Origin of the sequence: Cerasicoccus sp. TK19100, from assembly GCF_027257155.1 — a bacterium.
In the GTDB taxonomy this organism is placed as follows: domain Bacteria; phylum Verrucomicrobiota; class Verrucomicrobiia; order Opitutales; family Cerasicoccaceae; genus Cerasicoccus; species Cerasicoccus fimbriatus.
Map to the genome: position 1 here is coordinate 1 of NZ_JAPWDU010000009.1, position 115,343 is coordinate 115,343.

Annotated in this window: 91 protein-coding genes (1 of these 91 running past the window's edge); 54 read left to right on the forward strand and 37 right to left on the reverse strand. The window is 58.1% G+C overall.

What is annotated here, in order from left to right; translation table 11 throughout:
* Positions 1-374: 374 nt before the first annotated feature.
* Positions 375-1,220 carry a glucosamine inositolphosphorylceramide transferase family protein gene (locus O3S85_RS19360; protein WP_269542736.1) on the forward strand — a complete coding sequence of 282 codons (846 nt, stop codon included), beginning with the start codon at positions 375-377 and terminating at the stop codon, positions 1,218-1,220.
* Positions 1,221-1,465: 245 nt separating this feature from the next.
* Here O3S85_RS19360 and O3S85_RS19365 read toward each other — a convergent pair whose 3' ends face one another.
* On the reverse strand, positions 1,466-4,573 hold the full coding sequence (locus O3S85_RS19365) for a hypothetical protein (protein WP_269542738.1): 3,108 nt from the start codon (positions 4,571-4,573) through the stop codon (positions 1,466-1,468).
* 402 nt (positions 4,574-4,975) lie between these two features.
* On the opposite strand from O3S85_RS19365, the gene O3S85_RS19370 reads away from it, so the two are divergent.
* Positions 4,976-5,962, forward strand: a complete 987-nt coding sequence (locus O3S85_RS19370) for an MBL fold metallo-hydrolase (protein WP_269542739.1) — start codon at positions 4,976-4,978, stop codon at positions 5,960-5,962.
* 43 nt (positions 5,963-6,005) lie between these two features.
* Positions 6,006-6,656 carry a 3'-5' exonuclease gene (locus O3S85_RS19375; RefSeq protein WP_269542741.1) on the forward strand — a complete coding sequence of 217 codons (651 nt, stop codon included), beginning with the start codon at positions 6,006-6,008 and terminating at the stop codon, positions 6,654-6,656.
* Positions 6,657-6,739: 83 nt separating this feature from the next.
* On the opposite strand, the gene O3S85_RS19380 is transcribed toward O3S85_RS19375, so the two are convergent.
* On the reverse strand, positions 6,740-7,819 hold the full coding sequence (locus O3S85_RS19380) for a YaaC family protein (protein WP_269542743.1): 1,080 nt from the start codon (positions 7,817-7,819) through the stop codon (positions 6,740-6,742).
* Between the two features lie 350 nt (positions 7,820-8,169).
* Between O3S85_RS19380 and O3S85_RS19385 the strand changes: the two genes are divergently transcribed.
* The 3 genes from O3S85_RS19385 (at position 8,170) to O3S85_RS19395 (ending at position 13,061) form a co-directional block, all read left to right on the forward strand.
* The gene (locus O3S85_RS19385; protein ID WP_269542744.1) at positions 8,170-8,640 is read left to right on the forward strand and encodes a peptidylprolyl isomerase; all 471 of its coding nucleotides are present in this window, start codon (positions 8,170-8,172) and stop codon (positions 8,638-8,640) included.
* A 14-nt stretch (positions 8,641-8,654) separates the two neighbouring features.
* Positions 8,655-9,482: an alpha/beta fold hydrolase gene (locus O3S85_RS19390; RefSeq protein ID WP_269542746.1), complete on the forward strand. Its 828-nt coding sequence runs from the start codon at positions 8,655-8,657 to the stop codon at positions 9,480-9,482.
* Between the two features lie 207 nt (positions 9,483-9,689).
* Positions 9,690-13,061: a fibronectin type III domain-containing protein gene (locus tag O3S85_RS19395; RefSeq protein ID WP_269542748.1), complete on the forward strand. Its 3,372-nt coding sequence runs from the start codon at positions 9,690-9,692 to the stop codon at positions 13,059-13,061.
* Between the two features lie 28 nt (positions 13,062-13,089).
* Here O3S85_RS19395 and O3S85_RS19400 read toward each other — a convergent pair whose 3' ends face one another.
* From O3S85_RS19400 to O3S85_RS19410, 3 genes are all read right to left on the reverse strand, one after another.
* Positions 13,090-14,025 carry an exosortase/archaeosortase family protein gene (locus O3S85_RS19400; RefSeq protein WP_269542750.1) on the reverse strand — a complete coding sequence of 312 codons (936 nt, stop codon included), beginning with the start codon at positions 14,023-14,025 and terminating at the stop codon, positions 13,090-13,092.
* Positions 14,026-14,126: 101 nt separating this feature from the next.
* Complete coding sequence (locus tag O3S85_RS19405) at positions 14,127-15,815, reverse strand: thiamine pyrophosphate-dependent enzyme (protein ID WP_269542752.1); 1,689 nt, start codon at positions 15,813-15,815, stop codon at positions 14,127-14,129.
* 48 nt (positions 15,816-15,863) lie between these two features.
* Positions 15,864-16,316: a hypothetical protein gene (locus O3S85_RS19410; RefSeq protein WP_269542754.1), complete on the reverse strand. Its 453-nt coding sequence runs from the start codon at positions 16,314-16,316 to the stop codon at positions 15,864-15,866.
* 131 nt (positions 16,317-16,447) lie between these two features.
* Here O3S85_RS19410 and O3S85_RS19415 point away from each other — a divergent pair, with 131 nt between their 5' ends.
* From O3S85_RS19415 to O3S85_RS19450, 8 genes are all read left to right on the forward strand, one after another.
* A complete protein-coding gene (locus O3S85_RS19415) occupies positions 16,448-17,155 on the forward strand; it encodes a Bax inhibitor-1/YccA family protein (RefSeq protein WP_269542756.1) in 708 nt (235 codons plus the stop codon).
* A gap of 154 nt (positions 17,156-17,309) precedes the next feature.
* Positions 17,310-18,317, forward strand: coding sequence for an AAA family ATPase (locus O3S85_RS19420; RefSeq protein WP_269542758.1), 1,008 nt, complete (start codon positions 17,310-17,312; stop codon positions 18,315-18,317).
* A gap of 453 nt (positions 18,318-18,770) precedes the next feature.
* A complete protein-coding gene (locus tag O3S85_RS19425; RefSeq protein WP_269542760.1) occupies positions 18,771-18,977 on the forward strand; it encodes an addiction module protein in 207 nt (68 codons plus the stop codon).
* Entirely contained in the window at positions 18,977-19,288 is a 312-nt protein-coding gene (locus tag O3S85_RS19430) for a hypothetical protein (protein WP_269542761.1), read from the forward strand. Before O3S85_RS19425 ends, O3S85_RS19430 begins: the two co-directional genes overlap by 1 nt.
* A gap of 17 nt (positions 19,289-19,305) precedes the next feature.
* Complete coding sequence (locus tag O3S85_RS19435; RefSeq protein ID WP_269542763.1) at positions 19,306-20,202, forward strand: DUF58 domain-containing protein; 897 nt, start codon at positions 19,306-19,308, stop codon at positions 20,200-20,202.
* 124 nt (positions 20,203-20,326) lie between these two features.
* Positions 20,327-22,327, forward strand: a complete 2,001-nt coding sequence (locus O3S85_RS19440) for a vWA domain-containing protein (protein ID WP_269542764.1) — start codon at positions 20,327-20,329, stop codon at positions 22,325-22,327.
* Positions 22,324-25,623, forward strand: coding sequence for a DUF4175 family protein (locus O3S85_RS19445; RefSeq protein WP_269542765.1), 3,300 nt, complete (start codon positions 22,324-22,326; stop codon positions 25,621-25,623). Before O3S85_RS19440 ends, O3S85_RS19445 begins: the two co-directional genes overlap by 4 nt.
* Before the next feature lie 10 nt (positions 25,624-25,633).
* Positions 25,634-25,897, forward strand: coding sequence for a hypothetical protein (locus tag O3S85_RS19450; protein WP_269542767.1), 264 nt, complete (start codon positions 25,634-25,636; stop codon positions 25,895-25,897).
* Here O3S85_RS19450 and O3S85_RS19455 read toward each other — a convergent pair.
* The 3 genes from O3S85_RS19455 to O3S85_RS19465 form a co-directional block, all read right to left on the reverse strand.
* Positions 25,894-28,890: a DUF748 domain-containing protein gene (locus O3S85_RS19455; RefSeq protein WP_269542769.1), complete on the reverse strand. Its 2,997-nt coding sequence runs from the start codon at positions 28,888-28,890 to the stop codon at positions 25,894-25,896. The two genes, O3S85_RS19450 and O3S85_RS19455, sit on opposite strands and share 4 nt — an antisense overlap.
* 72 nt (positions 28,891-28,962) lie before the next feature.
* On the reverse strand, positions 28,963-29,418 hold the full coding sequence (locus O3S85_RS19460) for a VOC family protein (protein ID WP_269542770.1): 456 nt from the start codon (positions 29,416-29,418) through the stop codon (positions 28,963-28,965).
* A gap of 69 nt (positions 29,419-29,487) precedes the next feature.
* Positions 29,488-31,104, reverse strand: coding sequence for an aspartate:alanine exchanger family transporter (locus tag O3S85_RS19465; protein ID WP_269542772.1), 1,617 nt, complete (start codon positions 31,102-31,104; stop codon positions 29,488-29,490).
* Positions 31,105-31,207: 103 nt separating this feature from the next.
* On the opposite strand from O3S85_RS19465, the gene O3S85_RS19470 reads away from it, so the two are divergent.
* The 7 genes from O3S85_RS19470 to rho all read left to right on the forward strand — a co-directional run bounded on the left by O3S85_RS19470 (position 31,208) and on the right by rho (position 38,237).
* Entirely contained in the window at positions 31,208-33,025 is a 1,818-nt protein-coding gene (locus O3S85_RS19470) for a cation:proton antiporter (RefSeq protein ID WP_269542774.1), read from the forward strand.
* A gap of 78 nt (positions 33,026-33,103) precedes the next feature.
* On the forward strand, positions 33,104-33,526 hold the full coding sequence (locus O3S85_RS19475) for a hypothetical protein (RefSeq protein ID WP_269542776.1): 423 nt from the start codon (positions 33,104-33,106) through the stop codon (positions 33,524-33,526).
* A gap of 71 nt (positions 33,527-33,597) precedes the next feature.
* Positions 33,598-33,789: a type II toxin-antitoxin system HicB family antitoxin gene (locus O3S85_RS19480; protein ID WP_269542778.1), complete on the forward strand. Its 192-nt coding sequence runs from the start codon at positions 33,598-33,600 to the stop codon at positions 33,787-33,789.
* Positions 33,786-33,965 carry a type II toxin-antitoxin system HicA family toxin gene (locus O3S85_RS19485; RefSeq protein ID WP_269542780.1) on the forward strand — a complete coding sequence of 60 codons (180 nt, stop codon included), beginning with the start codon at positions 33,786-33,788 and terminating at the stop codon, positions 33,963-33,965. Before O3S85_RS19480 ends, O3S85_RS19485 begins: the two co-directional genes overlap by 4 nt.
* A gap of 55 nt (positions 33,966-34,020) precedes the next feature.
* On the forward strand, positions 34,021-35,244 hold the full coding sequence (locus O3S85_RS19490; RefSeq protein WP_269542781.1) for a THUMP domain-containing class I SAM-dependent RNA methyltransferase: 1,224 nt from the start codon (positions 34,021-34,023) through the stop codon (positions 35,242-35,244).
* Between the two features lie 166 nt (positions 35,245-35,410).
* The gene (gene coaE / locus O3S85_RS19495; protein WP_269542782.1) at positions 35,411-36,004 is read left to right on the forward strand and encodes a dephospho-CoA kinase; all 594 of its coding nucleotides are present in this window, start codon (positions 35,411-35,413) and stop codon (positions 36,002-36,004) included.
* A 907-nt stretch (positions 36,005-36,911) separates the two neighbouring features.
* Entirely contained in the window at positions 36,912-38,237 is a 1,326-nt protein-coding gene (gene rho, locus O3S85_RS21300) for a transcription termination factor Rho (RefSeq protein ID WP_425499858.1), read from the forward strand.
* Positions 38,238-38,397: 160 nt separating this feature from the next.
* Here the strand turns inward: rho and O3S85_RS19505 are convergent, their stop codons facing one another.
* The 3 genes from O3S85_RS19505 to O3S85_RS19515 are packed head-to-tail and all read right to left on the reverse strand — an operon-like array spanning position 38,398 to position 40,403.
* Entirely contained in the window at positions 38,398-38,751 is a 354-nt protein-coding gene (locus tag O3S85_RS19505) for a hypothetical protein (protein ID WP_269542785.1), read from the reverse strand.
* Between the two features lie 41 nt (positions 38,752-38,792).
* A complete protein-coding gene (locus tag O3S85_RS19510) occupies positions 38,793-39,740 on the reverse strand; it encodes a Gfo/Idh/MocA family protein (protein WP_269542787.1) in 948 nt (315 codons plus the stop codon).
* A gap of 48 nt (positions 39,741-39,788) precedes the next feature.
* Positions 39,789-40,403 (reverse strand): YiiX/YebB-like N1pC/P60 family cysteine hydrolase, encoded by a 615-nt coding sequence (locus O3S85_RS19515; RefSeq protein ID WP_269542789.1) that lies wholly within the window; start codon positions 40,401-40,403, stop codon positions 39,789-39,791.
* 281 nt (positions 40,404-40,684) lie between these two features.
* Here O3S85_RS19515 and O3S85_RS19520 point away from each other — a divergent pair, with 281 nt between their 5' ends.
* The 9 genes from O3S85_RS19520 (at position 40,685) to O3S85_RS19560 (ending at position 53,205) form a co-directional block, all read left to right on the forward strand.
* Positions 40,685-40,891, forward strand: a complete 207-nt coding sequence (locus tag O3S85_RS19520) for a hypothetical protein (RefSeq protein WP_269542791.1) — start codon at positions 40,685-40,687, stop codon at positions 40,889-40,891.
* 277 nt (positions 40,892-41,168) lie between these two features.
* Positions 41,169-42,404 (forward strand): sulfatase-like hydrolase/transferase, encoded by a 1,236-nt coding sequence (locus O3S85_RS19525; RefSeq protein ID WP_269542792.1) that lies wholly within the window; start codon positions 41,169-41,171, stop codon positions 42,402-42,404.
* A gap of 108 nt (positions 42,405-42,512) precedes the next feature.
* A complete protein-coding gene (locus O3S85_RS19530) occupies positions 42,513-44,078 on the forward strand; it encodes a YifB family Mg chelatase-like AAA ATPase (RefSeq protein ID WP_269542794.1) in 1,566 nt (521 codons plus the stop codon).
* Between the two features lie 12 nt (positions 44,079-44,090).
* Positions 44,091-46,565, forward strand: a complete 2,475-nt coding sequence (locus tag O3S85_RS19535; protein WP_269542796.1) for a tetratricopeptide repeat protein — start codon at positions 44,091-44,093, stop codon at positions 46,563-46,565.
* A gap of 908 nt (positions 46,566-47,473) precedes the next feature.
* On the forward strand, positions 47,474-48,175 hold the full coding sequence (locus O3S85_RS19540) for a hypothetical protein (RefSeq protein ID WP_269542798.1): 702 nt from the start codon (positions 47,474-47,476) through the stop codon (positions 48,173-48,175).
* 509 nt (positions 48,176-48,684) lie between these two features.
* Positions 48,685-49,692, forward strand: a complete 1,008-nt coding sequence (locus tag O3S85_RS19545; protein WP_269542800.1) for a LacI family DNA-binding transcriptional regulator — start codon at positions 48,685-48,687, stop codon at positions 49,690-49,692.
* Between the two features lie 116 nt (positions 49,693-49,808).
* Positions 49,809-51,029: a choice-of-anchor Q domain-containing protein gene (locus O3S85_RS19550; protein WP_269542802.1), complete on the forward strand. Its 1,221-nt coding sequence runs from the start codon at positions 49,809-49,811 to the stop codon at positions 51,027-51,029.
* The gene (locus tag O3S85_RS19555; RefSeq protein ID WP_269542803.1) at positions 51,026-52,249 is read left to right on the forward strand and encodes a DegT/DnrJ/EryC1/StrS family aminotransferase; all 1,224 of its coding nucleotides are present in this window, start codon (positions 51,026-51,028) and stop codon (positions 52,247-52,249) included. Before O3S85_RS19550 ends, O3S85_RS19555 begins: the two co-directional genes overlap by 4 nt.
* Entirely contained in the window at positions 52,246-53,205 is a 960-nt protein-coding gene (locus O3S85_RS19560; protein WP_269542804.1) for a Gfo/Idh/MocA family protein, read from the forward strand. Before O3S85_RS19555 ends, O3S85_RS19560 begins: the two co-directional genes overlap by 4 nt.
* Before the next feature lie 53 nt (positions 53,206-53,258).
* On the opposite strand, the gene O3S85_RS19565 is transcribed toward O3S85_RS19560, so the two are convergent.
* Complete coding sequence (locus tag O3S85_RS19565; RefSeq protein ID WP_269542805.1) at positions 53,259-55,853, reverse strand: family 16 glycosylhydrolase; 2,595 nt, start codon at positions 55,851-55,853, stop codon at positions 53,259-53,261.
* Positions 55,854-56,051: 198 nt separating this feature from the next.
* Between O3S85_RS19565 and O3S85_RS19570 the strand changes: the two genes are divergently transcribed.
* The 3 genes from O3S85_RS19570 to O3S85_RS19580 are packed head-to-tail and all read left to right on the forward strand — an operon-like array spanning position 56,052 to position 59,917.
* Positions 56,052-57,893 carry an ABC transporter substrate-binding protein gene (locus O3S85_RS19570; RefSeq protein ID WP_269542806.1) on the forward strand — a complete coding sequence of 614 codons (1,842 nt, stop codon included), beginning with the start codon at positions 56,052-56,054 and terminating at the stop codon, positions 57,891-57,893.
* A gap of 3 nt (positions 57,894-57,896) precedes the next feature.
* Entirely contained in the window at positions 57,897-58,871 is a 975-nt protein-coding gene (locus O3S85_RS19575; protein WP_269542808.1) for an ABC transporter permease, read from the forward strand.
* Entirely contained in the window at positions 58,868-59,917 is a 1,050-nt protein-coding gene (locus tag O3S85_RS19580) for an ABC transporter permease (protein WP_269542810.1), read from the forward strand. The genes O3S85_RS19575 and O3S85_RS19580 overlap by 4 nt, the downstream gene beginning before the upstream one ends.
* Positions 59,918-60,068: 151 nt before the next feature.
* Here the strand turns inward: O3S85_RS19580 and O3S85_RS19585 are convergent, their stop codons facing one another.
* Positions 60,069-61,499 (reverse strand): hypothetical protein, encoded by a 1,431-nt coding sequence (locus O3S85_RS19585; RefSeq protein ID WP_269542812.1) that lies wholly within the window; start codon positions 61,497-61,499, stop codon positions 60,069-60,071.
* A gap of 225 nt (positions 61,500-61,724) precedes the next feature.
* Here O3S85_RS19585 and O3S85_RS19590 point away from each other — a divergent pair, with 225 nt between their 5' ends.
* Positions 61,725-63,080 (forward strand): polysaccharide deacetylase family protein, encoded by a 1,356-nt coding sequence (locus tag O3S85_RS19590; RefSeq protein WP_269542813.1) that lies wholly within the window; start codon positions 61,725-61,727, stop codon positions 63,078-63,080.
* Between the two features lie 104 nt (positions 63,081-63,184).
* On the opposite strand, the gene ffh is transcribed toward O3S85_RS19590, so the two are convergent.
* The 3 genes from ffh to O3S85_RS19605 all read right to left on the reverse strand — a co-directional run bounded on the left by ffh (position 63,185) and on the right by O3S85_RS19605 (position 68,229).
* Positions 63,185-64,543, reverse strand: coding sequence for a signal recognition particle protein (ffh, locus tag O3S85_RS19595; RefSeq protein WP_269542815.1), 1,359 nt, complete (start codon positions 64,541-64,543; stop codon positions 63,185-63,187).
* A gap of 56 nt (positions 64,544-64,599) precedes the next feature.
* Complete coding sequence (leuD, locus tag O3S85_RS19600; protein WP_269542816.1) at positions 64,600-65,199, reverse strand: 3-isopropylmalate dehydratase small subunit; 600 nt, start codon at positions 65,197-65,199, stop codon at positions 64,600-64,602.
* A 144-nt stretch (positions 65,200-65,343) separates the two neighbouring features.
* Complete coding sequence (locus O3S85_RS19605; RefSeq protein WP_269542818.1) at positions 65,344-68,229, reverse strand: FAD-dependent oxidoreductase; 2,886 nt, start codon at positions 68,227-68,229, stop codon at positions 65,344-65,346.
* A 94-nt stretch (positions 68,230-68,323) separates the two neighbouring features.
* On the opposite strand from O3S85_RS19605, the gene O3S85_RS19610 reads away from it, so the two are divergent.
* A complete protein-coding gene (locus O3S85_RS19610) occupies positions 68,324-69,136 on the forward strand; it encodes an AraC family transcriptional regulator (RefSeq protein ID WP_269542820.1) in 813 nt (270 codons plus the stop codon).
* 70 nt (positions 69,137-69,206) lie between these two features.
* Here O3S85_RS19610 and O3S85_RS19615 read toward each other — a convergent pair whose 3' ends face one another.
* The 8 genes from O3S85_RS19615 to O3S85_RS19650 all read right to left on the reverse strand — a co-directional run bounded on the left by O3S85_RS19615 (position 69,207) and on the right by O3S85_RS19650 (position 76,232).
* A complete protein-coding gene (locus tag O3S85_RS19615; RefSeq protein ID WP_269542821.1) occupies positions 69,207-70,244 on the reverse strand; it encodes a hypothetical protein in 1,038 nt (345 codons plus the stop codon).
* 123 nt (positions 70,245-70,367) lie between these two features.
* A complete protein-coding gene (locus O3S85_RS19620) occupies positions 70,368-71,156 on the reverse strand; it encodes an alpha/beta hydrolase (RefSeq protein ID WP_269542823.1) in 789 nt (262 codons plus the stop codon).
* A 40-nt stretch (positions 71,157-71,196) separates the two neighbouring features.
* Positions 71,197-72,111: an SRPBCC family protein gene (locus O3S85_RS19625; RefSeq protein ID WP_269542824.1), complete on the reverse strand. Its 915-nt coding sequence runs from the start codon at positions 72,109-72,111 to the stop codon at positions 71,197-71,199.
* A 119-nt stretch (positions 72,112-72,230) separates the two neighbouring features.
* Positions 72,231-72,692, reverse strand: coding sequence for a GNAT family N-acetyltransferase (locus O3S85_RS19630; RefSeq protein ID WP_269542826.1), 462 nt, complete (start codon positions 72,690-72,692; stop codon positions 72,231-72,233).
* An 86-nt stretch (positions 72,693-72,778) separates the two neighbouring features.
* The gene (locus O3S85_RS19635; RefSeq protein ID WP_269542827.1) at positions 72,779-72,919 is read right to left on the reverse strand and encodes a FeoB-associated Cys-rich membrane protein; all 141 of its coding nucleotides are present in this window, start codon (positions 72,917-72,919) and stop codon (positions 72,779-72,781) included.
* A 2-nt stretch (positions 72,920-72,921) separates the two neighbouring features.
* A complete protein-coding gene (gene feoB / locus O3S85_RS19640) occupies positions 72,922-75,156 on the reverse strand; it encodes a ferrous iron transport protein B (RefSeq protein WP_269542829.1) in 2,235 nt (744 codons plus the stop codon).
* 15 nt (positions 75,157-75,171) lie between these two features.
* A complete protein-coding gene (locus O3S85_RS19645; RefSeq protein ID WP_269542831.1) occupies positions 75,172-75,402 on the reverse strand; it encodes a FeoA family protein in 231 nt (76 codons plus the stop codon).
* Between the two features lie 368 nt (positions 75,403-75,770).
* A complete protein-coding gene (locus O3S85_RS19650) occupies positions 75,771-76,232 on the reverse strand; it encodes a DUF420 domain-containing protein (RefSeq protein ID WP_269542832.1) in 462 nt (153 codons plus the stop codon).
* Between the two features lie 112 nt (positions 76,233-76,344).
* Here O3S85_RS19650 and O3S85_RS19655 point away from each other — a divergent pair, with 112 nt between their 5' ends.
* Both O3S85_RS19655 and glpK read left to right on the forward strand, forming a co-directional pair.
* Positions 76,345-76,953 (forward strand): hypothetical protein, encoded by a 609-nt coding sequence (locus O3S85_RS19655; RefSeq protein ID WP_269542834.1) that lies wholly within the window; start codon positions 76,345-76,347, stop codon positions 76,951-76,953.
* A gap of 97 nt (positions 76,954-77,050) precedes the next feature.
* On the forward strand, positions 77,051-78,538 hold the full coding sequence (gene glpK / locus O3S85_RS19660; RefSeq protein WP_269542836.1) for a glycerol kinase GlpK: 1,488 nt from the start codon (positions 77,051-77,053) through the stop codon (positions 78,536-78,538).
* A gap of 226 nt (positions 78,539-78,764) precedes the next feature.
* On the opposite strand, the gene O3S85_RS19665 is transcribed toward glpK, so the two are convergent.
* Genes O3S85_RS19665 through O3S85_RS19675 form a run of 3 tightly spaced genes read right to left on the reverse strand, consistent with a single transcriptional unit; the run spans position 78,765 to position 81,157 of the window.
* The gene (locus O3S85_RS19665) at positions 78,765-79,538 is read right to left on the reverse strand and encodes an AsmA family protein (RefSeq protein ID WP_269542838.1); all 774 of its coding nucleotides are present in this window, start codon (positions 79,536-79,538) and stop codon (positions 78,765-78,767) included.
* Positions 79,513-80,172, reverse strand: coding sequence for a hypothetical protein (locus O3S85_RS19670; protein ID WP_269542840.1), 660 nt, complete (start codon positions 80,170-80,172; stop codon positions 79,513-79,515). The genes O3S85_RS19665 and O3S85_RS19670 overlap by 26 nt, the downstream gene beginning before the upstream one ends.
* 31 nt (positions 80,173-80,203) lie before the next feature.
* A complete protein-coding gene (locus tag O3S85_RS19675; RefSeq protein ID WP_269542841.1) occupies positions 80,204-81,157 on the reverse strand; it encodes a type I phosphomannose isomerase catalytic subunit in 954 nt (317 codons plus the stop codon).
* A gap of 274 nt (positions 81,158-81,431) precedes the next feature.
* On the opposite strand from O3S85_RS19675, the gene O3S85_RS19680 reads away from it, so the two are divergent.
* Complete coding sequence (locus O3S85_RS19680; RefSeq protein ID WP_269542843.1) at positions 81,432-84,173, forward strand: FtsK/SpoIIIE family DNA translocase; 2,742 nt, start codon at positions 81,432-81,434, stop codon at positions 84,171-84,173.
* A gap of 207 nt (positions 84,174-84,380) precedes the next feature.
* A complete protein-coding gene (locus tag O3S85_RS19685; RefSeq protein ID WP_269542844.1) occupies positions 84,381-85,223 on the forward strand; it encodes a helix-turn-helix domain-containing protein in 843 nt (280 codons plus the stop codon).
* 229 nt (positions 85,224-85,452) lie between these two features.
* Here the strand turns inward: O3S85_RS19685 and O3S85_RS19690 are convergent, their stop codons facing one another.
* Positions 85,453-86,034 (reverse strand): hypothetical protein, encoded by a 582-nt coding sequence (locus O3S85_RS19690; protein WP_269542846.1) that lies wholly within the window; start codon positions 86,032-86,034, stop codon positions 85,453-85,455.
* A 172-nt stretch (positions 86,035-86,206) separates the two neighbouring features.
* Here O3S85_RS19690 and O3S85_RS19695 point away from each other — a divergent pair, with 172 nt between their 5' ends.
* Positions 86,207-89,248: a hypothetical protein gene (locus O3S85_RS19695; RefSeq protein WP_269542848.1), complete on the forward strand. Its 3,042-nt coding sequence runs from the start codon at positions 86,207-86,209 to the stop codon at positions 89,246-89,248.
* A 1-nt stretch (position 89,249) separates the two neighbouring features.
* Here O3S85_RS19695 and O3S85_RS19700 read toward each other — a convergent pair whose 3' ends face one another.
* From O3S85_RS19700 to O3S85_RS19725, 6 genes are read right to left on the reverse strand one after another with little or no spacing between them, the layout of a single operon-like run.
* Complete coding sequence (locus O3S85_RS19700) at positions 89,250-89,954, reverse strand: hypothetical protein (RefSeq protein WP_269542850.1); 705 nt, start codon at positions 89,952-89,954, stop codon at positions 89,250-89,252.
* Between the two features lie 11 nt (positions 89,955-89,965).
* A complete protein-coding gene (locus O3S85_RS19705; RefSeq protein WP_269542851.1) occupies positions 89,966-90,709 on the reverse strand; it encodes a DUF2059 domain-containing protein in 744 nt (247 codons plus the stop codon).
* Between the two features lie 9 nt (positions 90,710-90,718).
* A complete protein-coding gene (floA, locus tag O3S85_RS19710) occupies positions 90,719-91,741 on the reverse strand; it encodes a flotillin-like protein FloA (protein WP_269542852.1) in 1,023 nt (340 codons plus the stop codon).
* Between the two features lie 39 nt (positions 91,742-91,780).
* On the reverse strand, positions 91,781-92,266 hold the full coding sequence (locus O3S85_RS19715) for an NfeD family protein (RefSeq protein ID WP_269542853.1): 486 nt from the start codon (positions 92,264-92,266) through the stop codon (positions 91,781-91,783).
* A 24-nt stretch (positions 92,267-92,290) separates the two neighbouring features.
* Entirely contained in the window at positions 92,291-92,704 is a 414-nt protein-coding gene (locus O3S85_RS19720) for a hypothetical protein (protein WP_269542854.1), read from the reverse strand.
* 15 nt (positions 92,705-92,719) lie between these two features.
* Positions 92,720-94,384, reverse strand: coding sequence for an NfeD family protein (locus tag O3S85_RS19725; RefSeq protein WP_269542855.1), 1,665 nt, complete (start codon positions 94,382-94,384; stop codon positions 92,720-92,722).
* A gap of 258 nt (positions 94,385-94,642) precedes the next feature.
* Here O3S85_RS19725 and O3S85_RS19730 point away from each other — a divergent pair, with 258 nt between their 5' ends.
* Positions 94,643-95,563, forward strand: coding sequence for an aldose epimerase family protein (locus O3S85_RS19730; protein WP_269542856.1), 921 nt, complete (start codon positions 94,643-94,645; stop codon positions 95,561-95,563).
* Positions 95,564-95,924: 361 nt separating this feature from the next.
* Positions 95,925-96,659: a glycerophosphodiester phosphodiesterase gene (locus O3S85_RS19735; RefSeq protein WP_269542857.1), complete on the forward strand. Its 735-nt coding sequence runs from the start codon at positions 95,925-95,927 to the stop codon at positions 96,657-96,659.
* Positions 96,660-96,840: 181 nt separating this feature from the next.
* On the opposite strand, the gene O3S85_RS19740 is transcribed toward O3S85_RS19735, so the two are convergent.
* On the reverse strand, positions 96,841-97,797 hold the full coding sequence (locus tag O3S85_RS19740) for a dTDP-4-dehydrorhamnose reductase family protein (RefSeq protein ID WP_269542858.1): 957 nt from the start codon (positions 97,795-97,797) through the stop codon (positions 96,841-96,843).
* A 462-nt stretch (positions 97,798-98,259) separates the two neighbouring features.
* On the reverse strand, positions 98,260-99,444 hold the full coding sequence (gene fabV / locus O3S85_RS19745; protein ID WP_269542859.1) for an enoyl-ACP reductase FabV: 1,185 nt from the start codon (positions 99,442-99,444) through the stop codon (positions 98,260-98,262).
* A 108-nt stretch (positions 99,445-99,552) separates the two neighbouring features.
* Between fabV and O3S85_RS19750 the strand changes: the two genes are divergently transcribed.
* Both O3S85_RS19750 and O3S85_RS19755 read left to right on the forward strand, forming a co-directional pair.
* A complete protein-coding gene (locus tag O3S85_RS19750; RefSeq protein ID WP_269542861.1) occupies positions 99,553-100,494 on the forward strand; it encodes a hypothetical protein in 942 nt (313 codons plus the stop codon).
* A 20-nt stretch (positions 100,495-100,514) separates the two neighbouring features.
* Entirely contained in the window at positions 100,515-100,796 is a 282-nt protein-coding gene (locus O3S85_RS19755) for a DUF3634 family protein (protein WP_269542862.1), read from the forward strand.
* On the opposite strand, the gene O3S85_RS19760 is transcribed toward O3S85_RS19755, so the two are convergent.
* A complete protein-coding gene (locus O3S85_RS19760; RefSeq protein WP_269542864.1) occupies positions 100,793-102,886 on the reverse strand; it encodes a S1 family peptidase in 2,094 nt (697 codons plus the stop codon). The two genes, O3S85_RS19755 and O3S85_RS19760, sit on opposite strands and share 4 nt — an antisense overlap.
* Before the next feature lie 155 nt (positions 102,887-103,041).
* Here O3S85_RS19760 and cysC point away from each other — a divergent pair, with 155 nt between their 5' ends.
* The 10 genes from cysC to O3S85_RS19810 all read left to right on the forward strand — a co-directional run.
* A complete protein-coding gene (cysC, locus tag O3S85_RS19765; protein WP_269542865.1) occupies positions 103,042-103,650 on the forward strand; it encodes an adenylyl-sulfate kinase in 609 nt (202 codons plus the stop codon).
* Between the two features lie 8 nt (positions 103,651-103,658).
* A complete protein-coding gene (cysD, locus tag O3S85_RS19770; protein WP_269542866.1) occupies positions 103,659-104,576 on the forward strand; it encodes a sulfate adenylyltransferase subunit CysD in 918 nt (305 codons plus the stop codon).
* Positions 104,577-104,628: 52 nt separating this feature from the next.
* Complete coding sequence (locus O3S85_RS19775) at positions 104,629-104,997, forward strand: four helix bundle protein (RefSeq protein ID WP_269542868.1); 369 nt, start codon at positions 104,629-104,631, stop codon at positions 104,995-104,997.
* A gap of 52 nt (positions 104,998-105,049) precedes the next feature.
* A complete protein-coding gene (locus O3S85_RS19780) occupies positions 105,050-106,324 on the forward strand; it encodes a sulfate adenylyltransferase subunit 1 (protein WP_269542869.1) in 1,275 nt (424 codons plus the stop codon).
* 204 nt (positions 106,325-106,528) lie between these two features.
* Positions 106,529-110,233, forward strand: a complete 3,705-nt coding sequence (locus O3S85_RS19785; protein ID WP_269542871.1) for a hydantoinase B/oxoprolinase family protein — start codon at positions 106,529-106,531, stop codon at positions 110,231-110,233.
* Positions 110,234-111,178 carry a histone deacetylase family protein gene (locus O3S85_RS19790; protein WP_269542872.1) on the forward strand — a complete coding sequence of 315 codons (945 nt, stop codon included), beginning with the start codon at positions 110,234-110,236 and terminating at the stop codon, positions 111,176-111,178.
* Between the two features lie 442 nt (positions 111,179-111,620).
* Positions 111,621-112,010: a hypothetical protein gene (locus tag O3S85_RS19795; RefSeq protein ID WP_269542873.1), complete on the forward strand. Its 390-nt coding sequence runs from the start codon at positions 111,621-111,623 to the stop codon at positions 112,008-112,010.
* A gap of 124 nt (positions 112,011-112,134) precedes the next feature.
* Positions 112,135-113,325, forward strand: a complete 1,191-nt coding sequence (locus O3S85_RS19800; protein ID WP_269542875.1) for a pyridoxal phosphate-dependent aminotransferase — start codon at positions 112,135-112,137, stop codon at positions 113,323-113,325.
* 179 nt (positions 113,326-113,504) lie between these two features.
* A complete protein-coding gene (locus O3S85_RS19805) occupies positions 113,505-113,990 on the forward strand; it encodes a CYTH domain-containing protein (protein ID WP_269542877.1) in 486 nt (161 codons plus the stop codon).
* Positions 113,987-115,343, forward strand: the 5' portion of a protein-coding gene (locus O3S85_RS19810) for a CHAD domain-containing protein (protein ID WP_269542879.1). The gene runs 296 nt beyond the window's last position; the window shows 1,357 of its 1,653 coding nt (coding positions 1-1,357); its start codon is at positions 113,987-113,989; the stop codon falls past the right edge of the window. The genes O3S85_RS19805 and O3S85_RS19810 overlap by 4 nt, the downstream gene beginning before the upstream one ends.

Consider the following 115,343-nt stretch of genomic DNA (forward strand, 5'->3'; position numbering starts at 1 on the left):
TGGGACGTCCAGACCGCTCCGGCAACTGTTCGAGTCGATGTCAAAATCAGCCGGGCCGCCCGGGCTCCAGTCGAGCAACCAATGCGCTCCAGGGCGACGTCGAGCCAGCCCGGCTTCGGAAAATGACGCTTCCTGCGACGTGTTAATGAAACCATTCTCGGAAGCATCATTTTCCTAATTAGTGCCAAAAAAGGAAGACACAAGGGCGGTGCTTCGTCACCGCTGCCGCGCGGGAGTCAGTATTTGCCCAATGGGCAAATCTATCGGTCCAGCAGGATGCTGGCGGCGGTGACGAAGCACCGCCCTCCAGCGAAGGAAGCGCCGGGCGACAGAAAACCTCGCCACCGGAATGCGCCGCGCCATAGTCAACCGGCATGCCTCCGATCTGGAAACGCCTGCTGCCGGGCAAACAATGGCACCTGCTTGCCGGCAGGGCCGATGTGCTGCCCGACGACTTCGCCGCGCTGCAGCCGCTGCTGCCTCCGCGCGATCGCTCGTGGGCGGACCCGTTTCCTGTCCTTCGCGATGGCCGGTGTTGGGTGTTTGTGGAAGAGGTGGTCCACCATCCGAAGAAAGGCCGACTGGCGGTCTTTGAACTCGATGAATGCGGGCAAGTGGTGGACGGGTCGTTTCGCGTAATTTTGGAGCGCGACTATCATCTGTCTTACCCCAATGTCTTTGCCCATGAGGGTGAGTGGTGGCTCGTGCCGGAGTCGCGCGCCAACCGCACGGTCGATCTTTACCGCTGCTTGCAGTGGCCGTATCGCTGGGAGCATGAGAGGTCCCTGATGCGCGACACCGAAGTGGTCGACGCGACTTTCTGGCAGCGGGATGGCCGCTGGTGGCTCTTTGGTGGGACGCCTACGGAGGCCGGTGGCAATGCCTCGGGGCAGCTCTGCCTATGGAGCGCGGACTCGCCCTTGAGCGACGACTGGACACCGCACCCGGCCAACCCGATTGTGGCCGACCGCTTCTGCGCGCGCCCGGCGGGGCGGCTCTTCGAGCACGAGGGGAAATTAATCCGCCCGGCGCAGGATTGCTCCGTGCGCTATGGCTACGGCGTGATGTTAATGGAGATCACGGAATGGACGGATACGGCCTACCGTGAGCGCGAACTGAAAGCTTACACGCCGACTCCGGGTAATATCGCCACGCATACCTTTAATCGTGCGGGCGACTGGCTACTCGGCGATGCCGCGTCAAGGATTTGGCCAGGGTGAAGATGTGAAAGGTGGCGGCCGGTGTCCCCACCGGCCACAATGTAGGCTTTTGCAAATGATTTTCTGACTCGCGTGTTTCGCTGATATGGCGCAAGCGCGAACCTATTCAATCTATCCCTTTTCGCCTCTGGCCGGTGGGGACACCGGCCGCCACCTTTAAGTAATAACCGCAGCTAAGCCGTGGCCACGTATGCGGCTGGCCTCAGCCAACCGCGTACGCGAAAGCGATTACTGCCCGACGTTTACTACTCTTCGAACAGCACGATTTGGAAGAAGATGCCGTCGCCGTCAACTAAGCCCGGGTTGGGGATGAGTGCGGTGCGCAGAGTGTGGTCGCCCATGTCGACTTCTTCGTAGGATTCCACATTTGCGGTGAACCAATGGGTCAAGTTGCTCGACCAGAACAGCTCTCCATCGAAGCCCTGATAGGTCTTGCTGATGGGGAAGGTCAGGCGCAAGTAGTCGGGGGTGACTTCGAGCTCCGGGTAGCGGTTATCGCGGTCAACCAGCGGGTCCGTGCCGAAGAAATACTCCAGCAGGTTCGGGTGCATGTCGCCGTCATCATTGGCGGTGTAGGCGGTGTTCATGCCTGGGTACTGTGCGGCCCAGAGCCCGTAGGACTTCAGCGGCGGCGTGACGACGTCCGTGGTCTGCTTGATGAGCTCGGGCACGAGATTGAGCGTCATGACCAGGCCCGTGGTGCTGTAGGGGCTGGTGCTGCCGCCCGCGTAAGCGATGGTAAGTGATTGCTCGGAGCCGATCATCTCGTTGACCGGAGCCAGGAACTCGCTCTCAGTGCCGTCGGTGTAAATATACTGCGCCTCCAGCACGTTTTGGAAAACGGTCTCTTCGACTTTGGAGCCGTCGGGCTGCTCGACATCGGCAGTGACGACGAACGCGTATTGGTTGGTGACGGCCGGGTCCGCGCCAGCCGCATTGAAGTAGGCGCTCACGGCCTTCAGCGGCGGATTTTCGTTATCCAGCGGATATTCGACGCCGTTGAGGTAAAACTTCAACGTGGAGGTATCGACGCGGGGCGGGATCAGGCGGTCGGTCCATTTCACGTTCATCTGCACGTCCGTGCCGCCGGAAATGGGGACCAAGTCGCCCGCGGTGGTGAGCACCATGTATTGGATCGGGCTTTCCAGGCTGCCTTTGGTGGCGGCCACGCCGAGCGTGATGGGCGTGCCCGTGGGCAGTGTTATGCCGTCGCCGTCGCCGAGGGTGTGGCTCACGCTGGAGCCGCCGCTCACGGAATAGGAGCCAATGCCGCTCGGGTGCTTTACGTCGATTTTGTAGCCGGTGGCACCATCGATCTTATCCCAGGTCAAGTCGACGACTGCATCGCCGCTCTTGAGTGTGCTGGTGGCCGATTGGATGGTGGGCGAGTCAAGACGGTCGTCGGGCAGGATCGTGATGCGCAGGATTTGCCCGGCTTGCAGGACCATGAGCGGGGAAGGGCCGCCGCCGCGGTCGGAAAAGGCGAAGGAGTAGGCGTCACTGTGGTTAAAGATTGTCGCCGCCCACGGGTTGTAGTGGCCGTCGTTGGTCTTGCGGGCGAGGCCGAAGGGCGCGGCGGTCGGAGCGGTGCCATACCAGTTGGGGCCCTCCTCGCCGTAGATGCCATTGACGTAGCCGAAGTTGAGCGCCGCCAGCACATCACGCGTCATCGCGCCATAAACAGAATTCGTGCTGAGGTTTTCCATTTGCGCGGAATCGAGGTCGCCAACCGAGTAAATCGTCTGGTTGAGCGGGGCACCGTAGATGTTGAAATTGTAGCTCGACTGCGGGGCGTTGTTGGCGGTGTAAGCGGTGACGAACGCGCTCTGGTTGAAGTCGCCAAAGCCCGAGCCCTGGGTGTCGTTGGTGCCGGTGAAGTCCACGCTGTGCACCTTGCCGTCTTTCATGCGGACGGTGGCTTGAGCCGGGGTATAGGTGGGAGCCGGGTCGGTACCAATGGCCGGCAGGGATGAGCCGTTGATGATCAGCACGGCGTCCTCGTAGTAGCCGTAGCCGCCGTCGGTGATCTTTACCTTAGATACCTTGGACTCGTTTAAGTAAGCCTTGACGGAGAATGGCTGGTCGCCGCCGGGAACTGTTACCGTGGGAGGTGAAGTGTAGCCCGAACCGGCATCAACGACATTGAATAGCGAGCCGTTGGGGTAGGCTAGCAGGAAGCCTGAAGCATTCGTTTGGGCTTGGACGACGGCTGTCGTGCCCCCGGCTGTCTGTGGCGCGGTGACGGTGCAATTGATTGTTTCACTCTCGGGGTAGCCGCCGCTGTTGGTGCTGCCCTGAATGAGCGCATAAATGCCGACTGGCTCCAGTTCTACCTCAAACTGTGCCTGCTGCGGGATGGGCAGATTGACGGTCATGTCCGCGTTGGCCGGGTAGTCGGGATTGTTGGTGGGGATGTTTGTCGTCGTTCCGGTGAGGCTGACTTGGTAGCCCAGCAACTCTTGTGTGGTTGAGTCCGTGACTTTCTCGAATGTGCCGGTGTAGTCGTAGGTGCTGGATGAAGACTCGCCGCTGATCTCCTCAGCCGCGCCACTCAGGTTGACGGTGACGCCGGCGGCGATGATTGCCTCCAGGTAGGTTTTGAAATCCGGATACGGCGCGGGGCTGAGGCCGGGAGGTGCGGAGAGCTGCGTGGGCCCAAGCGCACGGAGAAACTTTGACATGGTCGGGTCACCGGCAGTCGTCCATCCGCCCTTGGTCGTGGGCGAGGAGCCGCTGTTGTCGACTTCCAGCATGGCATCGCTGCCCTTGACGCCGTGCATCGACTCGATCTCCTGGAGCAGGGAGAAGGTGGACTTGTAGTAATACTTCGAGTCCAGCAACTTGCCCGAAGTGTCAAAGAGCTCCATCTGGATCTGGATACCGAGCTGGTCAATGGACGTGATGTCCGAGCCGCTGTCGGCGTCCTGCAAAAAGGTAACTTCGCACAGGTCGAAGCGATAAGGCGCGGTCACGAACGACGGCGAGGTGGTGTTGGCAGTGTAGGTGAAGTCCGGCGGCGCGTCAGCCGTGCCCTGCAGAAAGAGGAACTTGCCGGAATTCAGGTCTTCGGCCTCAAAGGTGTAGATCGTGGGCGTGTTGCCGGTGTAGGGCGAGGTCACGGTGGCACCGGTCGTCGGCAAGTCGGAGATTTTCATCGGCACGGCACCATACTCGCCGGGCCAGCCCATGGCGGGCATTGAGCCGGTGGCTCCTGGAGTTGAGGCTAGTGTGATGGCTTCTTTGCCCGAGCTCAGGAGAAAATACAGGTTGTCGATGCCGGAGTCATCAACGATTTGGATGGTCAGGTTGTCCGCCGTGGCGGCCTGGGCTGACGGTATTAGTGCCGCGAGCATGGTGGCTGCGGTTAAGACTCTTGGGGACATATCTAGGATGGTTATGGCAGTTTAGTAGGACGTGGATGTTCGCGCTGGTTTTCAGGCTAGCAGGCGTAAAGTTTTTTACAATTCTTATGAGTCGCAGTTGAGTCAATTATTCCTTGGACCTACCAAGTATCTGGAAAACTGGGTGGTATCGGCTAGTTATCTCTTGTTAAATGCTGTATGTGCGGTTCTGCCGGCTCGTTTACTTCGTGGGGACCGTTGATGCCGCCAATTGTTAAAAAAGATTAAAAGCTGTAAAAAAATCGTTAATAAATCCATGGAAATGACTGAATGTCATCGTTTTATGATCGCCATTTGGTAATAGCTTGCCATGTTACAGCCATTAGGGTCTTCTCCCGAACTTTACTTTTAGTCATGAAAATCCGCTTCTGGGGAACACAGGGTTCGCTGCCCGCGCCGATGACCGCGCCCATGGTGCGCGAGAAAGTTTTTCGGGCGCTACAGGCGGCGCAGGGCCAGGATCTTTCCAGCGATGAAAAGATCAATGCCTTCATGGACGCCAAGCTTCCCTTTGCGGTTCGCTCGACCTACGGCACAAATACCTCGTGCATCCAGTTCGACAATCCCGGTGGCGCTTACATGATCTGTGACGCAGGCTCCGGCATCCGCGATCTCGGCCACAAACTCATGACCACGGGTGAGGCCAAAGAGCCGCACACCTACCACATTTTCATGACGCACTTGCACTGGGATCACATCCAGGGCTTTCCGTTTTTTGTCCCGGCCTACATCCCGGGCAACAAGATCATTTTCCACACCTACCACGAGCAGTGCGAGGAGGCGATTCGCAGGCAAATGAGCGGTCCGGAGTTTCCCGTGCCCTTTGAGGCGCTGGGCGCGCATATCGAGTTCGACGTGCAGCCGCCGCTTACGCCCTACAACATTGAGGGCTTTGCAATCGACTCCATTGAGCAAAGCCACCCGGGCAAGTCCTACGGATACCGCTTCCAGAAGGACGGCAAGACCGCCGTGTTCTCCACCGACTCCGAGCACACGCACGACGCCTATGAGGATGATTACCCGTTTGTGGAATTTTTCCGCGACGCGGACCTCGTAATCTTCGATGCGCAATACACCATGGCCGACGCGACCTTTACCAAGGCAAACTGGGGGCACTCCAGCAATGTCATGGGCGTCGAGCTCACCGCGCGCGCCAGCGCCAAGCGCCTCGCTATCTTCCATCACGAGCCCATCAATACGGACTGGCAGCTCGATGATTTTCTTCGCAATACGATCATGTACCGCAGCATCTACCACCAGGAATCCGCTGACCAGCTTGGACACGCACAGTATCCAGAAGAAATACTGCTCTGCTACGACGGCCTCGAAATCCAACTCTAACCCACCACCTTGGCCGGCCATCTGACCTTTGAGATTACCTGTTTTGTCAACGAAATCACCACACAAAGAACTCACGGCAGCAACCTCCGAACTGGAGCCGTTGCCCATCGCGCTCAATATCACCAAGGAGGAGATTAACCGCCTCCCGCTGGGACGTTTTGAGGGTGCGATCCACTTGATTACCACCCCCGCAGCCGCCCGCCTCGCCGTGGAAAAGCTGCGCCAGGTCGAAGTGCTTGGGTTCGATACCGAGTCCCGTCCCGCCTTCAAAAAAGGGGAAAACTACGACCCGTCGATCGTCCAATTTGCGACCAATTACGAGGCCTACCTCTTTCAGGTGAAGCGCATTGGCGGCCTCAAGCCGCTCTTCCCGCTGTTGGAAAACCCCAAGGTGCACAAAGTCGGCGTTGCCCTGCGCGACGACATTAAGCGCCTCCAGGCCATCGACCGCTACAAGCCCGCCGGCTTTGTGGAAATCAGCGAAATCAGCCGCCGCCTGGGCATTGAAAAAACCGGCCTGCGCAGCCTGATTGGCATGTTCCTGGGCCTACGCATTTCCAAAAGCGCACAAGTGTCCAACTGGGCCCGCCGCAGCCTCAACCACAAGCAAATCGTCTACGCCGCCACCGACGCCTGGATGAGCCGCCGCCTCTACATGCTCGTCCGCAAAGCCGAGCAGGAGCATGACGGGTAGTGCCTTTTCTCATTCGTTGATCGGCAATGTCTGATGCCATAATTTTCGGGTAATTTGCCTGGATTGCCTAGACTGGTTATCTACTATATTTTTGCCTGAGGCACTGCGCACACTGAGTCGGTTATCAAACTCGCTATTTGGTAGAGAAACTGAGTTGGGCAAGTTTCTACTGCTTCGGTCAAAATCGGCTGTAGGTCACCTTTCAGTAGATTTTGAGTCATTGATGGTCTGTAGCGGGCTGCGCTTCCTGCGAAAAAGAGTAGAGCAAGCGTTGAAGCTAATTGATGGAATGGTCCGGCATCAAGGTTCGCGTAGTAGCGGTAGCCACCTCTTGTTAATATCGAAGCAAAGCCCAGGTCTGAATATTCCTTGCAGATATTCCTGTAGATTCGGTTGAAGTTGTTATTAGTGACCTTTTTTCGTTTGATGCTACGATAAATGGTCCAACCGTTCACGTTATCACTCGCCTTTACAAAATAACTTTTCCTTTTGCCCTTATAGAATTTTTCAACTGGCACTCTGGATTCGTTCTTTTTCTCGAATTTCAGAACTGTGAATAGGTAATCTCGTCGATCATTGACATGAAAGCGTATGTCGACCGGTAAATACTTTCTTCTGTTAAGCGGCAGGTGTCCTAGGGTAAAAGCTAATTCGTGAACCTCTGGAATTTCTGAAAAAAGTTGGTTGATAGGTACACTGCATTTTCCAGATTTCGGTATACCTAGCACCTTATTGAATTCTTGAAAGATATTCAGGCAATTCTTTATGTTTCCTGAAAAAGACAATTCTTGAGTATTCCCTATGGGCAGTGAGATTCCATGGTGCTCGTTATGCTGTTCTAGTTCAACCCCTTTTACGCTCAAAAAGCCTTTCACTAGATTTAGGCATGAGTAGTAAACCAATGTAGCTTTTGTGGGCAGTCTGGTAGACTCGGCAGCTAGATGGAAAGACTCTGCTTGCTCAACAAAATACTTGGCTTTAGAGAACTTCTCTTTTGTTTTTCCTCTCGATTTAGATTCCTTTTGCGAAAGCCATGCACTGAGGTAAGACCAAGGATTTGATGTGAGCACAAGGGACGCGCCTGCTTCCACATCAAAGTGGAAGTATTTAACTGCTTGGTATTTATACAGTGCAGGTTCCCCAATTTCAATAGGTTTCGACATCTTATGTGGCAGAACTAGCCAATCTTTACTCAGATTTTGATTGTTGCTTTTCCGAGTAGATGGTTAACGAGCATGGTTACTCGCTAACATGCAAGTAGGTGTCTTAGCAATTTGTTTTTTATGAAGTAATGTTATATTTTACAGATCCGATGGTATGGATAGCCTGTTGCACAGGCGATCTGATAAAACGTTATTGACGTTGTTCAATTGTGCACTCGTAAATCAGACTCCAACCCCCACAAATTCCCTGACGCTTAGGCCTTGGTTTTTCTCCGGGCGGCGTTAATCTCGCACCTTCTTCTTTTAAAAACCAAGAACCAAGCACTAAGAACCAAAACACCCAAAATCCTATGCCCACTGCAATTCTCGAAACCAACCAAGGCGAAATCGAAATCGAGCTCATGCCCGACGTGGCACCTAAGACCGTTGAAAACTTTGTCGGCCTGATCAATAAGGGCTACTACGACGGCATCATTTTCCACCGCGTGATCAAGGACTTCATGCTACAGGGCGGCGATCCGACCGGTACCGGCATGGGTGGTGAATCGCTCTGGGGCGGTAAGTTCGAGGACGAGTGCGACCCGTCCGTCAAGTTTGACCAGCCCGGTCTGCTGGCTATGGCCAACGCCGGTCCCGGCACCAACGGCTCGCAGTTCTTCATCACCACCGTGTCCTGCCCGTGGCTCCACATGAAGCACACCATTTTCGGTAAGGTGACCTCCGGCATGGATGTCGTGACCAAGATCGAAAACGAGCGCTGCGACGCGCGTGACAAGCCCGTTGCTAAGCAATACATCGTCAAGGCCTCCGTTAAGGACTAAGCCACTAAATCGTCATGGCCGGCGCACTGCAGAACGCAACCGGCCTTCAGCGATGGGATTCGCCGGGGAGGGCGCCGCTATTGGCGCTCCACGGCTTTACCGGAGACGCCGAGGACTTCGCCTGGTTGGCGGAGCACTCGCGCGACTCGCTGGACTGGTGGGCGCTCAACCTTCCCGGCCACGGCAACGCCCGCGTTGACGACCACGATGCGCTCGCGCTGGGTGACTTCCTCGACGTGATCGAGGCTGCGCGCCGTCGCATTGTCGCCGAGACGCAGCAGGTGCCAATTCTCCTGGGCTACTCCATGGGAGGCCGGGTGGCCTTGCACGCGGTCAATCAAAAGCCGGCCAACTGGCGCGCATTGGTTACCATAGGCGCGACGCCCGGCATCGGCGACCCCGTGCGCCGCATGGACCGACTGATCGCCGATGAGGACCTGGCCAATCGCATGCGTCGTCAATCGATCGACGCCTTTCTCGAGACCTGGCAGGCCATGCCGATCATCAAAAGCCAGGATAGTATCCCGGCGGAAATTCTGGAATCGCTGCGCCTGCGCCGTCTGCGGAACGATCCTGCCCAGCTTGCGGCGGCGCTGGTCGCGGTAAGCTCCGGTAAGCTGCCGTCGTTGTGGGATTATCTGGGCGATTTGGATTTGCCCTGCCTGATCACCGCCGGGGCCTTCGACCAAAAGTTTTGCGCCATTGCCCGAGAAATGCTCCCCAAGCTGCCCAACGCGCGGATGGAAATCATCCCCAAGGTCGGCCACTGCGCGCACCTCGAGGCACCCGATGTATTTTTAAGCGCGCTACTGGCATTTCTAGTCCGAGAGCTTCCTGAATGAGGATCGCTCAGCCAGCGGTGCATTGGCTGGCATGCCAACCGCGCTTCATGCCAATGGGTTACGGTGGATTTGGCATCATAAGGATAGTGGGTGTTCTGCGTATTCTAAATAATTTTACATTGAATTGGCCTTCAGCGTGAGCCATTTTCATTCATTGACGTGACTTATTTAAAAAAGATTTTTTGGCCCTTTTTGTGTGCTTGTTTAATGTCGGGATCCATTGGCTTGCACGCGTTGCCCGGTGATCTTGATGAAACCTTTTCAGTGGGAGCGGGGGCCAATGAGCGCGTCTATGCCCTAGCGCTGGATGCTGATGAGCGAATATACGTCGGCGGTCTCTTTACTGAGTTTGCGTCGCAGAGCGTTACGGGGCTGGTGCGCCTGACACCCGATGGAACGTTGGACAAAAGCTTTGACGTTCGTGCGGGCATTGCGGGTGGCGACTACACCTACGTGACCGACATTGAGGTGCTGGCAAATGGTCATGTGATTGTCTGTGGTGATTTCACCTCCTTTAAAGGCACCGCCGTGGGCAACATTGTGTTACTGGATGCAGACGGGGATATCGTGAGCTCGTTTGCCAGTGGCACCGGGTTCAATGCCACCGTTAAAGACTGTGTCGTGCAAAGCGATGGGAAGCTGATCGTTGTTGGAGACTTTACGGAATATGACGGGACTTCTATTGGGGGCGTCGCGCGGTTGAATATCGATGGAAGCCTGGATTCATTATTTGACCCGGGTGCCGGAACGATCGTCACCGCCTGGAATCATGGCGAGGTGAATGCGGCAGCGCTACAATCGGATGGTAAGATCATCCTCGTCGGCGATTTTCATGAGTTCGATGACGAATCGCGCCGGATGATTGTGCGGCTCAACGCGAATGGCAGTCTGGATGATACCTTTGACGTTGGCAGCGGGCTGAACAGCTACGCTGAGGCTGTGTTGGTATTGCCGAATGACCAAGTCTTGGTTGGTGGGAGCTTCGATTCCTACAATGGTGAGACCGCCTATGCCATTGTTCGGTTGGATGCAGACGGCGCATTGGATGAAAGCTTTGCGGCTAACCTGAATCGCTACTCCGAGTGCTATGAACTTGCCTTGGGTGCCAGTGGCCGTGTCTTCGCAGCGGGCAACTTTGGCGTCATGCGGTTGCGAGATTCCGGTAAGCGGGATATGACATTTAATTACGACGGCTATGTGACGTGGTTTGGGCCGATGGTTGTGCAGGCTGACGAGAAGTTGGTTGTGGGTGGGCACGAAGTAGATGTCACCGGAAACGTGATACGCTTGGAAACAGGACTCCTGCCGTTGCCAGATACTCCAGTCCTGACCACAGCGGAAGTCGTCGACTATTATTACATCCGCATCGAGTGGGAGGCCGCAGATAATGCGAATGGCTATCTGGTCGAATATGCTCGCGTTGGAGAGGCTTGGCAGTCCTTTGGGTCCTTCTCGGGGACACGTGCCAATATCACCAAACTTTACGGTGCTACCGATTACCAGTTTCGCATCCGGGCCTACAATCATGAGGGCAACTCCGAGTATTCCAATGTACTGGAAGCAACCACGATTGCGACTCCTTTGCCGACCGCGCCAATTCTGTCCGCAAAACTGGTTCTGGCTGACATGATCCAACTCGACTTTGTCGCCAGTTATGTGAGGGAGTACAGTCTTGAGCGGAGTTTTGATGGTGGTGAGCACTGGGAGGTTTTGGCCACCGTTGTGGATGGGCCCAATTTTGAATATTATCGCATGCAGAGCCTGACACCCGGTGCTCACTACAGCTTCCGTGCGCGCGGCAGGAATGAGAGTGGTTATGGTCCTTATTCGACCACTGAAACAATCCGAAACCTCGGCTACCCGGGCACCGGCTTCCTGGACTTGGAAGCCACGGAGAACCTGCCTGATTTTAATACCGTAACGAACATTGCCTTACAGGGAGATTCGCACCTGCTCGTTGCTTATTTGAGAAAGCTGTCCCGGCTAAACCTGGACGATTACACATTGGACACTACTTTTGCGGATGTCGTTCTGGGCAATGGCAGCTCATACACTCACTACACTTCGCTGCCTGTACAGCCGGATGGGAAGATACTGGTGGGAGGCAACTTTAGCGAGATGAGTATTAATGGGGCATCGATTCCGGTTCACCCGATAGTCCGGCTCAATGCCGATGGAACGCTGGATGAGTCCTTTGACGCTAGTGTGGACTTGATGGAGAACTCCAGCTCAGCGGTCGGTTCAATCCAGCTTTTGGCGAATGGGCAAATTCTCGCAACGGGCGAATTTGAAACGAAAGACGGCGCTGAATGGAGCCTTATTCGTTTTAATCAAGACGGCTCGCTCGATGACACATTTCCCAATCATGAGTTTTCGAATTTCATATACGGTGGCGGCAGCTTGACAATCGCCGCCGTTCAGCCGGATGGCAAAATACTGCTCAGCGGGCCGTTTGCTGAAATTAACGGTTTGCCGATCAGGCGTATGGCGCGACTGAACGCGGACGGCACTTTGGACACTGGCTTTTCAATACAGCAGCTAAACGGATCGACGGTCTTTATCAGCCATGTCCATTTGTTGCCCGATGGGCGTATTTTTATCGGTGGTCGCTTTTATGCGAATACGGATGATGTAGGCTACGAAAACTTTTTCATCGTGGATAGTAATGGGGTGACCGATACGAGCTTTCAACCCATTGGCGATGTCGTTGGCGTATCGTATGGATTGGGCTATGATTCGCAGGGGAAAATACTGCTCTCCGGCAGCAAGGGCGTATTTCGCCTCAATGCGGATTTAACTCTGGATACTGATTATCATACGGAGTTTCCGATCAAATCTACTTTCAGTCAGGTGCTGCCCATTGGTCAGAACCGGCTGATCTATCGCGGCACCTACTATCTCGGTTCAGATGCTTACAGTGGCCTCTATATCGGCTATGAACAGAATGAAACCGTCTCGGCACAATCGCCTGAGTATGCTGCCGCCGGAGACCGCGAGGATGCCGCCGTGAACCTAGGCTGGCAGTGGCAACCCGGCATTGCCTATGTGGAGGTGCAAACATCTCCCGATGGCGAAGGAAACTGGACGACGGTTCGGCAAGTCGGGGGCTCTGACACGGGTTTGCAGATTGCTGAGGTCACCGCCAACCAAGAATATTTCTACCGATTGGTTTCGCACTCAGTGACCGGCGAAGTGGTAACTGGCAAAGTTATTTCCGCGGATACATTCAGTGGCGTTGCTGCATGGAAGCAACATCATGGTTTGGGCTCGGCAGAGGACGGCGATGACACCGACCGCAATGGTTTAAGCCTGTTCAGTGAGTATGCGCTGGGACTTCGACCCGGGGAGCCAATGTCCGAAAGCGGTCTCGTGTTTGAGGTTGAGGCCAACCAGGCAACATTCAGTTACAATCGGCTTCGCACGGATGTCTTCTACGAGGTCCTCTGGTCATTGGACCCTGCTGGCCCGTATGCCGCATTGGATTCTGCCACCTCCAGCGACGGCACCAGAATCGCCGTTTCTTTGCCATTGGAAGACAGAGATGAGGCGTTCGTCATTCTGCGGATGGTTGCAGAGTAGAGTGCCCGATGATTGCCCGGAATGTGCCCTAAGCCGTGCCCTCAGGTTTCTTCGCTCCCCGCCCAAAGCCATAAACGAACCACCACAAAAAGCCGAGGGCACCGTAGAAGAAAATCAGCCCGACGATCTCGTGCATCAGCAGGTAGTTTTCCACGCGGGGGGCCAGAAGGATGATTACGAGGATGCGCAGGGTGTTTGCGATAAAGGCGGTGACCATGGCCAGGAACAGCACCAGGAGGATGTCTACCGCCTTGAGCTTGCGGTAAATGGCGAGCAGAATCGTAAGCAGCAGCGAGGCCGAGAGCAGACCGAAGCCGTTGCACTCGGCGGCGACGACAAACGGGCGACCCGCGACGGTCAGTACTAGCTCCGGTGAGGGGATGTTGGCCAACTGCAGTTGCGTTCCATAGCCGAGAAAGCCGAGGAGGTTCATCGACCACCGGCCAGCGATGGCGCGCATCGGCCAGTCGAGAATCGGCAGCGCCAGCGCCAGAAACATGAAACACGTGAAGGCCACGATGAATCCCCGCGCGGCGCGGGCAACCTTGGCCCCCAGGGTGTAGTGGACCAGTGCCGCGAGCGTCATCCCAAAGGCAATCAGCAACAGCGCCGCTTGCGCAAAGCCATAGCCCGGGGCCTCCCAGTTGAGCGGCAGCAGGCAGACGGCCACGATGCTAAAGGATGCCGCGAGCAGGCCCACGCTCCGCCGGTCATGGGTCAGGACCAGGCTCAGGCGGCGGCGCTTTTCCAGCATCAAAAACATGCCCGCCGCCCCGAGCACGATCAGTGCATGGAGGAGCTGTTCGCTGGATTCGGTGGCGCGGAACAGCCAGCGAATCAGCGGGTAAAAGATCAGCATCGCCCCGAAATACGTCGCCAGCATGATCGTCCAATCGACGTTCCCCGTCGGGCTCATTTGCGCGGCGTTATCGGGCTTGGCTGGCTGGTCGGCGGGCTCGGGCATAAGGAAAGGCAAAATTCAAAATGCAGAATTCAAAAAACTAAGACATTGAATCACAGGATGAAGCTTTTTGCATTTTGAATTTATCATTTTGCATTCCTTCCCTACTGCCACTTCGGTGGGGCGCTGTTGACGGCGGCGACGCGGGTGCCCCATTCGAGGAGCTCCTTGGAGCAATCGTCGCGGTCGATAGTCAGCTCAATCAGGGACGGGCCGCCTTCGTGGGCGAGGGCTTTTTCGATGGCGGCGTCGAGCTCGCCCACGGTGCCAACGCGGGTGGACCAGCCTTTGCCGTCCTCGGCGTTAAAGACGTTCATCAGGCCGGCGTAGTCCCAGTTTTTAATGTTGTTGTAAGGTCCGTCATGGATTTCGACTTCGATCGTGTAGCCCCGGTTGTTGATGAGGAAGATGATCGGATTTAATCCGTAACGAATGATCGTGGAAAGTTCCTGCGCCGTTAGCTGAAACGAGCCATCGCCGATCATGGCGACCACGCGCTTCTCGCCTTGCGTGGCCATCGCGTAACCAAGCGTGGCACCGACGGACCAGCCGATGGAGCCGTACTGCATCTGGATCTCGAAGCCCGCGCCGTCGGGGAGCTTGGTTTTAACGCCGTTAAACCACGAGTCGCCAGTTTCGGCGAGCAGGGTCATCTCGGGCGTGAGCATGTGCTGGATGCGATCGGTGACGTGGCGCGTCAGGAGCACGGTGTCGGCCTCGACTTGTGGGCGGCAGCTGGGCTCGGGGCGCAGGCGGTTCCAGGCCTCGAGTGATGTCGGATTCGGCTTCACCTTCTCCGCGAGCTTTTCCAAAAAGAGCGGCAGCGGCACGTTGTTATACGTGCGGCCGGGTAGCTTGACGCGCTCGGCGTTGGCCTGGATGAGCTTGTCTTTGTTGATCAGCGCACTGTAGCCGCTGGTGGTGTAGTCCGTAAAGGTCGGCCCGGCAAACAGGTAGGCATCGGCGCTTTCCACGACTTCGCCGCAGGCTGGCGTGCTGACTGGCCCCCAGTAGGTGCCGATGTATTGCGGGTGGTTTTCGGAGAAAAATCCCTTGGCGTTGGGCATCATCGCAACGGCGTAGCCGCTGGCTTCGGCGAGCTTTTTAAACTCCATGTCGGCGTCCCACGGGCGCAGTTTCACGCCGCCGACGAGCACGGGTTTCACGGCGGTATTGAGCATCGCGGCGGCATGCTCGACGGCCGCATCCAGCGCGGCGAGGTCACACGGCACGGGCGCGGTGAGCTTTTGATTGGGTGCGGAGGGGATGCTTTCGCCGGCGAGGTTGCAGGCGATCTCGATGTAAACCGGTTTGCGGCGGCGCAGGCATTCGTTGATGGCGCGGTCGATCAACTCCGGGGCGTCGTCGGTGTGCTCAATTGAGACCGCGCAGGCCGTGACTTCCTTAAACATGTCCAGCTGATAGCGGTAACGGACCTCGCCGAGGGTGTGGTGAAGCGGGCGGTTTTCGGGCCAGGCGTTGGTGTTGGGTCCACCGGATACAAAGATGATCGGCAGGTCCTCGGCGTAAGCTCCGGCAATGGCGTTGATCGCCGACAGGCCGCCGACAGAAAAGGTGACAAAGCCCGCGGCCACGCCGTTGGCGCGCGCATAGCCGTCGCACGCGTAGCCGAGGTTGAGCTCGTTACAGCAGCCTACGAAGCCGAGGCGCTCGTTTTTCAACAACTGGTCGAGCAGGACCAGGTTGTAGTCGCCAGGGACGGCGAAGTAGTGGCGGATGCCGATTTGTTCGAGACGCGTTGCGAGATAAGAGCCGACGGTAGTGGTGGTCATGCTCGTAAAGATGACGCGATGTGTCGTCGCTGTCAGTAGAAAATGAAACTACTCAGATGGCTTGAGGTCCCATTCTGGCATCTTGAATTCGGTGACCTTGATTTCGATATTGTTAGGGTCCGCATCGTCTCCCTCGGTCAAGGTGATGATTTTTTCCGGAGAATAGGTTTTAATGCGCTCACTGAATTCCTCGCCAAGGTCTCCCTCATCACCGGTCCAGGTGTCCCAGTCGCAAAAATAGTTATCGCCCTCGACGCGCCAAGTGCCCCGACCCCAGTTACGGTATTTTTTGCCATCAAAGACCTCGGTCATGGCAATTTCGAAAGTGCGGTCCGGAAAACGCTCAATCTCCCATTCGTAGCCGGTGCGGCTGCCGCGCCATTTGCCCACGAACACCTGCTCCACATTGTTCAGTTCTGCTTCTGAACCCGGAGCTGACTTTTCTTTAGCGGCCGGTGCCAGTAGTGCGAAAATGAGTAGATACAGGATGCTTTGTGGCATGATAGGCTAGATTTGAATATTATTTGACTCGGATCAACGTTGAATTCCGTCGCATCCAGTTGACATTCTACCGGTCGATTAACCTTGAGTGTGTCTGAAATTTATTAAATTTTGTATTAAAAATAATTGCCATGTATTCACAAGATTATCCAGTTCGTTCCATGGCGGATGCCGCGCCGAGCACACGCGCGCAATTCGTCCGCCGTACCTACGCCCACCTCGCGGGGGCTATCTTTGCTTTTATCGCGCTGGAGTCAGTGCTGCTGAGCCTGACGCCCGTCCGCGAGGCCGCTATCGGCATCCTGAACAAGGGTGGTGGTGCCTGGTTGGGCATCCTGGCCGCATTTATGATCGTGGGTTGGGTGGCGCGCATGTTTGCCTCCAGCGCCAAGTCGATCGGCACGCAGTATCTGGGCCTGGGCCTTTACGTGGTCGCCGAAGCGCTGATCTTCGTGCCGCTGCTCCTGCTGGCACAATATCAGGCGGGCAGTAATACGCTGATCTATCAGGCCGGCCTCGTGACGCTTCTACTGGTGCTCGCGCTGACGGCGACGGTGTTCATCACGCGCAAGGATTTCTCCTTCATGCGGACGGCGCTGTTGGTGGGTAGTTTGGTGGCGATCGGCATGATCGTGGCCGGTGTGATCTTCGGCTTCAACCTCGGTCTCTGGTTCTCTGTCGGCATGGTGATTCTGGCCGCAGGCATGATCCTCTACACGACCTCGAACGTGCTCCACCACTACGGCGAAGACCAATACGTGGCCGCCTCGCTGGAGCTGTTTGCCGCTGTGGCCGTCCTGTTCTGGTATGTCCTGCGCATCTTCATGTCGCGCGACTAGTCTGAGCAACAACGACTTTTCAACGCCCGGCAGTGCAAACGCTGCCGGGCTTTTTTATGTCGCTGGAAGGAGACCGCTTCTAAACTGAAAAAATCGTTTGCGGGAACCTGCATAGCATCTAGGTTACTTCAGACTATAACAAACATTTCTATTTATGAGTGAATCGAGCCCCGCACCCGCCTCCGGAGAAACCGCCGTCGCCCGCGTCCACGAGATACGCGACCGACTCATGACTGAACTCCGCAAGGCCGTTGTCGGGCAAGACCAGGTAATCGAGGAGCTGGTCATCACGATGTTCGCCCGAGGGCACGCCCTGTTGACGGGAGTGCCCGGCCTCGGCAAGACGCTCCTCGTTCGCAGCTTGGCGGAGTCGATGTCGTTGGCGTTCAAGCGCATCCAGTTTACGCCTGACCTCATGCCGGCCGACATTTTCGGCACGGAAGTCGTCGAGGAAGACCCCGTTACCGGCAAGCGCGCGTTCCGCTTCGTGAAAGGCCCGATCTTTGCCAACGTCGTGCTGGCGGACGAAATTAACCGCACACCGCCCAAGACTCAGGCCGCGCTGCTGGAGTCCATGGAAGAGCGCCAGGTGACCGCTGCAGGCGAAACCCACCCGCTCGCGCCGCCGTTTTTCGTGCTGGCCACGCAGAACCCCATTGAGCTGGAGGGCACCTATCCGCTGCCCGAGGCGCAGCTCGACCGCTTTTTGCTCAACACCGTGCTCGACTACCTGCCCAAGGAAGACGAGGTCAACATGGTCGCGACCACGACGTCGCCCGAGCGCAGTAAGCCCCAAGCCGTGCTGAACGGTCCGGAAATCGAGGAAATTCAAACACTGGTCCGCTCGGTGCCGGTCTCAACGGACGTGGTCCGCTACGCGGTAAACCTCGTCAGCGCGACCCGCCCGACACTCAAGGACGCCTCTTCGCTGGCCAAGGAAAAGATCAAGTGGGGAGCGGGCAGCCGCGCCTCGCAGGCCCTCGTCCTCGCAGGCAAGGCCCGCGCGCTGATGGACGGTCGTTACAACGTCGCGGTAGAAGACATCAAGGCGCTGGCCAAACCGGTCCTCCGCCACCGCGTCATCCCGAGCTTCCACGCCGAAGCCGAAGGCGTCACCAGTGACCAGCTCATCGCCGAGCTGCTGAAAACCGTGGAGGGGTAGGCGAGATTGACGTGGGTTTTAACGGCAGAGAACGCAGATTAAATGGATTGGAATACAATAGCATTTTTGGTCATTTTCTTCGGTGTTATTGCCTGTATTATAGCTTGTAGTAGGCCAAAAGGAGAGCGGCATAAAGTGTTTCTATTGGTCGGATGCGTGCTCTTGTTCTTTTTATCAGTCGCCCCTTTCTTTTTTCTGACTCAAGCGATACCCGCCAATTTCAAGCCTATCCTAGGTCCCTTATGCGGTGTTTTGTACATATTCATCATCTATCATTCCGGAAAAATTGCTCTGCGGTATCTAGCGAAAGCAAATTAAGATACCTATTCAAACTAGACTCCGTGCTCTCTGTGTCTCCGTGAGAAAATAATCCCATGCCCACCACCGTTAAAGACCTCCTCGATCCCGCTATCTGCCATTGAAATTTCCTAAAAACCGAACATCCTATTACCTATGACCACAGCAGAAATCAAATCGATGGACCAGGCCGAGCGTCTGCGCTTGATGGAGGAACTTTGGGACGCGATTTGCCACGATGTTGCCGAGCCGCCATCGCCAGCTTGGCACAGCGAGATTTTGGCCGAGCGCCGAAAGAAAATTGAATCCGGTGAGGCTGAATTTCTGACGATTGATGAAGCGTGGAACAGCCTGCGTAAATAATGTTACGAGAAGTTATTTTAATCTCTGAGGCTAGAGACGACTTGCGCCTTGGACGTGATTTTTATGATAGCCTTGATCTTGGTGTGGGTGAGTATTTCCTTTCCTCGCTGAAGTCTGAAGTAGAATCGCTTAAGCTTCACGCTGGCATTCATCCCATCATTTTCGGTTATTATCGATTGCTCGCGAAACGGTTTCCATTCGGTGTTTATTATGAGAATATGGAGAACCTCGTACGCATTGTAGCGATATTAGACCTGCGGCAAGATCCTGATACTATTCGAGCATCTCTTTCTGATCGCTCATCGCGCTAATTTTTCGCCTCCTCACCATGCCCACCACCGTTAAAGACCTCCTCGATCCCGCGCACCTGACGCAGATTGCCAATATGCAATTGCTCGCGCGGACCGCCGTGGAGGGCTTTCTCAGCGGGATGCACCGCAGTGTGTTTCACGGCTTTGGGACGGAGTTTCTGCAGTATCGGAATTACTCGCCGGGCGAGGATTTGAAATACCTCGACTGGAAGGTGCTCGCGCGCAGTGACCGCCTCTACACCAAGGTCTATCAGGAGGAGACGAACATGAACGTCACCGTCCTGCTGGACTGTTCCGGCTCGCTGGACTACGCGGGCGACCGCGCGCCGTGCTCGAAGTTTCGCTACGCTGCGATGATTGCCGCGTGCATCGCCTACCTGGCTGGACGCCAAGGCGACAACGTCGGCCTGTTCGCCTACAGTGACGAGCTGTTGGAAGCCGTCGAGCCCGGGCATCGCAGTGGGCAGCTGAGCCGCGTGATGCATTCGCTGGCGCGTCTCAAGCCACACGGTGCCGCCGCGCATCAGCGCACGCTGGACAACCTGACGCACCCCTTCAAGCACCGTGGCATCGTGGTGCTGATCTCCGACATGCTGGAGGCCGAGCACGAGCTGCCGCGCCTGTTGCGCAACTTCCGTTACCGCCACTGCGACGTGATTGCCCTGCAAGTCTTGGACCCCGATGAGCTCGATCTGCCGCAGCCCAAAGTGACGCGCTTTCAGGACATCGAGGCGGGCAAGGAAGTCGTCGCCTGGCCGTCATCCGTGCGCGAACAATACACACGCCGCATGGATGAATTCCTCGCGACGCTCAAGACCGGCTTCTTCAAAAGCCAGGTCGATTACCTGCGCCTGCAAACCACCGACAGCCTCGGCCTCGCCCTCGCACAATACCTCCACCATCGAACTTTGTGATGCAAAGTTTCATGACGAATCGCGGATGGCTAATGGCGAATAATTTTAATCAAACACTCCGACTAAGGACAGCGGACTCAATGCCAAAACCAAGCACCAAGCACCAAGAACCAAGGCACACCGAATGCTAGCATTCGGCGCACCAGCCTTTCTTTGGGCGCTCGCGGCACTCGCGGCACCGGTGATCGTGCACCTGATTAACCGGGAGCGCGCGGTGGTGCTGAAGTTTCCGTCCGTCCGCTACATCGACCAATCGCGCCTGCCGCAGGAGGGCCGTCGCCGCTTGCGCGACTGGCTGCTGTTACTGCTGCGGCTGATGGTTTACGCGATGGTAATCCTGGCACTGGCCAATCCGCGCTGGATCGACACCACGGACGCCACGGCACCCGTTGAGCCGGAGGCACCGGTTACGATGATGGTGCTGGATGCATCCGCGAGCATGTCGCACCGGACGACGTTTAACAACCTGACCGAGGCGCTGGATCAATACATCGACGGCCAACCCGTGGGCACCGAAATTGGCCTCGTGGTTTACGACGACCAGGTCCGGGTGGCCTTGGCACCGACCACGGATCGCGCGGCGGTTAAGGATGCCTGGCGCGAGTCTTCGCCGAGTTTTGACCGCGCGGGTAAGCCCTCGCTGGGCGTGGCAGAGGCAGTGCGCCTGCTCAATGACCGGGCGGGCGAGGTGTTGGTCTTTTCTGATTTTCAATCGAGTGACTGGCAGCAGGTCGGCGCTCCGCGCTTGCCGGAGGGATCGACGCTGGAGCTGGTTTCCGTGCGGCCCGACCCCTGGCAAAATGTGAGCATTCAGTGGGCGCGCGGCTTCCCCAAGCGCGATGGTAGCCTGCGGATTTTTGCCCGCGTGCGTAACGACAACGCCGAGCCCGTGCCTGTGCGCCTGAGCATGGCGCTGCCCGCCGTGGAAAAGGAAGTCACGCTCAAGCCCAACACGGCTGAGCTAATCGCGCTCGATGTGCCGAAGGCTGACAACCCCGGCGGCCCGCAGGCGGCGGAGCTGCAACTGGCCGTCATCACCGAAGAATCGCACCCAGAGAGTAACCTGTATTCGGCGGACGACACCTATCATTTCTGGCTCGGCGAACCGGCGGCAACGGTCGTCGGTGCGTTGATCCCGCTCGACACCGAGCCCGGCAAAATGCGCGAAGCCAGCTTTATCTCGCGCGCGCTGGGGGTTGGTGATGATTCTACCTCTGGCCAGTTCGACTTCGTGCCAGTCAGCGGTGAGGACCCGAATTGGATGGACCAGATGGACGCGATTTACCTGCCGGGCACGGGCGCGTATTTCGACCAGCCCGCCTGGGCGCGGATGAAAGAATTTGTCGAGCAGGGCGGGGTGCTGTTCATCACGCCGGGCAAGAACGCGCCGCGCATGTTTCGCGGCATGCGCGAGTCGGGCATCAGCAACACGGCCTACGTTGGCAAGCCACGCCGCGCGCGCAACGAGGCCTCCGCCTACCGCATTGGTGAGCTGCCCGCCGACGGCGCGTTGGCCAAGGTGTTTGACGAAGACGCCCGCGAAGACCTTTACCTGACGGACATTTACGAGCACTGGCAGGTCAAGGCTGGCGCTGGCGCGGAGGTGCTTCTTCAATCCGAGACCGGTAGCCCGCTGCTCATTCGCGAGCGCCTGGGTAAGGGGGCAGTCGTCGTCAGTGCGCTGGAGTTTGACCCCGCGGCGACGGACCTGCCGCTGCGCAATTCCTTCGTGCCGGTGCTGTGGGAAACGCTCGGCGAGTCGATCAACACCGGCGACAACGACCTCTCCATTTCCGTCGGCGAAAGCGTGCCGAATGATTTACTTACTGGCGCAGCGGGCGGTGAATTCGATACCTCGCAGCCGGGCGTGATCCTCGTCGATGGCCAGGCGCTGGAGGTCAACATTGCGCGTGAGGAGTCCGCGGCGCAGGGGGCGATTTTGTCCGACGTGCGCGCCCGCCTGTTGGGCCAGCGCACCGGCCCGCAGCAGGCAACCACCACCTTGGATAGCGCCGAGCCGGGCGCGCCCTTATGGCCTTGGCTGGCGGTGCTGGCGCTGCTAGCCTGTATCTTTGAAACCGCGCTCACCGCGCGCATGGAAAACGCAACGGAGGCCACGGCTTGAACCCAGCACCTGATTTTTTTGAACGGCTAAAGCTGCAGCGCGTCACGCTCTTGTGGCTGTTGTTGGTCGTGTTGGCGTTCTCGTTTTTAGGCGCGTTCAGCCTGATCGTCCTCGTGGCCAATGCGCTCAACGGCATCGACCCGTGGCAGGAAGCGAGCGCGTTCCGGCTGATTCTGGTGGTGTCCTTTATCAGCGTCACGGCTTATCTGGTTGCCTTGGCTTACGCGGTGCTGCGCCGGCCGGGCATGGTGACGCTGGCCCGGCTGGTGGAGGAGCGCCACCCCGAGCTGCGCGAAAGCCTCTCGACCGCGGTGGAAATCCAGCAAAAGCGTGGCGGGCCGACCAACGCCCTCGAAGCAGCCCTGTTTCAATCCGTCGAAGAGCGGACGAAGGAGATTAATTTCCGCACCGCGACGCTGCCCCAGCGGCTGCATCCGCTGCTCGTGATCGGCCTGGTGCTGGGGTCGTTTTTCCTCTCCAGTTGGGCGCGTGAATCGGCGGTCATGGTCAAGGCGCAGTATTACTTCGCAGACCTCCGCAACGGTGAAAACACCGGCCTGACGATTGTGCCCGGCAGCGCCGATGCCCCCAGCGGCTCGGACCTCGACATCACCGCGACGATCAACCGTTGGCGGCTGGAGGCCTTTATCGACACCCGCGCCGATGGGGAGGTGGAGACTTACCCGATGGCCATGGCGGGCGAGCGCGACTTCACCTTTACCGCCTATGCGCTGGAGGACAGCTTCGACTACCGGGTGCGCACGCCATCGCTGGAGTCTGATTGGTTTACCGTCACGGTCTATGATCCGCCGGAAATTGATGCGGTGGAAATTAACGTGACCCCGCCTGCTTACACTGGCGAAGAGCCACTGCAGTTCACGCAGCTTCTCGACTTGTTTGCGCCCGAGGCCAGCGCGGTGAAGTTCGCGCTCACGACGGCACCAGGCATCGATACCTGGCTGCGCGTGGGTGAGGAGGAATACCCGTTTGACGGCGAGGTCATGATCACTGCCGAGGAGACGACGGAATACCAGTTCCGCCTGCGCAACGCCGAGGGCCGCGAAGCTGTCACCGAGGGCTACCTGCTGGAGGTGAAGCCCGACGAGCCGCCAACGGTGGCCATGATCGAGCCCGGCAGCGACATCCAGGCCTTGCTCGATGAGATCGTGCCGCTGGAGGTCTATGCGGCCGACGATTACGGTATCAGCCGCGTGGAAATTGAGATATCGGTGTCGGGCCTGATGCGCCGCCCGATCCAGGTCTTCGACGCGAAGGAAGGGCCGTATCCGCAGGAGCACAACGGGCTCCCGAACCTGGAAGTTTCCCGCCTGGGCGTGGAGTTTGGCGACGTCATTACCTACTTCGCCAAGGTCTGGGATAACAAGGAGCCGGAGCCGCAAATGGCGCGCTCGGAAATTTACTTCATCGAGGCCGTGGAGCAGATCGACAACCCCGACCAGGAGCAGCCCGAAGGTGGCGGCGGTGGCGGTGGTGAGCGCGAGCAGGATGTCGATATTCGCGGGATCATTACCGAGTTGAAGCGTCTGATCCGCCTGGGCTATCGCGCCGATGCCGAGGTGGGCGAACGCCGCACCCTTGGCAGCCAGGAGCTGGGCGCGAGCCTCGCCAAAGTCGCGACAGAGTCCAACAACGTTCTGGCGCAGGTAGGCGCGGTTCTGGGCACCGTCGATGAAGGCAAGCCTTACGAAATGTTCCTCGACGCGATTTACAAAATGGTTGAAGCCGAGGGGCTGGCTAACGCCAATCAGCCGGGCGAGGCGACCGTGCCGATGCAGGAATCCATGTCGATGCTGATCCGCTTGGAGAAGTATTTGCAGGCGCTCTTCCCGCCGCAGCAGCAGGGCGGTGGCGGCGGTGGCCAAGGCCAGCCGTCTCCCGGCCAGGGCGAGGGCGAAAGCGAGGAAAGCGAGGGCGAGAGCGGTATGTCGATTTCCGAGATGCAGGAGGCGCTCGAAGAAATGAATCAACTGGCCGACGAGCAGGCTGCAATGAACCGACGCTTTGACCGGGCCGGCCAATCCATGGGTGAAAGCGAGCGCAGCGAGCTGGAGCAAATGCAGGAAGAGCTCGGCGACAAGGTCAACGAGCTGGCGGGCGAAATGAGCAAGCTCATGCAGGGCTCCAATGTGCGCGAGGCCTTGCGCGGGGCCAGTGGGCAGATGTCGCAAGCCGCGGGTGCGGCAGGCAGTGGCGACGGCAGCCGGGCCGGGCGTGCGGGTTCGCGGGCGCGGCAAGGCCTGATCGACGCCGCGAGCTTGCTCGACGAGCGCATTCGCAGTGAGGCCACGTCGGCCATCGCGGGTTTGGCGCAGCAGGCTGAGCGTCTGGCGCAGGGGCAGGGTGCCGCCGCCGCGGACAGTCGTGGTGCGCAGGCCGGGAACATCGATGATGACCGCAAGGATGCTTTAAAAGAACAACAGCGCGAGATCAACGACGGCTGGGACAAACTGCGTCAGGAAATGGAGCAGCTAACTGGCGACTTGGGCAAAGTTTTCCCTGAGGCGGCCGAGTCCCTCGACAACGTGGCCCGCAACATGCGCGACGAGAATATCGACCGCAATCTCTCGCGCGCCAGCAACGCGCTGCTCTACGGGCGCTACAGCCGGGCGGCTGGTTCGCAGGATGCGGCGGCTGAGGGCATGGCAGAAATTTCTGAACAACTCGACCAGGCCGCGGGCACTCTGCCGGGTCTGTCTCCCGGTGAGCTGCGCCAGCTTCTGGAGCGAGTCGCTCTGGCCCGCCAGCAGCTTGCCCAACAGGGCGAAAGCGGCGAAGGCCAGGGTGAGCAATCTGGCGACGGTGAATCCGGTCAAAGTGAAGCTGCCGGCCAAGCCTCCGATGACGGGCAGTCTGGCGAAGGGCAACAACCCGGCCAAGGTCAACAGCCGGGGCAGGGCGAGTCGGGTCAAGCCAGCGCACAGGGGCAAGGCCAGGGCGAGGGCGATGCCCGGGGCGAAGGTCAGTCCGGTCAGGGGCGTTCGCCCTTTGGCGGATTGGGCGACTCCATCGCCGATGCCGGCCGCGCGCTCAAGGATACGAATCTCGAAGAACTCGGCTCCAAGCTAAATGCGGCCAAGGGCGGCGAAGGCGGCGGCGGCACCACGACGGCTACCGTGCTCGATGCGACCGCGCGCACCCTGCAGGAGTACTTACGCAAAGAAATCGGCGAGCAGCGCATGCGCTTCAAGCAGGAGGGCGGTCCGCCCCCCGAGAAATACCGCGAGCTCGTCGAAGAGTATTTCCGCGACCTCGCCGAAGAGCCGAGTAATCCGTAGCGGTTAAGCGATGAAAAAGACCGAGGTAACTTTGCTTCTTCAAGCTCAATATAATGAGAAATCTAAGGATGAGCTCGTTGGAATTTTTGAGAAGAAGGTGAAGCTAAATCAAAGAATTTTGATAGGTCTTGGAATATTGTTTTTAGTCCAACTTGTGTTTCAGGCCACCGGAGGAATTGTTTTCTGGCTCATCGTTTTATGGTTCGCTGGCAACCAGTGGTATCTTCAGAATCAATTACGACGATTTAGAGAAATCGTTGTTCAAAGAGATTAGCCGTTGCCGATGTCTGCATCGAGGCCGAGCTCGACTTTGGCACCGTCTTGGGCGTAGGGGGCACCGTCGGACTCGACGATTTTGGCACGGTCGGCGGTGAGGCCATTTTGCGTGAGGGCGGTCAGGACGGCGTCTGCGCGGGCTTGGGCGAGGGCGGTCATTTCTTCGGTGGAAACTTGAAGCGTGTCCTTGATGGCCTGTTGCTGCTGAGCGAGAGATAAATCGCTGGCTGCGGGGGTGGTTTCGGTTTTGGGCAAGGCGTCGTAAAGCGCTTCCGTGGCGTCTTCGTCGTCGTCGCCGGACTCCTGCATCTTGGCCTGGAGCATGGTTTGGAATTGCGCGTCGATGAGGGCCTCGCCGTCGGTTGCCGGATCGATGGAAGGCGTGAGCGTGAGCTGGAGATTCGGGCGGTCGTGCAGGATGGTCACGAGGCCGGTAATGACCTCCATATTGTCCGGGGCGATGGTGGATTGGCCAGGCTCGAAGGCGATGGCGTTACCGACTTCCTCACCGCCCGGGAGCAGGGAACCGAGGGCGGCGAAGGGCGCGGTGACGAGTTTTTCGAGCACGTTGCCGATGGCGTAGCTGATCATTGTATCGAGCGAAAATTTCGGGTCGTTGATGTTGCCTTTGACGGGCACGTCGATGTGCATGACGCCTTTGCTGTCTTCGAGGATGGCCACGCCGAGATCGAGCGGAAGGTTGGGCGCATCGGTGTCTGGCGCGCGCTTGCCGAAGCGCATGTTTTGGATCTGCATTTTATTGTCGCCAGCGATTTCGCCCGTAGTGATCGAGTAGCCGAGGTTGGCGGTCAGCTTGCCATCGGTGGGGGGGCGGCCAATGATCGGCACGGCGTAGGCGGCGAAGGGCGACAGCGTGACGGCGGTCGTGTTCACGCGCATTTCGGTGGCCTCGAATGGCTGGAGCGGGTCGAGCGCGCCCGCGAGCTTCACGCCGCCGGACGGGCCGTTGCTGAGGTTGAGCGCGAGGTCGAATTTGGTCGGCTCGATGTTGGGATAGGACAGCGGACCCGCGCGCAGGTTGATCTGGTTTGCGGAAAATTTCATGGCCGGGCTGATGGCGGCGTCGGAAATGGACACTTCGCCATTCTCGATGACCAGCTCGGTAAGTTGCACGCTGGCTTCCTTGTAATCGACCGTGGGGGCCTCATCGCTGGCTGGGGTCGTTTCCGCGGGGGCGGGCTCATGGGACTGCTCAGGCAGTGGGAGGCGAATGCTACCATCGGCGAGGCGTTCGGCGGAGAGGTAGGGCGCGGTGACGGTCACCTGGTCGGCGACGAGCGCCATCGGATCGGTGGTCAGCGTGACGCCCTGGAGGTCGAGGTTTTGCCAGGCAATGAGCTTGCTGGCCGGATCTTTCCAGTCGATCCGGAGATTGGCGAGCTGGGCGTTTACCTCGGCGGAAAGAATCGGCAGGCCGTCGTCAGGCAGGGCGATATCGGTTTTGCCCGTGGCGCTGAGGTCGCCGCTGACAAGGTCGACCGCGACGACATTGGTGACGTAGGGCGAGATGACCTGGAGCGGGATAGTCTCGGCGGTGACTTCAAATTTCGTGGAGGCCGGGGTGGCGGTGAACTGCCCATCGAGCGCGATTTTGCCCGTGTCGTTCATGACGAGGCCAAGCTGGAACGGGAAGGCTTTATCACCATTGGTGAGGTTGGTGGCGCTCATGGTGATGTCGGTCCAGCGGAGTTCGGCGGGCTCGTTGAGGTATTCATCGCGCCAGATGAGGGACAGGCCGGAGAGGTCCACCTGGTCGGCTTCGAGGTCCCAATTGAGCTCCACCAGGTCCTGAATTTGCTGCCAGGCGGAGGTCAGCGCGACGCCCATATCGAGGTTGGCCGAGACAACGCCCAAGCGGATTTCCCGCTGGGTTCCTTCGGCCTTGGCTTCGCGTTCGGTTTTGGCGGCGATCTCGGCGTGTTTCTCCGGCGGGGAGATGTAGCGGATGAGGTTGAGCACGCCGTCCTTTTCGCGGATGACGCGTAGCAGGCCGCCGTCGATGGCAAAGGTGTCGCAGCCGACATTGCTGTTAAGCAGGTCCAGGCGCGCACCGGTTATTTCCATGCGGTCGATGCGCTCGAAGGGCTCAGCTTCGGGGTTGTCGCGCGCGACCATGCTCATGCCGGTCAGCAAGATGTGGCCGCCGAAGACTTCCATGCGCATGTCTTTCGCCATGGGCAGGAAGCTGTAATTGATGGTGACATCCAGCATGCCGCCGGTCAGGTCGAAGCCCACGGCGTCGCCCGCAAAAACATCGAAGTCCTTGAGGTCGAGCTGCTCCATGCTGACTTGGCCCCACGAGCTGAGCGGATCAAGCCGGAGATCGCCATTGACCTGAAATTTTTCGCCCTGCTTGGTCTCCATCGCAAAGCTGTAGGCGTTGTCGTGGGCCGCGTTGGTGTGCATGTCCTTAATTTGAAATGACAGGTTCTGCACCTCGCGGACGAAGGGTCGGCCAAAGGAGTCGATCTGCGTGCGGAAGCCCGCATTAACGACCTGGAGATTACCGATGTAGATCTGCGGGATGACGAAGGGCTCGTCGGATTCCTCGGTCTGTTTTTCGGCTTCTTTTTGAATGCGCTCCAGCGTGGAAATGATGTTTACCTTGCCGTCTTCGTTGATGACCAGGTTGAGAAATGGCTGGTCGATGTAAATTTCCTTGATCGCCTTTTCCTCGTTGAAGATCGAGGTGGGCTGCACGTTAACGCGGAACTCGGCAAAGCTCAGCGCCTCGGAGCCGTCCGGAGTGAAGCCCTTGAAGCCTTTAATGGTTAGCTCCCAGGTGAAGGGGTTGCTGTAAAATGCCTCCACTTCGCCGGTGCCAGCGACTTCCTCGTTGAGCTTGGGCAGCGCGTAGTAACGAAGCATCAGCGGCACGCCCCAAAAACCGCCCAACACATACAAGACAAAGAGGATAACTGCGGTGACGCCGAAGCGCTTCGCCCATAGCTTGGTCTTTTCAGTAGCCATAGACGAGGAGCATAAGCCATTGCCAGTGCGAGGCAACTGGACAATGACTTATCACACAAAAATGTTACCTGGCTAGCACCCTTCTTCGCCCATGAGCTCCATGACGCGGCGGGCCATTTCTTCGTTGCTGACATCCTCGATGTGCTTGGTGAATGCCCAGCGATAGCCAAAGGGATCGCAGACCACGCCGCCGCGCTCGCCCCACATGTAGTCCTGCACGGGATCGATGATTTCGGCACCGGCTGCCACGCACTTAGCGTGCTGGGCGTCGGGGTCTGCCACCTGCAGGCAAATCAGGCTTGGGCAGCCGCCGATGGTCTTCGGGCTCATGGCCTTCCATTCGGGAAATTCTTCGGACAGATAAACGAGCGCCTCGCCGATTTTCAGTGTGGCGTGCATGATCATGCCGTTGGGCAGGGCGAACTTTTGAATGATCTCCGCGTCCAAGGCTTTCTGGTAGTAGTCGAGGGCTTCGGCGGCTCCGTTTACGGTCAATGAGATGGTGAGATATTGGTCATGCTTATTCATATACGCATGAACATAATAGCAATCGATCCGCGGTCAATAACTAGTGTGTAAAATTTCAGTGACGCCCGTTTAGGAAAGCGCGCTGACAAGGATTTTTGCAAACACGGTCATCATGATCAGCGCAATGGGGTAGGCCGTTGCGTAGCTGACGACGGGTGCCTGGGAGTCGGTCTTGGCGGTGATGGCACCGAGGGCAGGGGTGGAGGTCATCCCGCCGCAAATGCCGCCGAGTGCTTGCAAGATGTTCATTTTGAAGAACTTCGTGGCGATTGGCAGGGCAATGGCGATCGGTGCGACGGTGAGCACGACCCCCATCAGGAACAGCATGACGCCGTATTCCTGCAAGGTGGCGATCATCGCGCCGCCGCCCTTGACGCCGGCATCGGCGAGGAACAGCACCAGGCCGAACTCCTGCAACAGTTGCCGGGTGGGGCGCGGAATGTGTCCAACGATCCGGCCAACACGGCCAAAGTGGCCCAGCACGAGGCCAGTGATCAGCGGGCCGCCAGCGAGGCCGAGTGTAAGCGGGCTGCCGCCGGGCAGGGTGATCGGGATCAGACCAACGATGATGCCCAGTGCCAGACCCAGCGAGAGTGACAGCAGGTCCGTCTCGCCAATCGAGGTGCTGCGGTGCCCGACGAATTCGGAAAATTCCCTAATCGACTCCGACCGTCCAACCACGGTCAGCATGTCGTGCGTTTCGATGACGGTCGAGGCGTTGGGCACAAAAGTGAGGCCCAGGCGGGAAATGCGGGTGATGACGACGCCGTGGTTTTTCAACGGGGCGATGTCGCGGAGGTTCTTACCGGCGATTGCTTTGCTCGTCACGGCGAGCTCGCGTTTTTCGTTTTCCACATCGCGCAGGAGGGACTGGTCGCAGCGCTTGCCAAGGTAGTCCACGGCGATGCCGATCTCCTTAGTCAGGCCGACGAGCATGAGCTTTTGGCCAACGTGAAAGGTGTCATCGTAGCTGAGCGGCTCCAGCTTCTCACCGCGCTGGACGCGGGAGGCCTGGCAGGCGTTGAACTGGCTGAGGCCGGACTCCGAGATGCGCTTACCCTCCAGATTCGGGTTGGTGACTTCCACGAGGACGTTTTCCACGCGTGCTTCGGCTTCGCGGGGGTCTTTAGCCTCGGCGGCGGCCTTGGTGAGGTCCCACTTCAGCAGCTTAGGCAGCACCTGGATAACGATCACCACGCCCGCCACGCCAAAGGGGTAGGCGATGCCGTAGCCGATCACGAGTGCCGACTCACCGGCGTCGGACAGGCTTTCGCTGGCAGCGGCAAGGGCCGGAGTGCTGGTCAGCGATCCGGCAAAAATGCCCGCCGCGAGGTCCGCTGGAATCCCCAGTGCTTTGCCCATGGCATAGGCCAGGGCGGTGCCGATGATCACGATGAGCAGCGCGAGTAACGCCAGCTGGCTGCCCTCTCGCGCAATGGCAGAAAAGAAACGGCCGCCTGCGCCAATGCCCACGCAATAAACGAACAGGACCAGTCCCACGGAGCCGATGGCCGCGGGCAGACCATACTGGAAATGCCCGGCCAGCAGCGCGGTGAATAGCACGCCGGAGCTGCCGAGGTTAACCCCCTTGATCGTGACTTGACCCAAGAGCAAACCACCGCCGATAATCACGAAAAGCGCGATCAGCGGATTGCTCATCAAAGTGTGAATGACTCCTTCCTCCATAGTAGGCGTTTAAGTTATGCTAATTCTGGGTTGATTTGCAATCAAAAATATTAATACAGATTTGGATTGCCTGAGGCTTTGAAGTTCAAAGCCTTATGCTTCAATGGAGGTCTCGATTTACGGAAGCCTCGCCTGGATCATCTTTTTGGGCGCGGTCGCGCAGTGGGTGGGCTGGAGGCTCAAAATCCCGGCAATTTTGCTTTTGCTCGGGACGGGATTCCTCGTGGGCCCGGTGACTGGCTGGATTAACCCGGATGATGTGCTTGGCGACATCCTTTTTCCCATAATTTCCGCCGCGGTGGCGATCATTTTGTTTGAGGGCGGGCTGACGCTGAAGTTCTCCGACCTGCGGGAGGCCGGGGTCACGATTGTGCGCCTGGTATCGCTGGGCGTAGCCATGACCTGGGGATTAACTTTTGTCTTGGTAAAAATTTTCCTTGGCTTCGATACGATGCTCAGCGCGCTGTTCGCCGCTTTACTGGTGGTGACGGGGCCGACGGTGATCGGGCCAATGCTGCGGACGATCCGGCCGCGGGGTAAGGTGAAATACATGGCCAAATGGGAAGGCATTCTCAATGACCCCATTGGCGTGGTGCTCGCGGTTTTAATGTTCGAGGTGCTCATTGCCCAGCATGGCGGTGGGCACGGGCATGGCCACGGCGATATGGGCGGCGGCTCGATCGTGGCCATTGGTCTGCTCAAGACGATTGTGATCGGTGTGGTCTTTTCCGCGTTGAGCGGGGGACTATTGCTCGGGCTGGTAAAGCTCAAGCTGCTGCCGGAGTTTTTGCACAACTTCGTGGTGCTGGCGCTGGTGCTGGGCTCATTCGGCGTGTCCAACCATTTGCAGGAGGAGTCCGGCCTGCTCACGGTGACGCTGTTGGGCATTCTGCTAGCCAACCAAAAACTCTTCGACGTGCGCCACATCACGGCGTTTAAGGAAAATTTGCAGATTCTGCTCATTTCGATGCTGTTCATTCTCCTGGCCGCCCGGGTCTCCCCAGAGACGGTCGAGCGAATCAGCATCAACAGCGTGCTCTTTGTGGTCGCGCTGATAGTGTTGGTGCGCCCGGCGGCGATCCTGGTGTCGACGATTGGCTCGGGGACGACGTGGAAGGAGCGCGTGCTGCTGATGATGCTCGCCCCGCGCGGAATCGTGGCGGTCGCGCTGACCTCGCTGTTTTCGCTCAAGCTGGCTGATGCGGGCATTGCCGATGCGGATAAGATGATGGCCGTGATGCTGCTCGTTGTCGTGATGACGGTTGGCTTCTACGGTCTGTTGGCCGCGCCACTGTCAGCGAAGCTGGGCTTGTCGAACCTCGACCCGCAAGGGGTGTTGTTTATTGGCGCGCACGATTGGTCGATCAATATGGCTGCCGAGCTGAAGAAGGCCGGTGGCGATGTGGTGCTAATCGACTCCAACCGCTTCCATGTCCACCGCGCGCGCCGCCAGGAGCTGAACGCCCATCCGGGCAATGTGTTTTCCGAAGAGTTCCTGGAGGAGCTGGACTTCTCCAACATCGGGCACGCCGTGGCACTTACGGCCAATGACGAGGTGAATGGCTTTGCGCAGACGACCTTGCGTGAATATATCGAACGTGCCGACATTTACCACCTGCTGCCGGAGAAAAACTCCAACCCGCAGGGCGGGGAGTCGCGCAAGATGAACCCGCTCTTTGCCGAAGACGCGACCTTTAGCTTCTTCGAAGCGCAGATGGCCAACGGCGCGACCTTCGAGCATCTCACGCTGCGGGAGAATTTTGACATGTCCGCCTTCGATGAGGAATACGGTGCCCGCGCGGTGCTGTTATTCTGCATTGATCCTGAGGGCGATGTGCGCATCTTTAGCGCCAAGTCGAAGATCACGCCCAAGGAAGGCTCGACGCTGGTCTTCCTCAAGCGCGCGCCGGATGGAGAGTAGGCGTAGCTATTTGGCTTAGCGCGCGGCAATGTTGCCTTTTGCCTTGGAATACGCTCGTGAATATGGCCTCTTATTGGCATGAAAAAGTGGGGCCTGATTCTTTGTGTTTTATTCAACGCGGCATTCGCTTTTGGCGAAGAGCCTGAAGAAATCGTTACGGAGTTCTTCGCCAAGCTCAGTGCTGGCCAGTCCAGCGAGGCGGTAGATTACATCTTCGCCAAGAACGACTGGGTGAAGACCAAGGAGGACGCCATCGCCAAATACAAAGGGCAGCTCGCGACGATGGTCAGCATGGTCGGCAGCTATCATGGCTTCGAGCTCGTGAAAACCGAGGAAATCGGTGACAGCTTGATGGGCTGCTCGGTGATTGCCCGATACGACCGCCAGCCCGTGCGTTTTATCTTCATTTTCTACCGCCCCAATGACACCTGGCAGGTGCAGAACGTCAATTTCGACGACAGCATTGACGCCGACCTGCGAGAAGCGTTGAAGCGGCCGTAGACGTGGGGGCATCCGTTTTCAATCCGGACTTGAGGCTTGTGGATTTGGCTTCGGAGGTTAGATTGGAGGCAATGAAAACGTCTTTCACTTATTGGAAAGAGCCCGATGGAGTGTATCTGGGATATTTAAATGAATTTCCTGATCACTGGACGCAGGGTGATGACTTGGAAGATCTGAAGGCCCACCTGCTTGATTTATATCAGGAGTTTTCCAAGGACGACATTCCAGGCATCAAGCGGGTTGCAGAGCTTGAGCTCGCATGAAGCGTCGCGAGCTGATTGCGATTCTGGCTAAGAGCAGTTGTGTGCTTTTGCGGCATGGCGCTAAGCACGATATTTATCATAACCCGGAGAGTGGTAAAACTGAGCCCGTTCCACGCCATCGGGAGATTAATGAACGGCTGGCCAAGAAAATCATCAAAAGCCTGACTGAGCAATAGCCACTGCCGCAACTTCCTTGCCCCGCGCGCGGATTCCTGATCGCATACGCGACTTATGAAAGAAACCGCGTTAGAGCAGCCGGATTATTTTGTCGCCAATTGCCGGGCGGGGTTGGAGCCGGTCGTCGAGGCCGAGCTCAAGGCCTGGGGGCTGGAGATCGCCTTTGTCGGCAATCGCATGGTCGCGTTTCGCGGCAGTGAAGAAGATTTCTACAAGGCCAACATGGGCCTGCGCGCAGCGCTGTCGGTGCTGAAGCCGATCCGGCGCTTCAACGCGAAGAACACCGACATGCTCTACTACCAGTCGCGCAAGGTGAATTGGCACCAGTTCTTCACGCCCGACAAGACGATCAAAATCGACCTCAAGGGCGACTGGAGCCAATACCGCAATGAGCGGTTCGCGCTCTACCGGATCAAGGACGCCATCGTCGACGTATTTAAAAAACTCTGCGATGGCGAGCGACCCAGCATCGCCACGCGCGAGCCGGATGTGCGCATCGTCGCCTTTGCGCTCAAGGGCGAAGTGACGCTCTACCTCGACGGTGCTGGCGAGCCGCTCTTTAAGCGCGGCTACCGTTGGGAGCACGGCGAGGCCCCGCTCAAGGAAGACCTCGCCGCTGGCATGCTTCAGCTGATCGGCTGGGATGGCTCGACGGACCTGATTGACCCCCTTTGCGGTAGCGGCACGTTTCTGTTTGAGGGCTATTTGCTGGCCAACCGCATCGCACCGAACCTGGAGCGCGAATTCGCCTTCCAGAACTGGCTGACGTTCAACCGCCCCGCCTACCAGCGGGCGCAGAAGGCCCTGCGCGACGCCGAGCGCCAAGCCGACATCAAGATGATCGGCTTCGAGCATGAGCGAAAGACCTTTAACACGCTGCAACGCATTGCCCAGCAGCACTTTCCGGCGGGGGCGTTCTCCCTGCATCCGGATAAATTTCAAGCCGTCAAGCTCTGGCATCCGGGCGCGCAGGTGCTCACCAACCCGCCCTACGGCGTGCGCCTGAAACCAGCGGACCTGAACGGCGTTTACCGCGACTTGGGCGCATTTATGAAAATGGCGGCCCCCGGCGGCAAGGCTGCGCTGATCACCGCGGCGCTGGATGCGGCGGTATTCGTGGGCCTACCGGTCAAGGAGAAGTGGAAGCTCTTCAATGGCGCGCTGGAATGCCGTTTTTTCTCGTATGATATTCCCCAGGAGAAGAAGGAACCGAAGCCGGAAACTGAGGACGGCGGCGAGGCAGGCGAGGATATTGAGCCACGGATTGACGCGGATTGAACGCGGATCGGAGAGGCAAGTGATTTTGAACAGAAGGTAACCAAGAGAGCAAAGCCAGCAGGGATGGTGAAATTATGTTGGATGGCATCCGCGTTCCATCCGCGTTAATCCGCGGCTAAAAATATTGCCTCGACACTAATTCTCCAATCGTAACCGTAATACATTCATGCGCATCGGTTTAACAGGCGGCATTGGCTGCGGCAAGTCGACGGCGGGCAAGTGCTTCGCTGACTTGGGCTGGCGTCGGCTGGATTCCGATGAGGTCGTTCGCGAGCTGCTGGCCACCGATGCCGAGCTCCACGCCAAGCTGCGCGAGCGCTGGGGCGATGAGGCGGTGCTGCCCGAGTGCGGCGCGAACCGGTCTTTCATCGCGCACAAGGTTTTTCACGACAAAGGCGAACTGGCCTGGTGGGAGAATCAGGTGATTCCCAAAGTCCGCGCGCGTTGGCAGGGTGCCCTGGCTGCGGAGCCCGATGCTGACTGGCTGGTGGAGGTCCCCCTGTTGTTTGAGCGTGATTTGGCGGGACAATTCGACGCCACGATCTGCGTGGAGGCCCCGGAATCAACGCAATTGGCCCGATTAGCCGCTAAAGGACTTGACCGCGAGCAATCCCTCGCCAGAATCAATAATCAGTTGCCGGTTTTGGACAAGGCGCGACGCGCTGATTTAGTCCTGTCAAATGCCGGTTCGTTTGACTTCCTGCTGCGCCAAGTCCGGCGCGCGTCTGAGATGCTACGATCGCAATCCCCGATTTCTTAAATGTAATGGTTCTCGTGCTGGTATTGGTTACCGGAGCACGCTTCTTTCGATCCCGAAATCCCGATTATTGGATTAGACTGTTTTATCTATGAGTGATTCCGAAGAGCAATTGCTCGACCTACACGAGGCCGAGCCCCAAGCTGAGCAGACCGCTCCCAAGAAAAAAGTCGCCCGCAAGCGCGCCGCCAAAAAGGCAGCGAAGAAGGCTGCCAAAAAAGCGACGAAGAAAGCTGCCAAGAAGGCCGTGAAAAAGGATGCGGGCGACGACATACCTGAAGTTTTCTCGGCAGACCCGGACGACATGGATGACTATGGCGACCGCTCGGTGCGCACTGAACGCGAGGCCCAGATGGAAGCAAAAGCCAAGCAGGAAGCCGCCGCCGAAGCCAAGGCCAAGGCGAAAGAGGAGTCTCAGGCAAGGCGTGACGCCCAAGACGATTCCGGCAATCGCTCATCGGATGATGAGTCGGAAAAGCCGTCTGCCGGGAGGCCGGATCGCTCAAACCGCGACGACCGTGACCATCGCGACAATCGTGGCGATCAGAATGACCGCAACGACCGCAACGACCGCGATGATCGCCGGGACGACCGTGGTCAGCAGAACCGCCAAGGCAACAATCGCGACCGTCACCAGCAAAAGGGCGGTAACCCGAAGTTTCAAAAGGGCAACCGGGACCGCAACCAGCACCAGGGAGGCGGTAACCAAGGCGGCGGTAACCAGGGCGGAGGCAATCCCAACCAAAACCAGGATCGTTTTAACAAGAAAAAGGACAAGTTCCAGAAAGGCGGCAAAAAGGACCGTTTCCAAAAGGGCGGCAAGAAGGGCGGCGGATGGCGCAAGGACTTCGCCTCAGCCAATGACGACGATGTCGATCCGCCCAGCTTCGACAGCCTCGAAGAGTGGGACGTGCTCGGCAGCGCCGAAGAGCGTGCCAAGCTGACCGAAGAGGTCGCCTCGGGCGAGCCGCTGGACTACAACGAAGTTTACAACCTGCGCGTGCCCGAGATGGAAAAGTGGGCCCGTGAGAACGGCGTGGAGTGGGATGGCCCGCCTAGCCGTCGCAAGCTCCTGAACGCCATCTTGAAGAAGGCCGGCGAGGACAAGCGTGCCATCAAGGCCAAGGGCATTGTTGAGGAGTTGGAGGACGGCTTTGGCTTCATCGTATTCAGCGAAGACAGCTACCGCCTGCGCACCGAGAGCCCCTACATCGCGCCGCAACTTTTCTCGGAATACGGCCTGCAGCGTGGGCATGAGGTGGAGGTTATTATCCACGCCCCGCGCGAGGAGGATACCACGCCGTTTGTGTTGAAGGTAGAGACCGTTATGGGGATGGACCCCGAGACCGCGCAGCACCTGACGCCGTTCAAGGAACTCATCCCGTACTACCCGACCGAGCGCATCATGATGGAGTCCGAGCAGGGCCGCCTTGGTAAGTGGGACAACATTTCCATGCGCATTGTTGACCTGCTGAGCCCCGTTGGCCTCGGCCAGCGCGGCCTGATCGTCGCCCCGCCGCGCACGGGTAAGACCGTCCTCTTGCAGGGCATCGCCAACGCGATTCGCGCCAACAAGCCCGAGGTACACCTAATCGTGTTGCTCGTCGATGAGCGCCCGGAAGAAGTCACCGATTTCAAGCGCAGCGTGAAGGGCGCGGAGGTCATTTCCTCGACTTTCGATGAGTCGGCCGAAAGCCACGTGCACGCCGCGGAAATGGTCAGCGAGAAATCGCGCCGCATGGTCGAAGCCGGTAAGGATGTTATCATCCTGCTCGACTCGATCACCCGCTTGGCCCGTGCCTACAACACGATGATGCCCAGCAGCGGTAAGATCCTCTCCGGTGGTGTCGAAGCCAACGCTCTACAACGACCGAAGCGCTTCTTTGGCTCGGCGCGCAACATCGAGGACGGCGGCAGCCTGACCATCCTCGGCACCGCGCTCGTCGAAACCGGCAGCAAGATGGACGAAGTTATTTTCGAGGAATTCAAGGGCACCGGCAACATGGAGCTCCACCTCGACCGCGAGCTCTCGAACAAGCGCGTTTTCCCGGCGCTCTCGTTTGAAAAGAGCGGCACCCGTAAAGAAGAGCTTCTCTACCACCCGGACGAAATGAACAAGGTCTATGGCCTGCGCCGTGCGATGAAGGGAGTCGGCTCCGTCGAAGCGATGGAAATGCTCATCCAGCGCGTCAAGAAAACGCAGACCAACGCCCAGTTCCTGATGTCGCTTAGGTAGGGACGCACCTCCGGGGCGTCCGCACTCCTGATGCTCGCGCGTCGTGCTCACTAACTTTGCATTGCAAAGTTAGTGAGTGGTTATGTGACGGGCTGTTCTCTAAAAGAGCGTATGCAAGATGTGGCGGATTGTCTCGATCCGTATTGCATTTGCTCGGCCCTTAATAGGTGAAATGGATTGGCTCAGGGACTTTGGGGTGCGTCATGGTGATTACGCCGCCTTGCTGACTTAGCGCTGCTTCGTAGGTCGCATCATTGTCCCATGATACCCACTGCTCGCGACCGCCGTATTCCGCGTCGGCGGCTTTGAGAAATTCCTCGAACCCTATTCTTTCAATCTCTGGATGTTCAAGCGCGTATTGCTGCCAGGCGGAGCTGATGAAGCGACCGTCGGCAGTCAGGGATTGCGCGATGGATTCGGAGACAGTCCGCTGCCACGTATAGTAAATCACGGCACCTATCACTGCCATAATGGCAACGAAGATGGTGAGGCTTAGCTTGGCCTTAGGGCACATGATTAAGATGAAATAGTAAGCTTAATGATTGCTAGTATTAACTATTTTATCGTTTTGAATTGCGTCAAGATTTCGCAGCAGAGCTGAAGCGACGGCAACACGTCTTGCGGCGTGGGGGTGGGTTGACGGTTTTCCACCAGGCTCGCAATGAACTCCGCCGTCTCGGCGAGTGTGCCGTTTTTGATGTAGCCGGGTTGGTCTTTGCCGGGTTCGTTGTGGATGACTTGCCGGTTGTTTTCCCAGGCCATGAATTCGCCGGTGCTCATTTCGCCATTGCTGGTATGGACGCGAAAGCCGTCGCCGAAAAACTCATAGGCCTCGTCGCGCATGCCGGCGGTCGGGTAAACCTCCAGCAGCCCGGCAACACCGCTCACAAATTGGATGTCCACGCGATACCATTTGACGCCGTTAACGTCGCGCGCAGTCAGTTGGTAGCTGGCAATGTCGCCCGCAAACCAGCGCATCGCGTCGACCACGTGCAGCCCGGTCTCAGAGAAAAATTGCGGCTCACGGCGCTCGTTGCGAAACATTGTGGCGCGGAAAAACTCCACCTTGCGCCCGGTCATCCACTCCTTTGCCGCGACGAGGGCAGGGTCGAATCGGCGGTTCACGCTGACCATTACGCGGGCGTTATTTTCCGCCACAAGCTTGCAGATTTCTTTGGCCTGCGCGACGTCCACTCCCGGCGGTTTCTCGATGACAAAGGGGAGCTTTGCCTTGATCAGTTGTTCGGCGATAGATTTGGTGAGGCTCACCGGGGTGACCGCGATCACGCCATCGAGCGATTCGCTGGCGAGCATATCGTCGGTGCTCGTGTAGTGCCGGGCGAAGCCAAACTCCGCCGCCGTGCGCTGGGCGACTTCAGCATCGATATCGCAGAATGCCGACAGCTCGATGACGCCGGGATGCTCCGCAGCGTATTGCTTGAGCGAGGGGAGGTGGTTGCCGCGCGAATGTGCGCCGCCGCCAATGAGTCCGATTTTTTTCATGGGGGGAAGCCAATGTCCCCAATCGTGATAGACGCGGCAAGTCTGGATTTAGCAGGCTTTTAAAATTGGCTCCTCAGCAGGCTCAGCGGCACCGCTGTCCACAACCCTCTCCATCAATGGGCTCTCTAACTGACTCGCCGGTGAGACCGTGCGACGCCCCCAGGGAATGAAGCCCGCGAACCACCAGCGCCAGAAATTGAGGCCGTGGTCGGGGTTGGCGTCGAGGAGTTGGCGGAAGGTGAGCTCCTCGCCGATGCGCCAGCCGGTCGCTTCGAAGTAGCACGTCTGCACAAATTTCGAGCAATATTGACGGCGGCCATCGAGATCGAACCCTACGTCGTACCATTGGCCCAGGCGGCTGTCGGCGGCGCGTTTCAGGGCGCGGCGGTGGGCGTCGGTCAGCGGCTGTTTGGGGCGGGTGATGGCGTAGCGGCGGTCCTCGCTGCGGGCGATAAACGACTCCAGCGAAACGCAGCGCGAGCGCGGGATGGCGCTTTCGTAAACCATCGGCTCGCCAGCGTCGTTGTGGAGAATCATGCCCACGTGCGAGGTCCAACTGCTGGTGGCTGCCGCCACTTGACGGAAGAGAAAGGTCGGTATGGCGATGAAGATCAGGTCGCCGTCGCGAAGTTCAGTCGAGTGAGTATTGGATGTGTGTTCCATGCCGGGCTTTATTGCCGGTTGCGGGCCAATCTTTATGGGTTTGTGTTAAGTTGTTCTATGGGAATGGCTTGTGGGCTATTGGCGCGAATGCGCTTAGCGTTGTATAATACGTATTTTGACCGCATTGGCCGTAAGCTGTTCAAAAAATGCCGTCTACCCAGGCGAAGCTAGGGGCCATCCTCGCAAGATAACCCCCACTTTAGCCATACTGCGAACTACTGAATAGAAATTGAGGGATTGGGGACCTTGACTCAGTAAACGCTTTTTAAGAACCTGTGCTCGTGGATGCTGACCTGCAACAGTACTTGCCGGTGCTAATTGTTATTGGCGGGGTGATCGCTGCCGGGCTCTTTGTTAAGAAGACGGGCTGGTTTGGCATTGTGTTGATCGGCCTCATGGCGGCGATCTGGATTTTTAAAACCAATCCGCAGTGGTTCGACAAACTAGACGGCATAATGGGCCGCATTGTCGAGGTGGATCGCAAGTAGCGGACATCTCCACCGAATCCGCTGTTACTTTTAACGTATCGACCACGGATGCCCGCGCGAATACCTTGGCCAACGGCTGTTTGCGGAATACTGCTAATGTATTGGGGGGCTTTACTGGTAAGCAGGCGAAAAGCGTGGGCGGTTCGGTCGCGCAATGGATCAACAACTTGACACCCCTCGTGTCGCGTCGTGACTATCTTGCGGGTAATTTCTACCCACTTTAAAATATCTCTGAACGTGGCCGTGGGGCATGTTATTCCCACGATTTATTCCTACCATGAAGCCTAACCTACTTATCCTGCTGGCCGATCAACACCGCGATAGCGCGACCGGCTACGGTGGCAATCCCGAGGTGCGAACCCCGACTCTGGACCGGATGGCGCGGCATGGCATATCGGTTTCGCAATGTGTGTCCACGCACCCTTTGTGTGCTCCGTATCGCTCTTGTTTGCAGACCGGGCAACCTGGTTCGGTAAACGGGGTTGTGGGAAATACCGATTCGATCCGGCGGGATTTACCAACGCTGCCCGGGCTTTTCCGGGAGCGGGGCTATTCCACGGCTTACTTTGGCAAATGTCACTGGCATGAGCCCTTTAATGGCTCGATCTACACTCCGCCAGACTGGCGTTTGGGCTGGGAACATTGGAAGGGCTGGCAAAACGGGCATCACGATTACGATCTGCCGGAGTTCGATGAAAATGGAGTGGAGTCGCATCCCTATCGTGGTCGTTTTGCCCCCGAAGTGCAGGTGGAGCAATTTCTGGACTGGCATGCCGATGCGGATAGGCCCTGGCTTGTGCAGATGAATTGGGGGCCTCCGCACAACGTAACGATATCTGCGGAGGAGCTTGATCGCGTGAGAGAGTCGAGCATGCGGATTAATGAAGAAATGGGGTTTGGCCTGAAGGAGCATCATTTTCAAAGTCCGTGGTGGTTCGTGCAGAGCTTTCCCCAGCACTTGGTCCGGGATGTCGTGCCCCAGCGTTTTTTGGAGATGTTCGATCCGGAAACGCTGACCGTGCCGGATAATGTTCACCCGGACAATCACCGGCTGATTCAATATCAGCTGCGCGAATACTATGCCCAGATTGCGGCTTTGGACGACCTGACTGCGCGTATCGTGGAGGAGCTGAAAAACCGTGGTGAGCTGAAAAATACACTCATCGTCTACACTTCGGATCATGGCGATTGGCTGGGGAGTGAGCGCGAGCCAGCGCAAAACTGCCGGGGCAAAGGTGATGCCCAGCCGGAAAGCGTTCGCGTGCCGTTTATTGCCACCGGTCCAGGGCTGGCTGGTGGCCGGGTGATCGACATGCCGCTGGCAACCGTCGATTTATTGCCCACGTTTTGTGGCTTGGCGGGCTTTGACGCCGGGCTAGGTTTTCCCGGTGAGGATTTATCGACGGTTCTTCGGGGAGAGCAGGCGGCACCCGCGCGTTCGGTCGAAATGGAAATGTATGGCTGGTGCGCGACGTTCGATGGTCGGCAGTTGTCGGTGGTCAGCAAGGGCTAGTCTTCCAGCTGGACAGCGCTGCGCTGAGTGGCCGGATGGTGGGCCTCGGGCGGAAATGTTTTAAACTTCGGCTTGAGCAATTACCGATTGGCCGTATTAAAAACGATCATGCTCGCTACCATTCACTCTGGCGCCCTGCTGGGCATCGACGCTCATCCCGTGCAGGTGGAAGTCAACTGTGGTGAGCACGGTGATCCGAAAACGTTCATGGTCGGTTTGCCGGATTCGGCGGTTAAGGAATCCATCGACCGCGTTCGCTCGGCGCTGAGCAACACCGGCTTTAAAAACCCGGAGACGCGGACCACGATCAACCTCGCCCCCGGCGACATCCGCAAGGAGGGCCCGATGTATGACCTGCCCATCGCACTCGGCATGCTGATCGCCACCCGGCAGATCGGCGACGAGAAGCTGGCCGGCTTCCTCGATCAATACATCATTGCGGGTGAGCTGAGCCTCTCCGGCGGCGTGCGCCCGATCCGCGGCGGCTTGGCGCTGGCGATGCTCGCGCGGCAGACGGGTAAGCGCGGCGTCATCCTCCCGGCTGACTCCGCCGACGAAGCCGCACTGGTGGAAGACATCGACGTCATCCCCGTGCGTTCGCTCGATGAAACCGTGCGCATGATCGAAGGCGAGCTGACGATGCAACCGCTCGATCCGAAAAAGAGCCCCTTTCGCCAACCGCCCGACGCCGCGCACTGGATCGATTTCTCTGAAGTCAAGGGGCAGCACACCGTGCGCCGCGCGGTGGAGATCGCCGTGGCCGGTGGGCACAATCTACTGTTGGTCGGGCCTCCGGGCAGCGGCAAGAGCATGATCGCCAAGCGCATTCCGACGATCATGCCGCAGCCGACTTTAGACGAGTTTCTGGAAATCCTCGCGGTGCAATCGGCGGCCGGTGTCAGCCTTAAGGACGAAAACCGCTGCTTCGCGCGGCCCTTCCGTTCGCCGCACCACACGATCAGCGACGTCGGTCTGATCGGTGGCGGCGTCAACCCCGGCCCGGGGGAAATTTCCCTCGCGCACCACGGCGTGTTGTTCCTCGACGAGCTGCCCGAGTTCAAGCGCTCCACGCTGGAAGTGCTCCGCCAACCGCTGGAAGACGGCGACGTGACCATCTCCCGCAGCGCGGGCAAAGTCACGCTCCCCGCAGCGATGATGCTCGTGGCCGCGATGAACCCGTGCCCGTGCGGCTACCTCGGCGACCCGCGCCACGAATGCCGCTGCAACCCGACGACGATCCAGCGTTACCGCAGCCGCATCTCCGGCCCGCTGCTGGACCGTATCGACCTGCACATCGAGGCCCCAGCGCTGACCTTTGAAGAGCTGCGCTCCGCGCAAAAGGGCGAGAGCTCCGAGGTGATGCGCGAGCGGGTAATGGAGGCGCGCGGCCGGCAGGGGCGGCGTTTCCAATCGGACAAAAACGGCAGCCGCCTCACCGCGTGCAACGCCCGCATGACGCACCGACAGATCCGCCAGCACTGCGCGATCAACCGCGAGCAAGGCGACCTGCTCCAACAGGCGATGGAAGAGCTCAAGCTCAGCGCCCGCGCCTACGACCGCATTTTAAAAGTCGCCCGCACGATCGCCGACCTCGCCGGTGCCCCCACCATCGACACCCCGCACCTCCTCGAAGCCATCCAATACCGCAGCCTCGATCGCCGGCTGTTTTATTAAACTTTTGTAGACATGAAATTTATCCCCGGAGCGAATTCTTTAGGTTTGTTAACGCGCGTATCAACGACGCTCGCGGGGTCAGCCAGTATCGCCTCGTTGGCCGCGGCGGGCCCGGAGGCGATTCTGGCGATGGGGGTCACGTCCACGCTCGCCGTGCTCTTCACTGCGGCCCGCTGCAAGCAGGAGGCAATGGGCAAGCCGCCGGAGCCGCCCGCTGACCAAGCCGAAACGCTTCGCACTGAGCTGGCCGACATCGACACCTATCTGCGCGCGGCACTCGCCCAGCCGGAAAACTTCGACGTCAACCAACTCCCTGGCGACCATCCCGCGCGAGGCTTCATTACCGGGTTTCAAAAGCTGGCCGAGCTGCAGCAGTTAGGCCGTGGCGGCTCGAAATTTTCCCGGCGCCAAGCCCGTGCGCTGTCCCAGCAGATCGAAGCAGCTCGCGACGATATGCTTTCGGCCACCGAAGGCATCCCTGCGCTGCGTGATCTGCTGACCACATTTGTCGATGAGCACCAGGAGACGCTCAAACAGCTACCCGATGACATTGAAGCCTTAAAAAAGCAGCTTGCTCAGCTTGCCAAAGTCGCCGGCGAGACAAATGAAGCCGTCAATAAAATGGCTCCGCAGGTCAAAGAAACTGTCGAGATCGTCCGCGACTTGCCCGACCAGATCGACCAGCGGGCCGAGGAGCAGGCAAGCTTGTCCACGGAACAATTTGAGGCCGTCATGCGCAAGTTGGAGGAGCTTTCATCCGGCCAACAGTCCATGCAGGCTGACAACGAGAAGCTGCGGACGGAAGTCAAGCGACTTGCGAGCAGTTACCAGGCTCAATTGTTGGCGAAAGGCATAGAGGCAACGGCTGAAGTGTTGGCCAAGGCCATCCATGAGACGCTTGTGTCCGTCGAGCGCATCATTAGTCGTCTCGCCCAGGCGGCTGAAAGCATTGCCGCGAAGCTGTCGGCGATGCAAATTTCGATCTCAGTGAACGTCGACTTAGGTAGGGCTTTCGTCGACGTGAAATTACGCCCGGATGACGTAAAATCAGCCGCCCGCGCCACGGCGGAAGTCGCCGAATTTGATGCGATTGAACGCGCCTTGCTGGAAGTGATGCTTGGTGAGCCGGACGAGGCGCTGGCAATTTTAAAATCAGCCGAAGACGAGGTTATGGAACAATACAACGCGCATGCTTTCGACTCCGTTGAGTATCAAGACCGCCTCAAACAGCTGGCCCGTCTCACCGGCGACATTCATCTATCGCTCCAACACTGGCAGCAAGCCATCGACGCCTACACCGAATGGCGCGACCTTTGCGATAAACAGCGCGCCCCCTTGGATTGGGCATACGCCCAGCAAGAGGTGGCCCGTGTGTATCGGACTCTTGGTCATACTCAGAATTGTGAGCCAATGCTGCAGGAAGTCGTTCGCCTGATGGAGAAGCATCAAGGTGATCGCCTACCGATCGCATTGAGCGACTTGGGCCTTACTTTGTATGATTCTTCCCGTTATGCGGAGGCTGAGACGCTATTGCGGAGAGTACTTGCGATCAATGAAAGCACTTCTGGTCCGCATAATCCCAAAGTAGCAGTCTGCGCGAATAATTTGGCGTCTGTGCTTATTGCTACGAACCGCTATGATGAAGCTGAGCCCTTGATACAACGTGCTCTGTCGATCGACGAGGCATTTTATGGGCCTCAGCATGTGAGCGTAGCACGAGATCTTAACAACTTGGCGTGCCTTTTAAAGCAAACGAATCGTTTACATGAGGCAGAGCCGCTACTGCAGCGAGCGGTGGCGATCAAAGAGGTGGTCTATGGGTCCATGCACCCTAATCTCACGGATGCTCTTACCAATTTAGCTAGTTTGTTGCATGCTACTAATCGTTTAGATAACGCTGAGTCGCTAGTGCGGCGAGCTCTGTTGATCAACGAGGCCTATTATGGGTCAATGCACCCTAATGTGGCGAATAGTCTCAACAACCTCGCGCATTTGCTGCAGGATACAAATCGTATGAATGAAGCCGCGTCGTCGATTCGTCGAGCATTGTCGATATATGAGACCTGCTATGGTCCGGAGGATCCGAATGTAGTCCTTAATCTTGGTAATTTGTCGTATATCCTACAGTCGATGAACCGTTATGATGAAGCCGAGTCGTTCGCACGGCGTGCTTTATCGATAAGTGAGACAATTTATGGGCCAGAGCATATAAGTGTGTTCCGTGAGCTCAATCTTCTGGCGAAGTTGCTATATGTAACTAACCGATTGAATGAAGCAGAGCCACTATTGCACCGGATTTTGAAAATTATTATTCGCTATCAGTTGGTTACTGGGCATCGGCATCCCAAATTTCATGATGCCATTCAGAATTGGGGTGGAGTATTGATCAAAATGGGCCTGACGAAAGAGCAGGCGCAGAGTGCTTTTGAAGATTTCGTGCGTACTGTGCGGGAAACATGGCTGAGCGAGCAAGGTGGGGCGAAGTAGGCGTTGGCTGGGGCGGGTGATGCGTTGGATACTTGGCGTAATGATTTATGTGACAAATGCATGATGCTCTTTGAGCAGTGTTTCGTGTTTCTTAGGTGATGTTTGCTGTCTTTAGACAAGTGCTAGGTGTCTTTAGGGTAGCGCGGAGCGTCTCCGCTCCGCAAGGATGTCCGGGCCGGATGGAAGGTTCGGGAGACGGAAAGTTGCGCGCGGGTGCGCGAAGGATGTTCGCTGGAAGAGGAACGGTGCGCGTGAGTGGTTGAAGGATGAGCATGGGAAGAGGAAGGGCTCGCCAATTGTCTGGAAGGGCGTGCGTGGGAATTTGTGGGTTTGGCTGAGATATTTTAACGGACTGATGAAGCAGGGTTGCCGCAGCTTGCGGAGCGGAGACGCTCCGCGCTACCTTTTTAGTTGAACAAGATAAGCTCTTAGTTGAGCAAGATGATCTCTTTGTTGGTTCAAGTGACCACTTTCCTAGGCGAAATGTTCTCAATGCTATGCAAGATGGCATTTTTGTTCTGCAACAAGATGTTTTTGTTTAGCTAGATGATGTTACTGAAAAGCAATAAGGTTTTCTGTGAGGCGATGCGTAGTTTGGGCGAGATTGATAATGAACGCTAGAATGGCAGTTTTAGGCCGGAAAGCGTGAAATTTTGGTTGGGAATTCTCAGGTTTTACGGGATGGAATTTGTGGGCAAAGCATGGGCCTTTGTTGGCAAGTGCTTGAGCTTTGTTAGAAAATGGATGAGCTATGTTAGAAATAAGACGGGTTACATTAGGCAAATTTTGGCATATATTATGAGCTAGATTAGCATTGTTGATGAATGAATATTAAATATTAGAAAGAGTTAGTATTATAACATTAAATGTGATTGAAGCTTGGGGCGCTGGGTGGGTAGTTTGAGCGGATGCCGATTAGCGGGGACAGTAGCTATGTGCCGACGATGGATGAGTTTGTGGCTCATTGGGAGCGGGCGAATGCGGACTTGGGTGGCGAGGGTCCGATCCGGGTGGCCGGTGGCGTGGGCGTGGACCGGCTGGTGGAGCTGCGCGGGCTGCTGGAGGCCAAGCAGGTCGAGCTGATCGGGGCCCTGAATACGGTGGAGATGACCAGCGCCGATATCAAGCTGGTCAAGCGGTTGTTGATTAAGCGTTTCGGGCAGTTTGCCGCGCAGGTGCGCGCGCTGTATGGCGGCGGGGTGTGGGACCGCGTGTTGCCTGCGGCACCGAGCAGCTCGGAGGCCGAGTCGAAGTTTTTGCAGCCGATGATCGAGGCCGCCAACGTGTGGGAGCGCCTGGAGGACGCGGGCGGGAGCATTGCGCTACCGGGGAATTTCGGGCGCGCGCAGTGGGTGGCGTCTGTCGAGGCGCTGGCGGCGGCTTATCGGCAGTGGACGGTGGCCGGCAGTAACGCGAAGGTGGCCCGGGCCGAGCGGGTGGCCTTGCAGGATGAAATTTACCCCATCTTAAAGCAGTATCGGGGCATGGTGCGCAGCTTGTTTGAGCCGAATAGTGCGTATGTGCAGGCTTTGCCGCGGTTGACGCCCTTGCCGGGGGCGACGCCGGAGCCGGTGGCCGTCGAGGCGCGCTGGGATGACGCGCGGGGGTAGGCCAACGTCGCCTGGACCGCCTCTACGGAGGCGCGGCTGCGGGCGTATCAGGTGCGGTATGTGCCGGGGGCGCGGTATGATAGCGACGACGAGTCGGTGGTCGCCACCGTCGGGCCGGATGAGCCGCGGGAAATGTGGACCGGCACCGGGCTCGGCCGGCCGGGGGCGCAGGCGAGCTACAAGGTGTATGTGCTGCTGACGACCGGGAACGAGCGCGGGAGCGACGCGGTGGTGGTCAGCCGGCCCGATACGTAGCGCGGGGTGAGGTGTGGCGTGGCTGGTGACACGGGCAGGACGCGCGGGGCGATGCGTGGTTTTTTAACAGGAAGATCGGGAAGAACGGGAAGCCTGGGGAGGCGTGTGTGTGGATGCGTGGGGTTTGATGGTCGCGAGAAGGCACAGAAGTGCGCAAATGTATGGAGGTGGGGGATGGTGTTGAGAGGTTCGGGAAAGTGGATGAGGGAGTTTTTATTGACACGTGTCAATGAGCGCGCATTTTGGGGGTTGTGATGGCGCGGAAAAAGAGCAAACCGGTGCGGGTTACGCGGGCCGATGTTGCGGAGCGGGCGGGGACGAGTCCGACCACGGTGGCCTACGTGCTTAACGATACGCCCGGCGTGAAGATTCGCGAGGAGACTCGCGCCAAAGTGCTTGATGCGGCGAAGGCGCTGGGCTACACGCCGAGCTTTACGGCGCGCAGTATGAAGCGCGGGCGCACGGAGTTGATCGGGCTGCTGCTGCCGTCGCTGGATTCGCAGTTTCATCCGTTTTATGCGCAGATGCTGCATGGGGTGTTCGAGGCTGCGGCGGAGACCAACTACCACTTCTTGTTGCTCACGCAGGAGCGCGAGGAGAAATACCGGCATTGCCTGCGTCAGAATTATTTGGACGGCGTGATAGTGGTGCAGTCGGCAGATGAGCCGCGGCATCTCAAGCTGGTGCTTGAGCACGGGCTGCCGGTGGTGTCGCTAAACAACGTGCAGCCGGTGTCGGTACCACAGATCACGATGGATTACGAAGGTGCAATGGAGGCCGCCATTGCCGCGCACCTGGAGCGGAAGGCGCGCAAGATCCTCTTCGTGCACGGCACGTGGAGCAACCAGCCGATCGCGCGTTACCTGCAGGTTTTTAACGAGCACAAACAGCAGCGGCGTCGACCGAAGGTGACGTTTGCCGAGCTGGGCATCGACCGCTACCAGCTCTCGCCCGGGCAGATCGCGGACTTGCTCAGTGACGACTGTGACGGGCTCATCATTGACGGCTACGAGCTGGCGCGCGACATCACTCATCATGCTGATTACCGGGAGCAGCCCGAGCGCGCGATGGTGGTCTTTTCCGAAACGGCACACGCGACGCCGTTGGGCGAAAACGTGACGATCTTGCAGTCCCAGCCGGAGCAGACTGGGCGGCTCGCCTGGAAGCAGCTGACCGCACAGCTTGAGGGCAAGAAGACCCGCAAATCCATTTACCAATACCCCTTCCAAACCACCCCCAACCCCACGAACGAAGATGACTAAACGACGTTGCTTGAAACTGCTGTTGGCGGCGCTCTGCTTGATCGCCGGCGCATCGCTCCATGCGGTCGATTACTATGTGAGCCCGCGCGGGTCGGACTCCGCCCGTGGCGACCGCAATGACCACTGGAAAACCTTGGGGCAAAGCGGCGAAGTCCGTGCAAGCCGGGGATACCGTTTACGTGGCGTCGGGCGACTACCCGGAGCTGGTCGCGATCAACGCCTCGGGGCGCGAAGGAGCGCCGATTGTTTTTAAATCCTTCGAGCCGCGCGGTGCCAAGGTGAAGGGGTTCAAGCTGGGCGGCGATTACATTACCATCGAGGGATTTGATATCTCCAACGACCAAGACAACGCCGTGGGCATCGATGCCGGCGAGGCGCATCGCAAGACCGCGCGGCAGGGCTGCCAAATGATCGATAACTACATCCATGATATCTCCGGCGACGGCATTCGTGTCGGCGAGCACGGGCTGGCCAAGGGTAACTTAATTCAAAACGTCGGTCGCGGCATTTTCGTGAACAGCGGCAGCCTCGTCGAGGGCAACGAGATCGACACACTCTTACCAAAAATGGAAACGAAAAACGGCAAGGAGCGCATTAAGAAAACGCAGTATTGTTTCTTTAACGGCGACGACATTGTCTTCCGCAACAATTACCTGCACGGGACGGAGGAAGAGCACCTCATTAAGGGGATGGGCGTGTGCTTTTTCACGACTTACGACGCGTGGATTTACGGGCCGAGCCACAACATATTGATCGAGGGTAACCGCTGCTTCAACGCCACGCACGCCAGCGAACCGAGCGCGACGGCGCATAAAGAGTCGTCGCACTTTACCTTCCGCAACAACCTGTTTGTGAACACGGTTTTCGTCGGCGTGTATTGCCAAAGCGTGTCGGACATTGTGGTGGAGAATAACACGTTTGTAAACTGCGGCGCTTACCCGATTTGGTTTCAGAGTAAGCGCGAGACGGATGGCTCCGTGGCGCGTAACAACATCATTGCTTACTTTGACCGCGAGCGTGTGGTTAAAAAGCACGGCTGGAAGGCGGCGGAGTCGGGCATCCGCAACAACCTGCACCCGAAGCAAGCGGTCGACACCGAGAACAACCTTTTCTGGCAAACGCTCGACCGTGGTTACGACACCACCAGCATTACTGCCGATCCGCTGTTTGTTGATCCGGCGAACCACGACTACCGGCTGAGGCCGGGCTCACCCGCAATCAATGCCGGTGTGACCATTGCCGACATCAAGACCGACTTGCGCGGCGTGGCTCGCCCCGAGGGTGGTGCCTACGACATCGGTTGCTACGAATACACTTCGGCGGAGGACGCACGATGAAGCCACAGCTCGCCATTAATGGAGGGGATCCCGTGCGTAGCGCACCCTGGCCAAAGTGGCCACAGTACGGCGCGGAAGAAGAAGCCGCCACACTGCGCGTGGTCCGCAGTAGTAATGCGCACCCGATGTTTGGCCCGGAGACGGAGCGTTTTGAAAAGGTCTTTGCCGCGTACCATGGCGGTGGGTTTGCGGTCGCCGTAGGCAGTGGCACGGCGGCGCTACAGCTCTCGCTGGCGGCGGCGGGCGTTGGCTGCGGCCACGAGGTTATCTGCCCGTCTTATACTTATGTGGCGTCGGCGTCAGCAGCCGTAGAGCAGAACGCCGTGCCGGTCTTTGTCGACAGTGAGCCGTTGAGCCAGGGTGCCGACCCGAGAGAGATTGCGAAGAAAATTACCCCCGCTACGAAGGCCATTGTTTTGGTTCACGTCAATGGCTACCCGTGCGATATCGATCCGGTGATCGAGCTTGCGCGCGAGCATGGCATCGCCGTGATTGAGGACTGTTCGCACGCGCACGGGGCCACGCATCGCGGGCGCAAGGTTGGCACGATTGGCGACTTCGGTGCCTTCAGCATTCAGCAGAAAAAGAACCTCTCCGCCGGCACGGGTGGCGTGGTGTTTACCCACTGTGAGAAGACTGCCGAGCACATGCGTGACCTGCGGACTTTTCATTGGAATAAGGTGGGGCACAACTGGCTGATCAACGAATTCAGCTCTGCCATCGCAGCGTGCCAGCTCAAGAAGCTCGACGTGATGAATGCCGCGCGCCGCCGCCATGCGCAAATCATCGTGGATGGATTACGTGGGATTGAGGGCATCACGCCGTTGCCGGGTTTGCCCGATACCGAGCCGTCATTTTACAACCTGATCCTGCAATACGACGAGAGTGTGATCGGGCTGCCGCGCAGTGAGTTTATCAAGGCGCTGGCCGCCGAAGGGATTCCGATTAACATGTTTTACCAGCCGCTGCAGCGTTGGCCGATTTTTGCGGAGGCGGATTTTTATGGGCGCGGCAGTCCCTTTAGTGATCCGATGCAGGCTAACGGTGCGCCCGACTACGGCAGCGTCAGCACGCCCTTGGCGGAGGCAATTTGCGATCGAATAAATTTGGAGATCAAGGTGCAGCCGACTTGCTTTGAGCAGGACATGCACGATGTCGTTACGGCGATAAGCAAGGTCTTGCAGCATCGCGCGGAACTTTCTACTCCGGTGTGCTCATGAAAGAGCTACACTGGGGTATCGTTGGCTGCGGTGATGTGGTGGAAAACAAAAGCGGCCCGTCAATAGGGGGACGTTCCGCCAGCCGCATCACTGCAGTTATGCGTCGTGACTTGGATAAACTTCAGCGCTTCGCCGATCAATGTGGTGCCAAGCTGCGCACGACCAATGCGGCAGAGGTCATCAATAGTCGCGAGGTTAACACGGTCTATATCGCCACGCCTCCCGCCAGCCATCGCGAGTATGTGCTTGCCGCCGCTGAGGCGCGCAAGCCCGTACTCGTTGAGAAGCCCATGGGCCTCTGCGCTAGCGACAGCCGCGCCATGCTTGCCGCTTGTGAGCAGGCTGGTGTTGAGCTGTTCGTGGCGTATTACCGGCGGTTTCATCCGCATGTGTTAAAGATGCGCGAGCTTGTCAACGATGGCGCGCTGGGCGAGCTGATTCACGGGCATGTGGAGTATGCGATGCACCATCAGCCGGGTCGCGACTGGGGTTGGCGCACGCAATCGGAAATTTCCGGTGGCGGTCTCTTTGCCGATTTGCTTTCGCACCGTATTGATTTGATGGCTTCATTTCTGGGAAGCCCCAAGCAGGTGCAGGGGCTCAGGAAATCGGTTCATGCTGATGCCAAACCAGAGGACTTAGCCACGCTGCTCGTGCAGTTCGACCAAGGTGCGCAGTGCACGGTTACGGGGAACTTTGCCGTGCAGAAATTCACCGACCGCTTTGTGCTGACGGGCACGCAAGGCGAGATTCGGACGGAGCATCTGGACGGCCATGGCTTCACGTTGGAGCGCAACGGGAAAACCGAGGTCTTTCATTTCGAGCGCGACCGCGCGCCGCACGTTGGCTTGTTCGACCACATTGAGGACGTGTTGCTGCGTGGTGCTGAGAATCGCTCATCGGGTAAGGATGGGCTGGCGGTGGACATCGTGCTCGACGCCTTGCGAGCTTTGTAACGCAAAGCGCGGCAGCCGAAGCCGCCGCGCCGTCTCAGAAATCTGTGCTGAGATTAGTTTTCGAGAGACAACCAATCGACTCGCAGGGAGTCGATGCCGGCCCCGTCGCGCCAGAGGGTGATGTCGTTGCTACCGGCTTGTAGGTCGATCATTACCTGAAGCTCGCCGGTGTAGTCGTTCCAGCCGGTCGTCACTGGGAAGGTGAGCAGGGTGTCGACACCGTTGACATTGAGCATCTTGAGCGAGTCCGAGCCGGAGCCGTTGGCATAGCCGACAGTGAGCGTGGCCTGCATGGCGGCGGGTGAAGTGACAACCCATTCTATGCCGGATGCAGACTTGTTAAAGCGGTCCACGTAGGCACCGTTGGAGGCGTTGGCGTGTGTGCCCTGGATAGCTTCACCAAACTCCAATCCTTCGGCTTCGGTGTATTCGCTGATGGTGGCGGAGGCAGTGGCGTCGATGACGATCTTGTCAATGCGCAGTGAGCCGCCGTCGGTTCCGTCGTTGTGCTTGCGGTAGATTTTGATGTTGTCGTTACCCGTCAGTGTGATGGTGGCTTGCACGGTGCCGGAGAAGTCGCTCCAGGATGAGGTGAGGGCGTAGGTGATGTCTTGCGACACGCCGTTTACTTCGAGCGCTTTGTCCGTGACGCTTCCATCGTTGGCATAGTAGATGGTGATCGTGGCTTGGCCGCTGCCAGCGCTGACGTTGGAGAACTCGACCCCGGCGTTGGACTTGTTGAGGCCATTGACATAAGCACCGTTCGAGGCGTTGGCGTGGGTCCCGATGTAGGCTTCGTTGCCGGGGTTGCCTAGGAGAATATTTCCACTGTCTTCGGCTTCGATCTCGGTGGCGGTGCCGCCGGTGGGCGGGATGTATTCATCGCGGCTGAAGATCACAGCGTCGAGGCGGATGTTTTGATTGCTGATCGTGTCGGACTCCAGGATGACAGTGTTGTTGGGGCCGGGATTCATGCCGGGCAGCGTAAGGCTGAGGTTAGCGTGGTGATTCCAGCTCAAGGTGTCGGTAAAGGGGATCAGCAAGTCGCTACCGTTGTCCTGTAGGTAGTTACCGTTGACTTTTACTTTGACGCCGGTCGTTTTGCTGGGGTTGTTCTGTGGCCAGGCGTAGCGAAGGGTCATGGTGACATCGCCGCCGTCGCTGAAGCCTTCCACGTTGTCAAATTGCGCGGTATGGACAGTGCTCGTCGAGCCAAAGCCGGAGATAAGATTACCGATGATGCTGGGCCCGCTGAGTAGGGCGTCTTCGGCTTCACGCAGATCAGCCTTGGTGCCGAGGTAGGTGAAGTGGATCGCGTCGAAGTTGACATCGCGCGTGTTCTCGAAGCGCGTGGCAAACTGGTCGCCGTCTTCGAGGTAGAGAAATGACGGGATACTTTGCGTTACAAAGTTAGTCCAGCCGCCAGTGTCGTCAACGCGTATGGAGCCGAGTTCTTCAACGTTGGCGTAGAAAAGCATCATGCCGTTGTCGGCGCTGTCGGTGGTGTCCTGCACGCGGGCGACATCCACCGAGACGCTATAGTAGCCGGGTTGCGTGGTGGACAATGTATATTGAAGCCATTCGTTGCGGGTTGGCTCGGAAATGTGGTAGCCGTTGCTGGCGGAGGCGCTGGCGTCGATGTCGACATCCGTGCCCGAGCGATAGCTGGTGTTGGTGCCGGGGCCGCTGTCGTCCTTGTCGTAGTAGCTGACGCCGTCGCCGCCAACGTCGAAGTGCTCGGCTTCGATCGTGCCGGGGATCGTGTCGCTGTTAAAAGCAGCCTGGCCGGAGACGCTGTCGCTCAGGTTGTAGATACGGACGTAGTCGACGGTGAACTTTGGATTCGTGCTGGTGCCTTTTGCTCCGTAGCCATCCTCGGGCGTGACGCCCGCCCAGTTCACGTTGCTCTTCACTTCGGAGCTGAGGATCATGTTGGAATACGCAAAGGACAGGCCGTTGGTCGTTTCCCAAACCTTGGTTCCATCGAAGTAGAATTCGTATTTGGTCGGCGTCCAGAGGACGGCGTAGGTGTGGAACTGGCCGTCCATTAGCGAGGCACCGCCGAGAGGTTGCGGGTCGGGGTTGGAGCCGTCTTTTTGATGGCCGCCAAAGTAGCCGTTCCAATGGAGCGCGCAGTGCATGTCGCCGGTCAGATCGATCGGTGTTACCTTGCGGGTGTGGCGATACTCGATGATGTCAATTTCCGCGCCGGTCTCGGCGTCGGGCGTGCCCCAGATCGGCGTGCTGCCGCCGGGCATTAACCAAAAGGCGTGCCATGCGCCGGTCGCACCCTGATCGAAGCGGATGCTCGCCTCGTAATAACCAAAGGGGTGCAGGATTTTGTTGTTGGTCGAAATTAGGCCGGTGTGGTGGACATCGTTGTCCGTGCCGGGCTGATTATCTTCTGTCCAGGTGGTGATGGTCAGCTCGCCATTGGCAACGACGATGGAATCGGTGACGTTGATGGCGTCCTTGCGTGGACCTTCGTCAATCCGCCAGACGGTTGAGTCGAGCTCGGTGCCGTCGAAGTTGTCCTCGAAGACGAGTTCGTAGTTAGCGGGAGGCGAGGTATGGGCGGTCACCGTGGCAGCGGAGATCAGGCCAAGCGATGCCCAGCGCTGGAGTTGGTCACGAGTGGGAACAAACATAGGGTTCTGTGGGTCGGGTTTTAAGACATTGCGTTGGCGAAGCGCGCAACGGTGTAAGGGGTGTCGCGTAGTATGCACCGTGGCTGGTTCGCTGACTACACCGCCGTTCTGTAACCATAATCAATGCCGCTCACCGATGCCGCAAAAGTAGAGACGTTGGCTTGCGTTTGTGCGGCAAGGTCTTTTGTTTTGGGCGCGTTGAACAAGTTACGAGTCATCAGCAGTTTATTAGGCCTGCTCGCCCTGCTTGCGGGTTGCGGTGGGCCGCAGAAGCAGGCGACACCGGAGATCCCGGTGACTCCCGTGCCCGAAGACGCACTGGTGGAAGACTTTCCCGCTGGCGAGTATGGGGCGATGATGGTTGAGACACTAGCTGGCGACATTGCCACCGTTAATCCGCTCATTAGCGAAGACCAGTCTTCCAGCTCGATCATCAGCCGGTTGCAATCTGGTTTGGTCACGCTGGATCCATTTACGGGGGAGGTAATTCCCGAGCTGGCGAAGTCGTGGGAGATTTCCGAAGACAAGCTCGAATACACTTTCTACCTGCGCAAAGGCGTGACTTGGAGCGACGGCCATCCGCTTACGGCGGACGACGTCGTCTTTAGCTGGGAGGTGATTTACGCCAAGGAGATCGACGAAGCCACGGGCGAGGTAAAATTAGACGCCGAGTCCGGCGCTCCGGTTTACCGATTCCCGACACGCTCAGCGTTTTTCCAGTTGGTCAACGGTCAGGAGCCCAAGGCAATCAAGATCGACGACTACACCGTGAAGCTGGTGACGCCCGAGGTTTACGCCCCGTTCCTGCTCTTTGGCGGGGGCATGGATATTTTGCCCAAGCATGCGCTCCAGCCTTTTGTCGACGACGGGTCTTTGCTAGACCAGTGGAGTATCAATACCGCCATCAATGAGCCGTGGAAAATCGTGGGCAGCGGACCGTTTCTGATGGAGTCTTACCGGCCCGGCGAGCGCATCGTGCTCAAGCGCAATCCGAACTATTGGAAAGTCAATCCCGAGGGCGAGCGCTTACCGTACATCGAACGCAATATTTATAAAATAGTCGGTGACACCAGCGCGAGCAACATGGCCTTCCGCGAGGGCCAGACGGATATCGAAGGCATCTCGCCGGATAACGTAACCTGGATTGAGTGGGGTGCCGAATCACAGGACTACAGAGTCATCGACAACGGACCGTCGAGCACGATTCAGTTTGTGTGGTTTAACCTCAATCCGGGCAAGGACGCAGAGGGTAAGCCCTACGTTGAGCCTTACAAATTTGAGTGGTTTTCAAACAAAACATTCCGCCAGGCGTTGTCCTACGGCGTGAACCGGCCGGGCATCATCAAGGGCGTTTATCTGGGCCGCGCTTCGGAGCTGCAGGGCTACGTGTCGCCCAAGCGCAAGTTTTGGAAAAAGCCGGACATTCGCGAGTATCCCTACGACCCCGAGAAGGCTAAGGCGCTCTTGCGTGAAGCGGGATTCGTGCTGAAGGGCGACCGCCTCTACGACGCTGCTGGTAATCAGGTGGCTTTCAAACTAATGACCAATCAGAACAATCAGTTGCGCACTGAGATGGCCACTGTCTTTAAGGAAAACATGGAGGCCTTGGGGATCGAAGTGGAGTTGCAGTTCATTGATTTCAATTCCCTGATCATTAAAACCACGGCTTCCTTCGACTACGAAGCGTGCTTGCTCGGGCTGGGCGGCGGGGCGCCGGATCCATTTGCCTCGAAGGACATCCTGATGAGTGGCGGGCGCCTGCACTTTTGGTATCCCGAGCAGTCAAAACCTGCAACAGAATGGGAGAAGCGAATCGACGAGTTGATGATCGAACTGGGCCGTGAAACTGAGCCGGCGATACGGCAGAAAATCTTCTTTGAAGTGCAGGACATCCTTGCGGAGCAGCAGCCGATGATCATGCTCGTAACGGCCAATGATTACATCGGCATTCGTAACCGCTGGCAGAATGTTGACGTCGCCCCACTCGGCGGCGTGACCTGGAATCTCGAATCACTTTGGGCGGAACCCATTAGTAAATAGACGATGCTGAGCTTTATCATCCGCCGACTTTTTTCGCTGATTCCCCTGCTTCTGGGGATCACTATGCTGGTCTTTCTGTTGATGCAGTTGGCGCCGGGGGATTTCTTAACGTCGAAGAGCCTCGCGCGTGACGTGTCCGATGAATACATTGAAAATCTGCGCCAGCAATATGGGATCGGCGAAAGTTGGCTAAAGCAATATTTTCTCTGGCTGGGGCAGGTGGTCCAAGGCAACCTCGGTTACTCCTTTACCTACAATACGCCGGTCATTGATTTGATTGGGCAGCGTCTGTTCGCGACCTTCCTGCTATCGCTGACGTCGATCCTCTTCGCCTGGTGCATAGCGATTCCGCTCGGCGTGTTGGCGGCGATTTACAAGGACTCGATTTGGGACCGCATCTCCTCGGTTTTGGCCTATGCGGCCTTGTCGATACCGGAGTTTTTCCTCGCGCTGCTCGCGGTGTATCTTGCGGCGATCACGGGTTGGTTCCCGGTCGGTGGCGCCACCTCGATCGAGTATGAATTTATGCCATTTTGGGCTCAGGTTGGCGACCGCATCTACCACCTGATTTTGCCAACGGTGGTGCTCGGCATTGGCAGCATTGCGAGTATTATGCGGATCATGCGGGCGAACTTCCTCGATCAAATTCGCTCGGAATATGTCAACACCGCGCGCGCCAAGGGCATGGCCGAAGGCATGGTGATGTTTAAGCACGTGCTGCGCAACGCGATTAACCCGCTGATCAGCGCATTTGGCTTTTCATTCTCCTCGCTGCTTTCTGGTGCCCTGCTAGTGGAAACGGTGATGAATTATCCGGGATTGGGAAGGCTTATTTACCAGTCATTTCTCAGCGAAGACCGTTACGTCGTGCTGGCTTCGGTAATGCTTAGCTGTTCGATGCTCGTCATCGGGAACCTCATCGCGGACATGCTTCTGGCCTGGAGCGATCCGCGCATTCGATTGGAGGCCAAGGAATGAAGCCATCGATTTGGAAAGAGCTCATGCGGCGGCCGCTGGGGGTGATCTCCTTTGGTGTGCTGGTGCTGCTATACTTGAGCGCCATATTTGCCGGTTTCCTCTCGGTGGTGGAGATCAACAAGCAGGACTTGGAAAAAACATTTCACCCGCCGACGAAGATCTTTTTTGGTGAAGGCGGGCTGCGTGTGCAGGCCTATGAGCTGACGGAGCCATCGGCGGCCAAGTACGAACCCATCGAAGGCAAATCCTATCCGCTTAAGTTCTTCGCCCCCGGTTTCGAGTATAAGCTGCTCGGCTTAATCCCAATGAATCGCCACCTCGTGCAACTGGATGGCGATGACGGTGCCCTTTACTTACTGGGTAGCGACTCGACCGGCCGCGACGTGTTTTCGCGCCTGCTGTATGGCGGGCGCATATCGCTGAGCATCGGCCTGATCGGGATCAGCATTACTTTCGTGATGGCCTTCCTGGTGGGCGGTTTCAGCGGATTCTTCGGGGGCAAGTTTGACTTCGCTTCGATGCGTCTGGTCGAGTTCCTCATGGCCATCCCGGGTTTGTATCTGTTGCTCGCTTTGCGCTCGGCATTGGCTGACCGATTTGAGTCCGACCAGATGTTTATCATGATCGTCATCATTCTGGCCTTCATTGGCTGGCCAGGCACGGCGCGCGTGGTGCGCGGCATGTCGCTCTCTATTCGCAAGCGCACCTTTGTACTCGCCGCTGAAAGCATGGGGCAAAAGCCGCTGACCATTCTGCGGCAGCACATCTTGCCCAATCTAATCAGCTACCTACTTGTCGCGGCGACTCTGTCCATCCCTGGCTACGTGTTGGGTGAGGCGGCGCTGTCCTTCCTCGGTCTGGGTATTCAGGAGCCTTCCGCCTCCTGGGGATTGATGCTCTCACAGGCGCAGCAGATGAAGGTGTTCTTCCTCAACTTCTGGTGGTTGCTCACACCCGGATTCGCCATCTTCATTACGGTCGTCTCCTACAACGTCCTCGGCGACGTGCTCCGCGACATCGTGGACCCCAAAATGAAAACCCAATAACCCCAGCATCCTGCTGGGCCAGCGGATGCTGTGCATCCGGATTTGCGCATTGCGCAAATGGCTTATGCAACTGCATTGGGGGATGCATTTCCGAGGCGTCCGCTGGTATGGGGGCGGATTTAGCGACAAGCTTTGTATTGCAAAGTTCGACTTAACTGTCGGTCTTGATGTAGATCGGGTATGGTCCGATCTCCAATGAAACTTTACCATTTTTAACGGGCACTTGCTTCTCGTTGCCAACCATGTCGTAGACGGTGACATCGCCCTGGGCGTCGACATCGATTTCGACTTGCTGTGGGCCGAGCAGGCTCCAGGCAACAATGGTGTCCGCCTCATGGCTTTGCGTGTGGTCGCCGATGAACTCGTAGATAAAGGTGTCGTTCTCGCCGTCGGACTGAGCGCTGGTGAGCTTTGCATTGGGCATCAGCGTGGTGATGTTTTTTATAGCATGACCGGTGGGGCGCCACGCGAAGGTTCCGCGATCTATGATACCACTGTTATAATTGTCGGTATCGTGCAGGTGCATAATGTGGACGCGCTGCACGCCTTGCCGCATGGCCATCAAGTAAGTGCGAATGACGTAGGCAGCGTGCTGATCGGGGTTGATGAGGTTTTCCTCTTTGCCGGGCTTGTCTTTAAACTTACCGCCATACTCATGGCCAATTTCGTAGCCGACCTCGGTCCACCAAATGGGCTTCAGGCCGCCGTGGCTATCAAGTAGCTCACGCATTGCCAACGTATTACCCGGGACGGCGACCGGACCCCAGGGCTTGATTTTATAAGCCTCGGGCGGGGCTCCATGCGTGTAGGGGTGCGTGGAAAAAATGTCGTAGGTCTCGGCAATCTGATCGCCGCCATTTTCGTAAACACCTTCAACGAAACGATAATCTGCGCGGGTGGAGCCGCCACCACCACATGAGAAGCCGACCAAAGGCAGCGAGTTCGGATGGTTGCGCACGACTTCACTGACGGCAGGCAATACTTTGGCATACAAAGCTTCGCGTTCGGCTTCGACTTCTGCTCGCGGTTGGCGGTCGGGAATGACGTATTGATAGTTCGGTTCGTTGAGCACCTCGATTGCAGCAATCGGGCTTTGCAAATTCGTGCCCTCGTAAAGTGTTCCGTTGGGGCCGTATTTATCGAGAAAGGCAATGTAGGTTTTCTGTATGCTCTCCTGGTATTCCTCGTCGGAATCAAAGGCCGGACGCTTACGCTTTTTGCGGTATTCCGGCCAGACGCTCTGGTTGTCCACGGTATACATGACCTCAACATCATTCTTTGCCGCGATCTTTAGCGCCTCGTCGGCTTCATACGCGGGCCCGCTGATACGTAGTGAGCGAACGCCCATCTTTTCGATTTCCTTGTGTGCGCGCTCATACTCGCTGCCCCAGAGATAGATGCCATATACGGGGCGATCCTGTCCGGGCAGTGCAGCGATTTCCTCGATCGGTGGAAATGCGGCGGGGCCGGTTTGCCACTTGTTTTTGTCTGGTGTTTCGGTGGGCTGCGTAAAGTAATCGGCCTGCAGGGCAACCGTTAACAAGCAGAGAATGAGGGTGGGGGCGAGGTGTTTGGGGGACATGGTTTGGAGGAACGAAGGCTGAATATCTATATCATCTCAGGGGAGAAAAGAACCGGCTATAGGTTCACGAAGTCGGGGATAGGCATGCATTTATCCGACATCGGATATTGGGCGGTGAGTTTTTTTGTTGCCTGCACTAAATGCCTTTAGCAAAGGTTTGCCATCAGGCTTTTGATTGATGTTGCATGTCGTCGATGTCAAGGATAACTAGTTATGCATACCCCGATGAATACCCTTTGTCTGAAGATTTCCTTCTGTGCCGTAGCGCTCAATGCCGGGCTTTTGGCGCAACCGATCTTGCACATGAATGCTACTGATGGTTCAACGCTTGAGCTCGATTGGGAAACTGCCGAGGGGCAGCAGTATCGGCTGGAGCAGTCGGGCGACCTCGTGGAGTGGGATCCAGTTGAGGGCTACCCGCAGGTTGGCTCTGGTCTGGATAAAAACTACGTTAGCGATACGTTGGCGCTGCCTGCGTTTTTCCGTGTGTCCACTGATCCGCAGCAGCTGTTTTATGTGCCGTTCCCGGATGATGGCCTGCGATACGATGCGTATGAGGAGTTCGATGGTCCGCGTTGGCCGGCTGTTTACGGCGAAGGCCATGTTACTTTGTGGCACAAAGGTAAATTTTCGGCTTACTCGATTACCATTGATGACAACAACTCACCGGACTTTCCATTCTGGTTGGAAGTCGGTGAAACATATGGCTGGCGTCTCACGTGGTTCGTCATTGTTTACCCTTACACGTGGGATATTTACAACGACAAACCCGGCAACAACACCGGCTACTTTGGCACGCTTGCAGAATGGAAAACGCTGCACGATCTCGGGCACGACATCCAACTACACGGAGCGTGCGGCTCAATGAACAATCAGACCAACGCCGAATACGAAGACCAAATTGTTCGATCGATTAACGTCATGGAGGAGGCGACGGGCACTAAGATTCTCACCTTCGCCTATCCCTGTGGTAAGCTGACGAATCCCGCCGGCACCGAGGACTATTTGGAAATCATTAAACGCTACACCATTTCGGCGCGCGGCGGCGTGGGCAATAGTGTGGCTTCCGTGCATCGGACTAACTACCACACGGTGCCGGGGATTGGCGTGAATGAGCTGACCGACGGCGGGCCTAACACACTCTTTACGCGCTACGATGATCGACGCAGCTACCTGTATTCGTCTTACCGGGGCTGGGTCGTTACGCTTTATCATGGGATCTCCGATGAAGCCCCGATTCTTGAAACCCTCGACTGGGTGAAGGCGCATGAAGACGAGTTCTGGGTCGCCGCCTACACCGACGTCGCCAAGTATGCGCAACAGCGTGAAACTGCGACGCTTGACATTGGTGCCGTCGCCACGACCCGCATTGAATACACGGTTAGCGACCGCATGGATGACGCCATTTTCGACCACCCGCTAACGGTGAAAATTCGTGTCGACTCAACATGGTCCGACGTCAGCGCAACGCAAGATGGGCAAGCCATCACCGCTTACATAGTGCAGCACGAGGGCAATAACTACGTTTACAGCGAGCCGGTTCCTGATCGCGGCCTGGTCGTGCTTACGAAGATGCCGTAAGCTTTGCAGTGCAAAGTAAGCTTGTTTTTCCGCTAGGCCAAAGGAATATTTTGCGGCAAGTGGGTGGGTCTAATTGCGATCAGAACGCAACCCGTAATCCGCAATTACATGCCGGGCATGCCTGGCATACCGCCGCCACCTGCGCCCATTTGCTTGGCCATGCGCATCATTTGCTTCCGGCCTTTGCCACCCTTCATCATCTTCATCATTTTGCGCATCTGGCCGAACTGCTTGAGCAGCTGGTTCAGGTCACGCACTTCCATGCCGGAGCCATTCGCTATGCGTTTGCGGCGGCTGCCGTTGATGATTTGCGGGTTGCGACGCTCGTGTGGCGTCATGGATAAAATCATGGCTTCGGTACGCTTGAGCTGCTGCTCGTGCTCGTCGCCAATCTCCAGATCGTGCGCGCCGGGGAGCATCTTCATGATGCCGCCGATGGAGCCCATTTTCTTGATCTGGCGCATCTGGCTGAGGAAGTCTTCCAGGTCGAAATCGGCCTTCTTCATCTTCTCGGCAAGGCGCTCGGCCTCGTCCTGATCGATGGTTTCCTGGGCCTTCTCGACGAGCGATACGACGTCGCCCATGCCGAGGATGCGCTGGGCCATGCGGTCGGGGTGGAAGACGTCGAACTCGTCCATCTTCTCGCCCGTGCCCATGAACTTGATCGGCACTTCGGTGATGGCCTTCATCGACAGGGCGGCACCACCACGGGCGTCACCATCGAGCTTGGTCAGCACAATTCCGGTCAGCTGGACCGCTTCATTGAAATGCTGGGCGACGTTAACCGCCTCCTGGCCGAGCGCGGAGTCCGCGACGAGTAGCACTTCGTCCGGCTGGATCTCCTGCTTGAGCTTGATGATTTCCTGGACCAGGTCCTCATCGATCTGCAGGCGGCCAGCGGTATCGAAAATGATCAGGTCGCGCTCTTGCTCCTTGGCCCAGGCGAGGCCCTGCTTACCGATCTTCGGCACGTCCTTGGAATCGCGGTCGGTGTAGACCGGGATTTCCTCGCGCTGGCCGAGGGTTTCGAGCTGGTCGATGGCGGCCGGGCGATAGACGTCACACGCGATGAGCGCGGGCTTGTAGCCCTGCTTGACCATGCGCTTGGCGAGCTTGGCGGAGGTGGTCGTTTTACCCGCACCGTGCAAACCGACCATCATGATGCGCAGCGGCTTTTTCTGGACGAGCTCTGTGGTCCCTTCACCCAAGAGGCCGACCAGCTCATCGTTGATAATTTTGATGATCTGCTGGCCCGGGGTGACGGACTTCAGAACTTCCTGCCCCTCCGCCTTTTCCTTAACGTTGTTGATGAACTGCCGCGCGACCTTGAAGTGCACGTCCGCCGAAAGCAGCGCCGTGCGCACTTCCTTGAGCGCCTCGGCCATGTTTTCCTCGGACAACTTCCCGACCCCCCGCAAATTGCGGATGGCGGATGTCATGCGGTCTGTTAAGGATTCGAGCATGGGAAGTGATCGGTAGTCATTTAACTACGAATAGCGCAGATACACGCAGATATCAATTACACGCTGTAAAGCTTACCGGCGACGGCTTCGATGTCCTGCGGGTCCTTGAGGAGCAGCGCGAGGGCGTCCCACTCGGCGTTGAGCAGGGCTTCGCGGGCGGACTCGTTCATTTGCAGGTCGAACTCTTGGCCAGCGGCGGTGACCTTTTTGCCTTCGAGGTCGATGGAGATCTCGGTGCTCGGATCGGCGTCGACGATCTTGACGAGGGCGTCGCGGTCGGCTTCGGAAACGCTCACGCAGGGGATGCCGAGCGTGGTCGAGTTGCCGAAGAAAATTTCCGCGTAGCTAAGGCCAATGATCGCGCGGACGCCGAACTTGTGCAGGCTTTGCGGGGCATGCTCACGAGAGCTGCCGCAGCCGAAGTTTGAGCCCACGAGCATGATCGAGGCGCCGTCGAAGCGCTCTTCGTTGAGCGGGTGCTTCTTCTTGTTGCCGTCGCCATCGAAGCGCACGTCGTAGAAGGCGTATTCGCCGAGGCCGTCGAAAGTGACGCACTTCATGAAGCGCGCCGGGATGATGCGGTCGGTATCGACGTCGTCGCCGGGCACGGGAACGGCGCGGCCAGAAACTTGCTTAATTGCGGGAAGGGTGGTCATGACTTATCTGGAAACCGACCAGCAAAGCGGTTCGTTGCGGCGGATTCAACGAAAAAGGACGCTGCCGCGAATCGTGCGCTGCGTTGCCGTTTACCGGAGGATCGCGGCGCATCGGACCCTGCGCCGCGATAGCCGGGAGAGTCGTTAGCTGCGGCTGGCGAGGACTTGGCCCGTTTCGCTGCTGAGGGTGTCGCTGGCGAGCAGGGCGGCGGCGTGGCGGGCGAAGTGGCCGCGCAAATCCTGGGCGTATTGGCTGAGGATGGCCGCTGCTCGGCCGTCGGCGTCGCCGCAGTTATACAGTGCGCGGGCCAGGTGCAGCTCGATCAGGGAGACATTGCGCGTCTGCGTGTTGCACATATCTTCGTCCACTGCGGCATTGTAAACGGCTTGGCTGGTCAATGCGTGGCCGGTGATGCCCGGTAGATCCAGCAGCGCGGCCAGGGCGGCCGCGGCTTCCGGGTTCGGGTGGCGGGCATTGAGCACCTCGCAAGCCATGCCTACGGCGCGGAAGTGTGAGAACTCCATACCGCTTTGCAGCGTGGCAATTTTCTCCAGAATGACGGGCCAGGCGGATGCATCGCCGGATTCGGCAAGCGCGACGATCAGGCCGTCGAGCGGAGACATGCTCATGCCAAATTGGCCCATGCCGGTGTAATTCCAGCCGGTGTCCCATTCGCTGTTGGAAATTTTCTCCGCGATCTCCGCTTGCGCTTGGTTATCACCCATCAGGGCGATGAGCTGTGCGTAACGCAGGGACTGCGCAGTGCGTTCGCCGCCGAGTGCGTTGTATGCCTGGCGAAGCAGGGGAAGGCTGCGGTCCTTTTCGCGCAAGATCAGGGCGACGCCGCTGGCCTGGTCCCAACCGTTGGCGACTTGTTCGGCGAGCACTTCGTCGGCCACGGGGAAGGTGTCCTCATCGGTCAGGACGCGCTCGGGCAAGCTGCCGATTTCCACGAGGTGGCGCTGGACTTCCTTCACGTCGATATCGCGCAGTTTCTGGCCGGTGCGCGCGGAAATCGCGCCCAGGTAACCTGCGGCATAGCCGTGGTTTTGCACGTCGGGCTGCATGCGGATCACGGGGAGCGCGTCGCGGTGCGCGCTGACGCCGAGTCCCGTTGCCATGACGCCTTCGAGGCCTTGCGGCAGCAGGCAGCGCAGTGGCACGTCGGCCCAGAGGCGGTCCTTGTTTGGCGGGATCACCATGAAGCTTGGGTCGATGGTGAAGCCATGCGTGTCGAAGTTCGAGCTGGCCACACAAATGGTGTCCGGGAAGCGGCGCTGGAAGAGAATGTCGACCGCGGTGATTGAGTAATCGCCAAAGATTTGCCGGCGCTCACGGGAGTCCACGAGCTCGCCGGAGTCGAAGTCGTTCGGGAATTTCTTGCGCGAGCTGACGAAGAACGCGGTCGCGTCGACCACGTCTGTGTCGTCGGAGAAGCTGTGGTCGGAGTTTTGATAATCGCGGTCGGGCTTGATGCCGGCGAGACCAACCCCCTGCACGGCCACGTGATCCTTACCAATGACGCGTGTTGGCGTGCCCGTCGCGGCAATGACGTCCGCGCAGCCGGTGCTGTCGATCACGGCCTTGGCCTTCACGAGGCCATAGCCGTTCGGGCCAGCCACCAGCACGCCGCAAATGGCGTTGTCGACGATCCATGTGCCGACACAAAAAGTGTTTAGCCAATATTCCGCGCCTTCGCTGGCACCAGTCTCGAGGAACCAGTGGGCCTTGGCTGAGACGGACCACGCGCCTTTGCCGCCCTGGAATTTCTTTTTGGGTTCGAGCTGGGCGACGCCCTTATCGATCTCCGAGGTGAAGCCGACGCGGTTGCCATACCAATAGCGGCCGATCTGGCCAACGGTGCCGACGCCACCGAGTGCGGAGCAGGCTTCGAGGGCCAAGGTGCTGGCACCGGCGCGGGCTGCGCCAATGGCTGCGGGTGCGCCACCCGTGCCGCCGCCAACCACGACCACATCGTATTCGCCCAGGACGGGAGCGGAGGAGGCGTCAAACTGGATGGCCTCGGTGATGGGATCGTTGGGGCGTAGGCCTTGGGCCAGAGCGCGGATTTCGCCGGATTCAACCGTGACGGCTCCTGCGCAAGTGGCGGTCAGCGGGCCGGTGTATTTCGGAGGCAAAATGGATTGCAGTGCCGAGCCCAGGTTGCGACCCAGCGCGAGTGAGCGCGCGGGATCGGTGAAGATGTATTCGGCACCGGCGCTGAGCTGGGCGGCTTCGGTAAAGGCGAGCAGGCCGGGCTGCATCATCAGGCTGCGCAGCGCGGGCTGGGCGTCAGTGGCGGGCAGCGCGGGGCGCAGCGCGCTTTGGCAGCGGAACTCCTCGGGAGTCCAGCAGACACGCATGGCTTGGTTCAGCGCTTTGCCGCGGGCGGCGGGGGAGCCATCGCCGAAGTCGACCGTCAACTGGTAGCGACGGGCGGCGAGCTGCATTTCTTCAAATTCGTAGCCGGGGAGACGTTCGCTGGCAATGCCCTCGGCGCTGCGGCCTTCGCCCTCAGTGACGGTGACCCAGGTGACGGATTGCTCACCCTGCGGACGGTGGACTGGCGAGCCGGCCTGCTCCAACACGAGGCCATCGAGGGTGGCGTCGACTACCATGCGAGCGCGGACGCCCTGGCGACCACCACGGTGGGCGATGACGGCACCGGAGATGCGGCCTTCGGCATCGCGCAGCAGCCCGGCGGGCGAGGTGTTAAAGAGGAAGGGGATGTCTGCGTCGACGAGGGCCTGCTCCAGCGCGGTTTTTACCCGCAGGGGAGTCGGCGGCTTGGGGGCGGCGAAAATGCCGTCAGCGAGTGCGTCCTCTTGCTGGTGGTCGGCGGCTGGCCAAAAACGGTAGGCGCCGCAGATGTCTTCGCCCAGGTAGGTGCGCGGGGCGACGACAAAGACGGACAACCCGCTCTGCTTGGCCTCAAGCGCGAGCGTGATCGCGCCGGATGTGCCACCAAGGATGAGCACGTCTACGGATTTTACGATGGGGAGCTGGTGCGAAGGGTCAATTGCGTTCATTATGCCATTAACATACGTGATGGCAATGCCGGTAGGCCACGCAAATTGCCTATACAAAGTGTGCGCTTTATTGTATATTTAGCTCATCGCTTCATTGCCAGACAGCTTTGGCCCGCCGCAATATAGCCTGGGGCTGACCTATGATAAGCACGTTGATCCTGATCATCGCGTGCATTTGATGACGACTGACCTTTACTATATCAGCTGGTATATTCGCTCGGGGCATGCGGAAATCAAGTGCAACGGCCAAACCTTTCAAGCCGGGGCAGGGCAATGGGTGTTCATTGACCCGTTTACGCGGCGTTCGCACCGGCTTTGGGGCGATCCGGTACTCGTTTCGATCCGATTTCGGCTGTCTTGGCGCGGGCTGGATTACCTGCCGCCACAACTGGGCATACGCGTGGTCGATGGGGGCAACCTTGGGCAGCTTTTGGCTGCGGCTGAGGCGCTTTGTGAGGCTGATCAAGGCGAGCTGCCGCCGACTTCGGCAGCGTATTTTCGGCGGCAGTCTCTGTTTTTTCGCTATCTGGAGCAGTGGCGGCGTCAGCGGGAAACTTTTGGCGTGGCGGAGCATTTTCCCCGCGACCAGCGGGTGTTCGCGATCATTGAGCACCTGGCCTCACACTTGTCGATCCAGCCAATCGATTACGCTGGGCTGCAACGGGCAGTTGGGCTCTCGCGCGCGCAGATAAACCGCATTTTTCAACGAGAAACCGGGATGAGCCCGCGGCAATGGATGGTTGCGCGCTGCCTCGACGAGGCCCAGCAGCGCATCCGCCAGGGGAGCCAATCACTCAAGGAAATCGCGGCCCTGCTCGGTTTTTTTGACGCCTCACATTTCACCCGCTGGCACCGTCGGCAAACGGGACGCTCGCCGACGGATTGGCGGGAAATGCAGGATGTATAATGTAGCACAGGCGTCTCGCCTGTGTCGCAGTTAGCGTGTTTGGGCCCAGGCGGGACGCCTGGGCGACGGCCTACTTGCGGCGACGCCAGGCGAGGAGGCCAAGCGTGGCCAAGCCCGCGATGAGGGCGTAGTCCGATGGCTCAGGCACGGTCAGCGTGTCGATGCCGGGTTGCTGGTAGCCGACGGACTGGTAAAGCGTGCCGCCATTGAGCAGCTCGCCGAGGCCATCAAGCTCCCCCAGAGAGTTGGCGACGGTGGCGAGGATGTCCAAATTGTCGCCGGAGCCGTCGATGCCGTTCCACTGGGCCAGGGTGCCGGTGAACGTGCCAAAATCGGTCATGGACAGATAGAGGTCGCCAAATTCGTCGGCGTAGAGCCCGGCACCGCCAGAGCCACTGGGCAGCTCGGACAGGGTGTCGGCATCGTTGAGCCCGAGCGCGGTCCAGGACGGTGGGTCTGCCAGGAAGTCACTCAGCAAGGTGTTTGAGTAGCTGACAAGCAGGTTGGTGGTCAGGCCGTTGGTGGCAAAGATCAGGTTGCCCATCAGGTCGAAGGCGAGGTCAGCGGAATAGCCGCCGGTCTGGGCGAATTCGATGGCGTTAAAGCTGTTGCTGGAGTCCAGATAATAGAGGCTGTTGACGAAGCCCGGTGCCGCGACCACGAAAGCGTTGCCCGAGGCGTCGAAGCCAAGGTCATAATTGTAGCTGACGGTCGTGCGGAGATTCCAGGTCGGCGTGCCACTCAAGTTGGTGACTTCGTAAATGCGGTCGTCCGTGCCATCGAAGGTCGTGAAGCCGACCCACACTGAATTGCCATCCGGGGAGAGGCGGACAAAGCTGTTTGAGCCGCTGTAGCCGGCCGGTGCGCCCAGATCGGTCAGCACGCCGCCATTGGCGACGTCGTAATTGCGCAAGGTGCTGGAGTTGGCGTCCCAGCCGAAGGCCTTCGCGCCGCCATTGTCATAAACGTCAAATGAAGCCAGCGTGCGCGACGGCATGACCTGCCCGGCAACGTAGCCGCTGCTTGGATTCAGCGTCTGGGCTTGGGCAATCGGTGCGGCCACCAGGGCGGCGACAGACAGAAGAGAGGTGGTGAGGAGGTTCTTCATGTTGATTAAAGTTTCTGCTAGATTTATCGCTTTGTATAAGATTGCAATATCTTATTTGCAGTAAGCTGTCAAAAATAGCGCTCAGGGCACCTCGGCTGGCTGGAAATGGTTGTGGGGCTTGTCTTATGCGCCCACGCCGGGCAGCCATTCGAGGACTTCCTGGATCATGTTGTCCCAGTAGCCCCATTCGTGCGTGCCGGCGTTCTCCGTGTATTTCAGCGGGATATCCAGCTCGGCGCACTTGGCGACGAAGGCGCGGTTGTGCTCGATGAGGAAGTCTTGGCGGCCACAGCAGGCGTAGAGCTTGGGCAGGTCGACTTGATTGGCCTTGGCGTCGGACAGGAGTTGGAAGAGGTCGGCCTTGGAGCCGGTGATTTCGCTTACCTTGTCTTTGAAGACGAAGCGCATGAACTCCTGGCGGGCAGGTTCATCGACATTGCAGAGGGCCTGCAGATCCACCGCGCCGGATAGGCTGGCGGCGGCGGCGTAACGCTCGGGGTGGGTCAGGGCGAGCTTCATCGCGCCGTAGCCCCCCATGGACAGCCCGGCGATGTAGTTATCCTCGCGCCGGTCGGAGAGCGGAAAAAACGACCGTGCCAGCTCGGGCAGTTCGTTTTCAAAAAAGTCCCCGTAGCGGGCTCCGCCGATGATGTTGTTGTAAAACGACAGGTTGGCCTGCGGCATGATGACGGCCAGGCCGAGGCTGGCGACGTAGCGCTCGATCGAGGTGCGGCGCATCCAAATGGTGTGGTCGTCCGAGCGGCCATGGAGCAGCCATAGTGTTTTGTGGCGGCCTTGGCCGACGGCACCTTCCATGCCGATTTGGCTGCGCGTGGCTTGCGGCAGGATCACGTTCATGCTGGTGGACATGCCCAGCACCTCGGAGTAAAAATCACACTGGATAAACGCCATGGCCTCCAACAAAGGCAAAGCTCGGCCCGCGCGGCAAGCGTTACTTGAGCGGGAAATGAACTACGGTCACCAGCTCGCGCTCGTCCGTCTCGCGCGGGTCGTTCTGGTAAGTTTCAAACGGCGGGTGCTGGCCACATTTAAAGACCTTGCTGCGCTGGCGGGTGATACCTGCGGACCAGGCATTGCCGAGCAGCTCGTAGGGGCCAGTAAGTTTAATCGAGTAAACCTTGCCGCTGGGAATCTCACCCCGCAGCAGCCCATCCGGGGTCTCGCCATTGGTCACGGGGATGCCGATCGTGTAGTCCACGCGCGCCTTGCCGATGTCCCACTTGTGGTAGATGGAAAAGGGCGCTCCCGAGGGCTGGATGCCGGCGGCTTCGGTCGCCTGCATGATGGTGGCGAAGTCCTCCTCCATGTGGGGGCCTACTTCGGCGATCGCGCACTGGCGGCGCAGGCCCAGATAATTGAATCCCGTAAATGACTCCTCACCAATGATATCCAGCTGCGACAAGCGGTCACCTTTTTCGATGTAATTGCGCAGCATCTTGAGGCCGCGCTCGTAATCCATGCCGATCATGTTTTTCATCATGCCGGTCAGGAAAAAGAGAAAAATCGGCAGCGAGCTGTCCATTTTCCAGGTGACCTTAGTCTGTTCACCGGCATTGCCGAACTCGAAACGCACCTTGCTGACGGCCTTGAACGGCTTGATGAAAGTCAACCGGTAGTCGATGGCGACGCCCTCGTTTTCGGTGGTCACGGCGATGTTGCCCTCGCCAATATACTGGCCGATCCAGGCGTAGCTGCGGCCGTCTTTGGCGAAGTCCAGCTTGGCGTCGGGCTCGCAAATGAGCCACGGCGACCACTGTGGCCACTGGTGGAAATCCCGCACGGTGGCGTAAACTTTACCGCGCGGCGCGTTGATCAGGATGGACCGTTCGACGGAATATTTGGGCATGAGTAGAGCGAGTGGTGGATTCTTTAAAACTAGGAATGTGTGTCGCTGAGGCGAGTTTTTTTGCCAGTTTCGGGGTGAATGGCGTTCGCTAAATGGTCGGCGGATGCGGACATCTGTGCTCAGCAAATGGCTGATTCCGGTTCCGGTAGCCAGCGCCATTGCTTGAGCTGGGTGGGCTGCCAGTCCTGGGAGGCGTAGAAGCTTTCGCCGCTGGTGTTGTTGATGTCGGCGAGAAGCTGGAGGCGCTTATAGCCTTTGACTTCGGCGGTCGCTTTGAGGTGGTCCATCATTTCCTTGCCCACGCCTTTACCGCGAAAACTCGTGTGCACGACGACGTCTTCCACCAGGCCGACCACGCCGCCCTCGACGGTTGAAATTTGCTCCTGAATCGTGGCCATGCCCGCGATCATGCCGCCCATTTCGACGACAAACACATACGCATCCCGCTTCTCATAAAGCAGTTGCAGGCCGGCGCGCTGTTTCTCGGCGTTGAAGGGGAAGTCACTCTCGACTTTGGATAGCTGGCGCAGCAGCTCGACGAGGGTGGGCAGGTCGGATTCTTTGGCGAGGCGAAATGCCATAAGTAACAATTGTAGCAATTAAGTGGTTTGTAGCTCAATTGCGTAACGTCTATGACAGTCGGGTGCCAGCCGAAAGCCGGGGAGGCTCAGTTTTTCTTCGGCTTATCGCAGCCGCAGCTTTTGCCCTGGCAGCCCACCTTTTTACCTGCGTTTGACTTGCGCCAGTTCTGGAAAAGAAACACGGCGGCAGCAATCACAATGGCGGCGACGATGATGGACTCGATCATGGCTATAATCCGATGGCGGTTCCGACCTGATAAACGATGACCGCGCCAACCCAGGCAATGCTCGTCATGGCGACAAAGCTGCCGATCGCCCAGCTCCAGCCAATCTCCTTGGCCATGACGGCGACGGTGGCTCCACACTGCTGGCACAGCGCGAAAAACACCATAATCGCGAAGGCAACCGGGAGCGTGAAAATGGGTTGGCCGGCCTTGGGGCCATCCGGCCACTCGGCGTTGGCGAGAGTGGCGGTCAGGCTGGGCGATTCCTCGTCCACGTCGCCTCCGAGGCTGTAAATAATGCCGAGCGTGGAGATGATCACCTCACGCGCGGGGAAGCTGGCCACTACGCCCACGGTGATCTTCCAGTCGAAGCCGGCTGGCGCGAAGATGGGCTGGATCGTTTTGCCAATGCGCGCCATGTAGCTCTGGTTGATGTAGGCCGCGTCAATGGCGTTGGTCAATTCGGCGGAAAGTTCCGAATCCGGGTCGGCCAATTGGGTCTCGATTGCATCTGCGCCGACTTGCGCCAAGGCAGCTTGATGCACGATGAAGTCCTCGGTGACTTGCTGCTCCAGTGACTCGGAGCGCGGAAAATAAAGCAGCGCCCAGACGATGACCGTGATCGCGAGGATCACCGTGCCCGCCCGGGTAACGAATTCCTTGCCCGCGATGCCCATGCGGTAAAGCACGTCTTGCAGGCGCGGCACGCGGTAGGTCGGCATTTCCAGAACGAAGGGCTGCGGCTTGGTTTTGACGACGAACCGTGTCAGCACCCAGGCGGCGGGAACGGCCACCAGCAGACCCACGATGTGCATGACAAACAGCGACAGCCCGGCGATAAACGGCCCGTAGCGCGGCTCGACAAAGGCCCCGATCAGCAGGATGTAAACGGGGAGCCGCGCCGAGCAGCTCATCAGCGGCGTCAGCAGGATCGTCACGATGCGGGCCTTGGGGTCCTCAATCGTGCGGGCCGCCAGGATGCCGGGGATCGCGCAGGCGTAGCCGGAGAGCATGGGCACAAAGCTCTTGCCGTTGAGCCCGCACCAGCCAAAGAGGCGGTCCATCAAAAACGCCGCGCGCGCCATGTAGCCGGTGTCTTCCAGCAGCGCGATGAAGAAGAACAAAATGAGGATCTGCGGCAGGAAAATCACGAATGCGCCCACGCCTTCGATAATGCCGTCGGTCATCAGGCTGCCGAGCATTGGCCAGGGCTCCAGCCAACCGCCGACCAGTGCCTGCACCCAGCCTTTGCCGGCGTCGACAAGGTCCATCAGCGGGCCCGCCCAGGTGTAAACCGACTGGAAAACCACGTACATCATCGCGGCAAAAATCACCAGACCCCAGCCACGGTGCAGCAGCAACTTGTCGATGGACTCGCTCTTCTCGCGCTTGGGTTCGCTGGCTTGGCGGACCACGCCTTCGAGCAGCTTGTCCAAATGCTTGTAGCTGAGCACTGCCTCGGCCGCCATGGGGTTGAGCCCCAGCTTGCGGAGCTTTTCGCGGCCCTGGTTGACGGCTTGGCGAACGGCCTCGCCCTGGCTTTGCACGCGCTCCATGACGGCGGAACCGGCATCAAAAAGCATGCGGCGGATTTCCAGCTCGGTCAGCGGGACGGCCGTGTGGCCTTCTGCCGCTGCCTGAATGTCTTTTACGGCCTCGTTGACCTCTGCGGGCCAGGTCATCGGCGCGAGGCAGCGCTCTTGCGCAATGGCGGTGTTGATCGCGTCGCGAAGCTCGGCGATGCCCACGCTTTTGCGGGCAACGGTGGCGACGACTGGCACGCCGAGGCGCTTTTCCAGCACGGCGGTATCAATGGTCTGGCCGCGCTGCTCCAGGCCGTCGGACATGTTGAGCGCGATCACCATCGGCATGCCCAGCTCGGCGATTTGCAGGGCCAGGAACAGGTTGCGCTTCAGGTTGGTCGCATCGACTACGCAGACGACCGCATCGGGCTTGTTGATGCCGGGCAGGTGGCCGCTGAGGACATCCACCGCCACGCGCTCATCGAGTGAGCTGGCCGAAAGGCTGTAGGCACCGGGCAGGTCGATCAGCGTCGCCGGGCCGCCGTCCAGTTGGACAATGCCCATCTTTTTCTCGACGGTGACGCCCGGGTAGTTGCCCACGCGCTGACGCATGCCGGTCAGGCAGTTGAAAAGGGAGGTTTTGCCGGTGTTAGGGTTGCCAATGAGCGCGATTTGTTTCGCGCGCTGGGCCGGGGCTGGGGCAGCGGAGACGGTCACAATGCTTTGGAAAATTTACGCGCCAACGGGCTCTACTTCGACCAGGGCGGCTTCGCGGCGGCGGAGGCTGATCTTTTGCCCGGCGAAGGTGATCGCGATCGGATCGCCCAAGGGCGCGACTTGCGACATCTGGATTTCCTGGCCCGGGAGCAGCCCAAAATTCGCCAATCGCTGGCTGACAGCGTGGTTGAAGTTGATGGTGGTCACCCGGCAACGGCGGCCGATTTTTAACTGATCTAGGCGCATGACGTGTATTTGAGTCCGGTTATCGTAGAGGCGTGAAATCGGGTCTCAAGCCCAATTGGTGCCATTGGGGCGTTTTTTGCGCTCACTTGAAACGGTAATAAGTCGCATTGCTCCGGGCAATTAGGGGCAGTGGTCCTGCGTCGGTGGGACTGAATGCCCAAAGGAACGCGAAGCGCGGTCTTCGCCGACACTCTCTAACGCTTCGTGAGCGCAGGCATGCTGACGGCGTGCGCGGTTGGCTTTAGCCATCCGCATGTTGGCTATTTTTTGCCCGTTGGCCTGTTCTAGATGTCGGCCTTTAAAGAGTCCGACCTACGCCACTCCTTTGAGGATCGCGAATCGAGCAGGGAATGGCTTCAGCCAACCGCCTAAGCTGGGGGAAACCACTGATACAGGAAAAAATACACCAACACGCCGGTCACGCTCACGTAATACCACAGGGGGAAGGTCCACTTGGCCCATTTTTGGTGCTTTTGATAGCGCCCCTTGAAGGCGTGCCAGAGGGTCACGAAAATCAGCGGCACGATGACCATCGCCAGCAGGACGTGGCTAATCAGCATTGGGTAATAGATCCACCGCCAGATACCCTCGCCAGCAAAGCTGGTATTGACTGCTTCACCTGCACCCGCGCGCAGCCCCTTGTGCAGCAGGTAGCAGATCAGGAACACGACCGACACCGTGAAGGCCGAGAGCATCATGGCGCGGTGGGCCTTCATGTTTTTCTCGCGGTCGAGCTTGATCAGGACGAAGCCGACGGTCAGCAGCAGCGTCGCCAAGCCGTTGAGCGAGGCGTTGATGGCGGGCAGGGCATGGAGGAGGTCAGAGGTCATATTCAAAACCGAGCAGAAAAGGCAAGGCAGAGGGCAGTCGCGGAAAATTGCAAACCTGATCGCGCGGAATTTGCGGTTGAGCTATCGCAAAAGCTGCCGATGATACGCGGCAATGCGCTGCATTTTCGCAGTTTCCGGAATCCTGCTGGGGGCAACGGGCCTCACCGCCGGGCAATCGTGGGTGACCATTTTGCCGGACTACGTGGTGGTCGGCATCACCCGCATTGGCGCGGAACCGGCGGATGTCGTGGTGGAGTCGGCCGACGGGTTTTCCCAGCGCAGCCAAGTGGGGCGCTACCTGGGAGATTTGACCATTGAAGACGTGGTTAACCTTGATGGTGAGTGGTTTGTGGAAGTCCGCCGCGATGGCATGGACTACCTGCTCGCGCGCAAGCGTCCGCAGGAAGCACCGTTTCAAGCCGGTCCACTGGCCGATGCATTTAACGCAGGCATGATTGGCCGTGACGGCCGATTGACCAGTGAAGGCCGCAACGCCATCGCGCAAAACCTGCTGATCATCGCCAACGCCGCGCACTACTACACGAGCCACACCGGTGCCGATCAGGCCGACCTCACCCGTATGGCCGAAGATGGATTTTTCGAAATGGACCAGCTGACGCCTGTCATTGGCGAAGACTACTCGCAGATCACGGTCTCGCGCAAGGGTGGCGCGATTATGACGCGCACCGTTTTTGGCGAGGTGGTTCGCTGGGCGTATTAAGGGGGGCGGATCGCCAATTGGGTGAGGGCGATTCGCGATTTTCCGCGCGTCGTTGACACCGGTTCTTTACGGCTTAGACTGTGATGAAAACCCCGTTATGCCAAAACGTTACCTCCTCGCCCTCGACCAGGGCACCACCAGCTCACGAGCGATTGTTTTTAATGCCGACGGTGAGGCCGTCGCCTCCGCGCAAAAGGAGTTCCCGCAGTATTTCCCCGAATCCGGCTGGGTCGAGCACGACCCCAACGAAATCTGGTCCAGCCAAAATGCGGTTGCCGCCGAGGCGCTCGGGCAGGCCGGGCTTCGTGGGCGCGACCTCGCGGGCGTGGGCATCACCAACCAGCGCGAAACCACCATTGTGTGGGACCGCCAAACCGGCAAACCCGTCCACCGCGCCATCGTGTGGCAGGATCGCCGCACCGCCGACTTTTGCGACAAACTGAAAAAGTCGGGCAAGGCCAAGGCGATTCTGGAAAAGACCGGCCTGGTGCTCGACCCGTATTTCTCCGGCACCAAGGTCCGCTGGATTCTCGACAATGTCGACGGCGCACGCGAGCAGGCCGAGCGCGGCGAACTATGCTTTGGCACCGTGGATTCGTGGCTGATTTGGAATCTGACCGGCGGCGAGGTCCACGCGACCGACCCCTCCAACGCCAGCCGCACGCTGTTGTTTAACATCCACACGGGTGAGTGGGACGATGAACTGCTCAAGTGGCTCGGTGTGCCCCGCGAAATGCTACCCGAGGTGCGCCCGTCGTCGGGAGATTTCGGGCAATGCGCGGACTTCGGCGGTGCGGCGATTGCCGGGGTGGCGGGAGACCAGCATGCGGCGCTCTTTGGCCAGACCTGTTTCAAAAAAGGCACGGCCAAGAACACCTACGGCACCGGCTGTTTCCTGCTCCAGCAAACGGGGGAAAAACCGGTTACCTCCAAGAATAATTTGCTCACCACCGTGGCTTGGCAGACTAAAGGCCGCCGCCGTAAATATGCGCTCGAAGGCAGCGTGTTCGTCGGCGGGGCGGTGATTCAATGGCTGCGCGACGGCCTGCGGATGATCCATACCGCCAGCGAAAGTGAGCCGCTCGCGGCCAGCGTGAAGGACACCGGCGGCGTGATGCTGGTGCCGGCCTTTACTGGCTTGGGTGCGCCCCACTGGGACCCCGCCGCGCGCGGAACCATCGTCGGCCTGACTCGTGGCACGACGGCCGCCCACATTTGCCGCGCGGCGCTGGAGTCGATTGCGTTTCAAAGCGCTGAGCTGCTGGAGGCCATGAACGCGGACAGCGGGATTCCGCTTAAGGAGCTCCGCGTCGACGGCGGTGCTTCCAATAACGACCTGCTGATGCAATTTCAGGCCGACCTGCTGGGCGCGCCAGTGATCCGCCCCAAAAATACCGAAACGACCGCCCTCGGCGCGGCATATCTTGCGGGGCTGGCGACGGGCGCCTTCGAAAACGAGCAAGCCATCGAGGCCCAGTGGCAGATTGACCGCACCTTCGAACCGCAGATTAAGCGCGACGAGGCTGAGTCCAAAATGGCCCTCTGGCGCGACGCAGTCAAACGCGCGAAGGGCTGGCCGGGATAGGAATACGCAGTTTTTTAAACAGGAAGATCGGGAAGAACGGTAAGTGAAAAGCGATGATTTTAAACAGAAGGTAACAAAGATAACGAAGCTTTCAGCACGTAAGCCTTTGTTCTCTTTGTTACCTTCTGTTCAAAAAAGAAATCCTGCTGGCTTCTAGTCAGACAGCTTCCCGTTCTTCCCGATCTTCCTGTTTAAAAAATTTCGGTGAGACAGTAAGCGCGGGGCCTCACTGTTGTTTCTTAAACTGCTCGTCGAGGTGGTCTTGAAGGAGCTTCAGGGTTAGCTCGTCGTTCATGTTTTCGCTGGCCTCGCGAAGAGATTTTGCGATGTCGGAGAGGCCGGTCTGCTGGAGGTCGCGTGCAACGGTCTCGATGATCGGGCGCAGTGAGCGCACCTCGGTAAAGGTGGCCTCGTAGTTGAGGTTGACCGTGCGCGAAATGGTCTGGTCACCCATGGGGCTGGCCAACACGACGCGGCCGAGCTTTAGGGTGACTTCGCCAATGACGACGTTCTCCGGGACGGTCTGCCCCTCCTGGGTTGCCTGGTTGTGGATTTGCTCCAAGAACAGTTCCCAGTTTTCCTCGGCCGCTTCGATAAAGGCGTCGAGGTTGGAGATGTCGAAGTTCCCCTGATTGAAATTGAGCTCCTTGATGTCGAGGCGGATCAGGCTCAGGGCGACTTGGTTTTCATTCCATTTCTCGCGGTCGAGGCCCAGGGTGAGCTCAGCGATGCGGAGAAAATCGCGGTCGACGAAGTCCTGTGGATTGTCGATCTCGATATCGGTCAGGGTGATGGTCTGGTCCTTAAAACTGACGGAGCCTTCGCGCACCTGCGTGGGAAAGCCGGTGGCCTCGGTGATCGCGGTCTCGGCGACCTTCGGTGCCATTTCATCCACCAGCCAAATGAGGCCCCCTACGACGAGGACCACGAAGATCACCAACGCCCCGATGAGCGAGAAAAAGCAGCCAATCGGCTTAGTGACGATTTTGATTAGGCCCATATGATGACTTCTTTTGTGTCTTTGGCGTGGTGACAAGCCAGCTTTTTCGTGGTGCCAGGTTGTCTTTATAGGTTACGCGATAGGCGTCGCCGTCGTCCTCCTCCAGAATGTAAATGTAAACCTGGGCCCCATCGGGGCGGTAAATGTTCACAAACAGCTGGACCTCCACTGAGTCGTTGCTCACGCGGATTTGCAGCGGGCGGAGGAACTCCCAGCCAGGCGGAATGGGGCGCTGCGGGTTGGCGTAGTGGTAGGATTCCAGGGTTCTAAACGGCTTTGCCCGGTAGTTTTCAATGAGTTCCTGGGCCAGCCCAGCCATGCGGAGGGCGTCCTGCTCATTCAGGGTGTGCCGCAGGTTGAGCGCGGTGCGCATGCGCATTTTGGACTGCCGGAAGGAGTCGCGCATGGCCGCGAAAAACGCGCGGTCTTCCGGGGAGAAGTCGTCCGGGTTTTTCACGTTCATGTCCTTGGCCATGCCGCGGACGTTGCTGATGTAGTTGGCCTTTTGCTCGGGCGAGAGCCGGGCCAGCTCCAGGCGCTCCTCATCGTCGTAGCCGTAGAGATACACGATAAAACTCCACACGTCCTCGTCGGAGAGCGGCGGGGTGGACTGGGCTGGGAGCGTGGCCGACATCAGGCAAAACAAGCCCAATGCGGCCAGGTGTTTAAGCGCGGGCAAAGGCATCCGTGATCAGCACGACGCTGTCTTCGGCGGCGACAAAGGTGAAGGCCGTATTGTAGGGCAAAAGCACGTTCACGCCAGTGCTGACTTCTGCGCCGTCTTCCACGTCGCGCAAGCCGCCGACGGTTACGCTGAGGAGGCGCGGCTCGTCGTTGGCGGCAAATTCCATGCGTTCGCCGGCCTTGAGCTCGTGCTTGGTGAGGTTGAAAATCTCGCTTTCGACCAGCGTTTGTTCGCCGGGTTGCGGCTTGATGGTCTCCGGCTCGAAGTCGTCGAAGTTGATGCACTTCATCGACTCCTCGACGTGCAGTTGGCGGGGCTTACCGTCCAGCCCGACGCGGCCCCAGTCGTAAACGCGGTAGGTCGTATCGGAGTTTTGCTGGATTTCGAGAATGAGGTTACCGCCGTCGATCGCGTGCAGGCGGCCGCTGCGGACAAACATGGATTCACCCGGCTGGACGAGCATGCGGTGGACGCATTCTTCGAGCGTGTCGTTCTTGAGGCGTTGCTCGAACTCCTCACGGGTCGCGCCTTTTTTCAGGCCAACGATCAGGCCAGCACCGGGATCGGCCTCGGCGACATACCAGTTTTCCGTCTTTGGCTCGCCGCCCAGGCTGGGGGCGATGTCTGCCGGTGGGTGGACCTGCAGGCTCAGGCGATCCTGGCAATCCAGCCATTTGACGAGAATAGGGAACGGGGTCGTGGCGTCCCAGCCCGGGCCCATGATCTGGGCTGAGGCGGTTTCGAGTGCCTGGCGTATCGTCAAGCCATCGTAGCCGCCGCCATGCAGCAGGCTCTGGGCCTCCGGGCGGTCAACGACTTCCCAGGATTCGCCGTAGGGCTGCTCGTCGGGCAGGGTGCGGCCCAGTTTGGATTCGAGGCCACGGCCGCCCCAAACGCGCTGTTGGTAAATTGGTTCAAAGGAGATGAATCGCATTGGAGCACAGCTTAATTACCCATGTGGCGGGGTCAAGTTAGGCCTTACGAGTTGGGCAGATTGGTAAGTTGGGCTCGTTCGAAGCGATACCGAATTATCATTGTTGAGCCTAGGGATCTCCGGATGTGCGGTTGGGGGTTAATGCTTAGTCTACGTTGAAAAGATTCCTTTTTCGCTTTCGCTTTTGCCCGTGAAAACTCCATGATGGTTTGCGCTGTGACCTTATAGCTTGTTTTCGCCTGACCGCTGGGTATTTTGATCACTTTACGTAATTATGGCCGCATCCGGCAAAAAAACTAAATCCGCTCCTCAAAAGAAGTCCTTCGCACCGCGGGAGAAATCACGTCCTTTGCTGGGCTTGGTCGTGCTCCTGGTGGGCTTGTTCCTGCTGGTGGCAATGATTGATTTCGAGCCCGCGCAGTCCGGTCAATTCGTGGCGGGTGCTGAGGGCGAAAACACGAAAAACCTCGCTGGTGAGATCGGCGCAACGACTTCCACGCTGCTCCTGCGTTTGTTTGGCGTGGTGTCCTGGCTCGTGCCGGTGGCCTTCATTTGGGTGTCGACGCTGTTGATCTTTAAGCGGGCACACCGCGTGCGTTTGCGCCTGTATCTTTCGATGGTGGTCTTCTTCCTGTCGTTGACGGGGATTGCCGCGCTCTTTGACCAGTGGGGCAAGGAGCCGGTGGATAGCTCGGGCGGGGTCCAGGTCGAGAAGGTCGTCGAGGCACCGGAGTCGAGCTCGTTCCCGCAGGGCATGGGCGGTCTGGCTGGCCGCGCGCTGTGCAACCAATACACGCTCCATTATTTAGGCGATTTCGGCAATGCGCTGCTCTTGTCTGCGACCACGCTTTTTAGCGCGCTGTTTTTGTTCACGGATAACATTGGGGCCTACTTCCGCCGACGCCAGGAGCGGGCGGCAGTCCGCGCCGACGCCAAAGCCAAGGAGCTGGCCGTGCTCGAGAAACAAAAGGCCCGTGAGGAGCTGGAGGCCAAGCGCGCCGCCGAGGCCGAGGAGAAAAGAAAATCCCTCAAGAAGCCACCTTCGACCAAGAAGGCGATTTTGGCAGACGACGGTCCCAAGAACCCGCGTAAGCCCTTGCCAGCGGGAGAATCGATTTTGGGCGGCCCCGAGCCGGCGGTGGATGACTTTATCCCCGATGCCAAGGAGTTCGACATCGAGGCCGAGCAATTTGAGGAAGAGGATGCGGACGATTTACCACCGCCGCCTCCTCCACGCGCGCCCGACAAGTCGAAGGAAACCCGGGCCCCGTTTACGCTTCCACCGCGGCCCAATAGCACGACGCCGCCCTTTAAGAACAAGGACGGCAGCACGAAGTCGCCCTTTAGTAAATCCACGACGCCACCCTTCCGCAAAATTGCCGATAAAAACGACGACGGCTCCGTGGTGCGCCGCGTGGGCGGCATCACCATTGTCGAAAGTGAGCAGACGGAAAAGGCGGACGACGATCGTCCGGACCGCCGTGGAGATTACATTTTCCCGCCAATGAGCCTGCTGGCCGACCCGCCCGCCAGCGCCAAGGAAGACCCGCAAAATTACGAGGAAATGGCCGCACAGCTCGTCCAGACTCTGGAGGAGTTTAACGTCAAAGTTGCTCCGGCGGAGGTGCTGACTGGTCCCGTGATCACCCGCTATGAAGTGACCCCGGCACCCGGTGTCCGCGTGGAAAAAATTCTGAATCTCGACAAGAACATCGCTCTAGGCCTCAAGGCGGACGCGGTGCGCATCATTGCGCCGGTGCCGGGTAAGGGCACGGTGGGCGTCGAGGTGCCGAACCGCTTCCCCAAGCCGGTCTGCATGAAGGAAATCGTCGAGTCGAAGTCGTGGGCCAACGCCAAGGCGGAAATCCCCGTCGTGCTCGGCAAGGACGTGACGGGCAAGGCGATCGTGGAAGACCTCACCAAGATGCCGCACATGCTCATCGCGGGCTCCACCGGCTCGGGTAAAACGGTATGTATTAATGCGGTTATTGCCTCGCTGCTTTACCACGCGGGGCCCGAGGATTTGCGCTTCATCATGGTCGACCCGAAGGTGGTCGAAATGCAGGTTTACAACGACCTGCCCCACATGTTGATCCCTGTCGTCACCGACCCGAAAAAGGTCCCCGGCGCGCTCAAATACCTGATCAACGAGATGGAGCGCCGCTACCAGATTTTTGCCAAGGTGGGCGTGCGCAACATCGCCGGCTTCAACAAAAAGCTCTCCAAGGACAAGGAGGAGCAGGCCAAGCTGGAAGCGCTGGAGCGCGAGCAGGGCGGCGATATGACGCCCGAAGAGCGCGCCGCGCAGGCCACACTCGAAGTCCCGCGCGATGACGATATTTTTGAGATCCCGGAGAAGAAGCTGCCTTACATTGTCTGCATTATCGACGAGTTGGCCGACTTGATGATGGTGGCTCCGCAGGACATCGAGACCGGCGTCGCCCGCCTGGCGCAGCTCGCGCGCGCGGCTGGTATCCACTTGATTTTGGCCACGCAGCGCCCGTCGGTAAACGTCATTACGGGTGTGATTAAGGCGAACTTGCCGACGCGTATTTCTTTTAAGGTGGCGTCCAAGGTTGACAGCCGCACGATCCTCGACCAGCAGGGTGCTGAGGCGCTCATTGGCAAGGGGGACATGCTCTTTATCCCGCCCGGCACGAGTAATCTGGTCCGCGCACAGGGTGCCTTTGTTTCGGACGAGGAGATCAATGAGATCGTCGACTACCTCAAGGAACAAAACGGCGAGCCCGAATACGCGGAGGAGGTCCAGCAGCAAATCGAATCCGGCGGCGAAGACGGCGGCAGCAGTGCTGGTGGCGACTACGACGACGAACTGGTCCCCGAAGCGATCAACATTATTAAAACACATCAGCGCGCCTCGACGTCCTTCCTGCAGCGTAAGCTCAAGATCGGCTACAATCGCGCCGCGCGCATCATGGAAATCCTCGAAGACGAGGGCATCGTCGGTCCGGACAACGGCTCCAGCCCGCGCGAAATCCTCGAGCCCATGGATTAATGTCACTGCCGCGGGAGTTCTGCGGCGGTCCTTATGATGTGTCAATATCCGGTAAATCGTCTTTAGGGATAGCATGAGGGAAAACCTACAGGACTGGAAAAATCGCGTATATTCTGGCAATAAACGCCTTATGACGCGACGATATTCATGAGTCGGATTAATTCCGTCTTGCGCCTTGGCGATATTTATCAACAACTCTAGGGGTTAATGCCGAACATCGGGGACAGATTAGAAGAAGCGCGCAAGCGACAGGGGGTTTCCATTAGGGAGGCCTCGGAGGCCACCAAAATCCGGGGTGACCTGTTATTGTCGTTGGAAAACAACAATTTCGACTTCGACCTGCCCGATGTTTACAAGCGCGGCTTCCTCAAGCTCTACGCGCGCTACCTCAAGCTCGACACCGACAAAATCATGGCGGACTTCGAGGCCGCGATGCTCGGGCGCAGCAAGCACAAGCGCAGCGATTCGCGCGAATTCTTTGGCCGGATGGACCTCCCCGAGCGCACGACGCCGCTGGGTAGCAGTGAGTCCACGCCCCCCTTTGGGGATCACGAGGAGCCGAAGAACCCGGAGTCCAAGCCCGCCGAGCGCATGGAACAGCAGGCCGACACCTCACTTTATTGGAAGGTCGGCATCATATTCGTGGCGGTATTCGTCATCTTCAGTTTGCTGACCCTGCTTGTGCAGTCGATTTTCTCCAGCGACCCGGAAGAGACCGACCCGGGCACCGAGACCACCATCACGGATAACAGTGGCGGTGGTCCAGGTAATAGCGCCGCCGCGAACGCGCCGATGAACGTTGTCCTGATCGGCTTGGGCGACACCAGCGTGGTGGTCAACACCGTCAACGGCGGCGAGCGCATCCGCGAGGCTTCCGGTTCACTCGAAGCCGGCGAAGACATCCCCTTTACAGCGAATGGCCCGATCATGATCGTGGCCTCCAACATCGAAAACATCGCTGTGCGCATCAATGGCCGCGAGTACCGCGCCGATGGGATGAGCGGTTTGGGCCGCTGGTATTTTAAAGAGACCGGCCCGTATAATCCGTAGTGCGTTTTCCTAAACAGGAAGATCGGGAAGACCGGAAAGTTTGTGGCTCGAAGCCAGCAGGTTTTCGTGAACTGAGTTCGGTGCGTAGGGCTACGCTCCAGACGCGTTGCTACTTTCACTAACCCCAGGCTAGGCTGAATCAGCACCGTTGGTGCTCAAGCGTGAATCATTCAACTCACCGCTTCCCGTTCTTCCCGATCTTCCTGTTTTAGAAAATCGTTCTGCTCGTCTACTCGCCGATCTTGACGGCGGACTGGCCGGCACCGCTGGAGGATTGTGGGGCTGCGGCGGCTTCGGATGCTTGCTTTTTGCGGCTGAGCTGGATGCCGGCTTCGACGGATTCGATCTTCTCGGTGAGCGCGGTGACCTTCACGTCGCCTTCATCAAGTACGAGGGTCAGGATGATGGCCTTGGTCGCCTTGATCGGCAGGCCTTGCACGCGGGCATCTTCCTCGACATCGACGAACACCTTGGCCGACAGGTTGTCATCGGCGATCTGCGCCTTTACGCCTTTGAAGTTGTAGCCGTAATATTCGGTGTTGGCGAAGGCTTCCTTGAGAAAGGGAACGTACTGCGGCAGGCGCATGGTGCGGGTGCCGGCGGGGCCCTCGACGATGGAGGAGATCATGGTGACCGTGATGTCTGGCGCGGCTTGCTGGATCAGCACGGCTGGGTCGCCCGAGAGATAGGCCCCGCGCCGTTCGTTGAGCACGTCCACCACGACCTTCTTGTCAATCGCGTCGACGGCATGCACTTGGACGGCGGGCAACAGCACTGCGGCCAGCGCCAGGAAACTCAGCAATTTTTTCATGCGGGCAGCATCAAGGCGCAGCGTCGAAATGACAAGGTTTCTCGGCGCATTGTTGCCCGCTGCTAGGGTGCTTATTTTCTGCAAAAAATTCCAGGGCCGTTAAGTCAGCGTTAAGACGAAGTCTGCTAAATTGCACGACCGCACCAGGCAGGTGCACGGCAATCACTCAGCTATGAACTTTTCACAGTATCTTTCCCGGCAGGGCTTGCGCCTCGCTGTTCTCTCCACCCTGGCCCCGTTGGGCGCTGGCGCGACGATCGTGGTCACCGGCTTCTATGATCCGGCCGAACCATTTTGGTCCGATGGCGGTGACGCGTCGACCGACGGCGGCATCGGTGTCTTTGCGGATGGTGGCCTGACCGTCGATGGCGGCTCGGTGCTGGCCCTGGCCAATGGCGGCATCGGGGTAACCTCCGGCGCGACGGGCACGGCTTCGGTCAGCGGCAGCGGCTCGGCGTTTACCACGAGCTACCTAGGTGTGGGCGTGGAGGGCAATGGCTACCTGACCGCCAGCGACTACGGCTTGGTGTCGGCGGTGTCGGATTTGGTCCTTGGCTTCGATGCAGACGCATCGGGCTACGTGACGGTGGAGACCAGCGCGCAGATAAATGCCGGTTACAAGATGCAGGTTGGCTACGACGGCTACGGCGAGCTAACCGTGCAAACTGGTGGCTACGTCTCTAGCTACATCATGAATGTGGCCTCCTATGCTGGCAGCGAAGGCCTGATCACGGTGACTGGGGCCGGCTCGCAACTGGAGGTGCTCACGGGCATTGAGGACAATGAAGCGGGTGACTTCATCGTTGGCCGCAACGGCGTGGGCACGCTGTCGATCAGCGATGGTGGCTCGGTCTTGGCGAGCTTCGTGGACCTCGGTTTTAACGGCGATGCGGAAGGTTATCTATACGTCACCGGGGCGGATTCTTCGTTGGACGTCAGCGATAACGTGATCATCGGCGACTACGGCTACGGCTCAATAAACATTAGCAATGGCGGCGCGCTTTATGGCTACGACATTATCTTTGGCTACGAATCCGAGGCCACGGGCGAGGGCATGGTGACGGGCGCGAATTCGCTCATCCAAGCCGATGACGACATCCTCGTCGGTCTCAATGGCTATGGGGAACTGACGCTTGAAAACGGCGCAGAAGGTGACGTCGCGGATGATATTTACGTCGGCTACAATCCGGACTCGGAGGGCTATTTGACCGTGACCGGTGCGAACACCACCTTGACGCTGGGCGACAATTTATACGTGGGGGACGAGGGCTATGGCTCGGTAACGTTCAGCGATGGTGCCTATGCCGATGTGGATGATTTTTACCTGGCCGATTCGGAGGGGTCGACGGGTATCGGGCTGATCACGGACGCAGGTACCCAAGTGGATGTCGCGGACGATGTCGATGTCGGCTATGCAGGCTTGGCCGAGCTGACGATTAACAGCGGCGCGCTATTCAATGTGGGCGGCGATGTCACCGTGGGTTACGAGGATGGCTCCGATGGCGAGCTGTTGGTGACTGGCGCGGATACCACGATGGATGTGGTGGAAGACATTCGGGTCGGCTACTACGGCATCGGGCAAATGACCATCAGCGACGGTGCCTCCGTAAGTAGTGACTACGGTATCGCTGGCGCTTTTGGTGGAGAGGGATCGGTGACGGTCGAGACCGGCGGCTCCTGGACGACGGATCGCATTCTTTACGTGGACGGCGGCGAGGATGATCAACTCCTGGTGCAAAACGGTGGCCTGCTTTATCCGGATGACTTTTTCATTAGTGCGCATCCGGACGCAAAGGGAAGTGCGACCATCACCGGTGTTCTGTCTGAATTGGGCGTCACGGATGAGATTTCAGTTGGACGGGCAAGCTATGGAACGCTGTTAATCGATGACGGTTCCACGGCCAGTGGTTACCGTTTGCGAATCGGACATTTGAATGCGGGCGATGGCTACGTAACGGTGGACAACGGTGCGAGCCTGACTCTGAGCGATTCGATTGAAGTCGGCACAAATGGGATGGGTAATTTAACCGTCAGCAACAGCGCAAGCGTAACGACTAACTACATGGAGGTGGGCTTATACGCATCGGGGACTGGCTCCGTAACCGTTGAAAGCAACGGCCACTTGACCGTAAATAACGACCTTAACCTCGGCAATAGTGGGTCGGCCTCCCTGTTGGTGCAAAGCGGCGGCATCGTGGATGCGCAAATCATTGATGTCGCCTATGTCGAGGATTCCACGGGTAACATCACCGTGCAGACCGGCGGTCAATTAAACTCAACAGGAGATATTGCGATCGGTGTGCTGAGCACGGGCACGATGGATATCCTCGATGGCGGGGTGGTGAATACCGGTGCCCAAAGCTACGTGGGTAACGGCGCGACGGGCGTGGGCGTGGTCAATGTCGACGGCGCAGGTTCGCAGTGGAACGGTGATCAAAGCCTGACGATTGGCAACGGTGGCACTGGCACGGTCAACGTCGCCAACGGCGGTAAGCTTAACTTCGGCTGGGATGTGGTCATTAAAGAAACGGGCACGCTGAACCTGACGGTGGATGGCAACGACATGGTCAACACCGGCCAGGCCGACGAGCCCGGCTGGGGCGACTTCCTGAATATGGGCCTCGTGACGCTGGTGGCAGACTCAACGCTGGAAGCTGGCGTCTACGAGCCGATCAATATCGCCGACGGACGCGAGTATTACAACTCCGGCACGGTGACGGCTGTTGGCGGCCTTTGGGACGATGCCACGCAACAGTTCACGGTAGGTGCCGTGGTGACGGCGGATACCGCGCCGTCGGACTTGAGCGGCCAGCGCGTCAGCTACTTTGACAACGCGCTCGTGGTCGGCTTTGGCAGTGATGCGGGCGAGCAGAGCTTTACCGCGACAAAGTCAGACGTGTCGTATATCAACGGTAACCCGGTCATCGACGCGTATCAGTTTGAGTCCGCCATCACGGGCACGACGTCGCTGTCGTTTGTAGTGGGCGAGGGGCTGGACGCAGCCACGATCAGTATCTGGTATCTGGCCGACGGCGAGACGGAATGGGTTCCCTACGATTCCGCGTTGTTTGAATACTACGGCGGCGTGATCACCGTTACGGTAGAGCATTTCAGCAGCTATGCCGTGGCAGTGCCGGAGCCCTCAGCCAACGCACTGGTCTTTGCCTTCGCGGTGCTGCTGATCGTGATCAAGCGCCGTCGACAGGCTGCGTAGTTTATTCCCAGCTGCGGCGGATGGCACCGTCGCGGCGTTGGCCGACGGGGGTGCCAAGCACCTCCATGTAGACGAAAGCTTCGCGGGCGGCCTCGGGGTCGCGGAGGCCCTTGCGAATACGCTGGGCAAAGGCTCCGGTGCGTTTCTTACCCTTGGCGGTCTTCGCGCTGGAGCTAATATCGTTGCCCATCACGCTGCCGAGGCGCACTTTGGCAGCTTGGCGGGCTTCTTCGGCCCGGCGTTTGGTTGCTTCGACACGCTGGCGTTGCTCTTCGAGCTCGGCCTCGTAATTGCGAATAGGTTGGTGCTCCTGGTAGGTTGGCAGCGGCGGAGGCGAGGACTCGCCGGGGTGCCCGTAGTCCAGCGGTTTGCGCTGTGGCGTGGGTTGCGGTTGGGCTGGAGGCGGTGGCGGCGGGCCTTGTTGCGGTGCGGGTTGTTGACCGCGGCGCTCCGCGATTTTGCGTCGAATTTCCTCCTGAATGCGGCGGGTGCGTTCCTCGTCAGAGGCGGGTTGCGGCTGCTGTTGTTGGCGGCGGTATTGCTCCTCGCGGTGGTCCTGCTGCTGGGCAGGGGTGGGTGGCGGCGCGGCCTGCCGATGCTGCGGGGGCGGTGCCTGCTGCTCCTCCTCCTTTTTGCCGAAGATCTGGCCAATCAGCCAGATGGCAAAGACAATGATGGGGACTATGATTTCACCGAGGCTATCCATGGGTTATCCAATCATTCGCTGCTTGCGGGTGCGTGGCGCTGGGCCATGTAGGTTTGCATTTTTTTCTGCATGGCGGCCGAGGCTTCCATGATCTGCGGCATCATCACCTCGATCGTGCGCGCCTGCAGGGCAGGGGCCTTGTCGATCGTGGCTTGGCCGGCTGGCGTGCTGTAGAACTCGTTCATGCCGCGCAGTTCGTCGGAGGTGAAAACCTCGGCGTAGGCTTTTTCCATGCCTTTTTGCATGGAGGACCAGTCGATTTCCTTAAACATCTCGGCCATCGCCTTTTCCTGAAACGCCATCAGCTCCTCGTCGGTTTGGCCCATCTGCGCCATTTGCTGGCGCATGGATTTACTCATGACTTCCATCTGCGAATCGAGCACCTTGCTGATGGTCTCCTCGAAGCGGATATTTTGGAAAAGCTCAGCGGCCTGCTCTTTGGCGAGTTCGGCTTCGCTGGGGCCACTTGGCGCGGACATGGCACCGAGGCCGACCCGGTATTCCTGCCCGTCTTTGGCGACGACCAACTGCTTGTGCTCGCGGTCGTAGCGCACGAGCTCATAGCCCTGGAACTCGCCGCCGACTTCGGCCCAGTGCGTCGTTTGGCCGCCGGGCGTGCTTAGGGAGAAGTTTACCGAGTCACCCAGGTCGAGCACGCCACGCAGGACGATCTCGTTCGTGTATTGCGCATCCTCGGCCTGCGCGATGGGCGCGAGGCAAAGGGTGGCGGCCAGGATGGCGTGAGAAAACTTCATGGGCTTAGCTTACTGGTATTGGTTGCCGCCCTGGCCCTGTTCGGGCTTGGAGATCGACTCGCGCATATCGGTGTCGGCCTGGATGTTTTCGAGGCGATAATAGTCCATGACGCCGAGCTTGCCAGTGCGGAGGGCTTCGGCGAGCGCCAGCGGCACCTGGGCCTCGGCTTCGACGACCTTGGCCTGCATCTCCTGCACCTTGGCCTTCATTTCCTGCTCCAGAGCGACCGCGGCTGCGCGACGGATTTCCGCCTGGGCCTGCGCCATGTTTTTGTTGGCGATGGCCTGCTCTTCCTGGAGCTTGGCACCGATGTTGGTACCCACATCGACGTCGGCGATGTCTACTGAAATGATCTCAAACGCCGTGCCCGTGTCGAGGCCGCGCTCAAGCACAACCTTGGAAATACGGTCCGGGTTTTCGAGGACGAACTTGTAGCTCTCGGAGGAGCCGATCGTTGTAACGATGCCTTCACCCACACGGGCGATAATGGTTTCTTCGAGCGCGCTGCCGACGTATTGGTCGAGGTTGGAGCGCACGGTCACGCGGGCGCGGGCCTTGACCTGGATACCGTCCTTGGCGACACCGTCAATGGTCGTGCGACCGGATTCGCGTGCTGGGCAATCAATGACCTTCGGGTTAATCGAGGTGCGCACCGCTTCGAGCACGCTCTTGCCGGTGCCCTTGGTGGCGAGGTCGATCGCGCAGGCGCGCTCCCAGGTCAGCGTGATGCCGGCCTTGTCGGCAGCGATGATCGCTTGCACCGTTTGGATGACGTTACCCTCGGCCAGGTAATGCGCTTCGAGCAGGTCGGACTCAATGCTGATGCCGGCCTTGACCGCCGTGATGCGTGCTTCGACGATCAGCTTGTAAGGCACGCCGCGCAGGCGCATGGCCACGAGGGTGGGGATGCCGACCGTCGCGCCCGACAGATACGAGCGCAAAAACGTCATGAAGAACGACGCGACCAGGAAAAGCATCCCGATTAGAATTAAGCCGAGAACGGCTAGAACGATAGTGCCGATGGTTCCCATAATAGATGTGCAGTGTTGAGGTTTACTTAAATTGAGTTATCACGAAATTTTTTTAACGACAATGCGGAAGGCGTCGCGGCCTACGACCTCGACGGATTCGCCTTTGTTGAGAAAGCCGCTCTGCGAAAAGCCCTCGTAGCTCTTGCCGCCCACGACGACGCGTCCGCTGGGGGCCATGGCCGTCACGGCCTCACCCTGCTGGCCGACCAGGCTGTCTTCCTCCGGGCCATCGTCGCTGCGCTGACCGTAGCGGATGCGTCCGCCACTGGTTTTGTGGAGGAACAGCTGTTTGCCGTATTTAGACTTTTCGAGCATTTTGAATTCGACCACGACCATCACGCCAATCACCACGACGGAGGCAATCAGGGTGAACACGGCGGGGATCAGCCCGTATTCATCGTAGGCGACGGCGGCAGCGGCGATCACCGCCACGGCACCCAGCACGCCCAGAATGCCACCGGGTGCCACGATCTCAAATGAGATCAGCACGAGGGCGGCGATGATGAGTCCGATGATGAGGAGCATGGTCTTGGCTCGTTGTTTAGAAAATCAGGATTGTGCGGCGGAGAGATCCTTCACCGCAGGCGGCGTATTCAGGTAGGTAGGCATGTATTGCAGAACCATCAGCAGGCTGACGACGAAAAACAGGTCCTGATACGGCGGAAAGAGAAAATATCCATAAAAGCTGATCGATTCCCCCATGGCGATCCCGATGATCGAGGCGACCAGGATTTGCTGCATCTGCTTTAAGCGGGGAATGAAAAACCACCGGCACGCCGCAGCGATGATCACCGGCACGAACAGCATGGGCGCGAGCATGACTGCGGGCAGGACTGGCTCCGGGTTCTCGTTGTAGAGGAAAAACCGGTAGGCCACGACCGCAGCGCTCAGGGAGCCCCATACCATCCAGAATACAGCCTTGGTCGGCTGGTTGAATTGGAGGTTGTTTTCGACGATGCTCATGAAGGAAAATGCGGGTTATACGGCGCGGACGACGAGGGAGAAATCGCGGCGCTCGACGACTTCGATTGCTTGGCCGGAGTCGATGGTGCCGGTCAGCGCGGTTGCCTGAAAACGTCGGCCATCGATCTCGACCTGGCCACCGGGATGGAGGGATGTTGTGGTGATGCCGCGGTCGCCGGGTTCGGGTTGTTTGTTTTCCTCGCCCTCGCGAACGTCGATCAAACGGCCACCGCCTGCCATCGCTGGCGAGCGACCAGACACCGTTGCCCCCAGCACGAGTGCGCGCTTGAGCGGGGAGTCGGGTAGGAATTTAACAAAGGCTATCGCCGCGAGAAAGGCCACGATCAGCCCCACGGACACTTGGGCGATCGGTATATAAAAGACCTCGGCTGAAATGCTGAAGCCCTTGGCTCCCTTGGGCCAGATGTCGGCCAGCGCCCAAATCAGCGATCCCATCACGCAGACACCGCCCAGCACGCCGGCAATGAGCGTGCCCGGGATCAGAAATATCTCCACGCCGATCAGCACAATGCCGACAAGGAAAATCAGCATCGGCTCATTGCCCGCCATGCCAGCGAAGTATTGGCTGGCGAATACGATCAACAGCAGCGTGACGCCGCCGACGGCAAAAACACCGACGCCCGGCGTTTTCATCTCAAAGATCAGCAGGAGGATGCCCGCACTGATCAGGATCGGGGAAATCGTTTGAAACCACTTGGCGAATTGCTCGCTCCAAGTGACCTCGAAAGTGCGGATGTTGTAATTACCAGCGCCAAACTTTTGCGTCAGGAGGTCGTCGATGTCCTCGGCAATGCCTTGGGCGAGCAGGGATTGCGGCGGGTTGCCATAGAGCTCGACGGCTTCATCGGCGGTGATCGTCAGCAGCTCGCCTTCTTCTTTAATCACCGTGCCGTCGATCTCGAGTTCGAAGTTAATGTCCATCATCGCGCGCTGCACGTCGGCGCGGTAGCGGTGCTCTTTGGAAATCGCGCGGACGCGGGCGCGCAGGTAGCTGTCGATCTTGGACTTGAGCGTCTCATTCAGGTCCTCGCCCTGACCGGTGATCACGGCAGCGGCACCCATGACCCCGCCCGGTGCGAACCAGATGTCGTCCGTGGCGATGGAAATATAGGAGCCGGCGGAGATGGCTTCTTTGTCCACGAAAGTCATCGTGGTCCCCTCGAAGTAGTCGAGTGCTTCCATCATTTCGAGGGTGGTGTAGAGGTCGCCGCCCGGGGTGTTCATGTCGAGCAGGATAACCTCTACGTCGTTGGCAATGGCTTCTTTAAGCGCCCGTCGGAGGATGTAAAGCTGCGGCTTGGTAATGGCGTCCTCAATCGGCACCACATACACATCCCAGCCGCCCTCGGGAGGCTCGGGGATCGTGCGCTCCAGCGAGCCGACGGTGGCGCGGGGGACGTCTGCGGTTACCGCCACGCTCTCCTCGGCTCCGGATTCTTCCGTGGTGCTGGCCGCATCGGCCTCGGGTTCCGGGTCGCGGGCTGCGGCAGATGTCTCCGGCGCATCATTACGGGCTGGAGCGTCGTTGGCTTGTTGTGCGAGTGCTGATTCCTCGGGGTCGCGGTCATTGTCCACACGGGAAGCCAGCGCTGGCAAAGTTAGCGAGCAGATGATCAGCAGCAGGCCCAACAGGCCCAACCATGGATAATGGCGGTTCATTATTTTCAATATTTTACAACGAGCCGGTATGCCGAGACAATTACAATGCGCATCGCGTTTTGGAATCGTTTCAAGTGAGATGGATAGGGTTTAAAACTACGAATGACGCAGATTAACGCAGATGCACATGATGCAGCTGGGTGAAGTGGACATGTCAAAAATTTGCGTTCATCTGCGATATCCGTAGTTGAAAAAAATTCTGTCCACATTCGGTTCACACTGGTAATTACGCAAGCAAACGCACACTTTTAGCAGACTATGGAAACGATCAATCTGAACGGCCACCAAATTCGCAAATGGACCATTGGTGCCTCCACATTTCTCGCCTATCCCGAGGCGGGCGCGCGCCTGATGAACTGGCACCTGCAGATGGCCGATGGCTCGTTTCGCGACGTGATCCACTGGCCCGAGAATGCCGATCTGGACAACATGGCGAAGGTCCGCGGTGGCAACCCGGTGCTGTTCCCATTCTCCGCGCGCACTTTCAGTGAGGGTGAGATCGGCTTCTGGAAAGACACCGAGGGCGAGCGCCGCCCCATGGCCATGCACGGCTATGCGCGGCAGGGCAAATTCCGCATTGAGTCGATCCATGACAAAGGATTTCTCGCCATTTTTGAGCCCAGCGACGAATGCCGGGAAGCCTACCCGTATGACTATCAGTTTTCCGTGCGCTACCGCTTTGAGCAGCTCGCATTTTACGTCGATTTCGAGCTGAAAAACCTCAGCCAAAAACCGATTCCCTGGAGCGCCGGTCATCACTTTTATTTCTCTCTGCCGTGGCACGACGACCTCTCGCGCAAGGATTACATGATCACCACCGGCGCGAAAAAAGCCTTCCGCCAAACCGACAGCGGTAAGCTGGAGCCGGTCAAAGAGTTTCCCGATCCCGCGAGCTTCGGCGATGACACGATTTGCGACCTGATCCGCACCAAGCTCAAGACCAGCGAAGTGCGCTTTGGCCCGGCCGGCGGCGAGGAAGACATCGTGATCCGCGTCGGCGACGGCGGCCGCCCCGACCCGTGGACGGCTCTCGTTACCTGGACGATCGCCGATGACAGCCCCTTCTACTGCGTCGAGCCCTGGATGGGCCCACCCAACGCCCCCGAAATCAAAAACGGCCTGCACTTCGTCAACCCCGGCAAGAGCGAGGTCTTCAGCGTGCAGGTGTCACTCGGCTAGCCAGCGTCCCGCGACTCGACTGAGCTCGCCGAAGTCTGGACCGTCGGATGCGTTGCATCCGGATTTGCCTTTGGGGCAAATGGCTAATCCAACTGATAAATGGTAGCGCGGAGCGTCTCCGCTCCGCAAGCTGCGGCAGACCGCATAATTATTTCTTCGGTTCGCTATTTGGCGCAATCCGCTTGCGCGAACATTCGATGCGCACTCTCTATCCTTGCGGAGCGGAGACGCTCCGCGCTACCTCTTGGGCAGGTATACAAGGCACCGCCTGCAAGTATGCCGCCACCCGGTAACGTTACCTTCTGGCGAAAATCAGATTTCCTTACTGACAAGGTTCGTTGGTTGTGGAAGATGACGCGCAATGCGGATAATTGCCCACCGCGGAGCCTCTGGCTCTGCACCTGAAAACACCATGGCCGCCATTAACCGGGCCTGGGAAATCGGCGCTGATGGCGTCGAGGTCGATGTCCATTTGACCAAAGACGGTGTGCCTGTCGTGATTCACGACTCCGACACCAAGCGTGTTGCGGGCAAAAAGCTGGTCGTTAAAAAATCGACTTATGCGGAACTGAAGGAGCTGGACGTTGGCTCATGGAAAGGGCCGGAATTTGCCGGCGAGCGTATCCCGCGTCTGGATGAAGTCCTCGCTTCGATGCCTGAGCGGAAGAATTTCTTTGTCGAGCTCAAGGATGACTCCGGCAACGACTTGGCGCGCGCTTTTGAACCGATTTTCCGCGACAACCCACAGTTTGTCACCGAGCGCCAAGTGTTCCTGATGAGCTTTTACCCGGATGCGCTTTGGCCGATGGCAGCGCGCTTTCCGGACATCACGCTGCTGCTCCTCGTCGACAAGCTGAACCGCATTCCGCGCCGCATCCCCGAGCGCCTGCCCGACGACAGCCTACCGGTGCACGGTATCGGCTTCTCTCACAAGCTCAAGCTCGACGACGAGCGCCGCCAAGGCCTGATCGACGCCGGAGCCATCATGAATGTATGGACCGTCAACGACCCGGCCGACCTTGATAAATGGGAAACCGCCGGCTTCGACTTTCTGACCACCGACCACCCGGAGCTGTTCATCGGGCAGTCGGTGTAGGAGTGGTGAATGGCGTTGCATACGAACGCGACGCTGGCGGAACGCGAACCTCTGTGTTCGCATTTTAATCCATCACTTACGGCTTAAATTACGTCGAACTAGCTGCGAAAATTCAGATGGTTTATCAGCGAACACAGAGGTTCGCGTTCCGCCATCCGCCCCTTTTTATAAAACCCGCAATTTAAAAATCCCGTCCCTTGACCAGGCGCTCCCTCGGTGCGTCGACTTGGCGACCGGTCATGGCGGCGTGCCAGGCACGGCAGAGGGCGGGGACCTCCATGAGGCGTAGTTGATCATCGAAGCGAAGCGGTGTGGTGCGCAGCTTGGAAAGCAAGGGCTGTAAGTCCAGCGTGAGATCGAGTGGGCGGTCGGCGGGGGCCTCGACGGGCTCGATCAGGTCCTCCGGCAGGTCGAAGTGCTGGAGTATTTTCTGACCTATTTCGTAGCGGGAAACTTTGTCAATGCCGCCCCAGTGGAAGATGCCGTGGAGGTTGGGGCGCTCGCAGAGCTCGGCGAGAACTTCGGCGAGGTTGTCCACCGCCAGCGGCTGGCGGATTTCGTTGGTAAAGAGCGTGGGGCGCTTGCCCTCGGCCCATTGTTTGAAGAGGCGCTCGTGGACGGAGCGTTCACCGCCGGGGCTGTTGCCGGTGAGAATCGTGATGCGCAGGACGGTCGCGAATTCCTTACCAAACTTCAGCACCTCGCGCTCGGCGAGCATCTTGGTCTGGCCGTAGAGGTTGCGCGGGTTGGGGGCGTCGCTGGTTTTGAAGGGGCCCTCCTCGCCGTCGAACACCATATCGGTCGACAGGTGGTAAAAGCGCGCGGACAGGTGGTTGGCCAGCATCGCGAGGTGGCGCGGCATGGCGACGTTGATCTTTTCCGCGCGCTCGGGGTTGGCCTCGACATCGGCCGGGTTGGAGATGGCGGCGCAGTTGACGATGATGTCCGGAAACTCTTCCAGGATCAGCGCCTCGATGTCGGAGGTGGAGGACAGGTCGATCTGGCGACCCACGGCCTTCGGTGGCAGCGGTGCCTCCCGCGAACCCGACACTGCGATGATGTCATGGTTGCGCCGCGCGGCTTCTTTTAAGAACGCTGCGCCAGCAAGTCCACTGGCTCCGGTAACGATGATTTTCATGAGTGATTTGAATGCGGATTTCGGATTGGGGAATGCGGAGGAGAGTAGATCAGGATTTTTTAACTACGAATGCCGCGGATGAGCGCAGATGTTGATGGGAAGGAAAAGTTAATTGCAGAGGACGCGGAGGACGCTGAGAGTTGTCTAAATTTCTATCCAATCAGGCAAGGGATCGTCGATTGGAGTTTTTACTTGGCATTTAAAACAGTAAGCGAAAACGCTATTTTGATCCCACATGTACATCGCGTTTCCTTTGCACGCTGAGCAAGGTGAGGACTTGTTCTCATTCTCTAAGGCAATTATTTTTTCACATTCGCTGCAAAACCAGTAAGTGAAGTCGCTAAGTTCTTCATCCACCGCCCAAGTCATGGAATCATTTCCGCAATTTATGCAAACTTGGGTTGCCATATAATTTCTGCGCCCTCCGCGCTCTCTGCGGTTTAAATCGTTTCGTCTAACCCGCTACCCGATGCTGGGCACGCTGACTTCCAGCTCGACTTCCGCGTCGTAATCCACGCCGTCGAGGCCGAAGCCGAACAGGCGCAGGAATTCGCGTTGGTAGTCTTCGAAGTCGGTGAGGGATTTGAGGTTATCCGTGTTGACGCCGGGCCAGATGGCTTTGACGGCTTCCTGGACATCTTCGCGCATTTCCCAGTCATCGACGCGGATCAGGCCCTTGTCGTCGGTGACGACGCCAGCGCTGCCGTAAATCTTTTCGCGGAACATGCGGTCCATCTGTTCGATGCAGCCTTCGTGGATGCCCTTTTCCTTCATCACCTTGAAGAGGATGGAAATGTAAAGCGGCACGACGGGGATCGCGGAGCTGGCCTGGGTGACGACGGCTTTGTTGACCGATACGTAGGCGTCGAAGCCGGCGATGCGGAGCTCGGCAGCGGTAGCTTCCAGGTGTTCCTTGGCCTTGCCGATGGTGCCTTCGCGGTAAATCGGGTAGGTGACCTCCGGTCCGATGTAGGAATAGGCGATAGCCTTGGCGCCGGGGGCGAGGGCGTCCGCGCCACGCAGGGCGTTCATCCATAGGGTCCAGTCTTCGCCACCCATGACCTTTTGGGTGTTGGCGATGTCTTCCTCGGTGGCGGGGGGGAGGGACACGTCGAGGATTTGCTCCTTGTCGGTGTCGACGGTTTTGGCGGTAAAGTCACCGCCGATCGGCTTGAGCACGCTCTTGAATTTCTCGCCGCTATCGGGATCGACGCGGATTGGCGAAGCCAGCGAGTAGATGACCATGTCGACCTGGCCGAGGTCGGCCTTGAGTTGCTCAATGGTCTGGCGGCGGATTTCGTGGGAAAAGGCGTCGCCGTTAATGCTCTTGGCATAGAGGCCGGCTTCGGTGGCGGCTTGCTCGAAGGCAACCGAGTTATACCAGCCTGCGGAGGCGGGGCGGCCCTTGTCGCTCGGGCGCTCGAAGAAGACCCCCAGCGTGTCGGCACCGCTGCCGAAGGCCGCCGCAATGCGCGTGGACAGCCCGTAGCCGGTGGAGGCGCCGATGATCAGCACTTTCTTCGGGCCGCCTACGATGGGGCCGCGCGACTTGACGAGGTCGATTTGCTCCTGCACGTGTTGCGCGCAGCCGGTCGGGTGGGAAGTCACGCAGATAAAGCCGCGGACGCGAGGTTTTACGGTGGTCATGCTCATTGGAGAAGAGACTAAAGAGGCTGTGGTTCAGGTTTAAAGGTTAAAGATGCGCGTTGGATGTTTTGACTTTACTCAGCGAAACGGCTGGCGCTTGATCACAATATGCCATCTTTTATTTTGACTAAGGCAACGGAAGACTTGCGCGCCAATCGACGGTCGACGCTCTGGGTGATCGGGGTTTGTGTCTTCATTTTCTTTATTAACTACAAGTATTTCTATAACATGACAACCGGGCCACATCCGGTTGAGCTGGTGGACTTAGAAAACCCGGGCCCGGTGCGATACGGAATTGCGGAAGGTGAGTTCATTCCGGTTGGTGAGAAGGTGCCGACGTTAAAGGTGTTGGGCCAAGAGAGTAATATTGGAGGCGCAATCGGTTGGTATTATGTTTTTCCAATCCGGGACCGTTTTTTGTTGGTCTATGCTGATGACTCTTTTGATGGGAAGCAGATAAGTGGAAAGCTAACGGATATCCCAGACGATCTTGGCGACCTGTCGGAGGCCGTTCCAGGTTTGTATCCGGTTATGTTGGACGGATACGTTGATTATGCGCTCAGCATGAATTTGTTTCTGATAATTGCGTTGGTGGTGTTTCCAATAGCTCTGTTTATATTTGTTCTTCAGTCGGTTAAGGGTGCCAATCCGGGACGACACGCGCATATTCGCAAGTTGGAGAGGCCGGGTGCGAAGAGCTTTTCGGTTGTCGATGAGATTGATCGAGAGATGGAGGTTGACCCTAACTTCGCTGAGGGGGACTGGCTATATGTGTCGGATAAGTGGGTGATTATCTTGCATGATGGTTTGAGAATTTACCCTCGTGAAGACCTCATTGCTTATGGTCTTGAAGGCGACAAGGGTTCCCAGCACCTGATGTTTTATTCGCGCCATGCATCAATTGGAGATCCGATGCACCTGCCGCAGAAAGAGGTTGAGAAATTGTTCTCTCTTTTACGTCAATCGGTTCCAGAAAAATTGGTGACTGACATTAAAACTTTCGGTAAGAAATGGGACCCGAGTAACCCGCCTGCGTTCAGAAATTCTTAATGACTAACCCTAAAGGGCTCATGACTTCGATTTTTGCTTTAAAAAGATTTCTGCCCGGCGTGAGATTTGCCGTCGTGGTGAATGCCGGTTCGGTGAAAAGTCATTCCAGGAAATCCCTACCCAAGGCATTTATGAATGCCATCCATGAGCGAGTGGAAGAAGGCGACTTGCGTTCGGGCGTCATTTATGGAGTCGAGCAAAAGGGCGGGCTTACACTTGATTTTTCGCCTGGCTTTCCCGCCAAAGTGCGTCAGCCACTACTGAATTCCTGGCACATTCATAAACAACGGTATGTTGCCTAATTCGTCCGGTTGCGGACGCGGTTGTAGAGTTTGCGCCAGTTGTTGTCGCGGAGCTCGCTGAGGTATTCGATGAGCATTTCGCGGTATTTGACGTTTTCCTTGATGTTGTCCTTGGGGTTGGCGGTGGACTCAAAGTAGTCGTAGAACTTCGTCTTGTTGACGTCCTCCAGGTCGCGTCGGGCGAAATTAATCATGTGCTGGACGAAGAGGCGGGTCTGGCGCTCGTAGTAGTCAGTGGTTTGCTTGCGGTCGGCCATGGCCTCCAGGTAATCGTCGTAAATGGAGCGCAGTTCGCGGTTGTTGTAGAAGGCGTTGTTGTTGTTGAGGTATTGGTAGAGGGCCAGGGAGTCGTCACTGAACTTGGTGACGAGGTCGTGCTGTCGCTGCCACTTAAACCAGTTGATCTGCTCCCACTGGGTAACGGAATCGATGCGGTAGCCGAACCAGCGGACAATGGAGCCGTCGCGGCTGACCTCGTTGCGAAAGGCCTCCTCCTCGGCGAAGTTCGAGGGCTTGTCTTTTTTAACGTAAGTTGCCACGGCGATGACTTCGCCAGTGTCGAGGTTGATGATTGGGCTGCCGCTGTTGCCGGGGACGAATTTTGCGTCGATCTCAACGCGGTCGGGGCCAATGCCAAGCACCTCGCCGGTGACCTGAGTGACCACACCGCCACCGAGCTTGTTGCCCGGGACGACGACCGGGTCGCCGATGTTAGTGGACTCGTCGACGCTTTCGGCGGCGATCAGCGAGGCATGCGGTTCTTCGACGGCGATCATCGCGATGTCGTGTCCGATGGCACCGTAAATTTCGCCAGCCTTGACGGGGGTGCCGTCGACGGTGCGAATACGCAGCTGGCGATGGCCGGTCAGCACGTGCTGGTTGGTTACGATAAAGTCGCGGCCACGGATCTTACAAAAGAAGCCGGTGCCGACGCCCTGGTCGCCTTCGATGACGACAATGGCAGCCAGTTGCTCGGGGGTGAGGATGCTGCGCTCGGGCGCTTGTTCGGCCTCGACTTCATCCTGGATTTGCTCGCCGGGCAGTTGGGCCATCTCGACATTGGCACCAGCCACGCCGCTAGCGGGCGCTTCTTCGATCTCGGCAATTGCGGGTGGGTTGGGCGTCTCGGTGGAGCGCGGCGTCGCAGTGATGTCATCGCTGTTGGAGGGGGCCATGGGGGTCCGCTCGGCGGGCACGGGCGGCATTTCCAGCGAGCCGAAAACGACATTACTGGGGTCCATGCTAAAGAAGTCCGGGCGCGGGCGGTTCAGGGCTAGCTCGTCGTCACTCACCGCGACACCGAACTCCGGCTGCATCAGCACCGTGATGTTGGTGTAGTCGCGCTCGTCGGCGCGCTCGGCCATGACTTTGACTATCGCCAGCGGTTCACGCGTTAGCCAAACGGCAACGCCGTCGCCCATGGAGGTGCGCCAGGTGAGGATATCGGTTGGAACGCCGGCAAGGGTTTCTTCGCCGATCCACCAGACGTCGCGAGGAAAATTCGCGGACTGCATCAGCCAGTCAGCCTTGTCTTCGAGGGCGGGTGCGATGTCGGGGTTCGAGGCCAGCAGCCACTCGGGGGCGGGGTCGTAGTTGAGCAGCAGGTAATTGTTTTCGCGGATGGCGTTGGCAAGCGCCTGGGTGGTCATTGGCAGTGGCGAGGACGAGTAGTGGTCCACGGCGTGGCGCTGCGGCGACCAGTAGTCGATCGACGTAAAGCTGCGGCCCGCACTGATGCTCAGGATCTCCTGGCGCAGGGAAAAGGGATCGCGCTTAAAGGCAGTGGAAAACAGCTTATAGCGCTTGGTGCGGGTCGAGCCGCCACCTTCTTGAAAAAGAAAGCTTTGTGACTTCTTCTGCTCCTCGTATACCACCACGCGGACGGCCCCTTGGGCGCGGTAGGTGGCACACTTTTCGTAGGTCTCGCGGGTGCGCAGGAGAATGGGTAAGCCATCGCGCGGCTGCTCGAAGATGGTTCGGGCCTGCGGGGTGGGGAGGTTCTCCGGGGTTGCTGGCGCCTGAGCATGGGCGGTGGTTGCCACGAGCGCGGCGGTAATCAACGACTGGAGAATGCGATGCACAGTTAACATGATATCACGAAGCATCCATTGTTTGGCAAGCTTCGGTGTTTATAGGAACAGCGGTGTGGCAGAAAAGTTTATCTTTGGTTTATTAGGTAAGATAGTAATAATAAGCTTGCGCTTGCCAATCCTGTGCTTATCGATACCCAACTTTCTTTTCCGAAATGCCCGAAACACCCGACAACATTTACCAGATATTCGACCGCATGCTTCCGCGGGCCGACCGCGAGTCGGCGCTCAAGCAGCGCTCGCATGTCTTTTGGTTGTTCGGCCTGAGTGGCTCGGGCAAGTCGACGTTGGCGGTCGCCCTGGAGCGCGAACTCTTCCAGCGTGGTCTCTTTGCCCAAGTGCTCGACGGCGATAATATCCGCAGCGGCCTGAACAAAGACCTCGGCTTTTCCGACGAAGACCGCCTGGAAAACATCCGCCGCATCGGCGAGGTGGCCAAGCTGTTTAAGGACGCCGGCGTGATCACGATCACTTCCTTCATTTGCCCGAAGGAGGAGCTTCGCCAATTGGCTAAGGAGATCGTGGGCGACGAAGATTTTTCCGACATTTACGTGAAGGCCAGCTACGAGCGTTGCCAGGAGCGCGACCCGAAAGGCCTTTATAAGAAAGTACAGGCTGGCCAGGTGAAGCAATTTACCGGCAAGGACAGCGGCTTCGAAGAGCCTGCCGCGCCCGCGCTGATCATCGACACTGAAAACGAAACCATTGAACAAAGCGTGCAGCGGCTGCTCGACTACGTGTTGGCCCGCGTGAGCGCGAAATAATTTTTCCCATGGAACACAAAAGCTACCAGGTTAACCACCTCAAACAACTGGAGTCCGAGGCGATCTACATCCTGCGCGAAACCGCAGCGCAGTTTGAAAAGCCCGCGCTGCTTTTCTCGGGCGGCAAAGACTCAATCGTCATGGCATGGCTGGCGCGCAAGGCCTTTTACCCGGCCAAGCTTCCCTTCCCGCTGGTCCACGTGGACACCGGCCACAACTTCCCGGAGACGATCACCTACCGCGACGACTTCGTGGAGCAGATCAAGGCGAACCTCGTCGTCGGCCTCGTGCAGGACTCGATCGACCAGGGCCGCGTGCAGGAAGAAAAGGGCCCCAAGGCTAGCCGCAATGCGCTGCAGACCGTGACCCTGCTCGACACGATTGAGCAGCATGGCTACGACGCCTGCCTCGGTGGTGGTCGCCGCGACGAAGAAAAGGCCCGCGCCAAGGAGCGCTTCTTCTCGCACCGTGACGAGTTTGGCCAGTGGGACCCGAAGAACCAGCGCCCCGAACTCTGGAATATTTTCAACGGCCGCAAGCAGCACGGCGAGCACTTCCGCGTGTTCCCGCTCTCCAACTGGACGGAGATGGACGTGTGGCAATACATCAAGGCCGAGGAAATTCCGCTGCCGAGCCTTTACTTCGCCTCCGAGCGCGATGTGTTCACCCGCGACGGCGTGATCCTCTCGCAGACGGACTTCATTACGATGCTGCCGGAAGAGCAAGCCACCGCCCGCAAGGAAGTGGTCCGCTTCCGCACAATTGGCGACGCCACCTGCACTGGTGCCGTGCTCTCCACTGCGGCCACCATTGACGACATCATTGAAGAAGTCGCTGCCGCCCGCCAAACCGAGCGTGGCACCCGCTCCGATGACAAGCGCTCCGAAACCGCCATGGAAGACCGCAAAAAGCAGGGTTACTTTTAATATGTGCCTTTGTGCTTAGTGCTTGTTTCTTGGTTGCCCACTGAATGGAACGATGAAGATCACGAAATTTGAGGAGATTCAAAGTTGGCAGTTGGCCCGAGAATTAACCAAGCACGTTTATCGAGTATCAGCGAAAGGGGAATTTGCCAAAGACTGGGGACTGAAAGATCAAATACGCCGAGCATCGAGTTCCATAATGCATAACATTGCTGAGGGCTTTGATGGTGGTTCGAGAGCCGAATTTATTCGATTTCTTGGCTACGCGCAACGATCTGCAACTGAAGTCATGAGCGAACTCTACGTCGCATCGGACCAAGATTACATTAGCAACGAAGAATTTAACGACCTTTATAATAGAGCTAGAACAGTCAGATCAAAAGTCGGTGGCTTCATAAAATATCTGAAGGAAATGGAATCCTAATCCACCTGACTGAAACTAAGAACCAAGCACCAAGAACTAAAACACATTTCCTATGAGCGAAGAACGCGGATATTTAGACATGGACCTCCTCCGTTTTACGACGGCGGGTTCCGTTGACGACGGTAAGAGCACGCTGATTGGCCGACTCTTATACGACTCAAAAAACATTTTCGAAGACCAACTCGAAGCGGTCGAAACCAGCTCCAAGGCACGCGGCGATGAGCATGTGAACCTTGCGCTGCTGACCGATGGCCTGCGTGCTGAGCGCGAGCAGGGCATCACGATCGATGTGGCTTATCGTTACTTTGCCACGCCGAAGCGTAAGTTCATCATCGCGGACACGCCGGGGCACATCCAATACACGCGCAACATGGTGACGGGTGCCTCGACGGCCAACCTCGCCATCATCCTTATCGACGCGCGTAAAGGCGTGATTGAGCAGACTTGCCGCCACGCTTTTATCGCGAGCTTGCTGCGCATTCAGCACGTCGTGATTTGCGTGAACAAAATGGACCTCGTGGACTGGAGCGAGAAGCGCTACGAAGAGATCATTAAGGACTTCAAGGACTTTGCCTCGCGCTTGGATAATGTGGTCGAAGTGACCTTTATTCCGATCAGTGCGCTCGAAGGCGACAACGTCGTCGATAAGTCCAAGAACATGGACTGGTATCAGGGGCCGACGCTCATGTATCACCTGGAGCACGTTTACGTGGGCCCCGACGCCAACCATATCGACGCGCGCTTCCCGGTGCAGTGGGTGGTCCGCCCGATGTCCAACGAGTGGCACGACTTCCGCGGTTACGCGGGCCGTGTGGCTGGTGGTGTGTTCAAGCCCGGCGACGACGTAGTCGTTCTGCCGAGCGGATTTAGCACCAAGGTCAAGGCGATCCATACGCTGGAAGGCGAGATCAAGGAAGCCTTCAATCCGCTGTCGGTGACGATGACGCTGGAGGACGAAATTGATATTTCGCGCGGCGACATGATCGCCAAGCCGAACAATCAGCCCAAAGTCGACCAAGACATCGAGGCGATGATCTGCTGGTTCTCCGAGAAGAAAAAGCTCAAGGGCCGCGAGAAGCTGGTGCTGCGCCACACGACCAAGGAAGTGAAGGCGATCGTGAAGGATGTCCGCTACAAGGTGAACATCAACACGCTGCACAAGATCGAGGACGACCTCGAATTCGGGCTCAACGACATTGGCCGCATTTGCCTGCGCACCTCGTCGCCGCTCTTCTACGACAGCTACTCGCGCAACCGCCAAACCGGCAGCTTCGTGCTCATCGACGAATTCTCGAACGAGACCGTCGCCGCGGGTATGATCCTGTAAGGGGTGCTCTGGTTCTTCGTGCTTGGCTCTCGGTTAGGGCCAAGTGTGGAAACTCGAAAGCAGAATTACTTTTAAAAAGACGCGGTGTAATCCGCGTCTTTTTTTCCATTAGCACCAGGCACCGAGAACTGAGCACCAAAACACAAGGATGCCCCCGCGCCTTTTGCATAGACTTGTGGCGCGGACTGATTTTTGATCAGGGCTATGGCTGAGCCCTGGCAAATCGCTGCGGACACCGGCGGCACTTTTACTGACTTGATTGGTGTGGACCCACGTGGGCGTCCGCATCGCGCCAAGGTGCTTAGTAACGCCAGTTTGCGGGCTATGGTGGCGGGTAAGTTCGGCGGTGGGTGGGTGCACCTGGAGTCGAGCTGGAGCTTTCCGGATCGCTTTTTCTGCGGCTTTTATGCGACGTTTCCCGGCGGCGAGTCCTTTCGTGTTATGGAATACCGTGCGCGCGATAAGGCGATGCTTCTTGAGTCTCGTGGTCCCTTGCCGCCGGGCAGCTTGATCGAGCTGTCGACCGGCGAGGAGGCTCCGATCCTTGGCGCGCGGGTCTTGACGCGGACGCCGGGTGATGAGCCGCTGCCGCCGATCGAGCTGCGTCTGGGCACAACGCGAGGCACCAATGCCTTGCTCGAACGCAAGGGTGCGCGCACTGCGTTTTTCGTGACGCGCGGCTTTGCGGATTTATTGACGATTGGCGATCAGCGCCGCCCGGATTTGTTTGCGCTCGATATTCGCCGGCCCAAGCCGCTGCCGTGCGAGGTGGTCGAAGTGGAGGGCCGACTCGATGCCGAGGGTGTTGAGATCGAGCCGCTGAACATGGGCCAAGCTTTGTGGGACAAAGTAAACGCCGCGCGTTCGGCGGGTTGCCAAGTCGCTGCTATTGCGCTGCTGCATAGCTATCAAAACCCGGCGCACGAGCAGGCGCTGGGAAACTTTTTGCGCGAAGCTGGCTTCGAGGTGGTGACGCTTTCGTCGGAACTGGCCCCATTCATCAAGCTGCTGCCCCGTGCGCAAACGGCGGTGGTCGACGCCTACTTGAGCCCGATCATGAACAGCTACTTGAATCAGGTGCAGGGTTCGCTGGGCAATGGCCGACTGCGCATCATGACGAGTGCTGGTGGGCTTTCCGCGCGGGAGGATTTTCGCGCGAAAGATTCGCTGCTGAGCGGACCCGCCGGTGGGGTAGTCGGGGCGGTGGCCGCTGGGAAGCAGGCTGGCTTTTCGCGGGTGATCGCGTTCGACATGGGCGGCACGAGCACGGACGTTTCACGCAGTGAGGGCGCGTTCGATTATCGCTCGTCGCACACGGTGGGCGATGCGTCAATCCTCGCACCTGCGTTAAAAATTGAAACCGTCGCCGCCGGGGGAGGATCTATCTGTGGTTGGGATGGGCGCAAATTATTTGTCGGGCCGGACAGCGCGGGCGCGCATCCGGGGCCCGCTTGTTATGGTGCCGGTGGCCCGCTCACGGTGACCGATGTCAACCTACTGCTCGGTCGGGTGCTGCCCGCCGCGTTTAGCATCCCGGTTTATCCGGATAAAGCCGCCCGGGCGGCGGAAGAAATCGCACGTGAAGTTGGCATTGAGCGCGACGAGTTGTTGCAGGGCTTTTTGCGGATTGCGAACGAGCGCATGGCGGCGGCGATTGAAACTATCTCCGTGCGCGAGGGCTATAACCCGCAGGACTATGCACTCGTGGCCTTTGGTGGAGCCGGTGGCATGCATGCTTGCGCAATCGCGGACGAGCTGAATATCGACACCGTGCTTTTCCCGCCTCATGCCGGGGTGCTGAGCGCTTATGGCATCCAGCAGGCGGTGGTCGAGCGCATTGGCCAGCGCCAGATCATGCAGCCGCTGTCTGCCGTTACGGGGAGCATCGAAACCTGGCTCGAAGATATCGCGACGGAGTTGCGCGCCGCGATGCAACAAGAAGGCATGACCGGTGCGGATCTGGTTGTTCGGCATCGCCGTGTAGCCTTGCGGTTAGCGGGGCAGGAGTCATCGATCACGATCGATTACGCCAACGATTTGGCCGACGCATATCAGCGTGAGTATGAATCGGTTTTTGGTTATTTCCCGGAAGGCCGAGAAGTCGAGGTCGTTGGGTTGGAAGTCGCTGTCTCGACGAAGCCCCCCGCGCTGGATGAGGAAACGTTTGCCGCAGAGCCCACTGTATTGTGTTCGCAAGGTGCGGATATATCAACTTGGTCGCGTGGGGAAATTCCCGTCGGCGCACTCGTTCGCGGGCCGGCAATTGTGCATGATGATACCTGCACGCTTTTCATTGAGGCCAACTGGAGTGCGGTGATGGGCACGCATGGTACGCTGCGCCTTTTGCGTGAGGGCGAGCGTTCGCGGGACGAAGCGCTCAATGAATCCATCGCCCGCGAGCTGTTTACGAATCGCTTTCGGCAAGTAGTCGATGAGATGGGCGTGCAGTTGGAGCGGACCGCGGTGTCGACCAATGTGAAGGAGCGCCTCGACTTTTCCTGTGCGCTGCTCGATGCGCAAGGGCGGCTGATCGCAAACGCACCGCACATCCCCGTCCATTTGGGCGCGCTTGGTATGTGCGTGCGGACGGTGGCGCAACATATGGAGATGTTGCCGGGCGATGTTGTGGTGACGAATCATCCGGGCTTTGGCGGCTCGCATTTGCCGGACGTCACGGTGATCACGCCAGTCTTTGTCGACGGCAAGTTGATCGCCTACGTTGCTAATCGTGCGCATCACGCGGAGCTTGGCGGGATTCGCCCGGGATCAATGCCACCCAATGCCACGTGTCTGGCGGAAGAGGGGGTGGTGATTCCGCCTACGAAAATTTTTGAAGCCGGTGATAATTGCCTATGCCGCTTGGAGGCGATGTTGCGCGAGTCGCCTTATCCATCGCGTGCGGTTGCGGATAATCTCGCGGATATCAATGCACAGTTGGCCGCCAATCGTCGTGGAGGAACGCAACTGCTGGCGATGATCGCCGACTACGGTACCGACGCCGTTGCGCACTACATGCAGGCGCTGTTGGATTTCTCCGAGCAAGCTTTGCGGGACCAATTGAAGGCGCTTCCGTCGGGGGTACTTTCATCGGTTTCTACCTTGGATGATGGTGCAGAGATTAATGTGTCGATGGAAGTCGCCGATGGTCGCATCCGGGTGGATTTTGCAAACACCACGCTCCGCCATGAGGGGAATTTGAACGCAACGCCGGCCATTGTCACCAGCGCGTTGATTTACGTGATGCGTTTGTTGGTGAGAGAAGATATACCGCTCAATGAAGGTTTGTTCGCTCCGCTGGACTTGCATTTGCCAAGGTGCTTTTTGAACCCGGAGTTTCCGCAAGATTCGCGTGAAGCACCCGCCGTTGTGGGGGGTAACGTGGAGACGAGTCAACGTGTGGTGGAGTGCTGTTTGCGGGCATTGGGCGTGGTAGCCGACAGCCAGAGCACGATGAACAATTTTATCTTCGGCAACGATGCAGTCAGCTACTACGAAACGATTGGTGGAGGCGCGGGCGCGGGTGATGGCTTTGACGGATGCTCGGGAGTCCACACGCACATGACCAATACCGCGATCACCGATCCGGAAATATTTGAGCGACGTTACCCGATGCGCTTGTGGCGTTTCGGTTTACGTGAGCGTTCTGGCGGTGCCGGATATTGGCGCGGTGGAGACGGCCTCGTGCGTGAGGTGGAGTTTTTGGCACCAATGTCGGTGTCGTTGTTAACGCAGCATCGCGAGCGCGGCCCGATGGGTGCCAAGGGCGGCGGAGATGGCATGCCTGGCGAGCAGAAGCGGATTCTGCCCGGTGGCAATTATGAATTCCTTGCGTCATGTGTGGATTATGAGGCGCAGCCAGGCGAGCGGCTTTGTATTGAAACACCGGGCGGAGGCGGTTACGGAGTCTGAATGAAAACCGCGATTATCTATCACCCCGATTGTGCGCTGCACGATACTGGTGGTTATCATCCGGAGCGGCCCGAGCGTACGCAGGCCATCGAAAAAGCGTTGCGGGATAATTTTGCGGACAAGGATATTTACTGGCTGAAGGCAACGCCAGCGGAACTCTCACGCATCGAGCAAATCCACGACCAGGGCTACGTGCGCAAAGTTGAGGAAGCATGCTTGAGAGGAGCGGATCAACTGGACCATGGCGATACGCATGTCTGTGTGGATTCATTTGCGGTCGCGCGCCTGTCGGCCGGTGGCGCGATGCTTGCGGTAGACGAAGTGATGCAAGGCAAGGCGCGTAATGCGTTCAGCATCATGCGGCCGCCCGGGCACCACGCAGAGCATGCGCAGGCAATGGGCTTTTGTTTGTTTAATAACGTCGCGGTGGCGGCGCGCTATGCGCAGCAGCAATACGCGTTAAAGCGCGTGGCGATTATCGATATCGACGTGCATCATGGCAATGGCACGCAGCACGCGTTCTATAAAGATGGCACGGTTCACTTCACGAGTTTTCATCAGTACCCTTTCTATCCGGGGACAGGCTCGCGCAGTGAGACCGGTGAAGGCGAGGGCGTGGGCTCTACCTTGAATATCCCTCTCGTCGCCGGCGCGGAATATGAAGAGTATCAGTTGGCCTGGGATGCTGAAGTGGAGCCGGCGTTAAAGGCATTTCAGCCGGAGCTGGTTCTTATCTCCGCAGGCTTCGATGCGCACCAGGATGATCCGTTGGCAAACATGCGTTTGCGCGATGAAGACTTTTACAAACTTACCCGGTTAATCAAAAACTTTGCGGCGCAAAGTTGTGCTGGGCGATTGGTTTCGGTGCTTGAGGGAGGCTATAATTTGGACGCGTTAGCACGGTCAACCGTGGAGCACGTGCAGTCGCTTTGCGATGGAGAGTAAGCGCGTTTTGGGCGCAAACTTTGCGTGGCAAAGTAACATGTTGGTGATGGTTAGGTAACTTTATGATTGATATTTAGTCACCGACTTGCTAACTACCCCATTAACTACGGGGTTTTAAGCCTTTGTCGTCAGCAAGTAGTGACTCAAATTTGCTTACATCACGCACCGATTATTCGGAAATTAGGATTCTGCTTAACGCAAAGTCCGAAGGGGATTGCCTCCCGTAATGCTAGCAAGTGCGGCCCAACTTCTCCTGACTTTTATCTCGCTTGCGCACATTACCCAACTGTGTCTGTGCGCACTTACTTTAACGAGCAGATGGCGCAAGTCGTGGCTGGCCTGAAGCTCAGTATGTTTTCTCTTCACCATCGATCGTGTGGCAATGCTTGCTGTGCGTAGATGATGTAGAGGCGCTACAAACCAAGAAAAGGACTAACCTGATATGGCTACGAAAAAGAAAACAACTAAAGTAGTGAAAAAGGCCGCCACCAAGAAGGCTGCCAAGAAGCCAGCCGCCAAGAAGGCGGTTGTTAAGAAAAAGGTCGCTGCCAAGAAGGCCGTGAAAAAAGTCGCTGCCAAGAAGGCGGTAAAGAAGGCTGCTAAGAAAGCGGTCAAGAAGGCATCCGCAAAAAAGGCTGCGGCCAAGAAAGCCGTGAAAAAGGCAGCCAAGAAGGCGGTTAAAAAAGCCGTTAAGAAGAAGGTCGCTAAAAAGGCCGTCAAGAAGGCTGCGGCAAAGAAGGCCGTGAAAAAGGCACCGGCGAAGAAAGCCGCCGTGAAGAAGGCACCCGTCAAAAAAGCGAAGAAGCCCAAAAAAGCGAAAAAGAAGAAATAAGTCTTAATTCGTAGCCTCGCGAATTCCTTTCTCGTCCGGCCTTCAGGGGCCGGGCGCTGAAAAGGGTTGCTTTGCGGGGCCGGATGCTGATGCTTGCTGGGTTTAATTAAATATCAAACCCGAAATGCCAGCATCTGAATTAAAATTATCCCCTTGGGCCAGTAACATCTCGCCATCCCCGACGCTTGCGGTCGACGCTAAAGCCAAAGCGCTGAAAGCAGAAGGCAAGGACGTCTGTGGATTTGGAGCCGGTGAGCCGGATTTTGACACGCCAGAATTTATCAAACAGGCGTGCGAGGATTCCTTGCGCCGTGGTGATACCAAGTATGCGCCCGCAGCGGGCATCCCTAAGCTGCGTGCGGCAATCGCCGAAAAGTACATCAATGAAAACGGTGTTGCTGGCGTAAAGTCTGAGCAGGTGGTCGTCAGCCCTGGTGGTAAGTTTTCCTGCTATTTGGCGATCCTCGCTGTCTGCGGTCCGGGTGACGAAGTGATTATCCCGGCACCATACTGGGTGAGTTACCCGGAAATGGTGAAACTGGCCGGCGCGACGCCCAAGGTGGTTTTTGCCGGCGATGACCAAGGCTTTAAAATCACCCCCGAGCAGCTCAAGGAGGCAATCACGCCCAAGACGAAACTGCTGGTGCTCAATAGCCCGTCAAACCCGACAGGCGCGCTATACTCCAAGGCCGAGATCGAGGCAATCATGGCCGTGGCGATCGAAGCCGGCATCTACGTGATGTCCGACGAGATTTACGAATACCTGCTCTATGATGGTGTGGAGTTTGTCTCGCCAGCGAGCCTGAGTGAAGAAGCCGCAGCGATCACGATTACGGTCTCCGGTTTTTCCAAGACCTTCTCGATGACGGGTTGGCGTTTGGGCACGCTGATGGCACCGATGCCGGTGGCCAAGGCAGTGGCAAACTTGCAGAGCCAAACTTCGTCTAACGCCACGACCTTTGTGCAATATGGTGCCTTGGCCGCGATGGAAAATCCGGAGAAGGCAAAGTCGGCAATCGCAGAAATGCTCACCGTTTTTGACCGTCGTCGCTTAACCTTGCTCAATGGCCTGAACGCGATCGACGGCGTTCGCTGCGACCGGGCTCAAGGCGCGTTCTACCTGTTCCCGAACATTTCTTCCTATGGCCTGAACTCGACAGACTTCTCCGCGAAGCTGCTTGAGCAAGAGCTCGTCGCGGTTGTGCCGGGTGTCGCGTTTGGGGCCGATGACTACGTCCGCCTGTCTTACGCGACTTCGGACGAAGTCATCAGCAAAGGCTTGGAGCGACTCACGCGTTTCTGCGGCGCTCTATAGTTTCATAACAGATTTCATTGCGAAAGCGGGGGATGGTTCGTCCCCCGCTTTTTTGTTACGATTGTTGCCTGGGCAGATGTAACATTAAATTGCTTGGAATTTTTGATGATCCGAATGATCTAGTTTACGTGCGCGAAACATGACCGTTTCTTGTTTGTGACGCGCTCTCTTGCTATATCATGCCCATTGAGATCGAAAGAAAGTTCATTGCCGATAAGGAGAAACTTCCAGCGGCGAAAAAGAGCACCCGCCTTGAGCAGGGGTATATCGACCGCGACAAGGCGACGGTTCGTGTGCGAGTCAGTGGTGACGAGTGCTTCTTGACGATTAAGGGCGCTGTCTCCGGCAAGAGCCGTTTAGAGTACGAATACGCCATTCCGCTGAACGAGGGGCGCGAGCTGATTCAGCTGCTTTGTGGCAAACCGGTCATTGAGAAAACGCGCCACTTGATCGACCACGGTGGACATACTTGGGAGGTGGATGTGTTCGATGGGGAGAACGCCGGTTTGGTGGTGGCTGAGGTGGAACTCGACGCCGAAGACGAGCGGGTGGATTTGCCTGATTGGGTTTCGCGCGAGGTGACTTCGGAGCGAAAGTATTCCAACGCCTCATTGGCCGAAAAGCCTTTTAGCGCCTGGACTGAGGAGGAGAGAGCGGGCTCATGAAGACTTCTTCCGGATTTAGCATCCCGATGAGGCAGGAGGGTCGCAATCTGTTGCGCGATATCAAGACCAAGCTTTCCCTGCTCGGCGGTGGTAAGGAACGCCGTCGCTGGAGCATCCTGGATACCTTTGACTGGCGTTTGCTGTCAGCCGGCACGGTGCTGATGCGTGATCGCAAAGTGTTCGAACTGCACAATTGCGTGGGCGATGAACTACTGGCACGTGAAGAATTTACAACCTCGCTTAAATCGCTTTACGGCGATGATTTTCCGAAGGGAACTTTGCATGACAAAGTAAGCGGCCCGATCTCGATTCGCGCAGTAATGCCGCGTGCGGAATTTATTCGTGAGGTTGAGTGCTACCGCCTGGAAAATAAGGACGGCAAAACGACGGTGCGCCTGGAGATGGAAACGCTATCCCGACCAGTCCCAAGTGGTAAGCCCATGCCGTTTCAAAAGTTACTTCGCGTGGTCGCACTCAAAGGGTATGAACGTGATGCCGATGCGGCGTCGCGAACGATAGCTTCGCTCGGCTTGGAGGCGCATGCGGATACGCGCCACTATGCCTTTGCTGCGCTGGAGGCATCTGGCGTGACGCCGTTTGACTACACCTCGAAGATTAAGCAATCGTTGTCGCCGGAGTTGACTGCGCGCGAGGCGTGCCGGCAAATTCTGGCCGCTTCGCGCGATCAAATGGAGGCCAACATCAGTGGTATGCTCGCGGATATCGACTCCGAGTTTCTGCACGACTTTCGCGTGGCACTGCGGCGGACGCGTTCCCTGCTGCAATTGGTGCGCGGAGTTTACCCGGAGGAACTGGTGGATAAGTTTAAGCTTGAGCTAGGGGCGGTGATGCGGGGCACCAATCGTCTGCGCGACTTGGATGTTTATTTGCTAGAGCAGGATGCTTACGCCAAGCTTTTACCAAAGGGGTTGCGCCCCGGCTTGGATTTGTTTTTCGCCGATCTGAAGACGGAACGCAAAGCAGCCTTTAAGAAATTTACCCGTGAGTTTCAGGGCGCTGGCGTAACCCGGAAGCTGAAGGCTTGGAACGCATTTTTGGAGAAGGGGGCGGCTCAAGCATACGAGGAATGTCCGACCGGTAATGCGCCAGTCAAGGTGTTGGCGAACCAGTTGCTGATGAAGCGCTTTAAGCGAATCATTAAAGACGGACGTAAAATCAGCAACGAAACGCCGGATGAAGCGGTGCACGATTTGCGCATCCAGTTTAAAAAATTCCGCTACCTGCTGGAGTTTTTTAAATCGCTCTACGATGCCAAGGAACTGGATTTTCTCATCAAGCGATCGCGCAAAATTCAGAATGTGCTCGGTGCATTTAACGATGTGTGCGTCCAGC

Coding starts and splice junctions, on each gene's coding strand:
- O3S85_RS19360 (WP_269542736.1), top strand. CDS start 375: ATGCCTCCGATCTGGAAACGCCTGCTGCCGGGCAAACAATGGCACCTG.
- O3S85_RS19365 (WP_269542738.1), bottom strand. CDS start 4,573: ATGCTCGCGGCACTAATACCGTCAGCCCAGGCCGCCACGGCGGACAAC.
- O3S85_RS19370 (WP_269542739.1), top strand. CDS start 4,976: ATGAAAATCCGCTTCTGGGGAACACAGGGTTCGCTGCCCGCGCCGATG.
- O3S85_RS19380 (WP_269542743.1), bottom strand. CDS start 7,819: ATGTCGAAACCTATTGAAATTGGGGAACCTGCACTGTATAAATACCAA.
- O3S85_RS19385 (WP_269542744.1), top strand. CDS start 8,170: ATGCCCACTGCAATTCTCGAAACCAACCAAGGCGAAATCGAAATCGAG.
- O3S85_RS19390 (WP_269542746.1), top strand. CDS start 8,655: ATGGCCGGCGCACTGCAGAACGCAACCGGCCTTCAGCGATGGGATTCG.
- O3S85_RS19395 (WP_269542748.1), top strand. CDS start 9,690: ATGTCGGGATCCATTGGCTTGCACGCGTTGCCCGGTGATCTTGATGAA.
- O3S85_RS19400 (WP_269542750.1), bottom strand. CDS start 14,025: ATGCCCGAGCCCGCCGACCAGCCAGCCAAGCCCGATAACGCCGCGCAA.
- O3S85_RS19405 (WP_269542752.1), bottom strand. CDS start 15,815: ATGACCACCACTACCGTCGGCTCTTATCTCGCAACGCGTCTCGAACAA.
- O3S85_RS19410 (WP_269542754.1), bottom strand. CDS start 16,316: ATGCCACAAAGCATCCTGTATCTACTCATTTTCGCACTACTGGCACCG.
- O3S85_RS19415 (WP_269542756.1), top strand. CDS start 16,448: ATGTATTCACAAGATTATCCAGTTCGTTCCATGGCGGATGCCGCGCCG.
- O3S85_RS19420 (WP_269542758.1), top strand. CDS start 17,310: ATGAGTGAATCGAGCCCCGCACCCGCCTCCGGAGAAACCGCCGTCGCC.
- O3S85_RS19425 (WP_269542760.1), top strand. CDS start 18,771: ATGACCACAGCAGAAATCAAATCGATGGACCAGGCCGAGCGTCTGCGC.
- O3S85_RS19430 (WP_269542761.1), top strand. CDS start 18,977: ATGTTACGAGAAGTTATTTTAATCTCTGAGGCTAGAGACGACTTGCGC.
- O3S85_RS19435 (WP_269542763.1), top strand. CDS start 19,306: ATGCCCACCACCGTTAAAGACCTCCTCGATCCCGCGCACCTGACGCAG.
- O3S85_RS19440 (WP_269542764.1), top strand. CDS start 20,327: ATGCTAGCATTCGGCGCACCAGCCTTTCTTTGGGCGCTCGCGGCACTC.
- O3S85_RS19450 (WP_269542767.1), top strand. CDS start 25,634: ATGAAAAAGACCGAGGTAACTTTGCTTCTTCAAGCTCAATATAATGAG.
- O3S85_RS19455 (WP_269542769.1), bottom strand. CDS start 28,890: ATGGCTACTGAAAAGACCAAGCTATGGGCGAAGCGCTTCGGCGTCACC.
- O3S85_RS19460 (WP_269542770.1), bottom strand. CDS start 29,418: ATGAATAAGCATGACCAATATCTCACCATCTCATTGACCGTAAACGGA.
- O3S85_RS19465 (WP_269542772.1), bottom strand. CDS start 31,104: ATGGAGGAAGGAGTCATTCACACTTTGATGAGCAATCCGCTGATCGCG.
- O3S85_RS19470 (WP_269542774.1), top strand. CDS start 31,208: ATGGAGGTCTCGATTTACGGAAGCCTCGCCTGGATCATCTTTTTGGGC.
- O3S85_RS19475 (WP_269542776.1), top strand. CDS start 33,104: ATGAAAAAGTGGGGCCTGATTCTTTGTGTTTTATTCAACGCGGCATTC.
- O3S85_RS19480 (WP_269542778.1), top strand. CDS start 33,598: ATGAAAACGTCTTTCACTTATTGGAAAGAGCCCGATGGAGTGTATCTG.
- O3S85_RS19485 (WP_269542780.1), top strand. CDS start 33,786: ATGAAGCGTCGCGAGCTGATTGCGATTCTGGCTAAGAGCAGTTGTGTG.
- O3S85_RS19490 (WP_269542781.1), top strand. CDS start 34,021: ATGAAAGAAACCGCGTTAGAGCAGCCGGATTATTTTGTCGCCAATTGC.
- coaE (WP_269542782.1), top strand. CDS start 35,411: ATGCGCATCGGTTTAACAGGCGGCATTGGCTGCGGCAAGTCGACGGCG.
- O3S85_RS19505 (WP_269542785.1), bottom strand. CDS start 38,751: ATGTGCCCTAAGGCCAAGCTAAGCCTCACCATCTTCGTTGCCATTATG.
- O3S85_RS19510 (WP_269542787.1), bottom strand. CDS start 39,740: ATGAAAAAAATCGGACTCATTGGCGGCGGCGCACATTCGCGCGGCAAC.
- O3S85_RS19515 (WP_269542789.1), bottom strand. CDS start 40,403: ATGGAACACACATCCAATACTCACTCGACTGAACTTCGCGACGGCGAC.
- O3S85_RS19525 (WP_269542792.1), top strand. CDS start 41,169: ATGAAGCCTAACCTACTTATCCTGCTGGCCGATCAACACCGCGATAGC.
- O3S85_RS19530 (WP_269542794.1), top strand. CDS start 42,513: ATGCTCGCTACCATTCACTCTGGCGCCCTGCTGGGCATCGACGCTCAT.
- O3S85_RS19535 (WP_269542796.1), top strand. CDS start 44,091: ATGAAATTTATCCCCGGAGCGAATTCTTTAGGTTTGTTAACGCGCGTA.
- O3S85_RS19540 (WP_269542798.1), top strand. CDS start 47,474: ATGCCGATTAGCGGGGACAGTAGCTATGTGCCGACGATGGATGAGTTT.
- O3S85_RS19545 (WP_269542800.1), top strand. CDS start 48,685: ATGGCGCGGAAAAAGAGCAAACCGGTGCGGGTTACGCGGGCCGATGTT.
- O3S85_RS19550 (WP_269542802.1), top strand. CDS start 49,809: ATGACCACTGGAAAACCTTGGGGCAAAGCGGCGAAGTCCGTGCAAGCC.
- O3S85_RS19555 (WP_269542803.1), top strand. CDS start 51,026: ATGAAGCCACAGCTCGCCATTAATGGAGGGGATCCCGTGCGTAGCGCA.
- O3S85_RS19560 (WP_269542804.1), top strand. CDS start 52,246: ATGAAAGAGCTACACTGGGGTATCGTTGGCTGCGGTGATGTGGTGGAA.
- O3S85_RS19565 (WP_269542805.1), bottom strand. CDS start 55,853: ATGTTTGTTCCCACTCGTGACCAACTCCAGCGCTGGGCATCGCTTGGC.
- O3S85_RS19575 (WP_269542808.1), top strand. CDS start 57,897: ATGCTGAGCTTTATCATCCGCCGACTTTTTTCGCTGATTCCCCTGCTT.
- O3S85_RS19580 (WP_269542810.1), top strand. CDS start 58,868: ATGAAGCCATCGATTTGGAAAGAGCTCATGCGGCGGCCGCTGGGGGTG.
- O3S85_RS19585 (WP_269542812.1), bottom strand. CDS start 61,499: ATGTCCCCCAAACACCTCGCCCCCACCCTCATTCTCTGCTTGTTAACG.
- O3S85_RS19590 (WP_269542813.1), top strand. CDS start 61,725: ATGAATACCCTTTGTCTGAAGATTTCCTTCTGTGCCGTAGCGCTCAAT.
- ffh (WP_269542815.1), bottom strand. CDS start 64,543: ATGCTCGAATCCTTAACAGACCGCATGACATCCGCCATCCGCAATTTG.
- leuD (WP_269542816.1), bottom strand. CDS start 65,199: ATGACCACCCTTCCCGCAATTAAGCAAGTTTCTGGCCGCGCCGTTCCC.
- O3S85_RS19605 (WP_269542818.1), bottom strand. CDS start 68,229: ATGAACGCAATTGACCCTTCGCACCAGCTCCCCATCGTAAAATCCGTA.
- O3S85_RS19615 (WP_269542821.1), bottom strand. CDS start 70,244: ATGAAGAACCTCCTCACCACCTCTCTTCTGTCTGTCGCCGCCCTGGTG.
- O3S85_RS19620 (WP_269542823.1), bottom strand. CDS start 71,156: ATGGCGTTTATCCAGTGTGATTTTTACTCCGAGGTGCTGGGCATGTCC.
- O3S85_RS19625 (WP_269542824.1), bottom strand. CDS start 72,111: ATGCCCAAATATTCCGTCGAACGGTCCATCCTGATCAACGCGCCGCGC.
- O3S85_RS19630 (WP_269542826.1), bottom strand. CDS start 72,692: ATGGCATTTCGCCTCGCCAAAGAATCCGACCTGCCCACCCTCGTCGAG.
- O3S85_RS19635 (WP_269542827.1), bottom strand. CDS start 72,919: ATGATCGAGTCCATCATCGTCGCCGCCATTGTGATTGCTGCCGCCGTG.
- O3S85_RS19645 (WP_269542831.1), bottom strand. CDS start 75,402: ATGCGCCTAGATCAGTTAAAAATCGGCCGCCGTTGCCGGGTGACCACC.
- O3S85_RS19650 (WP_269542832.1), bottom strand. CDS start 76,232: ATGACCTCTGACCTCCTCCATGCCCTGCCCGCCATCAACGCCTCGCTC.
- O3S85_RS19655 (WP_269542834.1), top strand. CDS start 76,345: ATGCGCTGCATTTTCGCAGTTTCCGGAATCCTGCTGGGGGCAACGGGC.
- glpK (WP_269542836.1), top strand. CDS start 77,051: ATGCCAAAACGTTACCTCCTCGCCCTCGACCAGGGCACCACCAGCTCA.
- O3S85_RS19665 (WP_269542838.1), bottom strand. CDS start 79,538: ATGGGCCTAATCAAAATCGTCACTAAGCCGATTGGCTGCTTTTTCTCG.
- O3S85_RS19670 (WP_269542840.1), bottom strand. CDS start 80,172: ATGTCGGCCACGCTCCCAGCCCAGTCCACCCCGCCGCTCTCCGACGAG.
- O3S85_RS19675 (WP_269542841.1), bottom strand. CDS start 81,157: ATGCGATTCATCTCCTTTGAACCAATTTACCAACAGCGCGTTTGGGGC.
- O3S85_RS19680 (WP_269542843.1), top strand. CDS start 81,432: ATGGCCGCATCCGGCAAAAAAACTAAATCCGCTCCTCAAAAGAAGTCC.
- O3S85_RS19685 (WP_269542844.1), top strand. CDS start 84,381: ATGCCGAACATCGGGGACAGATTAGAAGAAGCGCGCAAGCGACAGGGG.
- O3S85_RS19690 (WP_269542846.1), bottom strand. CDS start 86,034: ATGAAAAAATTGCTGAGTTTCCTGGCGCTGGCCGCAGTGCTGTTGCCC.
- O3S85_RS19695 (WP_269542848.1), top strand. CDS start 86,207: ATGAACTTTTCACAGTATCTTTCCCGGCAGGGCTTGCGCCTCGCTGTT.
- O3S85_RS19700 (WP_269542850.1), bottom strand. CDS start 89,954: ATGGATAGCCTCGGTGAAATCATAGTCCCCATCATTGTCTTTGCCATC.
- O3S85_RS19705 (WP_269542851.1), bottom strand. CDS start 90,709: ATGAAGTTTTCTCACGCCATCCTGGCCGCCACCCTTTGCCTCGCGCCC.
- floA (WP_269542852.1), bottom strand. CDS start 91,741: ATGGGAACCATCGGCACTATCGTTCTAGCCGTTCTCGGCTTAATTCTA.
- O3S85_RS19715 (WP_269542853.1), bottom strand. CDS start 92,266: ATGCTCCTCATCATCGGACTCATCATCGCCGCCCTCGTGCTGATCTCA.
- O3S85_RS19720 (WP_269542854.1), bottom strand. CDS start 92,704: ATGAGCATCGTCGAAAACAACCTCCAATTCAACCAGCCGACCAAGGCT.
- O3S85_RS19725 (WP_269542855.1), bottom strand. CDS start 94,384: ATGAACCGCCATTATCCATGGTTGGGCCTGTTGGGCCTGCTGCTGATC.
- O3S85_RS19730 (WP_269542856.1), top strand. CDS start 94,643: ATGGAAACGATCAATCTGAACGGCCACCAAATTCGCAAATGGACCATT.
- O3S85_RS19735 (WP_269542857.1), top strand. CDS start 95,925: ATGCGGATAATTGCCCACCGCGGAGCCTCTGGCTCTGCACCTGAAAAC.
- O3S85_RS19740 (WP_269542858.1), bottom strand. CDS start 97,797: ATGAAAATCATCGTTACCGGAGCCAGTGGACTTGCTGGCGCAGCGTTC.
- fabV (WP_269542859.1), bottom strand. CDS start 99,444: ATGACCACCGTAAAACCTCGCGTCCGCGGCTTTATCTGCGTGACTTCC.
- O3S85_RS19750 (WP_269542861.1), top strand. CDS start 99,553: ATGCCATCTTTTATTTTGACTAAGGCAACGGAAGACTTGCGCGCCAAT.
- O3S85_RS19755 (WP_269542862.1), top strand. CDS start 100,515: ATGACTTCGATTTTTGCTTTAAAAAGATTTCTGCCCGGCGTGAGATTT.
- O3S85_RS19760 (WP_269542864.1), bottom strand. CDS start 102,886: ATGTTAACTGTGCATCGCATTCTCCAGTCGTTGATTACCGCCGCGCTC.
- cysC (WP_269542865.1), top strand. CDS start 103,042: ATGCCCGAAACACCCGACAACATTTACCAGATATTCGACCGCATGCTT.
- cysD (WP_269542866.1), top strand. CDS start 103,659: ATGGAACACAAAAGCTACCAGGTTAACCACCTCAAACAACTGGAGTCC.
- O3S85_RS19775 (WP_269542868.1), top strand. CDS start 104,629: ATGAAGATCACGAAATTTGAGGAGATTCAAAGTTGGCAGTTGGCCCGA.
- O3S85_RS19780 (WP_269542869.1), top strand. CDS start 105,050: ATGAGCGAAGAACGCGGATATTTAGACATGGACCTCCTCCGTTTTACG.
- O3S85_RS19785 (WP_269542871.1), top strand. CDS start 106,529: ATGGCTGAGCCCTGGCAAATCGCTGCGGACACCGGCGGCACTTTTACT.
- O3S85_RS19790 (WP_269542872.1), top strand. CDS start 110,234: ATGAAAACCGCGATTATCTATCACCCCGATTGTGCGCTGCACGATACT.
- O3S85_RS19795 (WP_269542873.1), top strand. CDS start 111,621: ATGGCTACGAAAAAGAAAACAACTAAAGTAGTGAAAAAGGCCGCCACC.
- O3S85_RS19800 (WP_269542875.1), top strand. CDS start 112,135: ATGCCAGCATCTGAATTAAAATTATCCCCTTGGGCCAGTAACATCTCG.
- O3S85_RS19805 (WP_269542877.1), top strand. CDS start 113,505: ATGCCCATTGAGATCGAAAGAAAGTTCATTGCCGATAAGGAGAAACTT.